Origin of the sequence: Paludibacterium denitrificans (genome assembly GCF_009707705.1) — a bacterium.
GTDB lineage: Bacteria > Pseudomonadota > Gammaproteobacteria > Burkholderiales > Chromobacteriaceae > Paludibacterium_A > Paludibacterium_A denitrificans.
Window position 1 is genome coordinate 2363496 of the sequence record NZ_WLYX01000001.1, and the last position, 113014, is coordinate 2476509.

A 113014-nucleotide genomic window follows, 5' to 3' on the forward strand; every position below is an offset into this window, starting at 1 on the left:
CTACAACGCCGACAAGCTCAAAGTGGCTCCGACCTCTTGGGCCGATTTCTGGGACGTGAAAAAATTCCCGGGCAAGCGCGGCCTGCGCAAGGGTGCCAAGTACACCACGGAATTTGCCCTGATGGCTGACGGTGTGAAACCGGCCGACGTCTACAAGGTACTGGGCACCAAGGCTGGTGTGGAACGCGCCTTCAAGAAGCTGACCCAACTGAAACCGTACATCCAGTGGTGGGAAGCCGGTGCACAGCCGCCGCAATTCCCGGCCTCTGGTGACGTGGTGATGAGCTCGGCCTATAACGGCCGTATCGACAGCGCCCAGAAGGAAGGCAAGCATCTGAAAGTGGTGTGGAACGGCAGCATCTACGACGTGGATTCCTGGGCCATTCCTAAGGGCGCCAAGGTGGCTGAGGCGATGCAGTTCATCAACTTTGCCAGCAAGCCGGAAAACCAGAAGGTCTATTCCACCAAGATCGCTTACGGTCCGACCAACCTGAAAGCCGTGAAGCTGCTGCTTAACCAAGGATGCTGCTAACCTGCCGACCGCTCCGGCCAACCTGAAGGGTGCGCTGGCCATGAACGTATCGTTCTGGGTTGACCACGGCGAAGAGCTGGAAGAGCGTTTCAACGCCTGGGCTGCTCGCTAACCCGGTGTTGCTTAAGCCGGGCCATGCCCCGTATGTGGGGATGGTGGCCCGGCCGGGGTGCCCGCTTCGGGGACTCTCCCCCGATTGTATTCATCACCATCCGGCCTGACCATGCGGCTGGACACAGTGTGACTTGCTGCCATGTCCGAGACTCTTACCACACCTGCCCTGCTGACGGCCGCCGATGGCGTGCCGCTCAAGATCAAACTGGCCAAGGAGCGGCGCCTGAAGCAGTTCAAGGCGATGTCGCTGGTGGCGCCGTTAGCCATTTTTCTGCTGCTGACGTTCATCATCCCTATTGCCATGCTGCTGTATCGCAGCGTGGACAACCCTGAAATTGTCACGGCGCTGCCCAATGTGTCGCGCCAGATCGCCTCTTGGGACAAGCGGGCCTTGCCGCCCGAGGCCGTGTTTGTTGCCATGGCCAAGGATCTGGCACAGGCCAAAGAAGACAAGACGGTCTTCAATGTGGCCAAGCGGCTGAACATGGATATCGGCGGTTTCCGCTCCCTGATCATGAAAACAGCGCGCAAGATGCCGCTGACGCTGGAGCCGGGGGAAACCTATCGCGACCGCTTCATTCAGATCGATGACCGCTGGGGTGATCCGGATCATTGGCATGTGGTTGCCCAGAACGCCAAACCCCGGACGCCGTACTACATCTATAACTCGCTCGATTTGCGCGAGACCAAGTCGGGCTTGCCACAACTGGCCCCGGAAGATGAACGTGCCTTTCTCAGCATCTTTGGCCGTACCTTGTGGATGAGCTTCTGGATTACCGCCTTTGCCATTTTGCTGGGCTATCCGATTGCCTACTGGCTGGCCAACCTGCTTAAGCGCGCAAGAGCAACTTGCTGATGATTCTGGTATTGCTGCCGTTCTGGACCTCGGTGCTGGTACGGGTGGCGGCCTGGATCGTACTGTTGCAGTCCGAAGGTCTGGTCAATAGCGGCCTGATGGCGCTGGGTATTACCGACCACCCCTTGCAGTTGGCCTTCAACCGTGTGGGCGTGTATATCGCCATGGTGCACATCCTGTTGCCTTTTGTGATCTTGCCCACCTATAGCGTGATGAAGAGCATTCCTCCTTCTTATGTGCGGGCAGCCATCTCGCTGGGCGATCATCCGTTTGCCGCGTTCTGGAAGATTTACTTCCCGCAAACGCGTGCCGGGGTGGCCGCCGGAGCCTTGCTGGTGTTCATCATGAGTATTGGCTACTACATCACGCCCTTGCTCGGCAGCCCGCAAGACCAGATGGTGAGTTACTACGTGGCGTTCTATACCAACGTCACCATCAACTGGGGCATGGCCGCTGCACTGGGGTCGTTGCTGCTGGTGGCTACGTTGGCACTGTATGCTGTGTATAACCGCCCTGGTCGGTTCCGATAGTCTGAGTCTGGGGTAAATCATGTTGCCTGCTTACGCTTCCCCGATTGAAAAAATCTGGTTCTGGACGTTTCGCGCGGCGTGCGTGCTGATCCTGATCTTCCGGTGTCGCCACTGTTGGTGATCATTCCGCTGTCGTTCTCGGCCGACACCTTCCTGCTGTATCCGATCAAGTCGTACTCGTTGCACTGGTATGCCGAATTCTTTGGCAACCCGGAATGGTACAACTCGGTGAAGAACAGCTTTATCGTGGCCCCGGCATCCACCTTGCTGGCTACCGCCTTGGGGACACTGGCAGCGGTGGGGTTGACCTCGTCCAACTTCCCCGGCAAATCGGTGCTGATGAGTGTGCTGATTTCACCGATGATCGTGCCGGTGGTGATTGTCGGGGTGGGGGCTTACCTGTTCTTCGCTCCGCTGGGATTGGCCAATACCTATATCGGGCTGATTCTGATGCACACGGCACTGGGCGTACCGTTTGTGGTGATCACCGTGTCAGCCACGCTGCGCGGTTTCAACCCCAGCCTGATCAAGGCCAGTGCCAGCCCTGGGTGCCTACCCGCTGTTGACTTACCGTCGTGTGGTGCTGCCGCTGATTGCACCGGGCGTGATTTCCGGTGCGTTGTTTGCCTTTGCCACCTCGTTTGACGAAGTCGTCGTCACCTTGTTCATGGCGGGCCCGAATCAGCGCACCCTGCCGCGCCAGATGTTTGCCGGTATCCGCGAAAACATCAGCCCGGCCATTGCGGCCGCTGCCACGGTGTTGATCCTGTTCTCCATCGTGTTGCTGTTGACGCTGGAATGGCTGCGCGGGCGCGCCGAACGTACGCGTACTGCCAAAGTCTGATGAGAGCTTGCTGCCATGAAAAAAGCCCGCTTAGGCGGGCTTTTTTGTGCGGGGAAACGAATCAGTGCTTGCCCGTGCTGCCGAAGCCGCCTTCGCCGCGGTCGGAGCTGGCAAAGTCCTCAACAATATTGAAGCCAACTTGTACCACCGGCACGATCACCATCTGGGCGATACGTTCCAGCGGCGCCGGGCGGAAGGTTTCATGACCACGGTTCCAGACCGAGACAAACAGTTGCCCCTGATAGTCCGAATCGATCAATCCCACCAGATTGCCCAGTACGATGCCGTGTTTATGGCCGAGGCCCGAGCGCGGCAGAATCATGGCGGCCAAGGACGGATCGGCAATGTGGATGGCAATGCCGGTGGGCACCAGTTGGGTTTCGCCCGGGGCGATCATGATGTCGGTGTCGATGGCGGCGCGCAGGTCCAATCCGGCCGAACCCGGCGTGGCATAATCCGGCAGCTTGTCCTTGAGTCGCAGGTCCAGAATCTTGACGTCGATAACGGGTTTCATGGCGGTCCTTCTGCGTAATGTAAAAGGTTGGCCGAAAGGTTTCGGCCAACCTGAAAGATAAATGACGGGCTCGCGATCAGGCGCGGCGAGCCAATAGCGTGGCCAGATGCTGCACAATGGCCTGCGCCACTTGCGCCTTGGGCATGTCCGGCAGCGGATGCTGGCTTAACATCATCCAGCAGCACCACTTCGTTGTGATCGGCGCCCATGGCGTGCTGGGCCAGGTTGGCGACCAGCATCGGCAGCTTTTTCTTCTTGCGCTTGCTTTCGGCAAAATCCAGCAAGTTGCGGCTTTCGGCAGCGAACCCCACGCAGAATGGCGCGGCAGGCAGGCTGGCAACCGTCGCCAGAATGTCCGGGTTTTCTTCCAGTTCGATTACAGGCAGCCCATCGGTCTTTTTCAGTTTATGCTCGGCGCGGTTTTTTACCCGGTAGTCCGCCACGGCGGCCACGGCAATGAAAATATCGCTCTGGCCCACCTCGCGCAGTACCGCCGCCTGCATGTCCGGGCGCTTTGCACATCGATGCAATGCAGCCCGGCGGGCACCGGCAGGGCGGTTGGCCCGGAGACCAGCGTCACCTCGGCACCGGCATCGCGACAGGCGCGGGCCAGCGCGTATCCCATCTTGCCCGAGCTGATATTGGTAATGCCGCGGACGGTATCGATCGGCTCGTAGGTGGGGGAGCTGGTGAGCAGCACTTTTTGCTTAAGCCAACAGTTTTTCGGCAAAAAAACCATCCAGTAATTCGCACAGTTCGTACGGCTCCAGCATGCGTCCTTCGCCAGTTTCGCCGCAGGCTTGCGCCCCCGAGGCCGGGCCAAACACCGTGACGCCATCCTGTTTGAGCTGGGCGATATTGCGCTGGTTGGGCGGGTTGTCCCACATCTGCCGGTTCATTGCTGGTGCCACAATCAGCGGACAGGTACGGGCGGCCGCCAGCGTGGAGATCAGGTCATCGCAAGCGCCATGCGCCAGTTTGGACAGCATGTGCGCGGTGGCCGGGGCAATCAGGAACGCTTCGGCCCGGCGCGACAATTCAATATGTGCCATGGCGTTATGCGGGCGCGGGTCCCACAGATCGGTATAGACCGCGTGACCGGACAGTGCCTGAAAGGTGGCTAAGCGTGACAAAGCGCGTCGCCGCTTCGGTCATCACCACTTCCACGCTGTGTCCGGCCTTGACCAGCTGGCGCGTCAGTTCTGCTGCCTTGTAGGCGGCGACGCCGCCGGTGACGCCCAGCAGTATCCGTCTGGCTGTCATGAAATTCTCTTGATGCAGATAAGGGAAGCGCAAAAGTTTACCGGATTTTTGCCGGACTATCCGCTCGTATTGGTGAACGCCGCGACTTATTACCAAGGCATGAGCGGTTTGTTATCCTGCGTCGGTACCTTCTCAATTCAGTGCTATAGACAAAACAGGACGTTAACGCCATGTCGATCAGTGATTGGCCGGAACACGAACGCCCGCGCGAAAGGTTGCTGGCCCATGGGCCGGAGCGGCTGTCCGACGCCGAACTGTTGGCCATTTTCTTGCGCACCGGCATGAAGGGCATCAGTGCCGTGGAGATGGCGCGTAGCCTGCTGGCCGATTTTGGCTCGCTCTCGCGTTTGCTGTCCTCAACGTTGGCCGAATTCGAGGCGCGTCCGGGACTGGGCGCGGCCAAATATGCCCAGTTGATGGCGACCAAGGAGCTGGCGCGGCGGGCGCTGTCGGAACAACTGAAACTGAACGATGCGCTATCCAGCCCGCAGGCGGTGCGTGATTACCTTAGGCTGGCCATCGGGCAGCGTGATATTGAAGTCTTTGTGGTGATTTTTCTCACCGCCCAAAACCATGTCACGGCGGTGGAAGAAGTGTTTCGCGGCACGTTGACCGAGGCTTGTGTTCACTAACTTACATTTAGCTTTTCGGAAGGATAGCAGCTAAACTACGTAAGAGTTCCCCTCCAACTAAACAGCTCACTCAATGCCTCGCGTAATTTCATACACTCGATTTTCTTCAGCAAAACAAGCCGCTGGTGACTCATATCGTCGTCAGACAGAAATGGCGCTTAGGTGGTGCAAACAGAACGATATGGTGCTGGACACAGAGCTAAACCTTGAAGACCTCGGTGTCTCTGGGTACAGCGGAGCTAACTCCAAGAGAGGCGCACTGGGGGTTCTTCAAGTCATGCTACTTAACGGTGACATAGAGCCCGGCACCATACTGCTCATTGAAGCGTTCGACCGGCTCACCCGCATGTCTCTTCCGGATGCCTACGAGCTATTGTTCTCTCTTGTAAATAATGGGCTCACTATCGTGACCCTCACGGACAACAAAACATGGACTAAGGAGGCCTTGAAGGACCCGGGTAGTTTCATGATGTCCATGGTGCTTTTATATAGAGGTCACGAGGAATCAAAGCAGAAGTCCAAGCGACTACGGGACACTTTTGAGGACGCCCGTAAGAAGTCAAAGAAGGGGGCCTTCGGTACCGCTCCGTGGTGGCTCTATCGCGAAGCGCAGGACCAGCCATGGCAAGTTGACGAAGTGAAGGCTGAGAGCGTCCGTAAGGTCTTCGAGCTGTCCGCCATAGGATATGGCTCAAAGATGATTGCTAAACGTGCTAACGAAGACAAGTGGCCAATACCCACCAGAGAGACGAAAGTAAGACCCGACCACTGGCATGGGCGTATGCCCGGCCAGCTGTTGCGTAACCGTGCTGTGTTGGGTGAGCACGAACATCGTCTGCGCAATCATGAAGCACAATCGTATCACTGGAAAGGTCTATCTACTGGAATTGTAGTACCGGACTACTACCCGAGAATCGTGTCAGATGAACTGTGGAATAAGGCACACGCTTCGATAGCCACACGTCGTGTCGCTAAGCGTCGTGACACCCAGTATTACAACATATGGTCTGGTCTCATGTACTGTGGATATTGCGGAGCCCCAATACAAAGACGCAGTGCCAAGGTCGGGTATTCGAAGGGGCAGAGTTTCTGCAGTGACAAACTTGCTGGAATAACTGAATGCCCCAGCTCGGCGGTCATTACCTCAGACCCATGTCTGCTCGATGAAATTTATAAATATGGTAGCAGTATCCGGGAAGCAAAGCAGGGGAAAAACTTTCTGCAAGGGCTGCTGAGCTTGAAGCAATCATTGAAACAAAGGCAGAAGAGAATGCTCGAATTGCCATAGCCGTTGCAAAAACAAGAGCAAGCATCACAGCTCTGACAAACAAAGCTATCGAGATTGAGCAGGAGATGCGTATCGCTCAGGAAGAGCTCGAAGAAGTTCGGCGTGGCATGATGATTGAAAATTCTAACACCACGTTCGACGAGACATTCCCGGAGGATGCAATGAGCTTTCTCTATGTCTCAGACGATGTGTCTGCAAGAGAGAAGCGTTCAGAGCTACACCTTAAAATAAATCGCATGGTTGACCACATATTCATCTGGGCCTACGAAGTCGCTATGGTGAAGTATCGCAACGAGGACTTTTATCACGTTGTCCCGCTGGCCCCTAAGCGTCTGCCTTCACGTGCCAACCCATCGTCTCGCTGGCATAACCCCCCTAAGCCAAAGGAGCCCAAACCCACGCCACACCTGGATGCCGCGATACGTGGAGAGCTAATCCCTCCCGAGCCAAAGATTCGCTCCCCCTTGGTTAAGAAGCGCAAGAGCTACAAAGACGAAGTGGTACTCGACGAGGGTGCCTCAGTGGACAGCATCGAAGATAGCACTTCCTGATTCTTTGAGGACAAACGGTATGGTGTACCCGGAAGTCGGCACATGATTCGAAAAAGCGCGCTTGTGAAATGCGATGCTACGGCGGTCTGGTGGTTGAGGGCGACGAAGCTCCGTTCGAATTGGCTCCATAACTTGCGGAAACGGTTGAATCAACGTGTGCCCAGCTGCGCCATTCCACTCGCGGATGATTCCTTTGGTATCGGCATAGATGATTGCTTCAGCGATCTGATTTACGATGCGGTGATGAAGATCGAGTAGTGTACTGATAGTCATTGTTCTCGGGTTGTTCAGGATATTGTTTCCACGACATTGAACAACGCTTAAGATGGCCGACTAATATACTCAGGTACTGGTGGCTGATGCGAGTCAACTTGACTAGGATTTCCTATTAAAGGTTGCTATCTGAGCGGTGGTGCCCGCCTATTGTGTGGGCTAACTGGTGGGCTCCCTCCCCCCACTCTCTTTGGGGGGGAGGCGAGGAAGATACCGGTAGCGTCGCTTTTGGTGTGCTTTTGTAGCTGGGGCTGCGTCAGACCGCGAATGATATAAACGCCTATAGAACCCGCTCGCAGGAGGCTTTGCCACAGCTATGCCTTTAGTCAGATCGGCGGGCAACTAATTCTTAGCGAAACTTCGGGGCGACTACTACGTACTTAAACCTGATATCGCGATACTGTAGTCAGAATCTGGCGTGCTTGCTGATATAGCTGCTTGGCGGCATCAGCCGAGCTGCTGGACGCTGCCGAGTTCTCTTCGGCCATCTGGGCAATCTGCTCGACGTTCTGCGCAATGGTCTGGCTGGCCGAGCTTTGCTCGACGATGCTGTCGGAAATATCCTGCACCAGTTCCATCGCACGCTGCGTATTGCGCTGGATACGGTCGATGGCATCGCTGGCGTCTCGAGCATTATTGGCTTCGTTTGTAACGCGCTCTACCACAAATTGCATGTTGTCAACGGCATCGTTAGTTCCATGTTTGATTTTGGAGATTATGGCTGAAATTTCCGTGGTGGAGCTGGCGGTACGTTCGGCCAGCTTGCGCACCTCATCGGCCACCACCGCAAAGCCACGACCAGTTTCCCCCGCACGCGCCGCTTCAATCGCCGCATTGAGCGCCAACAGGTTGGTCTGGTCGGCAATATCCTTGATCACTCCCAATACCGAGGCAATGGTTTCGCTGTCGTCGCGCAGCAGCGAGATACGATCAGCGGCTTCGCGGATCGAGCTGGCAATGGTGGTAATACCTTCCACCGTGGTCAGCACAACCTTGCTGCCTTCCTCGGCAATCTGGCCAGCATCGCGCGTTTGCTGACTGGCTTCCTGTGCCCGGTCAGCGACATGGTTGATGCTGACCGTCATTTGTTCCACCGCGGCCGCCATGCTGGAGGCGGCTTCGCTCTGATGCACCGAGCTCTTGGCAATTTCACTGGCGTTGCTCGACATTTCGCTCATCGAATGGTCGATATTGCCGACACTGCTGCGAATCTCGCCAAAGCTTTTTTGCAACGTCGACAACAACTCGTTGAAGGCCGTTGCCGTTAGGCCCACTTCATCCATGCGTTCCACCGGCGCGCGTTGTTTGAAGTTCAGGGTGTCTTTGACGCTCACTAGCGTGCTACTGATGCTATCCAGGCTGCTGCGCAGGCTGCTGAACATGCGCATGGCCATGACGCCGGTGATGATCAGTGCCAGCAGCATTGCCCCCGGGCAAGACTTGAACGCCAGCTCATAGGCAGCATGGTTGTCCGCCGTCATTTTCTTGGCTTCGTTGTAATTGAATTTGCTGTGCGCGTCGATGGCCTGACGCATTTCCTTAGCCAGCGTGCTGAGCGTGCCTTGCATCAGGTAATTAAGCGCTTCCGCTTGCTGGTTGGCGTTGGAAAGCTGTAGCAACTTCACTCGTCCGGCTTCATAGGCCTTGAGCGTAGTCAGATCTTTCGCCAGCAGGTCACGGTCTTCTTGGTGGGAGACCAGGTTCTTTTCGTAATTGTTCAGTTCATTAGCCAGCTTCTGGTCCGATTCACGGATCAGTTGTTCTTCTTTTTGTTTCAGTTCCGGAGTGTTGGCTAGTATATGGCGGTAAACCTGAACCCGCATTTCTGCAAACGTGTCTTTGACATGATCCAGTGCCAGCACGCTGGGCATGGTGTTTTCGGCAATGTAATCAAAACGGGTGTTGGCTTGTTTCAGTTGCCACAGCCCAAATGAACCGATTGCTAGCAAGGCAAGCAAGGCAGTGGAGAGGGTTAGCAGGAGTTGTTGGCTTATTTTCATCAGCATCCCTTTGTAGAGTATTAGACGGGTATAAAAAATATTTGAAATTATAATTAAAGTTGAAAACTGCACTATATATAAATATAAAATTTATTTTTATATATAATGTTATAGTTCTAATTAAATAACATGTTCTTGGAATTGATTTAAATCAAGAACTTGAGCTTGTTTTTCATGATTTCTAATAATTGAAGTAATTGAGTTATCACTGCTAACCCTGCTAGTTCAAGCGCGCTGTAGTTGGACTGATCCATCCCTTGTTGGCAATCCCGCCCTATGATTTCAGCATAGGAGGATGTCCCTAAGCACGCCGCGTTTCACCCCTGAATTTAAAGAAGAAGACCTTTCGCTGCAAACCTGCCGAGCGCCTCATTGCGGCAGCTACGGGTGCTGCTGTGTGAGTTGGCAGAACAACGCTTAGCGCTTCGACTCGCCACGTTTGCATGCATTAGCCAATGCCGACGGGACAAGACCCGCACTGTGCGAGGAATTTTGTATTGGATACGCTATGGAATGGTCGCCGCATCCGAGCGTTGACCGTGATGGACACCGGAACCGTAAATCGGTGTGGATCCAAGTGGATCACCCGTTACATGACCAACGTGTTGCGCGTGTTCTGGAGCAGTTACGCTGCGCGGGACGTTGCCCGTATCTGATCATCGTCGGGCTATAATTGCACCGCGATGGTGAAGGAGCGGGCATGTCAGAAGTCCAAGGAATAAAAAAGGGGCTGCCTATTCGTATGTACGCTTCAGCACTGCGAAACAGGAACTTTGTCTTCGTCTCTGGTGTGCGGTTTGCTGTTGAATCGACGATGAGGCGCTAGGTGGGGGCACTAACGTATAGCGGAGCCAGGACCAAAGAGTCAGCCGACGAAAGCAGCTTTCATCAAGCCTTCCCGAACCTATATGGATATGAACCCACCCATAAAAGGAGCCCCCATGCCTCTCTTTACCGCCCCCTCCACTTTCAAAGTGACCGATGCTGGGCTGAAGCAGCTGTTCAACAACCTGCCATCGCGCGCCGGTCGCTACGGCTCGAGCCGCCTGGCCCGCAAGCTGGCCGTGCTCGCCAGCTTGGTCGTGGCCGTCGGCTACGGTCTGCTACAATTTGCCGCATAACTGAAGTGGCGGAGGCCAAAATGCCCGTCGCTCTCTGCCAAGTATTCTCAGTCATGCTGCTGACCCAATCCACCAAGTCCTTCGGTGGGTTGGGGTTCTTCGTGGCGCTAACGCTCTGCCTCTTGAACCTGCTCTCGTTGCGCAAGGTATGGCTGAAATCCCTGCAAGTGTCGACGACGTTGGGAACTGCTGCGCTGCTGTTTCCAACGCTGGGCGGCGCGCCATTGCCCCCGGCGACTTGGGCTGTGAACTGGACATTTGTTGGCGGCGTTGCCATCGGAAGCGCTGCGGTGCTCGGCTTGGTGCTTACCGTTTTCCGCACTTCGCCTTCGACTGCGATGTGTGGTGCTACAAACACTGATTTGCAGCAACCGGGGACGACGGTGGCCGCTGTCGAACCGACGCGCAATGAAGAGTGAGCTGGCATCGTCATGCACCTGCTGCTGCGCTATACGGCAATGAGGCTCCTCCGCCAGTGGCCAGATTGATGTGATGCACGCATTCCATCCGCAGGCTGTAGGTCATCTCATGGTTCTATGTACCTCTCTCTCCAGACTACCTCTGGGTGATCTTTATTTATGGGCAAGAAAAAAAGGCACAGGGTGAGCTGTGCCTTTCACATGGAGCCGTGTCTTACGCTTAATACAGGGGGAGCCCGAGCAGGTCAGCAGCTCCCTTCTTGAGCTGGGGAATGTAACGAACAAGCTTTTTAGGCTCGACTACCGTTGCATATACATGTGATTGCATGCCAAATTCCTTGCCGCCAGAGCTGAGCACAATGCCCATGCGGTCAAATATTATTGATGCGAGCACAAAAAATGCTGGCGAGCCACTCGTGACGCTTTCCCCAGTTTCTATGTCCCGATTGGCGGCATCAATCCAGCCCTGCACCGACATCTCAGGTCCCGAGTCTGATTGCCGTACCACGCAATCTAGTATCAGCTTCCGAGCTGCATCCTTTTGTGCCGGGGAAAGCGTCACGGGGGTGGCGACTTTGACCGATTTTTTCTTAGTGGTCGGCATAGCTTCGACCACTTCTGTCTTGGTGCTCTCAGCGCCGTCGGCTCCCTTGAACGCAGTGCCGCCAACCAGTCGCAACATCAAACAACTCCTATCTTCAATAGCTACGGCACCTGTCCTGTAGCTTGGGGATTAGAATCTAAGCCAGATGAGTAAATTACCATGCTGAGTCACGAGAGGTACAGGGTTAACTGTGCCTTTCTCGCTTGCTCCCTTGCTGTCAGTCCCGGCCTACACTTTGCGAGCGCTCAACTGACCGGTTGTGGTTGCGCCCCTGAGTTTTGCTTGTTGCTTTGATTTCGTCGGGCGACTTGCCGCGCCCTGCGTCAGCGCCACGGGCCGCCTTGATTTCGTCCAGGGTGCGGCCCCCTGCGGTCTGTATTGCCTGCGCCAAGCGGCGCTCGTTGTCGCGCGCCTGTTCCATCTGCCGCCCCGCTGCCGGGGCCGCAGCCTGTTCCTTGGCCGGGCCCACATCTGGCTTGCGCTTGTAGGCGCTGACCGTGCGGATGGGCTCGCCGAACTGCTTTTCTATGTGCTTCAGTACGCCTTGCAGCAATGATGACCGCTTCGCCTGGGCGATACTGGCGAGTACTTCTTTCTGCTGCTTAAGCTTCATGCCCGGGAATGCGACCGCTCGGTCGTCGGGCTTCGCGGAGAGATAGTCCTTGAGTGCCGGCCTTTTTTACCGGGGTTGTCTTCTTGAATGTCCATGCGGGCTCCAGCTGTGAGCCGCCACGCGGCGGCATAGTCGTATAGCGGCCGACCGCCGGGAATCGACACCAGAAAAAATATTTGTGCCGGAGCGTCTATTGCCCGCCAATCGATGCTATACGGTTATGAAGGCGACCCGCACAGGGTGCCCCCACTTCCCCCAACAACTACGGACTGCTCCTGCGAAGCCGGAGTACATATTGAGAATTTGAGAGGTAATCAGCGTATCGGCTGAAGCGGGTGTTTGATGCACCTTGTCGGCTACCAATACCAACTACTCCATCCAGGACTAGGGCTTGGCCCAGAAAGCGATGGAAAAGAAGCTCGCGAACGTAGGCCAAGCTGCGACCGGTGCCCGGCGCGAGTCGTTCGCCCGCAAGCTGCTGCAGGAGAAACTGCGCGTGCCTGTCGTTATCTTCAATCATTGCTTTGCCGCCGGTGAAGCGGGTCTGGTTTTCGACCTGCCGACCCAACAGGGTTACGAGTTAAGCGCTGTCTTCAAGCTCGATGGCGCTGTGAGCGAGCGGTACAACGACCCGACTGGCATGCATACGCGCGTACAGCAGGCCGACCGTCTGTTTCACGAGCGGCTGCAGGTTTGCGCTGATGCGGGCCCAAGCATCAACGCGCGCTACGTCAAAGAGAGTGCAGTGCAGACTCTTGCCGCCAGCACAGGCTGTGTAATTGAGCGCTGAGCAGCAGGAGGCGTTGCGCCGCATGGGGGGGGCTTAGCGAAGATGGTTTGGTGAACGAGTACCGTCGTGTGGCTCGCAGTGCCCGCTGACCGTCCCCATCACCGAAATACGAAAGCCCCGCTGACCTGCGCCGCGGGGCTTAATCATTCCGCAGTCTTTACGGAAAGTCTGCGGCTACATTGCCGGGTTATGAGCGATATTGGGCGTAACGCGCAGTGATGCGCTCCCCGTTCGAAGTCAATTGGACGACACAATTGTTCGGCGAGTCGACCAAGACTCCATGCAGCATCTCCCCGAACTTGTCTTTCGAGTACGACATGTCGGGACCAATGTCGGCAAGTGTCCCCGCTAGGTAGTCCGGCAGCCGGATGAGCGCATCGAACCGGTGCGGGCCAGTTTTCTCAGGCAATTCGAAGAAGATCTTGGGTATGTCGAGTATCAAATTGCCCCGGTCATTGGGCTCCACTCCCGGCTTAAGCTCGATGACATAAGCACGAAGTAGATGTATGCCAGGTCGTACACGACCGTGTCGTTGTGCTCAATCAGCTTATCCCGGTCAGAAATCCACCGTAGGTAACCTGCGCTCGTCGCATTGGTCACCAGATAGAACATCGTTGCCGCATACCCTGAGGCCGGGTGAATCTGACGCGACAGCCGGGCATTCGACTGCTTTCGGGCCAGATCCTTCTCGAAAATGCGGAGACGCTGAAGCACTTCATCAAAGTACGCCGGGTTCAATGAAGCGCTCGGCGTCGAGTTCTTCCGGAAGGTTTCCACCAACTCGCAGGCATCCGGTATGAAGCTCATCATGTGCTCGACACGCAAGTAGTCGCGCAAGAGGGCCGATTCTTGGTCGATGACGAATGACACGCTGAACGTCACCGGTTGCGGACAAGTCAGGTACTGCATCAATCCCAGCGGCACTTGCCGGACCTTCTTGATGTCGCGCGGCGCGACTGCCGAGATGTACTCGCTGATGTTTTCCGTCTTGTCGTGATTTGCGATGACCACGAACGAGAAGACATCGTTCTTCTTGCCGTCGTCGCCTACGCAGTAGTCCGATACGATTGTCCACGGCATGCCCGGCGGGTAAGCAGCGAACCACTGCTTCATGAGCTGCTGTACCGTCTTTGTCGCTGTCAGTAAAACCGGTAGCAAATCCACCATCCCTACGTACCTCCACTTGTTCTTCGCGCGTTTGTTCGACGTGTAGCGACGCGGCGTTTATGCCAACAGCTTACCGCGCCTGACAAGCTTTCCATAATCTATCCGCACCGTATGCCGAATGGTGGCCGAATCACTGCCGAATTCCACCTGCCACGACGCGTTTTTATCGCGAAGTGGGGTGGGCTGCTATAGACCAGCAGGGTCCATAACCCCACCGCGCCATACCTCTCACAATTCCGTGTGGAGGGTGTGCGCGAGTCCGGGTCACCATGACCAGGATGAGAAACAACCGAAAGTGAAAGGCCAGCAGTGGCTCTGGATGGCTCGATTCGGGGACTCCGGCGCACGTCGCCATGCGGCGAAGTTCGCGAAGCGGGGGGGGGGAGCGACACCCGGCGTGGTGTGGCTTCACACACAGCACCACACCATCACAATTGTGCGGAGGGTGTGAAATTTCCGGGCGTCAGGCCGGGAAGCAGAGCAACTAAACGTAGAGACGCAGGGGAATGCTGTGACGGCTCAGGGATTTTTTGCGCTAAGCATAAACCATGCCATGGCCGAATCGGGCGAGTTGGCCTGAGCGTCATCGGCGTAACGCCTGGCTCTGCGAGGGTCGCAACTAGGGCTGCTGGTTGGGAGCGCGCAAGTGAGCCCCCCACTCGCTGCCTAACCTACCCGTTGGCATTGGCACCAGCGCCGCCTGTAGAACGGACCCCTTGGCTGCTCGCGGCGTCAGCCGCGAAGGGGCGCACCAGAGCATCGAACCCACAATACCCATGCTCACCTGAGCTTTGTGGTTGAGCATATACTGCACTACAGTGCGAGATGTAAGACGCTTCACATCTCAATGCTCACGTAAACATATTCTTTAGTTTTTGATGAGCATATGCGTAGGTAAATCCATGCTTATATATATTCAATTGCGCACACCCGCTTAGCAAAATCTGTGCCATTTATGCGTGACGGGTGATTGGTTATGGCATAGTTGTTATGCCTTTAATCTGCATAGTGTGTAGTGTAGTGCAATGCCGATTGCCGGGGGCGCTATGGGGGCTGCAAGCCATGCGAGCGGGGTTGAGTAGGGTCGGTAGTCTTCAGGCTTGAAAATGGCTCAAAACGCGTTGTGGCCCTTTTTGCGTTCCAGAGCACCTTCCGGTCCAGATGTCACACCAGCCCCAAGGTGAGAGCAGGGCATCCCTGATGCCCGCAGCGTACTGGATGGGCTATTACGGCAAAGATCAGATCCGCAATGAGTGTGTCGCATAACCGAGCGTCGCTCGATGCCTCCCTTCCTGTTCGCCCTCCCGGCTCTAGGTGAGCCGCGCCTCCCTTGCGGGCAGCCCTACGCCCGGCCCAGCGCCGCGCCAGCACCACCCAAGCGGACAGCCACACGGCTGGTTCCCCTATAGGCAGGCACCCGAGCTGGGATTGCTGAGTCTCCATTGCTTAGGCGTGACGCTGCACTTAAAGGGGCTCACCTGCGTAGATGCTGGTCGCACGGTGGGAGCATTGTCCAGGTGCGCGCTACGGCATCTCACGACGTGCTGCTGGAGCTCTTTCTCCCGGGCCCATCACACCTGCTAGACGAAACCAGTGTCAGCTGCCACTTAGGACGCTGCGCTAGGCTCTCATGTCGCTGCAAGGTGATGCACCCGGCCCGACTCCCGGCAGGCAGCAGCTCAACACCAGCTTAAGCAGAGGGAAGGCACGCCTTCGTCTTAGATTCTTTGCTTAAGCAACTCGCGAGTCTCTTTCCTCTACGCCTTTAGGGAGGGGGGCTGCCGTGCCTGCATAGCCAGTGAGTTCCCACCTGCGAAGCGCTGACCAGCTTCATCTCGGGGCGCATCACTAGCCGCTCCAGCTTGCACCGCTCCAACCATCCCCGTGTCCCCTTCGGGTTGCGGCTGACGCCGTTTGCAACCGGGGGACGAGCTGCTGCTCGTCGGCGGCGAACATGCTCGCCTTAGCTGTGCCGCGCCTGTCTCCCCATCGGTGCGCCAGCTGGCTCGGCTCCACACCCAGTACGGCACCGCCCAAGCCTCCCATCAAGAAGCGCCGCCGGTCACTACACCAGCACAGTTCCAGCGAGCCGGTCATGCCGGCCCGACGCCACGCCCGGACGACAAGCCTCTTCTGCGTGGCATTCGAAGCCACCTTTCCTGCATGGCCCCACATCCCCGCAGGGGAGACAATCCCGCACCTTCCCCGGTGCAGCACTGCGCCACCGTTGGTAGATCAGCATCAAGCCGCGCCAGCAGATGCAACTGCTCTCAGCAAGGAGCCGAAAATGGATGGCCATGACTCCGTCGGCGAGACGCTTCCACGGCCAAGTGCTCACCTATAGGGCACATACCAAGTCACCACACCTGCCGGACGCTAGGATGCACACCTGCGGGAATCTGCTCTGGCTGGCGTTGCTCAGCGCCAGCAAGGCGTTGCGTCGGTGTGTGCAAGCCTGCTCCGTGTTGCGTTTGGCGGCAGGCCGTCTTGGCGTCGTGCTGGAGGGGCTATGTGGTTCCATGGGTGGTGGCTAGCGTCGCGCTGGCGAGGCGCTGCATGTTTCGGGATGTGTGGGCCCTTTGCCGCAAAGCCCCAAGAGCGCGCTGCAGGGGGGGAGGGTGTCGCGATGTGTAGGATGTTCGAGCGCTCCGACGTTAGAGAAGAGTCATCCAGCCGAGGGGCTGTGCTCCGACGTCTCTGGAGGCCATCCCCGTGTCACTGTCGCATTGCCGCCTGTCGGCGCTATACGTTGTTACTCGCAACAAACGGATAGGTCCGTCTGCAGGAGTGGAGCTATGAGCCGGAAAATTAAGACCCGCCGTGTGGTACTGGACCCGCAGGTCAAAGAGGTTGAGTACGAAGCAACGGTGGAAGAAAACCAGTTCATCTACCAAGGCTCGCCTATTTCTCCGGCCAGCCTGGCAAACTCCATCACGGGCACCCGTCGAAACGCGTGGCGTGACCTCTGGATAAAGCGTCCAAATGTCACCGAGTGGCGGTTGGCAGATGATTGCCGAAGCGATGGCCGGGCGGGGTCATAAGACTTAGCGCGGCTGCAGGTCAAGCTTGTGCCTGCAGCTCATTGAAGTGCCGTGCTTTGTCCTTCGCCTGCTCGATGTCGAGCTGTCGGACGAACCACAGCCTACTCACGCTAAACGGCTCCACACCTGCCGCGTCACACATGATGCGCGCCGCTTCTACTGCTTCCGGGTACGGCATCAAACGGTGGGTCTGCAGCAGCAAATTGCCCGGCATCTGACCAATCAAGCGCACCCACCAGAAATCGGGCAAGTGAAGCCACTGTGGGTCGGGTTCCATGTTCGCGTGCTCGTCATAGACCAAACTTTCGTTGTTCGCCTTGAACAGTGCGATAGCACCGACGGCTTTCCCCGGCGCGACTGAAACTTTGTCTAGGGCGGGCTGCTGGCCGGTCGACGTGAAGGGGGAGCCCGGCTTGGCCCAGCCGATGAAATAGAGGCCCGGAACTGGTTCCATCACGTCGTTGCCCGTCACTGGAGACGTGATGCCGTCCTCTAGGTAGAGGTCGTATTTGATTGCCTCTTCAAAGCTGTGCTGCACTAGGCAAGGAATGCCGAAAACCGCACGTGGGAAGTGCATAAGCAAGTCCTTGAGTAGTACTAGCAGGTTGTTGCGCAGGTCTCCCGGGCAATGAGAAATCAGTGACTCCACATTCCCTGGTTGTGCTCCGTTGAGCCAGCGGCGGAAAAGCCTTACATGGCCGCGTACTGCTGCTTCTGTACGCCCATGCGCAGGTAAGTTAGTAGCTGTTGGGATTGGTCGGGGGGAAGTATGCTGTGGCCCTTCTACTGTTTTTTTCCTTTATTAAACAATACTATTAATTAGCATAGTTTATAATATTAATTCGCATAGTATTTATGATATTTTCGTGGTTATTTCGTAAGGTTTGTAGTATCCTATCGTCGATTTTTGTCGAATTATGTGCAGTGCCGCTATACGGATATGAGATGACTTTAGCAGCTTGCCCGAGACGACCAAGACGAGACACGTGGAGCCCACGAAATGACGACCCCTAACAGCCACCAAAATGCATCCCAGAGCGACCTGCGCGTGGAAGCGTACACGCAGTACCGTGATACGCTCATTCAGCACTTGTTCGTCTCGAAAGCCCTGCGCTTTCTCCACCGGGTCGAGAGTCTGGAAGGTCCCGTCGCCCCAACCCTGCGTGCTCACTCTGAAGCCCGGCGTCAACGCCTGACTGAGTACCGGCGAAGCTGCAGACCATCTTGGCCGCTTTCAGAAGCAGTCCGCTAAGTAACTACCGCAGGAAGAGTACCGGCCTCCTGCGCACTGGCGGGAACGGGGCGACGGCAGCCACCAGCGTCGCTGCCCTGGTTGCCCACAACCCCAACCGACGCAGCCGCATCTCCTCTTGTGAACGTGAACGGCCTACCGATGGTTGGTTCAGTAGATGTCCACGGTAACCCCTACGGCGTCACGACCGATGACTGGCTGTCTTCCGGCGATATGGCCTCGGCGTTCAATGTGAACGGTCTGCCGATGTCCGGCGGCGTGGACATCCACGGCAACACCTATGGAACCACTACCTTCGACGCTGGCCCCGGCTTCTGATATTCCCATTGATAATAAGAATGGGCCCCACCGAGAGGTTTGGCCCTTTGAGTTGAGTAGGTTGGGAGTCAATACTCCCCGGCAGCAATCAGGGCGGCGGCTGCTAGTTTGACTAGGACAGCCTGCACTATCAGTGCTTAAGCATGTCGTGATATGTGATGAACAACGCTTGCTCACCCGTTACCAGCTGCAGCAAGACGTCTGCGTCATGAGACAACTTCTTCAGACGCTTTCGATACCACCAGTTCGCCATGCGTGCGCGCCACCCGACCACGGGTAACGCCAGCTCTGCTGCATAACGACCTTCAAGAACGTCCAGCTTGCGCAAGGCGTCCTGAAGCACTTCGGGACCGCAGGGCCTGGCCCGGTACACATCCACCCGAGCCGTCCTCTTCCCCACCACCACCATGATGCTGACAGTCGGGCGGAGCTTATTGAGCGCATGGCTCACATCTCCCAGTTCCTTCTTGAGTTCCCACTCCTGAGCGCGTTCAGCGCTTTCGTTCGTCATCTCTCTTTCCTTTCAAGTTGCCGCCCGATAGGGGCGTGTCCTGTATCCGTATAGGAAAGAGACCGCTGCCTTTTGTCGCTTCCGTACAACTAGTTACGCAAAAAATTTATGCGTCTTGTTCCCGGGGAAATTTGGCGTTCTTCCCGTGAATTTTCGGTACTAGAATGCTTAAAGTTATAGTGATATTGCATAGTAAATATGTATTGTGTTATTTTGTTATTTTGCTTTTTATTGTGTTTTTATATTCATTATAAATTGCATAATAAAGGACAGCGCATCCCCCCCTAGCTCTTGTTGGAGATGCGAAATGCAAACAGCTATCGCTATCAACACCCGCCGCCTCGCGTTCCGTCCAGAGTTCGTGCCCGCGACCGAGCGTCAGGAAAAGCGCTCGCCGCTAGCCCGTCGTCTACTGGTTGCCACCACCTAGGCCGAAGAAGCTCAACTAGTGCACTCTAGTGTCGTTAAGATTGACCAAGTTGCCCGGACGAAGGCGACCATTGAGTTGATTGAAAGTGAGTTCAAAAATCGACGTAGGTTTTATCTACATTCGCTACGCCGCGCTGGCATTCCTCCGCACGAACTAGAGGATGCACTGTGCGAAGTGTTTTCCCTTGCTGTTCACTGGTCCGGTTCTTATGAATCAAGCAAGAGCAGCATTGCTAGCTGGCTGGGTAATCAAATCGTGCATACTGTGGCCAGCTCGACTTACGGTACCCGCCGCCCAAGGTTGGCGCCGCCAGCAAGAGCACGAGCTGCCCGCTGAAAAACTGGTGACTGGTGCCATCGACGGATCCGATGACGCCAATGACCCAGCTGAAGAACTTGCAGTTAATGCATTCATGCACCAGCTGTCCGACGAATTGACTGACTCCGAAGCCGCAGCACTGACCATCTGCGGTATGGACCTGCTGCATGAGCGCCTGTCCGTCCAACAGCTCGACCAAGTGCGCGTCCTGCTGGGTGTGAGCAGCCTGACCAGCGTGCGTAGCTTCACAAGCAAGCTGGGCAACAAGCTGCGAGAGTTGGCTCTTGAGCACTTCGGCGTTGAAGACCTAGTCGGCCGCCCGGTCTTCGACAAGCTGACCGCCTGACTTTTCGTCAAACGCCCCGCTATACCTATCTACCTATCTAAGCGAACAACGAAAGGACTGCCTATCAAGTAGTCCCCCTCCCGACAAAGTCTTCCAAGACATTCCTTGCAGACCCCCGCAGGCAATCGCCCGGGGGGGGCTGAAATCGTCTAGTGATGTTTACGCTATACGATTTCTATGCATTTTGTTGTGCGGTTGGTGTGTTCATGCTCGATTTGGACGCTATACGCAATAGAAGACGCGTTCTGCAATTCCTACGGAAATGTTGATGCAAGAGCGCAGAACTACGGAAGCAATCCAAATCAACCATTCCCGAAAGGATGACTATGAGCATCATCGCTGTACTCAACACGAAAGGTGGTGTCGGCAAGACGACTATCGCACTGAACCTAGCGGTTGGCCGGGCGCTTCAGGGGTGCAACGTGCTTGCCGTGGATGGCGACCGGCAAGGCAGTCTTCTGACCGCGCTGACGAACCGCAGCGACCGTGAGCCCATCGTTGCCGTTGCACATTACGTTGACGGCCAAGCCCTGCGCCAGCAAGTGCAGCGTGCTGTTGCTCTATACGACGACATCGTGATTGACGCTGGAGGTCGGGACAATACCGCCCTGCGTGCGGCGCTGCTACTGGCGGACAAAGTCATCATCCCCTTCCTGCCCCGGAGCTTCGACGTTTGGGCTCTGGATGATATGAATGCACTGCTCTCCGAAGCGCGCGCCATCAAAGAAGTGGAGGCCTGGGCTCTGCTGACCATGGCCGATGCGCGCGGCAACGACAACGCCGCCGCCAGCGAAGCAGTACCGGATGGTGTGCAGCGGATGCCTGTGACCGTCGGCCGCCGCAAAGCCTTCGCCGACGCCGCCGGAGCTGGTCTGAGCGTGCTTGAGCTGCCGGGCAATCGCGACGCAAAAGCTGCCGCCGAGCTGCAAGCCCTGCTCGCCGCCGTTTTCAACTGATACCTACAAGAAAGAAGGAGCCCAACATGGTTGTTACTCCCCGCAAAACAGCCCCGTCAGTGGATGCTTTCATCGGCGGTGCCCCGGATGCCGGAACCGGTGCTTCCGCACCGGTGGCGGCCAAGGACGATGGCAGCAAGACCATTCGCAAGGCTGGTAAGAAGAACATCATCACCGTGTCCATCGACCCGAACGTTCTTGAAGAGCTGGATGCTTACTCGAATGAGATGGGCATGAGCCGCGCTGCAGTCATCACTTACGCAGTCAAGAAGCTGCTTAAAGCTTACTGACTTACTACCCATAACCGTATAGCCTCTGTAGAATTAATGCATATTCACAGAGGCTTTTTACTATGCGACTTTCCTATATCTCTGTGCGTCGCTGGCTACAGGAGAACGCAACGTTGTGCAGCGAAGAAGATCTGCACAACCTTGGCCATATTATTGACGAGGCTATCCCGGTTGTTGAGCGAAAAAACCAGGAAATTGAAGAGAAGCTGACTCAGATTGTTCAACTGGCTCGCGAAGCTTGGACGAGAAAGCTGTCGCGCGCTTGGTCAGCAGCAAAGTCGAACTAGCCCCGGGTTCCCGGCTCCCGCGTACTGGCGTTCGGCGGCCTTATATGAATCCGTTTGACCAGGAGAGCGGCATCTACGCCTTTCCGCCAAACCATCCCGAGAAAATACCTGACTGGGCCAAAGAAGCCATTACGCAGGGGTGGAGCAAAGAAGAGATGCACTACAAGAAGCTTGCCGCCGCGTGGGCTAAGCGCAACATGCCGCAACTGTACGACCCTGTCGCCCGGCACAGCGAACTGCAAGCGGAAGAAGCGGCCCGGGGCGGCTATCAAAGGAAGAAGACGCAATGACGACACAACAGAAATGGCTCGACCAGGTGCAAGAAGTGCAGAGTGAAGAAATTCAAGCTCCGGAGGCTGCGTTGAAGTCGGCTGAGACGCCCGAGCAGCGCAAAGCTGCTGAGACTCAACTCCCGGCTGCCATGTTGTCTGCTACAGCAGACCAGCTGAAGTAATGGAATCTTGCAGCAGGGCTTGCGTTAAGCGGTAGCCAAGGCAGGCGATGTCGCTTATGACTGCGGGGGGGCTTCTTGCTCAATTGAGTCATGGTTCATGCCTTATGCTAAATCAATAAAGTGGAGTGCAGAGGAATAGCGGATTTAATGCTCCAGAATTTTCTGAGTGTGGCTCAGATTTTCTGAGATTTCCGTGCTATAGGGGTCAACATTGGTTGACGTTCCTGATAGCTATTTACCTACGCATTCCTTTGGAGATGAATCATGGCCCTGACACAATTTGACCCTTCTGACTCTTTCCAGCAAATTTCACTCGCTGACGTTGTCCAAGCCCTAGAGGCTGCCGACGCAGTACTAATCCCGGATGGTGATAATGACGGCGTCCCGCGAAATCACCAACACGGTCTGACTTCTTCGAATCAGGATATATTGGATAGAGCAGCCCAATTTGCCCGTATGTAGATGCTGGATGGCGAAGGTAATCCAGATGGGCGTAAGATAGTGGCACTGCGCAAGTATTTTCCAGTGCATCTGCAGGAAAGTCTGTACGACTTCATGTGTTTTCATGGTACCGTGTCGTTGCCGTCCGGAATACTCAACATCAGTGACTTTGTCGACCAAGAAGATTAGGTCTAGGTGGAGGGCGTCCTAACTAAAAAATGATAGGGCATCGGTAAAACCCGGGGGGGGTCGATCCCGGCCCTTTCCATCGGCGTCAATGCATGCCGTTCACTTCACGGATAACCGCTGCCGGTAGTCATCGGTCAGGCGCTCGTGGCAGTGCTTGATGCGCAAGCAGCCGGGCCCCGGGTTTTCCTAGACCAGCACGTGGTTTTCACCCGGACAATCGCGCAAGACACGCGTGTAGAGCGAGTGCGAGCCGGTGCTGTGCGAGTAGTGCAGGCCACAGTTATCAAGCTGAATGCTGTGCGCACCCGGTGGTGACGAGATATCCGTAGCCCCCCATCAGCTTGATGAGCTTTTCCGCCTTTTCAGTATCAGATTTCAGCATCAATCAATGCCTGTTGTGGCGGTACTCAGACGCTGAGCGCCGGGCTGGATTGCCCAACAGCTTTCTGATGTGGGAATCGGTGAGCAAGAATGACACCGAGCACAAACTGCGCTCGTGCGGCCGGGGAGATGAAGCCCATATCGTTAGAGGTATTTGCTGCCTGTTCTTCCCGCAGTTTCTGAAAGTTTTCCAACGTATCGCACAGTCGCACATTGCATTACCGCGTCACTGTTGACCTTGTGTCTGTTTGGCCTGGTCGAGTCTGGAGCCATCCCGACTGATTGGGTGGGTGCCGCACATGCAAAGACTGTCTAGTTGACTCTGCCAGCGGCTCATAACGTGAGCAACTTGCTCAGATAGGCAACCAGAGGCTTGCGAACAGGGCAAGCGCTCAACCTCTCTCCAAGCCCACTCCGGTGGGCTTTTCTTATACCGACCATCGAGCAAATAGTTCTTAAAAGGAGAGGCCGCAAGCCAGTCATGCCCCGAGGGCAAACTTATACGGATATGAACCCTCCAAAGGAGCTCCCAAATGATGACCGTCTCTCGCAACTATCTCCGCGGCACGTCGGTGTGCTTTTTCCTGCTACCGCATCATGGCCGCACGCTGACGCGCGTCACCTACTACGGCACCGAACCCACCGCTGAAACCATCAATTTGCCCCGTGGCTCCGCCACAGAGCTTCGCCGCCAGTCCGACCTGTTGACTGCAGCTACCACACTTTTTGAGTCACTGATGCACGAGAGGAAGGTCTACCCCGGGTAAGACTGTCCGCACCGAGAGCTGAGCCTGCCAAGCCCCTCTCCAGACCCGCGACGGGCGTTTTCCAATGGACTTACTCCATAGGGTGGGGGTACCGATTCCCTTCAATCCTGTTGGAGAAAATTCTACTTCAGACGACAACTAATTTCTGGGTGGATTACCGCAATAAATGAATTCCCCCTCTGGTAATAATATTTACTTGTCTGTAATAGGTTGGTTATTGCGCATAAATATAGGTATTCTTGTAATGTGCGCTTAATTTTTACTGTATAAATAAAACTGCATTCTACCTATCTTCAGTGATTTCTGGGTGAGAACGATAAATTTTTAAGATATCTTCAAGAGCATCATTAAACCAAGCGACTACTTGTGGATCGAAGTGATGATCGGCTTCTTCATTGATATAATTGATCGCGGAATCAAGTGTCCACGCTTTTTTGTAAGGGCGATGTGAAGTTAAAGCATCAAAGACATCGGCAATGGCCACAATTCTGCCTGACAAGGGAATATTTTCTCCTCGCAGTCCTGCTGGGTATCCTGAGCCATCCCATTTCTCATGATGGGTCAATGCAATTTCGTGAGCCAAAGTAAGGAGTGGTGAATCATCCCCCTCCAATAATTTCCCACCGATGGTCGTGTGTGTCTTCATGACCTCCCACTCTGTTGGCTCAAATTTTCCGGCTTTAGTAATATTGCATCTGGAATACCAATTTTACCGATGTCATGCATGGGGCTGGCGTTCAACATCAAATCACAGGCATCAATATCCCAACCGGCAGATTGGGCTATGCGTGCCGCAATTTTGCTCATGCGAATAATATGCATCCCTGTCTCGTTATCCCGATATTCTGCCGCTTGCCCAAGCTTGCGTACGATCTGAAGGCGCGTCGAATGCAGTGCTTCAGTACGAACTCGTACCATTTCCTCTAGAACTATCTTCTGTTCATGTAGTAAGCGATGAGCCGGTGTGCTTCAAGTAAATTACGTACGCGCATGATTAGCTCAACCCTGTCAAATGGTTTTGTAATAAAATATCGCGCACCAAGAGATAATGATTCTAAAGTGTAACTACGATCATTTTGAGCAGTTAAAACGATTATAGGTGGGGCAATCGGATCATTTAATTCATTTAGAGCCTGCATGACTTCGAAGCCTGTCATGTGAGGCATGTTTACATCCAAAAGTATCAGGGCTTAGAGTAGGTGCGATAAGCTTCAATAACTTCCACGGGGTCTTGCACTAGTATTAAATTTTTATAGCCCCGGGAAGATAATATTTTATGAATTAGGCGTAAGTTTGAAGGTTCATCATCAACGATAAGAATCTGAGCCAATGCAATAATGTCGTTCTTCATCATAAAATTAGTTACCTTTATCTGTTTCGTGCTGCTGAATCAGACGATCAACGGCCTGTAGAAAGCTGTGGATATTAATCGGCTTGGTTTGATAATCTGAGAATCCAGCAGCTAACCCCTTTTCTATATCGCTAGGTAGTGCATTCGCGGTTACCGCCATAATTGGGGTAGACTTCAGAGTAGGCTGTGTCTTAAGTATACGTAGTACCTCATGACCGTTCATCCCCGGCATGTTAATATCTAACAATATTAGATTCGGTTGATAAGCCAATGCAAGTTCGATTCCAAGGTCTGAGCTATGGGCTGTTACTAAATGATAATTAGGTCGACGGGAAAATATCTGCGTCAATAGTCTAAGATTGACAGGGTTATCATCGATAGAAAGTACCGTGTATTGATGACTAGCTGTGTGCAAGGTCTTCGTTTGCTCCTTATCATCGATTACGTCGGAGCTAATTTCACCGTTAAAACAAATGGGGAGTTCGACCCAAAAGCATGATCCGTGGCCGAGCTTACTGGTAACGCCGATTTGTCCATTCATCATATCTACCAGTTTTTTACAGATGGCTAGGCCTATCCCTGTGCCTTCCGTTTCTGAAAATTCGGCATTAAGACGATTGAATGGTTGAAATAAATATTGGAGATTTTCTTCTGAGATTCCCTGTCCGGAATCCTCAATTTCTATACGAATAGTCCCCGGGGTCTGGCTGCGGGTTCTAATCGAGATACTTCCCTTCTCACGATTATACTTCACAGCGTTCGAAATAAGGTTGATGATTACCTGCTTGAGCCGTGTGCGGTCAGCATGAACCATGATTTCAGTAAACTTGCCATGGGAGATACTAATGCCTTTGGTATTAGCCAATGGGGAGATAAGCTGTATGCTTTCACTAATAAGCCCGGGTAAACTGATTGCTTCAATTGAAAGATTGATTTTCCCTGCCTCGATCTTTGCTAGATCTAACACCTCGTTTATTAGTTCCAAGAGATGATGACCGGCTTTCAGAATTTCCGGATATTTTCCTGCTGATCTTCATTCAATGTATCGTCATATTCAAGTATCTGAGCAAAACCAAGAATTGCATTCATTGGAGTGCGCAGCTCATGACTCATGCTTGAAAGGAAATCTGATTTAGATCTGTTTGCTTTCTCTGCACTCTCAACCGCTGCGGTAAGCGCCTCACGCTTTGCTAATTCATCAGTAAAATCACTAAAGATCACGAATATAAACTGTAGATTGCCTTGTTCATCTTGCACCAATCCATAGTGGTTTAATGCATAGAATTCTTTGCCATTCTTGCTTCGCCGCCGTGTCATCCCAACCCAAGGACGCTTTTCAATCAATACGGATTGACGAACTAGCTCACCAGATTCTTTGTCGATTGCCGCAAATTGACAGAAATCAAGTCCATCCATATCAGTGACAGAATAGCCCATCTTTTCTTCATAGGACTTATTAACTAATATGACTCTACCATTTGGGTCCGTAACGGCTATGCACTGGTCACTAGCATTGAAAATCTGCCGAAATAGCAGCAGGTTGGATTCATTTTCCTTTTGATGAGAAATATCCGTATGGATACCGATCATGCGTAATGGTTTCCCATCCTCACTTCTTTCTGTGATGGTTGCACGACACATAATCCATTTGTAGTTTCCACTCTTACAACGTAGTCGAAGTTCGGCCTTGTAAGTGGGAAATTTTCCGTCCAAGTAATCTTGAAGTACCTGTGAAATGCGTGGCATATCTTCTGGGTGGACAGAATCTACCCAAGATGAAATATTCGGTGCCAATTCATCTTCACTATAACCTTGAATAGCTGCATAAAGCTTGGAGAAAACAAGTTCACCACTAGGAATATGCCACTCCCAAACCCCATCGCCAGCACCTTCAACAGCCAACGTTAGGCGTTGCTCATTACGACGCAAATCAGCTTCCATAGACTTACGCAGTGTTACATCTCTGGCGAGTATGATGAACCGTTCTGCTTCTAATGGTTCCCTGTCCTTTCGTGCAACCGAGAGTTCGAAACAGCAACGTCCCTTGGAGACATCAAGCCAGATTTCTCGGCCATAGGAATTTCCGCAGGACTCCGCTTCGACAATAGACGCCATAACTTGAGTAACAGCCTCTACAGGTAATATCTCACTTATCTGCTTTCCAGTGAACTGATCCCGTTGGATTATTAATAAGCTTTCGTCACCTTTTGGTGGGCAACAACAACGACCCTCTCTATCCAGTTCAAAGAGCAAGTCAGGAATTGCGTGCACAGTGGCATGTAGCTGGCTAAGGGAGTGCTGTAGTTGATTTTGGGTTTTTTGAATTTGGCTAACATCGGAAAATGAGATCGCAACTGAAATCATCTCGCCGGTGTCGTTATAGATGGGCTCTACCGCGATATTAAGCCAAACGTGCTGATGGTCCGGTCGCCGCAACTGGATTGTCACGTCACGAATAATGTTTCCCGTGGCAAGAGCCCTAGATAATGGCCCATCGGATGAAGATATTAGTCTGCCATCTGGCCATCGCAATCCCAAGAAATCAATGAATTCGCTATCAATTACTGCATCAGTCAATACATCCGGATGCACACCGAGAATACGGAGTACTGCACTATTGAACTCAATGATTCTTTTATCAGTGCCAATGAGTAATATTCCATCAGCCACGGCAGAAAAAATAGAATGGTATTTTTCTTCTTGTATTTTTATCTGAGACTCTAATTCTTTCAGATGAGTAATATCAGTTCTGATTGAAATGTACTGCAGTGGTAACCCATTATTATCCAGAATCGGAGCGATGGTTGCTTGCACCCAATAAAGGGATCCATTCTTACGGCGGTTACATACCTCACCATGCCAAACATTGCCAGAGCTAATTGTGTTCCACATGGCTATGTAGAATGATTCATTATGTTCGCTTGACCTGACAACCCGATGGGTATAACCAATAAGTTCCTGTTTACTATATCCACTAATTGAACAGAAAAGATCATTGACGTGGGTGATTTTCCCGTTGGCATCCGTCACACTAATAATGGCGTGTTGGTCTATCGCTTGTTGAAACTGTTCATATTGCTTGTGGCTTTTCTGCATAATTACCTTAAATTTAATCGTAACGTATTATTTGATTGAATCGCTTCAAGCTCTGAATAAATTAGGCTGATGAGCTTCTTTTAGATATGATACGAAAAAGCTATGGAAGCGCCATATTTTGTGTGGTGGACTTACTATCTTATTGACTGACTAACATGGCGCCATGAATGATCTAATTCTTTAGTTACTCGCTCGCAGCTTCAGTACATTTAGTCTAGACAGGCCCGGTTCCACGGCGAGAGGGCGTGGAGAGTAGGGGCCGGAACGGTAAGTTTCAGTGAGAATTATTAATCAATCTTAGTTGAAGATATGTAAACAAGTTGTTCTAAACTGGTTTGTGTGGCTAACTGAAATCAGAATTCCCATTCCAATGTTGTCATCGCTAGCGCCACTTAATTTTTCCCTCATGCTCCAAGTGGGCTTACCACCGATGTGCATCTAATGATGCTATAAAAAATATAATACTGAATGCGCTAGGGTAATGTATATCTGTTTGTAATATAGGTAAACGATATGTTTTTGCTTTGTTTTTTTGGGAACATTAAGTAATCATTGCTGTTTTGCTGCGTAGCAGCATATATTTATTGATAGTTTTTCCCACTAGGTTGAGTATGCTCGATCTTGGTTTTTAAATTCTGTTTACAGTGAGTCTATTATATTAAACAAAGTATTACGTCTGTTGTGTGTCGTATATACAACAAATGATTCGAGTGGCTTACCTGTCGATCAAGGCCCGGGTGACTACTGTCTGATTATGCTTTGTTGCACAAATCAGGGCTTGCATCCGTCTGGTAGAGTGACGGCATGAGCAACCCTCACTCTCCCAAGTACCAAACCATCAACTGGCAAACCTACAACCAGTCCCTCAAGCCGCGAGGGCAACTCCTCCTCTGGCTCGACAAAGGCATGACTCTGCATCTCCCGGTGGACAGTACCAGCATCAAGATGATGGGCGAAGGCGAATGGAGGGTAAAAAAGCATGGCGCTGACTACCGCCCCAATGGCCAAAGCTGCATCTGGGTATAGATGCTCAAACGCCGGAAATTCGTACCATGGAGGTAACCGACACTCGCACCGGCGATACCGCGATGTTGCCGGAGCGGCTGTCTTCAGGTTCCTGAGACAGGGGAACTGGCGACAGAGACTACCGATGGGGCGTATGACAGGCGTCTGTGTCACGCCGCGATAGCAGTGCGCGGGGCAGTCATCATTTCCCCGCGCCAAAACAGCCAATTCTGGAAAGGGAACTCACTGGGCAATCATGCTCGCAATGAGTCTCGATGCTCGGCTTGCTGCTCGGGCTGTTTGATGGGAACAAACCGCATGCTTGGCCGCTGTACTGCTCCGCAGATTGCCTCGGCATCAGCGTGGCCGGTCTTGCTGCCCCTGACGTAAGGCTTAACGAATTAATGGGCCATCAGGCGAACATCATGTCCAAACTTGGCCAGCTTGTTGGCCCAGAAATGAGTACTCAAACAAGTCTCCATGCCGACTAGGCAAGGTGGATGGTTGGCAAAAAAAGCAGCCAATTTTGCACGAGCAAGCTGTTTCTTCATTACAATCTGACCGCGCTCATCAACGGCATAAATCTGGAAAACTTGTTTGGCTAGATCCAGGCCAATGGTCTTGATTGTCATGGTGGATTCCCTTGTAAGTGACACACCTACTATCACACCGGGCGAGCCGGTCAGGGGGAGCGTCCATACCATTAACAAAGCCCAGTGGCTTTGTTCTGACATTCCGCCGAAGTGGACGATTGGCAGTGGCGAGTTAGTCTGTTCTTTTCTACGTTGTCCGCAGCCATGACGAATCTGGTACGCAAGGGCAGATTGAATGTCCGCAAGATAACGGTAGAAATATAGTTAGCGTAGTTGCATGGAAAACATGTATCTTCACGTAAGTGTATTGGCAATGCTCTATCTAAACTCTATTACCCATGAAACGCTATCCAACCAACCTCCAGCGGCAGTACGGCACGTCGCTGCTTGAAGGATTGATCTCTATTGTTCTGACGACAGTCATAGGGATGGGACTGGTTTTTGTTTGTGGTCGGATTGCTGTGGCTCAGCGAGACATGAATGCAAACGGACTAGCTGTTCAGCAGATCCGCTACAACTTAGAGACAGGGTGTAGCAATACGGCCAGCATGACAATCGCAAGTGGAAGTTGCACTGCCACGATTACCTCCAATATTTCCGCGAGTGCTACGACCAGCTCGGGGACTGTTTCAATTACCAACATCTCCATTGCGAAACCAACCGCCAGTGCAACCTCATCAAACATTGGTGGCTTGATCACATTTATTCCATGATACAAAAACAGGATGGCTTCACGCTGATTGAGTTGATGGTCGGCATGGTTGTAGGGTTACTGGTGGTTCTGACCATGCTGACTTTGTATAGAACAGCTGCCAAAAGCTCTTCAGAAGCGGGTTACGGAGCCATCATGGATGGCCAGATTGGTGGCGGGATCATCATGGTGGATCGCTTGCTGCAAAATGCAGGCTACGGTTATGCCTCTGGTACGGCTCTTTATGGATCTGCCATACAGGTATACCAAGCCTCTTCAACTGTATCGACAGGAGTGGCTGGTAACGCGATTGTCTGGAAAAGCTCATCCAGTACTTGCCAGGGCTCTGGTGGCCAGCGGCAACAATCTAACCTTCTATGGCCCTGCATCGTCCGGTTATAGCTGCTCAACCCCCACGCTTCCCGCATCCAGCGCAGCCAGTCAAAGCATCATTACCGCCCCCTCTGTCAGACTGCCTACAGCCCCTAATGTGGGGAGTGCAACCATTACCGTTTCAACTGCCAGCTGCTCTCCTTTTGGCACTGGAGCTGCTGCCAGTGGAGCTCTTATAGCCAGTGGAGGTTATATTGCTACCTTGGTGGTACAAGGCTACGCTGCCTCTGCGAGTGTTCAGAATCAGACCTGTCTGACCAATTTCCACTAAGTTTCTATGCCAATCAATTACCGCAGAAAAACACCCAGTATTACCAAGAAGCAGAGCGGCATGGCCACCATGCTGATAGTTTTACTCGTTGGCATGGCAATGACGGCGACTGCCATGACCGTCTATTTCAGAGTGCGTGGAGCCCAAGACATGCAGATGAGCGTGCATGCGACTACGCAAGCTCAGATCAAAGCATGGGAAGGTGTGCAGGCGCTCACTCAGGCACTAAACAACACGAGCGTAGTGGGGGCCGTCTATACGCAGGTTAGCGGTGGGTCTTGCCCTAGTGTTTCGGTTAACATGACCGGAGTGTCGGCCGCCATCACTTCGTGCAACAGCAGTACTAAACAACTGACTGCGGCGGTAACAGGCACCAGTGGTCCGGCGACATCTACCGTTCAGGTCATTTACCAACTTACGCAGTCGGGTACCACTGGAAGTAGCTCTACAACGATATCCCCCGCGGTTACCATTAATGGCGATCTATCCTACACGGGTGGGGGAATGTCATTTATGAATGGCGCTGTACTTGCCAATATTGCGGTAAATGGCAATATCAGCGTTTCCAACGGTTCATCGGCAAACTTGGCGGGGTGTTCAACAGGGAATATAAACCTCTCTGGAGGGGGTATAGCATCAGGTTCAACCCTGAGTGCACTTGGCGATATTACCATCTCCAATATGACGGCACTGTCGAACGTCACGCTTGCCGCAAAGGATATTTCAATCAGTGGAACTGGCAACGCCACCTATAATGCGATTACTGCTGGTGCCTATAATGTGAATGTCTATTCTGATGGTACCTTAATTGGAACCGCTAATGTCGGTGGCACTCTATCTGGCTCTACGGTTACATCAAATTCAAGTAGTATCAATGTGACACTCACATCTGGTGGCTCCACCACTTATTCCTATCCAACAAATAATGGCCATACCATTTCCCTTACTTACAACAGTGTGTATGGCGGCGTGATAAGCATGGGCGCTACTGGCACTGTCACAACCATGTGGGGAAATACAATCAGCATAGCTAATGTTGGGGCGGGAACGTATACCACTCTCAAGTCAAACAGTGATATTAGCATGTACACAAATACTATCACCAACTTTATTGGTGGTGGTAATTTGACAGTTAATGCATCCACGTTGCCGACGATTAGTAATGGCAAACTTGTCGGCAAATATACAAATACTGCAGGTAATTCTGCGAAGATTCCAAATTTGGTTACTGGCGTGGATGCCAGTAACGCACCGGTTTGCCTGGACTACCGATCTGCAACGTTAAAACCAATTCATTTAATGTCTCAGATTATAAATCGTCAGCTAATTATGTGTTCTTTCTGGATGCTTCGAATAATCACCCTATGGTGACGATACAGAATGTGAAGACCAAAACTGGCATCGACATTTCTGGTACATATGATTTGCTAAGCAATACAATGCAAACGTCAAACGGTTATGCGCTTTTCCAGTGTGGCTGGGGTAATAATGCCTGCTTCACAACAAGTACAGCCAATAAATCTGGTTGGACGCTTACCGGGATAAATAGTTGGCCTCCGGGAATTTATTACTTTGATGGGAATTTGAGCATAAATGGTACCACGGGGAATGCCAGCTCTGGACTGATCAGTGCTTTTTTTGTAAATGGTTCTCTAACCCTTGGTTCTAGTAGCTCCAAGATTTATGCCCCGAATTTTTCGGCAGTCTCCTCTGTTTGTGGCGGTAATCTGTGGCCAACAAACGTCTGTAGTTCTACCACTGCTTTAGGCTCAGTAAGTCTTGCAAATGATGCCGTTGTTGCACAAACCTCACTGGCGGCATCGGGCTGGACATTCTATGGCAATGTAATTACAGGTACTTCAATCAGTACCTCAGGTGCAACAAATACAATTTATGGTGGACTTTACGAAGGACAGAACGTAGCTAGCCCAATATCCATAACCAGCGGTGGTGTATATGTAAATACCTCTTCCGTTACATCCTCTCAGGCTGCAACGGGTATAGGAAGCACCTCGACTGTATCAGGTAGTACCACATATAGTGCCACAGCGATCTGGGCAAAATACTTGTAAACCAGTTCAATAGTCAGAGCAATAAGGTTTATTGAAGGAACCGTGACCTTCTCCCAGCTAACCGAGCGGTCTAATTTAGAGATTCAGGGGGTAGAGTGGGAAATTGACACCTCTGAAATGGGGCGCTGATTGGAGGGGGGGCTGCTGAGAAGGTGTGTTCTCCCTGCCTGAGTATCGGTACTGACTAAATCAACTCAAAGGTCTCTGGTAAGGGACAGAAGTGTGCGATAGCGCCGCCCCATTTCATTGATGCATTCCCGGTCATACCATGGTGTGACGCTATCAAGGTAAGCAGCCCGTTCTCTGGCACCTGCAAGAACCTCTTCTGACCAGTATCGGAGAGGTCTGAAATTGATTGATTGAGAACTTTCGACCTGCATCACCAAACTGTCGCTTGTGCTGGTCCAAAAGCCCCCTGCCACAATCCTTCCTTGGCAGATGACCAGTACGTCAGTCCAACTGTAGCGTTCTTCCTCTGGAGCATCCGACTGGTCCCCATTCGCATCGTTCAGCCAGACATCGTCAACAATCTGTGTGCCCATCAAAGGAAGCCACAGGTCATGAGTTTCGGGGGCATTGAGCTGGTCCGATTTCCAACAAAAGTAGACCTCTCGGAAGAGATAGTTAATTCCGCATGCCAGCGATAGGGTCGGCTTCTGCGTACTAATGGATGCCATTTGTTTGGCGTAACTCGGCGGGAGAGCAAGTACTAGCCCCAAGTTCCTACAGCCTTTGGTTTGTGTCCCTAATATATTGGTGTCCAATTCAATAGCACATGGTCTGGCCTCGCTATTGGTGAGGCGAGATATCACCTCTTTGAGTAGTAACGGATAGAGCCTCTCTGCCTCTAAAAGCGTCATTGGTGTATCCAATGCACTGATAGGGGGGATAGGCAGTGAAGTTGTCTGGAGGCTGACTTCAGTCTGTGGGCTTAGAAGGTTTGAAACTAGACCCTGCATTTCGTATTGTAGGGTGTCATTGAGCGATGCGGCGTCCATTGATGTTGTCTGTTTGTTGATGATAAATAGTATAGGCACGTGCATCTACCAGTACCTCACACGAGAAAATGATAATAGCATTCATGATGACTATCGAGGGATACCTTCAGGGAGAACTTGAAACAGCACTGAGGAAGCTGGTAGGTGAGGAGATTTGGCGTCATCGAATACTCCAAGCGTGTTCTATAACCATGAGCTGAAGCCTTTGCAGATGCCAAATGCTTCTGACTCTTGGCCTCTTCGCTTGTGGATGTATTTGGTATGCAGTGCCGTTTGACTGGTGGTCAGCCATGAACAAACATCTTCATAGTATGTATGTTAGTGAACCCTGACATCTACCATGACACACCGAATGTGGACTGCAATTGCAGGTGTCCTGCAGTATCTGGTTCCACTGGCATTCTTCGTCGGTGCAGGCGTTTCCGCAGTTCGTCGCCGTCGCCGCGAACATGCGGCAACCTTTTAAAGAGAAGATGCTCCCGTGTGCCCCAAATGCGGTAGCGCGATGGGTTCGCCGTACTGCGAAGCAGGGGGGCAATGCTGGCCATTCGTTTTGGGGCTGCTCGCAGTACCCGGCTTGCCGCGGGATTCGTAACGAATGAGCTGTCTATTTTGTACCTTGCCACCAGAGCGCATCGTTCAAGAAAACCAGCACGCCAACTAGCTTGGCTGAGGGAACTCCATCAGGTTCTGGGAGTTCCCTAGACGTTGCGCTTAAGAACACCCACAAGCTAGTGCTGCCGATGGTGACTAGGCGACGTCCTCGCCTGCGATATCGGACTCATCACTAAGTCACTTAACCTATGGCTGCAGTGATTGAATCGGCTTGGGTGTTGAGGTATCCGTTCACAAGAGCCGCTGTGGTAGGGCGTGATACCCAGCCCATTGTCAGCAATAAATAGGCGATGATTTTATCCCGAATGAAATGTTACAGGACTGGTGGGCGCAAGAATTGCGTCCCGGTGGTTCCCTTACGTAGAGGGCTGCTGCGCCGCCTCCTCGGCCCCTGCCGGACAAATAGCCCAATACGTCCAAGGTCAATGCAGAACTCATCATGCAGGCCATCTCGAGCTATACCGGGAGCAGTCATGTGACTGCGTTTCCGTAAGTCGAATACATGAACCGATTGTTGTGGCCTCGCGACCGAAGTGCCTTTTCTCATCCCATCCCGACACCCGTCTACAACCACCGCTCAATGGCAGGGAGCCAGACACAAACCGTCCGTAGTGACTGGCTGACACTTAGCAGTGCGTCAGCGGTAATGACGAAAACAGGGAGCAAAGCATGAGTCGGCTCCCTGCTTTCGAACCCATACGCTTCGCTGAACAACTAGAGAAGTCTGGCAACTACGCTTCTGACAATAGCCTGCTGTATGAATGGACCGGCACCCATTGGAAAGCGCTTGAGGATGCTATGGGGGAGCGTATGGCGCTCAAATGGATAGCATTGGACGGCCGTGGTTCGGTCAATGCAGCTAACGCACGTGCGGCGTACCAAACGGCCTTACGCTGGCTCCCCATGATTGGCGAGCCTGCCGATACCACCGTTATCCCGGTCCGCAATGGATATTTGCACTTGGACCACGGTTTAGTGCTCAAGCCGCATGACAAGGCTCTGGGGCTACGACACGTCCTCTCCTGTGATTTTGACCCCGGTGCGCCAGCCCCCACTGAGTTCAACGCCTTCATTGAGCGCATCCTTCCTGACTCAGCGGTACGGGGCAGGGTGCAGGAGTACATCGGCTACACGCTACTGCCGGATGCTCGCTTCCAACGAGCGCAAATCTGGTTGGGGTCCGGTGCGAATGGGAAAGGCTCCCCGCCAACCTGGTCCAGGCTTTGCACGAACGAACCGCAGCCATCCAGCTGGATGCCCTGGATGGTTTTCGCATGGCCAGCATGATTGGCGCCTCATTGATTTACTGCGATGAAGCTCCCCAGCGGAATATCAACGAGCAAGCTATGAAGTCACTGATTGCGGGCGAATTAGTCCAGATTGACCGCAAGTACCGTGACCCCATCACAGTGCGAGTGAATGGCAAATGGCTGATTTTGGCGAACCACATTCCGGCTGTGACGGACCAGTCCACTGGCTTTTGGCGACGCTTCGACGTTGTACCCTTTCCAGTCGAAGTCCCCGAAAGTGAGCGTGACCCGTTATTGGCAAAGCGCATCGTCACCCGCGAGCTTGCTTACGTGCTGAACTGGGCGCTAGAGGGGTTGCTTCGCTTGCTTGCTCGAGGTCGGTTTGACGAAGTCATACCCACGTCCATGCGTAGCGCAGCGCAATCAGCCCGTTCGGAAACAAACTCGGTTCAGGCATGGGGTCACGACCTTGGGATTGAACTCACAACGACTGTCGAAACCCCCAAGGCAGACGTCTACGCCAACTATGCGGGCTGGTGTCGTGAAAACGGGATGGTGCCGGTCGCATCGCCTAAGTTCTGGAAGCGCTTGCCAGACTCTATCGGAGCGGTCACAGAAGGACGCATGACGACCAAGGCTGGCCGCATCAGAACCTGCATGGACTGTCCCGGGTGCAGTAGACAAACGCCCGCCTCACGCCGAGGCCCGCTCAAAGGCCTCGGGACTGATGCCGCCCAGGTGACTGTGGCGGCGGGTTCGATTGTAAAAAGCTTCGATGTAATCGAATACATCTGACTTGGCCAAGTCGCGGGTTTTGTAAATCCGTTTGCGGATACGCTCCTTCTTCAAGCTGCTGAAGAAGGACTCTGCCACAGCGTTATCCCAGCAGTTGCCACGGCGACTCATGCTGGGTTCAAGGTTGTGGGAGAGGCAGAAACGGCGCCAATCATCACTGCCATATTGCGAGCCCTGATCTGAATGGACCAGCACACGACCAGTAGGTTTGCGCCGCCACAGTGCCATCAGCAGAGCATCCAACGCCAATTCGCGGCTCAATGTCGGTTTCATTGACCAGCCCACCACCTTGCGTGAGAACAAGTCGATCACCACCGCCAGATAAAGCCAGCCCTGCCGGTACGGATGTAAGTAATGTCCGTCACCCGGGTCTGGTCAGGCTGTGACGTCGTGAACTCGCGATTCAGATGGTTGGGGGCCAACAAGGAAGGGCGCCCCGCAATGGGACGTGGTGCCTTATAACCGCGCTGTGCCTTGATACTGTGCTGCCGCATGATTCGGGCGACACGATGCTTGCCACATACCTCACCGATCTCGCGCAGGTCACCCAGAACGCGACGTGACCCATATACCCCGCCACTGGCTCGCCGAGAGTCGCGAATCAGCGCCAGCAATCTGGCATCTTCCTTGGCGTGATCAGACTCGGGGCGGTGTAGCCATTGATAGAAGCCTGCACGGGCAACTTGCAGCAAACGGCACATGGTCGTTAGCGGCCGGTATGTCGATGCTCGTTCATGAAGCGGTACCTTACTCGGACTCCCCGGCAAAGTACCGCGCGACTTTTTTTAGAATATCTCGCTCTTCTTCTGTGCGACGCAGTTGCGCCTTCAGGCGAAGGATTTCGCTCTTGGCCTCGATCAGCTCGGCAGCCTGTTTCTCCGAGTTATCCGGGCTGACGGCTTTCACCCATTTGTACAGGCTGTGGCTGGAAACCCCAAGCCGGGCAGAAACTTCGGCAACAGAGTAGCCGCGCTCAGTGACCTGCTTGACGGCTTCTTCTTTGAATTCAGGGGTGAAACGCTGTGTGCTCATGGACATCCTCCTATGCTCAAATCATAGGGCAGGATTGCCTACAGGGGACGGGACAGTCCAGCAATGTCCGGTTGTGACCAACTAACCTGTGACCGCGGCCAGCCAAACCACCGCTAAAGGCGGTGGTTTTTGACGTGACCGCCCGGACCGGGCTTTATGGGAAAATTTAGATACATCGTCTTTCTCTTCCAGAAGGGACACAAGAAGAGAATCAGGTAAAAAGTTTGCTCGCGCTGCCGGTCACCCCGGTCATGCTCGAAACGTTGAGCAATCGTGGGGTTTATTCGTGACCAAGAAGTTTGACTATCCGGGCTGATGTGGGGACGCTGCGCTCCCCGCGCCCCTAGCGGCTGGCCGAGAACGAGCCAAGCTCCGGCACTGACTGGCTTGCCAACACACCGGGGCGTCCATCCTGATTAGACGCTTCGTGTGCGACATTGGGTCTCTCTGCCGAGCAGCCCCCGCTTACCAGTCTTGTCCGACCATAGGGTGATGTCGGAGGGCTGCATCAATTTTGCATTGCTCCGCTAGCGTGGCGGCAATGAGATGACATGCGCCTCCCCCAACGTCGACAGATAGTTCGAACTGCTGCCAAGCAGAGCGGCATGTACCGCCTGTTTATACATGGGGCGACTTATCTCAAATGAAATATGTTCATTGGACACGTATGTTTCATTGAATATTGGCCAGCTACCCCAAGGCAGGTCTTCGTCCTCACCATCTGTGTCCGTTACCTCAACAGAACCGAGAACTTTCCTTGCCTCTATCAACAGCTTACTAAGCAGTGCCGGGCTGGTTGTATTGGGTAAGTTAGCCAATTCACAGAAGTCGGCTATCGGCACATGGTGCAACGTGACGCAACGATTCTGCAGAGCAATCGATACTGCCGTCTTCAGCACTTGTAGCGCCTTTGACGACACCCCTTTGGTATCAAACTCTAAGGAAATAATTTCAGGCATGAGTGGTGGGAGGCAAGCCATCGGAATGGGTAGGCTAGTGCCCTTGAGCCCCCATGACAAGTCCTACCTGCCACGCTGGGGACTGCGCTCCATCAGGTTCTGGCCCACCGCATATAAGCATCTTTCCTGATAACTCCAATTATCACCTCTAATTTCAGCAATCCGAGTCCATTGCGGTGACTTCTCCCTAAAGATGCCTTATGCGAGGCGTCTTGGGCCTCTCGTTTGTAGCATTCCAGGCCGTCCAGAAAACGATGGATTTCTGGACGTGCGCCACTTCATCATCGCCACGCTGCGCTATACCCCTTTGGATGTTCAACATCCGCTCCAACAATCAACGTCCGGAAAAGGGGATGGAATGGCAGTTATTGGATACGCGCGGGTCAGCACTTTTGAACAGATACTCGACCTGCAACAGGATGCTCTGCAAGACGCTGGAGCCACTTGCATCTACACAGACAAAGCAAGTGGCAAGACGGCCGACCGGCCTGAGCTGGTCCATTGCCTCTTGGTATTGAGGAAGGACGACACACTGGTAGTGTGGCGACTTGACCGACTGGGACGGAACCTGCAAGACCTTATCAACATCGTCAATGACCCGGAGGCCCGAGGCGTCAAGTTCAAGTCGTTGAAGGAATCGGTTGATACTGGTGGTCCGGCAGGCAAGCTCGTGTTTCACCTGTTCGCGGCACTGGCAGAATTCGAACGAGAGCTCGTTAGAGAGCGGACCCTCGCAGGCCTCGAGGCAGCCAGGGCCCGTGGCGGCAAGGGTGGCCGTCCGCCGCGACTGGACAGCAAACAGCAGCGCGTTGCACTGACCATGATGAAAAACCGGGAAATGTCGGTAGCAGAGATTGCGCGCCACTTCGGTGTGTCGCGTTCCACCCTCTATAGCCTGCAAGCTGCGAGCAGGCGATAGTCGACCACCAAGTGTCCCATTTGGACACTTCCAACACGTGACCTGAACAGAGCCACGGGTCGTACGTGATTCATGGATTTGCGCATCTAATGGTAAGCCCACAGCACAACTCAGGTGCTGCTACTTGCTCACCTGACCATGAATGGCGGAAATCGACCCAAAGTCGTCATCTTGGATGTACTCACTGAACTGCTGTAGTTCGGCCAAAGCGGTCGGTCACCCATCCTACCCTGAGCGTCCGGTCTGGGCCACAGACCGGTTCGCTCACTTGCACAGATGCCTAAGGTCTGTATTCCACTCACTAGCCCGCGAACTATCGCCCCTAAGATGTTGCCCTAAGTCGTGGCCAGTTAGAATCAGCACTGGTCATAGACGCAGCCAATGCTCGATTTGTCGCACCCATATCCCATGTGGGGCCTCTTTGGCTGTAGAGCATGCACGTCTATGGCACTTGGCTGACAATAGTTATCATACGGATCTTCATATGACAAGTTACTTGCTCCCCAAGGGGAGGCGTGATAATTGTTGTCAATGATATCAATCGTTATACGAGCACCGATATTCGTATAAATGCTGTTAGACCTTTTGATGCACGACTCACAACTCGCTTACCCTATGGACAACAAACCGTACGCAAAGACACTCCAGGATGAACTTGATTGGAAGCTGCTCGATCAGTTGTACGGAGTTGTCGCTCAGATCAGCAGCTTCTGTTTTGAGACTAAAAAATTCTGCGTCACAACAGAATTTGTTGTGCTGACTTTGATGGTCAAATTCACAAATGGCACCCTAGACCATTCAATCTTCGTCGCCGCATTTGTCATACCCTTGTGTTTCTGGTTCCTTGACGCTACTGGCTACTTCTACCAAGTAAAACTCCGAGGGACAATGGAGTCCATTCGCCAGCACCTCGCGGCACGAGAAGGCAGCACCCTCGTTACTGCCCAAGGTGAAAAGGTTATTTCGCCCGAACGCGTCTCGCACTCGGCACTCAAACGTGTACTTGAAGCTACATTTAACCATTCGATGTGGCTGTATGCGGTGCTAGTTAGTGCTGCCTTGATCGTATGGGCGCTCTTTATTTGGAAACTAATTAAATGAGAATCTTCGTCAGCTACTCGCGACGCGACGGAGTTGTTACTGAACAGATGCTCGAACATCTGCGACGGTATCTTGACAGTATAAGTACCCCCTTCATTCATTGCCTTCAGCCAGAGCAGGGCCGTTGGGAGCAACTAAGAGTAATGCGTGAGCTTTTTCGGGCCCATGCGGTACTTCTCGTCGACTCACCAGCCGCAAGGAAGTCCCCTTGGGTCAAGCTGGAACTTACTATTGCTCGCTTGCTTTTCTGCCCAATACTCCGGCTTGATGCCTCAGATCTATTGAACGTCAATGAGGTCTAGCTATTCCATCAAGCGGACACTCATAAGTTGGCTTCGTCCAAGCAGAGTGTATTTTTCCACCTTTTGAAGGACTCCCAGTGATAAGGCATAAGCTCGAAGAAATTTTCAAGAATAGAGGCGCTGGTCCATTTCTATTTGTGGGGTCTGGATTTTCAAGGCGTTATCTTGGCCTAGAAGACTGGAGAGGACTCCTGAGCAGATTTTGCGTAGCCGGGAATCCATTTGAGTACTACCTTGCGTCAGCAAATGGCAATTATCCGTTTGCTGCCCGTCTATTAGCAGAGGATTTCAACAAGCACTGGTGGAGTTCGGAGACTTACAAAGCCAGCGTCGAGCGCCACAAGGGAAAAATATCGAACGTAACTTCGGCGCTGAGAATCGAAATTTGCAATTACCTCTCGACCCTTGACCAAGGAAAAGCGAAGAACTCCGACTATGGACAAGAAGTTGGACTATTGGCCGGACTGAACGTAGATGGCATCATCACAACCAACTGGGATACGTTTATCGAGCAACTTTTTCCTGACTATCGGAAGTACATAGGTCAAAACGAGTTGCTTTTCTCTAATCCGCAAGAGATTGGTGAGATATACAAGATTCATGGGTGTTCGACATTGCCCGCATCACTAGTTTTGACCAATGAAGATTATGATCAATTTAACGAGCGAAATGCGTATCTTGCTGCAAAGCTAATTACCATTTTTGTCGAGCACCCGGTCGTATTTCTTGGTTATTCATTGTCGGACCAAAACATATCTAGCTTGCTCAGAGCCATTTCACTTTGTATTGGGAAAGAAAATATCGAACAACTTCGGCAGAATTTAATATTTGTTCAACGGCAAGCTGATGGCGAAGAAGCCAATATATCGGATACATACATCACAATTGATGGCGTTCAAATACCGCTTGTTTTGGTAAAGTCAAATAATTGGATCCCAATCTTTGAAGCCCTTCAGGCCACAAAGAGAAAAATTCCAGCTCGAGTCCTGCGCTACTGCAAAGAGCAAATGTATGAACTAGTTCAGTCTTCTGAGCCAGAAAAGAAGCTTTGTGTAGTTGACATTGATGCGATTGACAGGAAAGAAGATGTCGAGTTCTTGGTCGGAGTAGGAGTCGCATCACATCAAGAGAACGCAATTTCTGGAGTTGGATATGCAGCAGTCGAGACGAAAGATTTAATTGTCGATGTCTTGCATGAGAAAGGGGGCTACGACGCAAGGCAGATTATTGACAGCGTTATTCCTCGAGTTGGCAGATACACGCAGAATGTACCTGTCTTTAAGTATCTACGGCAAGTTGGGATTGATTGTGCCGAAGCTTACGAAAAGAGTGGGTTGGCTCTGGATAAATGGGTCAAACGAGACCTCAAAGACTTTCGCGTCAAGATGTACTCTGCACCGTTCTTCAGAAAGTACCGCCATCAAACAATGTACGATGTTATCGATGGATGTACGCCGGAGAATGCCTCGGCTTACATCCCTTTCTTTTCACGCGAAAAGATCGACCTTGACCTTCTTCGTCAGTTCTTGACCGAAAATGAAGAAAAGCTCGATTACGCAACATCTAGCTATGCGAGTAACTTCAGAAAGCTAGCTACTCTATATGACAAACTTAAGTGGGGCTGGTAAGCCCCAGTTATTGGTTACTCGCATTAAGTTAACACATCTAAAGCTGTGATGTGTACAATTACTAATTTTGAATCTGATGATTCGTATATTTGAACAGCGATTGCTCGTTTTGGTGAAAAAATAAGCTCAGCGCTTTTGGTTTAGTTACTGCTTTGGCCGTCGGTCTATCAGTAGGCCCGGAAGTTTGGCGGTAATACATTCACACTACATAATGACCACACCACATTTCGACTACATCACCGGTTTAATCGCAGCGGCCAAGGCAGAAGCCGACAAACTATCCCACCATGCAGACCATAACGGCTTGGCAGGGGAGATACGTGAATTAGCAGCCCAGAAATGCGTAGAGCCGTTCCTAACCCAAAGCTTTCGATGTGGTACTGGGAAGGTCATAGACTCACTCGGAAACAAGTCGGATCAGACGGATATTGTTGTTTTTCATAAAAAGACTGTAGCGCCAGTTTTGCTCAGCAGCCAACTTGGCCTTTTTCCTGTTGAGTGCGTGAGATACGCGTTTGAGGTGAAATCGACGCTTTCAGCGACCGAGATCAAAGATGCGAATGCTAAATTCCGCGCACTTGCCAAGTTGAAGTCTTATCCGAAAACTGACGCGAATGAGTCAGTGATCGGCGGGCCCATGCCCGTCTCTGTACTCTTTGCATTTTCTTCTGATATTGTTGGTGATGAGCTGGAGCGGTATCTCAGGTATACCGAAGACAACTCCCCACCATGTACCGTTCTTTGCGTTTTGGGCAAAGGCTATTGGTGGTATGCGAGCGGGAAATGGCACGGGATGCGGTGCGTTCCAAAAATGCCACCATTCGCAGAATATGCCTTCGTCACTGGCTTAATGAACACTCTTAGCTCAGAGGAGTGTTCGATCAGGCCATTTAATCCGGGACCGTACATTGATGCGATCGGATCAGTTATGGATGCTCTGGGCCTTAAGCCCGGCAACACGCCTCCAGATTTTTTTATCGAGCTAGAGCAGTAGGAAATTATCCGTTTCATCCACTCGCATGCTCCGTAGCCGACCACCCAGTGTCCATTCTCAGCGATTTCGACTGGAGGTTAAGGCTCTGGAGTAAGAATTAGCCGGGGCTAATAGCAGATACCCAGTACAAACGGTAAAGCAATGACCACTATGTGGCCCCGAGCCACCACACTGGGTTGATGAAGTGATAGGCTGCTTCGGCCGAATTTCGGCTATTAGCAATAGCGCATTCTCCTTAACACATCATGAAGTTATTATGTCGAGGGACAGAAGGAATCGAACCAGCGTCAATTTATTTGAAATCAATGGGTTGGCGCTAAATGCTGGCAGAATGTTGGCAAAAGCCCGGATTATGTCCGGGCTTTTTTACTTGGGGACGTTGTGTGATACGTAATAGGGCGGGGAGGTTGGCCGCACAGGCAGGATGCCACCCCCTGCGCGGGGCTCCATATTTCAGGCAGCCTATACGTAATGCGCTATTTCACGTATTCCAGTGCGACCGAATGGATTATCCCCGCGGTAACTCGGAACTCAACGCGGCAACCGACGGTGTGGTTCGACAATAATGCCCGAAGAATTATTTGCAGAACCATTTTGCGGATACGTGCGCACACGTGATGTCGAAAGATGAATAAGACTGCTAACCCTGCGGTCCACCGGACGCTGCGCGATAAAGCCGCGCAGGTCCGGTGAATTCGAACGTTAGGCACGAAGATGGCATTCGACGACTTTTATTCGTTCTTCACGCAGAGACTATCTCGTGCGGATGCGTTGCTAATTGATCGTGTTGTAATTGATGGGCAAGAAGCATCCGCTAGAATTCTCAAGGCCTATACCAACCGACTTGAAGGCCCCGTCAAATACAGAACGGGAGAAATCTCCTTCATTGGTACCCCGGGTAGTTGGGGAAATCCAACCTTGTGAGCCAACGACAAAGCTGCGGTGTTTGTTGTATATCAAGGATTCCGAGCGCTACTACCAATACCCTTGGCATGATCATTTCACGATAATTGAGCAAGGAAGCCGTGAATTTTCATTGGTCACCTGGAACATCAACGGCTCAAATTGGTGGCCGGAGGAATTCCACGATCAATGCGTCACCCTAGACTCAACCAAACCTTGGAAGGCTGCGATACCGCTCTCTGTCTTGGAAGAGCATTTACTCAAAGTAGCTAATTCACGTTAGGTTTATTAGGAGCCACCATCATGGACGCAGCACGCTGTACGCTAGATGATGTGATTTACCAAGCGGCAAGGTTCGCGGCTCTGCCACCAAATGAGCTGGCGAGGAAGCGGAGATTTTTGGTGTGTCCGGAATGTCGCGGTCCCGCCTTCTTTCGAAAGGCTTCGCGCAGTGGTCAGGCAGCATGTTTTGGTGCCCGCCCTCATGAGGAGGGCTGCACGCTAGCTGCATCCGAGTACGAACAGAACAACATTGGCCCCGGTGACGATCAAGACGTCCTCGAAAATCCAGGCCAGCGCATCATTCTCGATTTCAACTTCGGCGCGCCTGACGAGAGACACAACGTCCCCGATGCTCCAGTGAACTCAGGGGGGCGCGGTGGCCGCTTCGTTGGCGGCGGCGTTCGCCCGGACGCCGCAATGCATCGCTATACTGAGTACGATCCTTCGCAGCCTTATGCTGTCGGGACAATTTCGGACATCTCGGCAAATAATCGAAATTGCTGGTGTTGGCGAGTTCACCGTTGCAGATTTCTTCGTCCCGTTCGGCGCGGTGGCCGCAGCGTATGACCACCAGTATCGCGGCTATTGGGGAATGGTTGTGTCTGCTCGCTTCGGTCAAACGGGGGCACTTTGGCTTAACTCCGGCGGCCGTGACGATATGAGCATTTGTGTACCAGAGCAGTTTGTTAATGAGCTTTACGAGCGCTTCCGCATAACAGACGAAGAAGAGTTGGCTGGCACTTATGCTCTAGTACTCGGAACGCTCCGCACCTCTCAAGGTGGAAAGAAGTATGTTCAAGTTGAAGACTTGGGCTTATTCACTCTTCGATGAATACGAAACCTAACCCTGCGTTCGAGGCGACCAGCGCGAAAAGCCGCGCAGGTGCCTCAACTCCACGTTAATGTCCGCAATGGGTCGATTGTGTTGAAAAACTCCGGCTCCTCTGATGCGGCGGTAAACTATGCCTAGTGCATTGAGACGCCGAGGTGTCGATATGATGGGGCAGCAGACAGGTGGTCAGGAGCGATTGTTCTATTCCTTCAACATTGAAGGCCACATCCCCCCAAAGCACCTCTTGCGCGGCATCGATCGCTGTCTCGACCTAAGCCAACTACGCCACCACCTGGTTGACCACTACAGTCACACCGGACGGCCGTCCATCGATCCGGAATTGATGATTCGCATGCTTATCATCGGCTATTGCTATGGCATTCGCTCTGAACGCCGGTTGTGCGAGGAAGTCCATCTCAATCTCGCCTACCGTTGGTTTTGCCGCTTAGGCCTGGAAGATGCGGTGCCCAACCATTCGACTTTCTCCAAGAATCGGCACGGGCGTTTTCGGGAAAGCGAGACGTTCCGTTGGCTGTTTGACCAGGTTGTTCTTCGTTGCATGGCTGCAGGGCTGATCAAAGGAGAAGGCTTTGCGGTCGATGCCAGCCTGATTGCTGCCGACGCAAGCCATGACCTGAGTATTGCTCCGGGTGAGCAAGTGAATTGGCGGGATCCTGCGCACAACAAACGAGCGGTCCGGGAGTATTTAGCCGCCCTCGATGCTGACGCCGAGGCGCAACCTGTCACGCGGAAGACCTCCTTGAGCGATCCCCAGTCCCGTTGGACTGCCGCTACTGGTGGGATCGCCTTCTTTGCCTACTCGACCAATTACCTAATCGACACCGCGCATGGTGTCATCCTAGATGTCGAAGCCACGCTTACCATCGTACGGCAGAGGTCGACTCTACCAAGACCATGGTCGATCGTGTTGAGGAGCGCTTCGAACTGCGTCCCAAACGGCTGATTGGCGATACGGCTTATGGCACCGCCCCCATGCTGGGCTGGATGGTCGAGGAGAAAGGAATTGAGCCGCACATGCCAGTCTGGGATAAGAGCGCGCGAAAGGATGACACTTTCTCAAACAGCGACTTCACATGGGTCGCTGAAGCAAACGAATATCGTTGTCCGGCAGGCAAACCACTGCGGAGCAACTGGCGCCCATTCAAAAATCCGCGCAGCCACGTCACACAGGCCGACACCATCATTTACCGAGCCAGCCAGTCGGACTGTAAGGATTGCGCGATGAAGCCGCAGTGCTGTCCGAATATGACTTTCCGGAAGATTGCCCGCAGCATCCATGAGAACGCTCGCGATGTTGCCCGACGCCTCCGTGAAACTGAGGGGTATCAGCAATCTCGGTGCGAACGTAAGAAAGTGGAAATGCTGTTCGCACACCTCAAGCGGATCCTGAAGCTCGACAGACTTCGCCTTCGGGGGCTGTCGGGTGCGCAAGACGAATTTACCACGGCCGCCATTGCCCAGAATTTGCGTCGATTGGCCAAGCTGGCCAGCCCGATTCACCCCCTTGGTGGGCAAGTTGCGCCTGCTGGAAACGAAATGAGATGAAATAGCTTAGAAAAGCGGTCTTTTTAGACCGTTTTTACGATTAGATCCATGAAAAATGGCCTCTACATCCACAGGAATCGGCTGTGCTACCAGGTTTTTCAACAGAATCGGTCGGAAGCAGACGTAGCCTCGATGCTTGCGACCGTCAGCTTAGGCCGAGTTGTACTCGTAGCCAGTCCGGCAAGTATCTGATCGGAGCCGTCGTTCAAATGGCAGGTCTGTAGAAATGGCGACCGGCAGCAGTTGGCCGAGAGCTGACTACTAGTCAGAGGCAGGAAACGACCCTGATCCGACATCCGCGACTAATATCCGAACGAGCGCTACTCGTTCGAGATTAACCTGTCAGATTTGGCGGGGTGACGGATTCTATGTGTCCCGGAACTGGGGACGCAAACACTGTGTGCCCCAATCCCGGACCAGTACGCCGACTAGGAAGCGACGGCTCGACTATTCGATGTTACCAACTAACGTCTGTATGTTCGGAACCTGCTTATCAAGTTGACTTTGGTTCACAACAATAGATTTCCCTGCCACGTTGGCACGCCCCGCCGGAAGAACAGAAATTGGAATGCCTTGAGCACCAGATACGACCGAGGCAGTATTGGCATCATTCACCTCGTACTGAAACATTGCTTTGAAGGTCCTTCTGTTCGTCGGAGCCCGGGCACCGTTCGGATGTATGCAGAATGCATTAGGTCTATTCTGCCAAACCCCCCAGATCTCATCGCCAATTTCGTCAACAACAGTCTTGAATGCAGATGCTGACGAATTATTCATCTGAGTTAACCTATTTCCAATATACATATATATCTCTGGAACGCGCATCCGAAACTGGTTGTTGTTAATCACAAACTCAGAGAGTGGATCTGTCGGCAAGCGGCGTACACCGTAAACAAGCGACAGGACTGCCTTTACTGCACGCTTTGATGAGCCGTCTGCTGAGAAGGGGATGAGTAATCGCTCTGCCGCGCTTAAAGCCAATTCTGTGTAAATCGAGAAACTCGGATTGCAGTCGATAAACACACACGAATCTTCATGATTCCAGTGCGTCAAGATGTCCTGAATCAAGTCTGCGACCCACAAATGCACAATACGCCACGCATCTTGCGGACCGAGGTCTCGTCGCATTCGCGACGCGTGACGCTTGAGTTTCGAGTTGTTCGTCCCCGACAACCAGAAATAGGTTGCTTGGCACTGAGTGATTGTGGTTGCTTACTTGGGTAAGGTATGTAGAGCCGGTCCCCGGAGACTGATATGGGCTTGCAATTCGATCTTCTAGGTAACCAGAAATCGTGACTCTACGTGGCTGAGAATGAATGGTGTTCAATTGATTTTCGCCATTCACCATGCCTCCAAGCAGCATAGACGATGAGTTCGCTTGGGGACACATGTCCACAACGAGAACCTTCTTACTTGGGTTTTGCCGCGCGTATTCGCAGGCAACTTGAAAAGTTAGGTAACTTTTACCCACGCCGCCTTTATTGTTCCAGATTGCGTAAATAGCCATGTTTAAAGAGCCCTCCATTCGTTTGTCCAGATACTACATGAACCTGGATGCTTACTGTTAAGCAGTTGACGCTCAGGATGTATCGGAGCCTAACTACGGCATGGGTTGGAGATAATCTTGGCGTTCCGCTAGCATCCTTCTGATGTTATCTAGGCTAACTCTCCTGTTCCTTCCTTGCCTTAGTTGTATCCCAACGAATAGTCGGCTTAAGCCAACTCGAAAAGGCAAATGGCAGCAACTGGCCTAAGCAGGCGACTCATTTGCGATACCCCAGTTTCAAATCGGGCAGCTCGAAAGCTGACATTCTGCTCAGGACTAGGTTGAGATTACGCTGACCTCTAAAATCCGCCTTTTGAGTATGCGACAGTTCTAAGACGCCGATGGCTTAATGGCATTACACGGTGCCAACGCTTCACGCAGCGTCGTCATTGCATCGCTGTGGGCGGCTTCTACCCACTCGGGCTTGAATTCCATTGCCAAGGCCATCCTCTTGATGTCCTCAGGAATGGCGTCGGAATTTATAACGGCCTCATAGTATTCAGTAACGGCAGCTTTTGCCGCCACGGAGGCTTCAAAGATTCCTGCTCCGTTCAAACAATCAAGCATCACAGAGCCAACGACCGATTCACACTTTTCGATGACATGCAGTAAGTATTTGTCAAAGGCAACGAATGTAATTTTTCCATTCCGATTTTTAACTTCCGGTTCCGCAAGAATCATTGGGAAGTTGCCATCAAAATGGGCAGCAGACGTGACGTCCAACCCGCGATGAACAACCGCATTGCGCAGCTCACGAATATAGGAGTAGTTCGCTTCTCCGTCTTGGAACCCATCAAAAACAAAGCGCGAATACAACTGCTCTTCAAAGTTATTTGGCTGCAGCGTAGTCGTTTCGCGGAACAGTTCGGTCGCTGCAAGAAGATTTAAAAAGTAGCCAGAGTAATGGACCCTCATGTCAGTCTGGTCAGTGACGGAGAGCGGTGTGCGGAAAGAGAGTGCGGAACGCAGCGCAGTCTTTCTTGCGGACATGTACCACGATAACGAATACAACATGTCTCGGTTGGCGATGCTCAAGGTTGCCATTGGCTCTCTCTGTAGACGCTAAATATCAAATAGGCCAAAGATTGTAGCTACGAACTAGACTGCCCGACTGCAGTCCATCGGTCTTACCACTTCGAAACCTCTTCGGACCTCATACAGGACCAGCTACGACGAGGATGTAAATGGCGCGGTAGATTCAACTGCTTCACTGTAAGAGCTAAGGCCCGGCTAGTCCGGGCCTTAGTCGTCCTCGAACGGGGTTCGTACCCCCACGCCGTTTATGGCCTCCCCGTCGCCCACGTCTTCGTCGTAGTCGTATCCTCGGGGGCCATCCTTCGTGGGTACCGGCTGCGCTGATGATTGTGTCGTAAACCCCGGAGTAGTTCATTATGTCGCCGGTGTTGTCGTGCTCGAAGCTCTCCGACCCCCGGTAGCCGTAGCCCGAGTGGTTGGACCGCACGCTAACCACGTCAGGGACAGGGCTCGGCGAAGATCGGGCCGGGTGGGGGCACGGAGTTAGCCACTTCCTGCTCTAGCTCCCTAGCCATGGCTATATACCCCGAGACAGATTCACCGAAGTACAGGTCCGAGTACACCATCAGCCGCTTGGCTTCGTCTTGCGGGACAGCCGGCCACCATGGCTTTAACTGACAGTTTTGGTATGGCGCGCTCCTAAGCCATCCAAACGAGCGCCACGACGCCCAGTAGGAGGATAAAGACGCTTTTTACAAACTCTGCGAGGCCGCTGGTCTCTACCCCGTTCAACTTAAACGCAAGTGTTTGCGATAGCGGCTATGCACACCCACTTGAACACCGGTATGCGCCGCGCTTGAAGGTTCCAACTCCGTTACGAGCGGCCAGTAGCGCAGTGTCTCGCGCAGCCCTAGCGGCATCGCCTCTGTGAAGCTCTCGCCGTAGCTTTTCCACCCGCAGCGCTTGCTCCTCTACGTCCAGTCGTCGCTTCATGCCCTCGTAGTCGGACTCCAAGTCGTCGCTCATGCCAATGTCCTTATACTGGCAGCATAGCACCGGCACGACGTGCTAACACGCCCCTTTGCGCTCATATCCACCGCATTACCTCGCTACCAGCATAATCATTACCACCACCCCGCCAAGCACGGGTAGCACCCAGGTGAGCGCTTCCATCGACGCGTGCGGGGTTGTCTTAATCCGCTTGCCGTCAGCCCCGAACGTGTGTATAGGCCCGTCTACCGGAGGGGCGTTCCTCCCGGCTACCCGGTCCAACACACCAGCTAATACTGCGCATGTCAGGCAAATCGGCTGAATCACCCCCAGCACCAAGCCAATCGCGTGGTTTGTGTCAGGGTCCATCATGCCGCGTACAAACAGGTATCCGAGGCCAAGCGCTACGCCGTACCAAGCGAAGCCTTTTAGGTAGGCGACTTTCCTGCTACTGCCTTTTTGCAGGAAGTCGGCTGCCCACACCACGGGGGCGGTAAGCACTATCCACAGCATTGTCCCCCCACCGAAGCCGTTTACTGCCCCCATTGCTACGCCTAGTAGAGCCGCTTTCAACGGCCCCCTGCTCTGGTACCACCCTACCGCTTGCACGGTGGCTGGCACGCTAAGCGCGGCGCACCACCAGAACCAGTATTTCAGGTTATATAGCCTCATGGCTAACTCCTCCCGTATGTCATAATAGCAACGCGCTATACGGGGGGCACGCGAGGGTGTCCGGAATTTAATGTGATGGTCAGCCTGACCTAAATATCCCTCTGGTGCAGCGTAGACTGTTCCCTCGGGGTTAGCGCCTCCAGCTCCTTTGAGCGTACTCTGGGCCTTTGTGTGGCACCCGTCATCGAATACTCCAAGCGTGAGTTCTATAACCATGAGCTGAAGCCTTTGCGGATGCCAAAAGCTTCTGAGCGCCTAGCACCTCCACTTGTGGATGTATTTGGTATGCAGTGCCGCTTGACTGGTGGTCAACCATGAACAAACAACATCTTCATTGTTGGTATGTTAGTGAACTCTGACCGAGGCCCGAGTTTATCCGCGCGAGATTGTGCGGCGCGCGCTATTGCACAATGCCGCCGGGGTGATCGTCGCGCATAACCATCCGTCCGGTGTGAGCGAACCCTCGGCGGCAGATCGTGCGCTGACAGAAACCCTCAAAGCCGCGCTGACGTTGGTGGATGTCCGCTTGCTCGATCATTTTGTCGTGACCGGTCGGCAGGCTGAATCGTTTGCGGAACGTGGCTGGCTATAGCGGGCGCCAGCCAGCCCTGTACGGCGCTGTTGGCGGCATTGTAAAAATCCCGCCATGCCAATGTGGTAGTTTTGTGGAAATTTACTTACAAATGGACGGGCCAGTTGCTAGTGATTTGACCTGTCTCAAATACGGCGGAGCTAAACTAACTGCTAGAGTGTCGGCTCTTATTCTGCAAGCATAAGCTGAAATTGAGGGTTGACATGGAAAAGTTCAAAATCGGCATGATCGGTGCGGGTGAAACCGGTACGCCACTACTACGGCAGCTGTTGAATGCGCCGTTTGTGGAGATGGTCGGGGTCGCAGATCTTAACCTGACGTTGCCCTGGCATCGCGGTTGCGCGCGAGCACGGCGTGCCGGTGACTGACAACTTCATCGAAATTGCCGAGCAGGGCGAGAATGTTGACATCATCATCGACGTTACCGGTTCGCGTAAGGTCCGCGAAGACCTGCGTCGTTTCATGCAGTTTTCCGGCAACACCCATACCGTCATCGTGCACGAACGCATTGCACTGCTGATGCTGTCGCTGGGGGCTGGCAAGATGGTGCAGACGCGTCACGACGAGTTGTCGTACTGATAGCGTCAGGACTGATCGTCCGGCAGGCAAAACGGGAGCTTTGGCTCCCGTTTTGTTTTGTGGCGTGGCGCGCGCCTTAGCCAAAGCCGCGCTGGCGCACGACCTGATACAACATGGCGGCAGTGATGGCGTCGTTGAGCGCGTCATGGCGCGCCAGTGGCGTGACAGCCGGTCTTCGCACAGGCAATTGAGCCGCAAGTCGATGTAGGCGCCCGGATTCTGCTTCAACTTGTAGTCGTAATAGCGGCCGGATAACTCGATCTGGCGGTTGGGCAGGGTGGTGCCGATCAGCGGCCGGATATATTTGTTGAGAATGGCCACGTCGTATTCCAGATAGTAGCCGAGTAACGGCCGTCCGCCGATAAACGCCAGCAAGCGGCGGACCGCCTCGTTGGCGTCTTCCCCTGCCGACACATCGCGCGGGCGCAAGCCGTGGATGGCCACATTGCGGTTGTCCGGCTTGTGGGTAGGGCGCACCAGCAGATAAAACGCTTCGCTGCACAGGATGCGGTTGCCACGCAGCTTGACCGCACCGATTGACAGCAGTTCGGCCTCGTCAATTTTCAGACTGGTGGTTTCGCAGTCGATACTGACGATTTCATCCTCGCGCTGGTCGAATAAATCGACATAGCGTTCGTCCTTCAGGCAGCGGCGTTGCCAGCGACGCTTCAGCCCGGCCAGCATCAGAAGCTCCCCAGACGGAAGTGATGGCGCAATTGGGTGCGGAATTTTTTCACCACGCCCAGCGAATCTTTCAGCAGATCACGCTCCAGCGCCGTCAGGGCATCCGGTTGAATCTGGTTACCGGGTAGCTGGTAAGCCTCCGGGCTGTGCAAGCCCTGCGTGAGCTTGAGGTTGAGCAAAAAGGACAGGGCCTCGGCCAGCTCTCGGGCAAACTCGCGCTCCAGATAGCCGTTTTCGGCCAACTTATCCAGCCGTTCAAACGAATTGCGTTCCAGCAGACCATGCTCCAGCGCCAGCGAGCGGATGCCGTGCACCAGCGGGAAGATGCCGCCTTTTTTCAGGTCGAGAAGGGCTTTGCCATTGCTTTCCTGCGTCAGTAGATGCGAGAACAGGCCAAGTGGAGTGTCGAACTGTTCCACCGCGCGGGCAAAGCGCGAGAAGAAGCTGGCGTCATCCTTCAGTTGTGTCAGCAGATACTCGCGGCAACGGCGCAGCAGGGTGGCATCACCCGCCACCGCTTCGGCATCGACGAAAATGGCCAGGTTCATCAGCGCATCGCCGGTGGGCGCATAAATCCACTGGTAGAGCCGGTCCTTGAGCGCGCTTTCGGTCAGCCGCCATTGCGCATTGTTGACCATGATCTGGCCGGGGCAGGGCGGATAACCAAAGCGATGCAAGGCTTGCGAAAACGCGTCGCACAATTCGGCCAACCCGCTGTCGTCAAAGCCGTCACGCACGATCAGCGCATTGTCCTGATCGGTTTTCAGTATCTGTTCTCCGCGTCCTTCCGAACCCATCACGATCAGGCAGCTGTTGTCCTGTACCGCTTGCGGCGCGATCAGTTGCCGGTGCGCTCGAACAGCCGGGCATTCAGTGCCTGCACCAGCCGCCCCAGCTGCGGGGCTTTGACACCGTGGTTGGACAGGATGTGTACCAGCCGCGTGATCTGCTGGGCGATGTCGGCCAGATCGTCCAGCGAGTCGGCCCGCTCCAGCCGCTGGGCAATCAGGTGCGAGTGGTTGGAGAAGTAAGACAGGATGTCGATCTGCGACAGGATGCTGACGGCCTCGCCGTTTTCCATCACCACCAGCCGGATGTTTTCCCGCGTCATGGTGAGCAGGGCGTTGAACAGGTAGTCGTCGATATCCACCGTGAACAGCCCGAAGCGGCAGCGTTGCGCCAGCGGGGTGCTGGTGGGCACGTCGTCGAGCACGATGTCGCGGAAATCGCTGGTGGTGAACATGCCCAGTTGCCCGCTGTGTTGTACCAGCAGCGATTTCACCTTTTTCTGTTTCATGATGCCTTGGCGGCGTCGCGCACGCTGGTGTCGCCGCTGACGAAGACCGGCTGGCGGCTGCTGACCGCACGCACGGTGGCGGTGAGCAGGGTTTGCAGTTCGCGGTTGCTTAAGCACGTTGGGCCAGCGAGCCGAGTTTTTCCGAGACACTGGCGTAGAAATAGGCACCAAAGCGCGGGTTCTGGTTGGTGAGGGCGAGCAGCACGTCGCGCGGCAAGCTGAACAGCAGCGCTTCTTCATGCACGACAAAGCGGTTGGGGCTGTTGTCAGGCGACCAGCGCGCGGGCGTCGAAGGTATCGTCCGGCGCGATAGAGCGCGATGACTTCATCTCCCGCCATTTCGCGCACCAGCCCCTTGATGACGACATAGAGCGCCTCGACCGGGTCGCCCGGTGACAGGATGATGTCGTCGTCGGCAAAGAAGATGATATCGGCCCGTTCCTCCAGTTCGCGTTGTTCTGCGCTGGTCAGGCTGTCAAACGGGGGCTGGTTGAAGTCGAATCGGCTCATCATGGTCTCCGGTGGCTGTCTTGGGCGCCTTTTCGGCCAACCTTGGCAGTTGGCCTTCAGGCAGCATAACGTCATCCGGTAGACGCTGGAAATACCTGCGTCAGGCGCAGGCCGAGGCGATGGGTCAGAGGCGGGAGAGCAGCGGGGCGCCGTCGCGGAACAGGATGAGCTGGCCGGGCTCCAGTTGCGTCCAGTGTTCGTTGTCGGTCAGCGGCTGGGTGGCGATGACGGCCACGCGGTCCTGCGGAGTGGTAACGGTGGAAAAATCCACCGTAACGTCGTCGTCCACCAGATGCGCTTCGTGGAAGGGCGCTTGCCGCACGATGTAATGCAGGTGCGTGGAGCAGTGCGAGAACAGCACCTCGCCATTACTCAACATGAAGTTGAACACGCCGTAGCCGCGGATTTCTTCGGCCAACCTCGCCACTTCGGCAAACAGCTCGTCCAGTTGCGGCGGCTGGCACCATTTGGCGCGCAGCTTTTCCATCAGGTAGCAGAACGCCCGTTCCGAATCGGTGCTGCCGACCGGGTTGTAGTAGCAGCCGGGGCCGGGTTCGAAGTTTTTCAGGTCGCCATTGTGAGCAAAAATCCAGTAACGGCCCCACATCTCGCGGCGGAACGGGTGGGTATTGGCCAGCAGGATCTCGCCCTGTGTCGCCTTGCGGATGTGGGCAATCACATGCTCAGACTTGATCGGGTAATTGCGGACCAGATGGGCCACCGGCGATTCGGCCGATGGTTTGGTGTCCAGAAACAGTTTAAGCAACCTTTGCCTTCGAAAAAGGCAATGCCCCAGCCGTCGGCATGGTGGTCGGTCAGCCCGCCACGACGGTGGAAACCTTCAAAGGAAAACAGAATGTCCGTGGGGGTGTTGCAGTTCATGCCCAAGAGCTGGCACATGGTGTTCTATCCGTTCAGAGGCTTGAGGCCGGGTTGATCGATCGGGGTACTGGCACGCCCTGGCAAAACCGTGCTTAACGGGATTGTTTCATGTTCGCTGCCATCGCGCCAGCATCCGGCTGGTTGCGGCGGTGATTGCGGCCGATCGGCGTCTGGCCAGCGTTGATGTAGTGGGCAGTTTTAAATCACATATATGAAATTATAATAAAAAACGCATTTTTTATTGCTTAATGTTTGCTGTGTGGGTTGGTAGATTGCAAACCATCTTCCATCCCTTGCAGGAATCCAGCATGTCCCGACTGCCGCTGACCCGTCTGTTTGTTTCCCTGTCCTTGTTGGCTGGTACGGCGTTTGCCGCCGATCCGGTCACCGTTGCCTATCAAACCGGTATTGATCCGACCAAAGTGGCGCAGGCCGATGGCGCTTATGAAAAAGCCACGGGCAGCAAAATCAACTGGCGCAAGTTTGAAAGTGGTTCCGAAGTGATTGCCGCCATTGCCTCCGGTGATGTCGCCATTGGCAATCTGGGCTCCAGCCCGCTCGCTGCCGCGGCCAGCCGTGGTTTGCCGATACAGACGTTTCTGATTGCCGACGAAATTGGCGACGCCGAAGCGCTGGTGGTGCGTAACGGCAGCCACATTGCCAAGCCGCAAGACCTGATCGGCAAGAAAGTGGCGGTGCCGTTTGTCTCCACCACACATTACAGCCTGCTGGCGGCGCTGAAACACTGGAAGGTGGACGCCAGCAAGGTGAAGATTCTTAACCTGCGCCCCAGCGAGATTGCCGCTGCCCGGCAGCGCGGCGATATCGATGCCGCCTATGTCTGGGACCCGGTGCTGGGCAAGGCCAAGGCCAGCGGCAAAGTGCTGGTGAGCTCCGCGCAGGTGGCCAAGTGGGGCGCGCCCACTTACGACGTGTGGATCGTGCGCAATGATTTTGCCGCGAAGAATCCGGACTTCCTGCGCAAGTTCAGCAAGGTTTCGCTGGATGCCATCGCTCGTTACCGTGCCAATCCTCAGGGCTTCATCGCCGATTCGGCCAACCTTGCCAAGATTTCCCGTCTGACCGGCGCCAAGGCCGAGGATGTGCAAGCCGGGCTGAAGGGCAATAACTTCCTGCTGCAGAAAGAGCAGATCGCACAACTGCAACAGCCGTTTGTGCAGGCCGTGGGCAAGACCGCCGAATTCCTCAAAGCGCAAGGCAAGGTGGAAGCATTGCAGCCGGATTACCGTCCGTATGTGACCAACCGTTTTGTCAAAACGGCCAACTGAGCGGAGCGGCACATGAGTGAGCTAGTGGCGCAGGATGTCACCGTGCATTACCCCGGCCAGCCGGAACCGTCACTGGCTGGCGTGTCGCTGAGTATTGGTCTGGATGATCTGACCGTGGCGCTGGGGCCGTCCGGTTGCGGCAAGACCACCTTGCTCAATGTGCTGGTTAAGCTTCCTTCCGCCGAGCAGTGGGCAGGTCAGCTTTGATGGCTTAGCCGATTGTCGGGCCATCGGCCGAGCGCGCCGTGGTGTTTCAGCATGATGCCTTGCTGCCGTGGCTGAACGTGCGCGACAACGTGGCGTTTGGTCTGCGCTTGCAAGGCGTGGCCAAAGCCCAGCGTCGGCAGGCTGCCGACAGGATGCTGCAACTGGTGGGGCTGGAACGCTCGGCACAGCGTTACAGCTGGGAGTTGTCCGGCGGCATGCGGCAACGGGTGGGGATTGCCCGTGCGCTGGCCAGCCAGTCGCGCGTGTTGTTGATGGACGAGCCGTTTGGCGCGCTGGATGCCTTTACCCGCGAGCAGATGCAGGAGTTGTTGCTCAAGGTGTGGGCGCAGGCCGGGCGGCGCATCTTCCTGATTACCCATGACATTGAAGAAGCCTTGTTCCTTGCCACCGAGCTGGTATTGATGTCGCCGGGGCCGGGGCGCATCGTCGAACGCATTCGGCCAACCTTCAGCCAGCGTTACCGCGAAGGTGAGTCCGCACGCACCCTCAAGTCTGACCCTCTTTTTATCGAACTGCGCGAGCATTTGCTCGCCACCTTGTATCGCCATCGACAACCGCAAGAGGAGGCCTTGGCATGAATACGCTGGAACCGATACTCGAGGCGCGCGTCCTCGCGGACGTAACCACATCGCCAGCCGCCACCCCGCGCCGCAGGTCGGCCGAGCGCCCGCTCTGGCTGGGTAGCATCAGTGTGGCGACGTTGTTGCTGGCCTGGTGGGGCATCACCGCCGCCGGGCTGGTAAGCCTTGTTCCTGCCGTCGCCGCTGGCGGTGCTGGCCAAGTTTCAGTTGGCCGCCACGCAGGGCTTCATGGATGCCACTTTGTGGCAACACCGGCCGCCAGCTTGCAACGCATTGTGCTGGCGTTGCTGGCGGCCGTATGCCTCGGGATTCCAGTGGGGGTGCTGATGGGCGTCAACCGCGTGGCTCGTGGCCTGCTCGACCCGCTGATTGAGTTTTATCGGCCGATTCCACCTTTGGCCTATTTGCCGCTGATCGTGATCTGGTGCGGGATTGGCGAGCTATCCAAAGTGCTGCTGATCTTTCTCGCCATCTTCGCCCCCATCGTCATCGCCACGGCTTACGGCGTGCGCCATGTCAGCCCCAGCCGCATTCAGGCCGCGCAGTCACTCGGCGCCAGCCGGAGTCAGCTGTTGCGTTGGGTGATTCTGCTAGCGGCGCTGCCGGACATTCTTACCGGCCTGCGCATTGGCCTCGGTACCGGCTGGTCAACGCTGGTCGCGGCCGAACTGGTGGCCGCTACGCGAGGGTTGGGTTTCATGGTGCAGTCCGCTGCCCAGTTTCTGGTGACCGACATGGTGCTGCTGGGCATCGCTGTCATCGCCATCATCGCTTTTGCGCTGGAGCTGGGGTTGCGCTGGCTGCAACGCCGCCTGTCGCCCGGCATGGCCAGCACGACTAAATTTGAGGATGCAATAATGAGTTTACGCATTACCCGTTTGACCCCGGCGCTGGGTGCGCTGGTGGAGGGCATCAATCTGGCGCGGCCGCTGAGCGACGAGCAGTACCAGCAGATCAGCGACGCCTTGCTGGCCCATCAGGTACTGTTCTTCCGCGATCAGCAGTTGTCGCCCACGCAACAGCGCGATTTCGCCGCCCGCTTTGGCCAGCTGCATACCCATCCGATTTATCCGAGCCATCCGGACGCGCCAGAAGTCATGGTGCTGGATACCGAAGCGTTCGATCTGCGTGATAACGCCATCTGGCATACCGATGTCACCTTCATCGAAACGCCACCGCTGGGCGCAGTACTGGCCGCCCGGTTGTTGCCGGAAACCGGCGGCGACACCTTGTGGGCCAGCGGTATTGCCGCCTTCGAGGCACTGTCAGCACCGTTGCGTCAGCTGCTGGATGGCCTGACCGCCACGCACGATTTTACCAAGTCCTTCCCACTGGAGCGCTATGGCACGCGCCCGGAAGACCTGCAGCGCTGGGACAAGACCCGTCTGGAAAACCCGCCGATCAGCCACCCGGTGATTCGTACCCATCCGGTATCCGGTCGCAAGGCCTTGTTTGTCAACGATGGCTTTACCACCCGCATCAACGAGCTGAGCGAAAAAGAAAGCGCCGCCTTGCTGGCTTTCCTGTTTGCCCATCAGGCACGACCGGAGTTCAGCCTGCGCTGGCGCTGGCAAGCCGGTGATGTGGCGTTCTGGGATAACCGGGTGACGCAACATTACGCCGTGGACGACTATCGACCAACGCGTCGCATCATGCACCGCGCCACCATTCTGGGAGACAAACCCTTCTAAACGAATAACCGGTTAACGTGTTGCCGGTTAGTGCATGGGCAGGTGGCTTTCGGCCAACCTGCCATCTTTTTGTCCGGTCATGGCAGCTTGCGTTTTGTGAGAAAATCCCCATTTGCAAGTTTTGCCGACAGGAACCAAGCATGACCACCATTGTGGCGGTAAGAAAAGATAACCAGATCGCCATCGCCGCCGATAGCCAGACGACTTTTGGCGACGACCAGAAGCTCCCGGCCAGTTACGACCGTTTTCATAACAAGATTTTCCGGCATGGCGACAGCTATCTGGCCATTTCCGGATCGGCCGCCCATGACCTGGTGCTGCAAAGTGCCCTGAAAAAGCTGAAGAACAAGGATTTCTCCAGCCGTCAGGGCATTTTTGAAACCTTCCGCAAGCTGCATCCCAAGCTCAAGGAAGCGTTTTTCCTGCGGCCGGAAGAAGAAGACGACGACCCGTACGAATCGAGCCAGATGATTGTGGTCATTGCCAATCCGCATGGAATTTTCGGCGTCTACCCGATGCGGGAAATCTACGAATTTTCCCGTTTTTGGTCGATCGGCTCCGGCCACGACTACGCCATGGGTGCCATGTATGCGGCCTACGAGCAAAACCTGACAGCCGCCGAAATCGCCGAGATCGGCGTGCGCGCCGGTTGTGAATTCGATGCCAGCAGTTCGCTGCCCATGTCCCTCTACACGATCGAGCTGGCCACAGAAGCTAAGGGATAAACACGCATGAGCCACCAAGACACCCTGCAACGATTCCTGTTTGACGGCGCCCCGGTACGCGGCGCGCTGGTGCGTCTGGACAGCGCCCGGCAACAGGTTCTGGCGCGGCGCAGCTATCCCGCCGTATTGAAAACCATCATGGGCGAACTGATGGCTGCCGCCGAGCTGTTGGCCGCCAACATCAAATTTGATGGCACCCTGATCTTGCAACTGCAAGGCAATGGCCCGCTGCATCTGGCCGTGGTGGAGTGTCATAACGACCGCACCGTTCGCGCCACGGCCAAATGGGATGACGAACTGCCGGAGGCGCCGTTGCAAACCCTGCTGGGCAGCGCTTACCGTTTTGTCATGACGCTGGAACCCAAGCTGGAAAACGCACAAACCTGGCAAGGCATTGTCGCGCTGGAAGGCGACAGCGTCGGCGCCATGCTGGAAAACTACATGGCGCGTTCCGAACAGCTCGCCACCCGGCTGATCCTCAGTGCCAGCGAGCACACCGCCGCCGGCATGCTGTTGCAGCGCCTGCCGGATGGTCATGGCGATCCGGAAGGCTGGGAGCGCATCCAGATGCTGGGCGGCACGCTCTCAGAGGCCGAACTGCAAGAGCTGTCGGCCGCCGACATTCTGCATCGCCTGTTCCATGACGAAAACCTGATGACGTTTGATCCGGAACCGGTGGCCTTTGCCTGCAACTGTAGCCGCGAGCGCGTTGGCGGCATGTTGAAGATGCTGGGTGGGCAGGAAGTGGGCGAGGTCTTGCTGGAGCAGGGCAGCGTGGAAATCGTCTGTGACTTCTGCAATCAGCACTACGTGTTTGATGAAGACGATGCCAATGACCTGTTCGAATACGATGTGGTCGAATCGGCGCGCGAAGCCCGCCACTAATCGGGTTGGCCGAAAAACGGCCATGCTCATGCCAATCTCTCAGGAGTGTTGATGATACCTGCAAGTCAGCTTGCCGCTTATCTGCGCGAGCAGTCTCTGGAGCTGGATCGGGTCGACGTGCAGATCGCGGTGATGACGCTGTCAGCCATACTGAGTGTCGACAAGCCCGCCGCCCGGCGTGAACTGTTCCGTTACCCGGTGCCGGAGCTTTCCACCGATGGCAGTTGTTCGCTGGTGGATCAGCTCGCAGCCGAACCTTACTCGCTAGACATCTGGTTTGGCGGGGAAACCGATGAAGCCCGGGTGGCGCTGACCGACCTGTATGCGCTGCTGGAAACGGTAAACGGCAAAGTCGGTGCCGACTGGCTCGGCGTGTATCGCAAAATGGGCGAGGGCCGCGACGCCCGCCTCGTCAAACTGGCCTATCTGGGTACACCCAGCCGGGCCGAGTTTCCACTGACCGAAAGCTTTGCCGAACACAGCAACAACAGCCGGGTAGGGCTGACCGGCTGGGGTGTGGTGATTGATGATGTCGCCCTCTGGCAAGCTGAAGGCGGCAGCTATTATCAGTGTGATCCCAAGGTAAAAAGCGAGGTGTGTCTGCCGGTGCTGGATGCCTCCGGCCGGGTGCTGGGGATTCTCGATGCCGAAGCCAGCGCCAGCGCATTCTTCACGCCGCAGCGGCAAGTCTGGCTGGCCGCGCTTGCCATCGTGCTGGCGGGCCCGTTGGGCCAACTGCCGCTTGTTGAAAATTCCTGAATACGTCGCTCAACATTTTTTACTATCCAGCGCCTGTCAGCCGCCGCTAGTATGGTAAGCATTTGGGTAGTTCCAGTCTGGAGAATTTCATGTCATCCCAGCCAGCTATGCCGGTTACTGAACCGACCATCGATTTCATCGCCAGTTGCCGTTTGCCGACCCCGTGGGGCGTGTTCACCATGCACGGGTTCGAAGAACAGGCGACTCGGCGCGAGCACGTTGCGCTAACGCTGGGCGATGTCGCCTCCGGCGAGCCGGTACTGGCGCGGCTGCATTCCGAATGTTTGACCGGTGATGCCCTGTTTTCCTTGCGCTGCGACTGCGGGTTCCAGCTTGAGGCCGCCATGCAGGCCATTGCCAAGGAAGAGCGTGGGGTGTTGTTGTATCTGCGGCAGGAAGGGCGCGGCATCGGCCTGATCAACAAGATTCGCGCCTACAAGTTGCAGGATGGTGGCGCCGATACCGTGGAGGCCAACGAACAGCTGGGTTTCCCGGCCGATATGCGCGACTTCCGCGTGGCGCGTCACATGCTGGATAAACTGGGCATCGCCCATGTGCGGGTGATGACCAACAACCCGCGCAAGATCGAAACGCTGAAAAATGCTCAGCATCGACGTGGTGGAGCGTGTGCCGCTGATGGTGGGGCGCAACCCGCACAATGACGCCTATCTCAATACCAAGGCCGCCAAGCTGGGCCACATGTTCTTTATCTGAGCGTTAGCGCCAACGGGCGGGGGCGTGTTGTGTTCCCGCCATGTGTCACGCTGTACCGGTGTGTTTGGCGGGCAGAAAAAACAAAAGCCGGAATCCGTAGATTCCGGCTTTTGCCGTTTTGGTGGAGATAAGCGGGATCGAACCGCTGACCTCTTGCATGCCATGCAAGCGCTCTCCCAGCTGAGCTATACCCCCGATGCTGGCGTTCCCACGGGGATTCGAACCCCGGTTACCGCCGTGAAAGGGCGATGTCCTAGGCCTCTAGACGATGGGAACCAAATTGTGTGGTGGAGATAAGCGGGATCGAACCGCTGACCTCTTGCATGCCATGCAAGCGCTCTCCCAGCTGAGCTATACCCCCACGGGTAAAAACTGTGGCGTCCCCACGGGGATTCGAACCCCGGTTACCGCCGTGAAAGGGCGATGTCCTAGGCCTCTAGACGATGGGGACCCAGAAAAATCTACTGTAGCGCAATGGTGGTGGAGATAAGCGGGATCGAACCGCTGACCTCTTGCATGCCATGCAAGCGCTCTCCCAGCTGAGCTATACCCCCAGCGCTGCGTCTACAGTGCGGCGCATTATAAGGAGGCCGCCCCGGGCTGTAAAGAGTCCGGGCGAAAAAACTTTGCGTGGAGCAGTCGGTTATAATGGCCGCTTACCACTGATACGGGTAGGCGCTTCATGTCTGTTGGCCATTACGAAAATTTCCCGGTTGGGTCCATCCCGGTACCGCGGCGTTTGCGGCGGGCGGTGCATGCCATCTATCACTTTGCCCGGTATGCCGACGATGTGGCCGATGAGGGCGAGCAGCGCCCGGAAGAAAGGTTGGCCGAACTGGCGCGGCTCGAGGCGGAGCTGGACTGCATCAAGCGTGGTGATACGCCCGCCATGCCGATGATGCAGACGCTGGCTCGTGAAATTGCCGCGCACCAGTTGCCGCTGCAACCGTTTTACGATTTGCTGTCGGCGTTTCGGCAGGATGTCACCAAAACGCGTTATGCCTCGTTTGCCGAAGTGATGGATTACTGCCGCCGTTCGGCCAACCCTGTCGGGCGGCTGATACTGGCGCTGTACGGTGTGCATGACACGCGCCATCTCGCCATGGCTGACGGCATTTGTAGCGCACTGCAATTGATCAACTTTCTGCAGGATGTGGCGATCGACTGGAAAAAAGACCGGGTCTATCTGCCGCAGGATGATCTGGAGCGTTTCCGTATCCGCGAAGCACAGATCGCCAATGGCGATAGCAGCGGCCTGTGGCGCCCGATGATGGCCAAACAGATCGAGCGCACGCGCAAGATGCTGCAGGCCGGTGCCCCGCTGGGCAAAGTGCTGAAAGGCCGGTTGGGGCTGGAGTTGCGGCTGATCATTCTGGGCGGTGATCGCATCCTGAAAAAACTGCACGACAGTGGTGGTGACGTGTTCCATCACCGCCCGGTGCTGACCTGGAAAGACTGGTTGTACATGCTGTGGCGTGCACTGCGGCCCAATGGCCGTCGCACGGAACGATCCTGTCACACTTGTTGATCGACACTGAATGAGGGAGAGGCGTGTGACGCCTGACGAGTATTGCCAAGACAAGGCCGCCCGTAGCGGCTCCAGTTTCTACTACAGCTTTCGCTTCTTGCCGGAGAAGCGGCGGCTGGCCATCACCGCGTTGTACGCCTTCTGCCGCGAAGTGGATGATGTGGTGGACGAAACACACGATGAAGGCGTGGCACGCACCAGCCTGGCCTGGTGGCGTGGTCAGGTCGAGCGCCTGTACGGCGGGGTGCCGGAGCATCCGGTGTTGCAGGCGTTGCAGCCGCATGTCGAACCGCTGGGGCTGCCCAAGGCTGACTTGCTGGCCATCATCGATGGCATGGAAATGGACCTGACCTATGCCCGCTACGACAGCTTTGACGACTTGCGCCAGTATTGTCATCGCGTCGCTTCGGCGTGGTGGGGCAACTGGCCGCGCGGATTTTCGGTTATCAGGATGCAGCCACGCTGGATTACGCCGAAGAACTGGGACTGGCGTTCCAGCTGACCAACATCATCCGTGACGTAGGCGAAGATGCCCGGCGCGGCCGTATCTATCTGCCGATGCAGGAGTTGCAGCGTTTCAATGTTCCGGCTGCCGATATCTTGCAGTATCGCGAAACTGAAGCGTTTAGCCAGTTGATGGTGTTCCAGATTGAACGGGCGCATCAACATTACCGCGCGGCGTGGGACAAACTCCCGGCAGTGGACCGCAAGACCCAACGACCGGGCCTGCTGATGGCAGCGATTTATCGCGCCACGCTGGATGAGATCAAGCTGGATGGCCCGGCCAAGGTGCTGAACCAGCATTTGTCACTGACGCCACTGCGCAAGCTGTGGCTGGCCCGAAGACCGGACCTTTGGCTATCGGCCATAACGCCGCAGCGGCGCGTCCGCGTGTTGCCATTGTCGGTGCCGGATGGGCCGGTCTGGCGGCAGCGGTGGAACTGGCGCCGCGCGCGGATGTCACCTTGTTTGAAGCTGGTCGCGTCGCCGGTGGCCGGGCGCGTGCGCTGGGTGATGGTTCCGGGCTGGATAATGGCCAGCACATCCTGATCGGCGCCTATGCGGAATGTCTGCGGCTGATGCGCACCGTCGGCCTTGAGCCTGACAGCGTGTTACGGCGTGAGCCAATGAACTGGATACGGCTGGGCGGCTTGCAACTGCGCTGTCCGTCGCTACCCGCACCGTGGCACGTGGCTCTTGGTCTGCTCATGGCCAAGGGATTGTCCATCGGCAGCAAGCTGCGTTTGGCTTGGGCCTTGCAGAAACTGCGCTGGCAGGGCTGGAGGTTGGCCGAAGACCTGCCGGTGCTTGGCTGGTTGCAGCAGCAACGGCAATCACCCGTACTGATTGAGGAGTTCTGGCGGCCGCTGGTGTTGTCGGCGCTCAATACCCCGCCGGAGCGTGCTTCGATGCAGGTCTTGGCCACGGTGTTGCGCGACAGTCTGGGCGCCAAACGCGCGGCCAGTGATTTGTTGTTGCCCAAGGTCGATCTGAGCACGCTGTTTCCGAACGCGGCGCTGGCCTGGTTGCAAGCACAGGGCGTGGCCGGCGGCCGGGCGGGCGGGTGAGGGCGCTTCAGGCGACGGAGCAGGGCGCCGTGGTGGAAGGCGAGGCGTTTGATGCCGTCATTGTGGCGGTGGCCCCCTATCATCTGCCCCACGTGCTGCCAGAAAGCCCGCTGGTAAGCAGGCTTCAGTCATTGCATTACTGGCCGATATACACCGTATACCTGCAGTTCGGCCAACCCGTGTCATTGCCGCAAGCAATGACCGGTTTGCGTGGCGGTACGGCCGACTGGCTGTTTGACCGCGCCGCGCTGACCGGCGAGAGCGGCTTGGTGGCTGCCGTGTTGAGCGCGCCATCAGGGCTGGAGGGTATCGACCAGCAGGGGCTGGTGCGGCGGGTGCTGGTTGACGTGCGGCGTCTGGTGCCGCAGGTGGCCGAACCGCTGTCATGGCGCGTGGTGGTGGAAAAACGCGCCACCTTTGCTGCTGAGGTGGGCCGCTGGTGTCCGCCACTGCGTGCTGCGGGACCGGGCTGCTATCTGGCCGGTGACTGGCTGATGCCGGATTACCCGGCGACGCTGGAGGGCGCGGTGAGAAGCGGTGTGGCCGCTGCCCGTGCTTTGTTGGCCGATTATCAGTCATGAATTTGCGCGCAAGACTTGCTCCGTGTCAGCCATCGTTCGATCAAGGCTCGAAAAGAGGCGGCACAACGTGTACATTCCGTGGTTTACCGGTCATGCCGTAGCGGCTGGCCGGGACGTTGCTCATTGCCTTAAGCAGAAGACATCAAGATGAAGACAAGCTTTGCCAAAGATTGCCGGCCGGTCGCGTGATTCTGGTCACCGGCGCCACGCAGGGGATAGGACGAGAAGTTGCGTTGAACTTTGCCCAACACGGCGCCACCGTCGTGCTGCTGGCGCGTAGCGTCAAGGGGCTGGAAAAGGTTTATGACGAAATTCTGGCGCTTGGCGGGCCGGAGTAAGCGGCGATTCCGCTGGATTTGCTCAGTGCGGCAGAAAACGAATTCAATAATCTGGCGTTCCAGATCAAGCGTGAAGTGGGACGACTGGATGGCATCGTGCATTGCGCGTCACATTTTTATGCGCTGTCTCCGCTGTCAAGCCAGACGGTGGAAGAATGGATGGACCAGTACCGTATCAATACGGTGGCGCCGTTTGCGCTCACCCGCGCCTGCTTGCCGTTGTTGGCCGAATCGCCGGATGCGTCGGTACTGTTTGTCGGTGAAACCCATGGCCTGCATCCCACGCCGTACTGGGGCGGTTTTGGCGCCTCCAAGGCTGGTTTGAGCTATCTGACGCAGGTGGCGGCCAATGAGTGGGATGTGTGCCCGAATCTGCGCGTCAACCTGCTGGTGCCGGGTCCGGTCAACTCGCCGCAACGCAATCGGACCCACCCGGGCGAAGACAAGAGCGAACGCGCCAATATTTCTGCGCTGATGCCGTATTTCCTGCATTGGCTCAGTGCCGATAGTCAGGGGCAAACTGGGCAGATTATCGAGCTGGATTTACGCCCCAAGCTGGGGTAACAACACGGGGATACAGGCATGAAGCTACTCTTCCTGCTGCCGCTGGTGCTGGTGCTGTCCGGGTGCAACTGGTTCAACACGGTAACCGGGTTGTCCAAGGAGTCCAACAAAGCCATCGGAGCGGCCTGTCGGCAAACCGGCCGTTCGCTGGAAGAGTGCTATTTGCTCAACCCGGATGCGGATAAGGCGTCTATCTACGCGGGCTGGCGCGAAATGCATGAGTACATGGCCAAGAACAAGCTGGATACCATGCCGCCACCTGCGCCGTTGACGCCGAGTTCGGCTCCCGCGGCCAAGTCGGCTCCGGCTTCGGCACCCGCCGTCAAGGACAAAACCAGCGAGGCCAAACCGTTATCCAGCGAAGAAGCCGACCGGCAAGCGAAGAACGATCCGGAGGTTGAAGCGGTGCTCTCTGCCATTCGCAAGCAGAATGCCCCGCCGCCAGCCAAAAAGAACTCCGGTGACGCCGACCAGAAACGGCTACTCAACATCATTCAGCAGCTCAATCAACAAGATGCCAAAAAAGGTTCGCCAGCCCCCTCCGGCTCGCAAAGCTGATCTGGCATCTTTCATCTTTTCTGATGGCCAAAACCAAAACTATTTATTCCTGTACCGAATGTGGCGGGCAACTGCCCAAATGGCAGGGGCAGTGCCCGCATTGCCGGGCGTGGAACACATTGGTGGAATCGGTGCAGACACCGGCTTCGGCCAACCCGCGCTTTCAGGCCTGGGCCTCCAACGCCGCGCCGGTACAGCTGTTATCCGAGGTGCAGACTGAAGAAACGCCACGCGACCCGTCCGGTATCGATGAACTGGACCGGGTGCTGGGCGGTGGCATCGTGCGCGGCGCGGTCATCCTGATTGGCGGCGACCCGGGCATTGGCAAATCCACCCTGTTGCTGCAGGCGCTGTCCAGCATCGGCCAGCAGCGCAAGGTGCTGTACGTGTCGGGCGAAGAGTCGCCCCAGCAGATTGCCCTGCGTGCTTCGCGTCTGACCGTCGACCCATCGCGAGTGCGCCTGTTGGCCGAAATCCGTCTGGAAGCCATTCTGGAAACCCTCAAGCACGAGGCACCGGACGTGGCGGTGATCGACTCGATCCAGACCTTGTATACCGATCAGGTGACGTCGGCGCCGGGCTCAGTCTCGCAAGTGCGCGAATGTGCGGCCCAACTGACGCGCATGGCCAAGCAGACGGGCACCACCATTTTGCTGGTGGGCCATGTCACCAAGGAAGGCTCACTGGCTGGCCCGCGCGTGCTGGAGCATATGGTCGATACCGTGCTGTATTTCGAAGGCGATTCCCATTCCAGCTTCCGCATGATTCGCGCCATCAAGAACCGTTTTGGCGCCGTCAACGAACTGGGCGTCTTTGCCATGACTGAGCGCGGGCTGAAGGGCGTTTCCAATCCTTCGGCCATCTTCCTGTCGTCCTATCGCGACGATGTTTCCGGCTCCTGTGTGCTGGTCACGCAGGAGGGCACACGGCCTTTACTGGTGGAAATTCAGGCGTTGGTAGATGACGCACACGGTTTCCAGCCCAAGCGTTTGGCCGTCGGGCTGGAGCAGAACCGGCTCGCCATGCTGCTGGCGGTACTGCACCGGCATGGCGGCGTGGCCTGTTTCGATCAGGATGTGTTTCTCAATGCTGTTGGTGGCGTCAAGATTAGCGTAGCGCGGCCGATCTGGCGGTGATTCTGGCCATGGTGTCGTCGCTGCGTAACCAGCCATTGCCCGACAAGCTGGTGGTGTTTGGCGAAGTGGGGCTGGCTGGCGAAGTCCGCCCGGTGGCGCGTGGGCAGGAACGGCTGCGTGAAGCAGCCAAGCTGGGCTTTACCCGTGCCATCGTGCCAGCCGCCAACCTGCCACGGCAGCCGATTGACGGATTGCAGGTGATCGCGGTGGAGCGTCTGGATCAGGCTGTCGATTACTGTCGTTAGTATCTGGGGAGGGCGCCCGATGAAGCAAGGCTTACCAATGTCTTAAGCCTTTTTGTTGTCAGCTCAGTGTGCTGCGCTGGTTTGGCTGCGGGCCGGACAGTGCTGGCAGTCGCCACAGGGAAGCCCGGCAATTTGCAGCGACTGGGTCAGCGCGCAAACCGAGCGGCGGCAGGCGATAAAACGGATGTTGTGCTCTGCAGCCAACGCCCGGCAATGGCGCATCACGTTGTGACCGAGAAAGTCGGTAAACAGGATCAGCAGTTCGGTACCGGCTTAAGAAGCTTGTCCAGCTTGCGCTGATGAGCGCTGTGACGGCCACTGAGATGACGGTGGATGGTGATGCCAAACGTATTGAGTACGTTGGGGATATTGCCCAACGTATCGGCGCCAACCAGCATGGCTTTCATGATGACTCCCGTGAATTATTTTTGTAAATGATATTCATTATCATTTTATCGGTCAATCATTACATAGCCGTCACGCCAGCCAGAGGTCGGATTAAACCCTACAGGCAGGCGAGTTGGCCGAAACGGCTAATCCCACTCAGAGTTGTTTGCTGGAGCGCCAGATCGACCAGATCAGCCACAAGCTATTGATAAACGCCACCATGAAGCCGAGAAAACCGAAAAACGGCAGGCCAAACAGCTTGGGGGGCATTGACCGTCATTACGATGGACGAGCCGATGATCAGGCAACCCGTGACGATACCCATGGTCAGCCGGTTGGCGCTGCGGTCCAGCTGACGGCCGAAGCTGTCCAGCCGTTGCATGTCGAGGTTGATGCGGAATTTGCCCTGACGGATATCCTTGGACAGCCGGATCAGATCGCGCGGCAGGCAATCATGCCAATGCCTTCCGCCAGCGTTTGCCGCCCACGTTTGAGCAGGGTAGCGGGGCGATAGCGTTCGGTGATCAACTGGCGCACAAACGGCCCGATATGCTCGACCAGCTGGAATTCCGGGTTGAGCTGGCGCCCCAGCCCCTCCAGCGTGATCAGCGCCTTGAACAGCATGGCGAGGTCGGAAGGCAATACGATGCCGTGGTCGCGGATCAGCGCCATGATGTCGATGATCAGCTGACTGATGTTGAGGTTCTTGAGAGGGATGTGCTCGTACTGGAACATGAACTCGCTGATATCGTAGGCAAAGCGCTGTTCGTCGACCGGCGTGCTGCCCGTCCAGCCGATCAGTACATCCATCATGGCGCCTTCGTCGCGATTGGACAGTGCGGCTAGCAAGTCGACAATTTCATCGCGCCGCGCATGGCTGATGCGGCCGACCATGCCGAAATCGATGAAGGCGATGCGTTGTTTCGGCAAGAAAAAACGTTGCCGGGGTGCGGGTCGGCATGGAAAAAGCCGTTGATCAGGATCATCTTGAGCACGGCGTCAGCGCCATGGTTGGCGAGCGCAACACTGTCCAGCCCACTTTCGGCCAACTTGTCGAGCTGGCTGGCGGGAATGCCGTCGATGTAGTCCTGCACGTTGATCGCCGGGTTGGTGTAGTCCCAGTAAACGCGCGGCACGACTACGGTTGGATCATCGGCAAAGTCGCGGGCAAAACGCTCCATGTTGTGCGCTTCTACCGCCAGATCAAGCTCGCGTTTGAGCGAGCGGGCAAACTGGCTGACGATCTCTGTTGGCTGGAAGCGGCGGGCATCGGGGAACTCCAGTTCGATCAACCCTGCCAGATAACTCAGAATGCGCAGATCGGCATCCACTTTTTCCACGATGCCGGGACGGCGCAGTTTGACGGCGACAGGGGTGCCATCCTGCAACACGGCGCGGTGGACTTGCGCGATGGAGGCAGAGCCCACCGGCGTGGCTTCAAAACTCTGGAAGATGGCGTCCGGTGCGGCGCCGAGGGCTTTCTGGATCAGGGGGGCACGGCCGCCGGTGGAATGGGCGGTACCGTGCTTTGCAGTTTTTCGAATTCGGTAATCCAGTCGGGCGGGAACATGTCCACCCGGGTGGAGAGAATCTGCCCCAGCTTGATGAAGGTCGGCCCCAGCTCTTCAAAAGCCAGACGCACGCGTACCGGTGTGGCGAGGCGTCGGGGTCGGGCAGCTGCAGGTTGAGCCAGCGCCCGGCTTTTTCCATGGCACGCGGCAGATTCAGCCGCTGGGCAAATTCGCCCAGCCCGTGGCGCACCAGGATGGTGGTGATTTCTTTCAGGCGCGGCAGGTCGCGCATGGCAACGAGGGTTTCTCTTAGCATGAGGTTTTGTCTGTCCCGGTTGGCTTTACACTACCGGTCCCGTCCGATAGAGTTCGGCCTATGAAATTGCAACTCCGCTTATTAGCCTTGGTGCTGTCTGCCTTTATGGTATTGGCGTATGCCGCACCAGAGAAAGCCCCGCAAGAAGGGCGTCCCGCAGCGGAAGCTTCGGAAGATCCGATCTCCAAGTATGCCTCTCCCGGTGAGGATGCAGTGGGCGATGTGCTTTTGCAAGCCATGAGCTTGCTGGGCGTCGCTTACCGTTTTGGTGGCAACTCGCCGGATAATGGCCTCGATTGCAGCGGTTTTGTCCGTTACGTGTTCCAGAAATCGTTGCGGGTCAACCTGCCGCGTACGGCGGCGGAGATGGCGCACGTCGGTAAGGCCGTGGCGCGCAGTGAACTGGCGCCGGGCGATATTGTCTTCTTCAATACCCGTGGTTTTGCCTATTCCCATGTCGGTTTGTATATGGGTAACGGCAAATTCATTCATTCGCCCCGTACCGGCAAGAATGTCGAAGTGGCGAACATGAACCAGAGCTATTGGGTGTCACGTTTCAATGGCGCGCGTCGGGTGAATCGCACGACGGCGGCGCTGGCGTCGGCGGCACCAGCAACGGCTCCGGTGGCAGGGTTGGCCGAAAAACGTCCGGCGGCGGCGCAGGTTAAGGCTGTTATTCCGGCTTAAGCAAACCGGCGGCGGATGCCGTGGTGGTGAAATGCCGCAAAGGGCGTAAATGCAAGCAGCCCGCCGTGGTCGAAGCGGTGGCCGCTGCGTCAAGCAGTGAAATGCCGTAAGGGCCGCAAGTGCAAGGCGGTGGCTGCCGAAACGGCCGCAGCGGCCGAGCCGACTGCTGCCAAGTGCCGCAAGGGACGTAAATGTAAAGCCGCTGCGGATAGCCCGGCGCCAGAGAGTACGACGGCGGATAAGCCGGGTAAAAAGACGCGGGCCAAGCACGGCCAGTAAGCGGCGCACAGCAGTAGCAAAAGAAAAAGGCAGCACACTGATTGCAGGTGTTGTCGTGATGCCTTGCCGATGCCCGCGCGAGCGGGCATTGCGTTTTGTAGGAACCGATGGAGTATGGCAGTGAATATAGAGATTCCGGTGTGGCGCGATCCGCAGGGTAATGTGGTGGCCTGCGTGGAAAAACTGAAAGTGATGCAGGAGAACCTGGAGGAGATCTCGCAGATGGCTCAGGACGCGCTGGAAGATGCGGTACTGATGGGCTGCGATGAACATCAGGTGCGTGATTTCCTGGTCCGGCTGATGCAAAGCCTGCAAAACCCTTACCAATCCTGAAAGGCGGCCGCTTCATGCAATGGCCTTTTGAAGTCCTGATCGGGCTGCGTTACCTGCGCGCCAAACGCCGCAATGGCTTCATTTCGTTTATTTCGCTGATTTCCATGCTGGGCATCGGGCTGGGTGTGGCCGCGCTGATCATCGTGCTGTCGGTGATGAACGGCTTTCAGAAGGAAATTCGCGGTCGCATCCTGAGCGTGGCCTCGCATCTGGAAATCAGCAGTTACGACAACAGGTTGGCCGAATGGCCGAAGGTGGCGCAGCTGGCGTCTCACCAACCGCATGTGCTGGCGACCGCGCCGTTCGTCAACGAGCAGGGGCTGTTCTCGGCCTATGGCAATGTGCGCGGCGGCTTGGTGCGCGGTATTGATCCGGCGCTGGAAGACAAAGTGGTGGATGTGGGCCGTCACATGGTGGTCGGGCGATTGGACAGCCTGAAACCGGGTGAATTTGGCATTCTGCTGGGCGTTGATCTGGCGCGTCAGCTGAGTGTGGCGCGCGGCGACAAGGTGACGCTGTTTACACCGCAGGGAACGGTGACGCCCGCCTACATGATTCCGCGCTACAAGCAGTTTACCGTGGTCGGTTTGTTCAAGGTTGGCATGTATGAATACGACGCCTCGTTGGCGATGATCCATCTGCGCGACGCTCAGGTGCTGACCCGGTTGGGTAACGACGTCAGCGGCGTGCGTCTGAAGCTGGATGATCCGCTGCTGGCCCCGCAAGTGAAAGAGGACTTACGTGGCAAGCTGTCGCAGGCCGCACAGGTGACCGACTGGACCGATACCAATGCCAACTACTTCCGCGCGGTACAGATCGAAAAACGCATGATGACCATCATCCTGACCCTGATTGTGGCGGTGGCGGCGTTCAATCTGGTTTCCACGCTGGTGATGGTAGTGACCGACAAGCAGGCGGATATCGCGATTCTGCGTACGCTCGGCGCCGCGCCGGGCAGCATCATGAAGATATTCATGATTCAGGGCGCGGTGGCTGGTGTGCTGGGGACGCTTGGCGGCGTGCTGGGTGGCGTGGCGGTGGCGTTCAATCTGGATGTGATCGTGCCGTTTATCGAGCGCCTGCTGGGGACCAAACTGTTATCCAGCGAGGTGTACATGATCGACTATCTGCCATCCGATGTGCAGTGGGGCGATGTGATCACCATTACCGTGATTTCGCTGCTGCTGGCGTTGGTGGCCACCTTGTATCCGAGCTGGCGCGCCTCGCGTACCCAGCGGAGGCGTTGCGTTATGAATAAAGTGCTGGCCTGCCGTGGCTTGGGCAAGACCTACGACGAAGGCAAACTGCATGTCACCGTGCTGTCGGATGTGTCGCTGACGGTGGATAAAGGCGAGCGCATTGCCATTGTTGGCGCTTCCGGCTCTGGCAAGAGTACGCTGCTGCATCTGCTGGGCGGGCTGGACGTACCGACGACCGGTGAGGTCGAAGTACTCGGACAGATGCTGAACCGCTTGTCGGAAACCGAACGTGGCCGCTTGCGTAACCAGTCGCTCGGTTTTGTTTACCAGTTCCATCATCTGCTGCCGGAGTTTACCGCGCTGGAAAACGTGATGATGCCGTTGCTGATTCGCCGCATGGAGCGCAAGTTGGCCGAAAACGCGGCGCGCGCCATGCTGGAGCGGGTTGGGCTGGGCAAGCGGCTGGAACACAAGCCGGGCGAGCTTTCCGGCGGCGAGCGGCAACGGGCGGCCATTGCGCGCGCGCTGGTGACGCAGCCTGTTTGCTGGCCGATGAGCCGACCGGTAATCTGGATCACCAGACGGCGCAGCAGGTATTTGATCTGATGCTGGAGCTCAACGAAAGTCTGGGAACCAGCCTGATCATCGTGACCCACGACATGGAACTGGCCAACCGCGCCCAGCGAGTATTGCGCCTGAGCGAAGGCCACTTGGTGACGGCGGCGCCGTAACCGTCATCCGCAGGAGATAAGCGTGCTGTTTCGCCGTGAAGAAATGACGTTCGATGCCTTGCTGTCTGCCTTGCAGACGGTGCCGGGCATTCTGGAAGCACTGATCACCCTGGTGTGCATCCTCATCGGCTGGTATGCCGCACGCCAGTGTATACGCGCTGGTTCAAGGACCATCCCGAGCGCTATGACCGGTTTTTCCCGTATATCGGTTTCCGGCTGGTGCTGCCGTTCAGTGCCCAATTGCTGGTCATCCTGTCATCCCTCGCCCGGGTGCTGCTCTGGCACCATCGCCCGCACGTGCTGGCCGTGGTGTCGGCCATGCTGTTCTGGTTGTCGATCATCCGCCTGCTGGGCGCGGTGGTGCGGCAAGCGTTGCCGCGCGGCAAGTTTGAACGCACTACCGAGCATTTCCTTGCCTCACTGTGTTGGCTGGCCTTTGTCAGTTGGGCAATCGGCTTTGACGCGGTGGCGATCGACTGGCTGGAATCGGTATCGTTCCACGTCGGGCGTAGCCGTCTTGATCTGCTGACCATCCTCAACGCCATTTTGTGGGTGTCGGTCATCGTGGTGGTGGCGCTGTGGTTCAGCCGCCTGATCGAGTCGCGGCTGATGAAGCTGCAGGATCTCGACCTGTCGCTGCGCATCGTGTTTTCCAAGGTGGCGCGCACCTTGTTGATCGTGCTGGCAGTGCTGATCGCCTTGCCGGTAGTGGGCATCGATCTGACCGTGTTGTCGGTGTTTGGCGGCGCGCTGGGGGTGGGGCTGGGTTTTGGCTTGCAGAAAATTGCCAGCAACTATGTTTCCGGCTTCATCATCTTGCTGGACCGCTCGATTCGTATTGGCGACCGCCTGATGGTGGACAGCCGCGTCGGCTACGTCACCAAGATCACCTCGCGCTATGTGGTGCTCAAGGGGCTGGATGGCACCGAGGCGCTGGTGCCGAACGAAACGCTGGTGTCCAATACCGTGATCAACCAGTCGTATTCCGACAAGAGCATCTGGATCAGCATTCCGGTACAGGTGGGCTATAACACCGACCTCGATCTGGCGCTGAGCCTGCTCAAGCAAGCGGCAGATCATCCGCGCGTGATGAAAACGCCGGAACCCAGCAGCTTCGTCGTGCAGTTTGCCGATAGCGGGATTAATCTGGAACTGGGATGCTGGCTGGCCGATCCGGAAAACGGTCTGTTGAGCCTCAAGTCGGATATCCATCTGGCGATCTGGCGGCTGTTCAAGCAACACGGTATCGAGATTCCGTTCCCGCAACAGGAAGTCCGCATCCTCAATAATGGTAACGGTTAACCTTGGCGTAAAGGAACTGTATGTCAGGCAAACAGCTCGCCATCATCGATGACGATGTTGCAGTACGGCAATCGCTGCTGTGGTTGCTGGATGGGCAAGGGTATCAGGCTACCGGCTTTGACAGCGCCGAGGCGTTTCTGGCTTGCCCGACGGCTGCGGCATTCAATGGCCTGATCGTCGACCTGCGCATGACGGGCATGAGTGGTATCGTGCTGCTGGAAAAACTGGCCGACTGGCCTTACTGTCCCCCGGTGATCATGCTCACCGCGCACGGTGATGTGCCACATGCGGTGGCCGCGCTCAAACTGGGTGCGCTGGATTTCATGGAGAAGCCGTTTGACGACCAGCGCCTGCTGGAACGCATGGAAGCCATGCTGCAGCGCGATGCCCGGGCACGCTTGGCGCATGAACAACGCAGCCGGGTGGCATCGTCACTCAACTTGCTGACCGAGCGCGAACGCGAAGTGATGCAGCTGATTTTGCAAGGCAAGCTCAACAAACAGATTGCCGAAGCCCTGTCGATCAGCATGAAAACGGTGGAAGTCCATCGCGCGCGCGTGTTTGAAAAAATGGGCGTGAAGTCCGCCGTCGAGCTGGCCGGTGTGCTGGCGGTATTGCCTTCCGCCGCGGGCAGAGGGCAGGGCTGATGGGGAACAAGCAGCCGATCTCGGTGCTGGTGGTGATTTACACGCTGGATGGCCGGGCGCTGCTGATTGAGCGCGCCGACAAGCCGGGTTACTGGCAATCGGTCACCGGCAGTCGCGAAGGCAGCGAGACCTTGCTTCAAACGGCACAACGCGAGGTGGCTGAGGAAACCGGGCTGGATGCCAGCCAGTACGTACTGGCGGACTGGCAGATCACCAATCGCTACGAAATCTACCCGCACTGGCGTCACCGTTACCCGCCCGGCGTCACGCATAACAGTGAACACGTCTTTGGCCTGCAGCTGCCGCAGCCCTTGCCGGTGACGCTGTCGCCCGGCGAGCATCTGGCCTATCAATGGCTGCCGTGGCAGCAAGCGGTCGACAAGGTGTTTTCGCCTTCCAACGCCGAAGCCTTGCGTTTGCTGGCGAGCCGTCTGGCAACGGTGCCTGCGCGCTAGCACCTGCTGTCTTTGGCTGGTGGTGCCCCTGTCATCATGGCGGCGGGCTATCATGGAAACGGTGGGCCGCTGGCCTGCCGTGCCGATGTCGACAAAACGGAAACCACGTGAAGCCTGTTCCCCTCAAAATCGCCACCTATAACATCCACAAGGGCATGTCTCCGCTCAATCGCCATGTGCGCGTGGACGACATTGCCCGGCGCTGGAAGCGCTGGCGCCCGATTTGCTGTTTTTGCAGGAAGTGCAAGGGCGCAACCGGCGCCGTGCCTTGCGTCATGAGGCGTGGCCAGCCGTGCCGCAACATACCTATCTGGCCCGCAAGCTGGAGCACAAGGTGGCGTACGGGCTGAATGCGGCCTACGACTACGGCCATCATGGCAATGCCTTGCTGTCGCGCTATCCGATTCAGGAATGGTGCAACCGGGATATTTCGGTCAACCGCTTCGAGAGCCGCGGGGTGCTGCATGGTGTGCTGATGCCACAAGGTTGGCCGAAACCGGTGGTGGCATTGTGTGCCCATCTCAACTTGCTGGCCCATGACCGGCGCAAGCAGTATGCCGCGCTGGTACGCTACATCCGCGACAATATCCCGCCCGATCTGCCGCTGATTCTGGCTGGGGATTTTAATGACTGGCGTGGTGAAGCTTCGCTACACCTGCTGCGCGAGGCCGGTTTGCACGAGGTATTTCATGGCCTGTTCGGCCAACATGCGCTGAGTTTTCCGGCCCGTCTGCCCATCCTGCCGCTGGACCGTATCTACGTGCGCGGGCTCAAGGTGGTGGATGCCAAGGTGTTGCGTGGCTTGCCCTGGTCGCGTTTGTCAGACCATCTGCCGTTGACGGCGGTGCTGCAGCCGAAATGAGCCGATGGCAGCGCTGGATATACGCTTATATTTATATGTTATATAAAGTTTAAATATTTGGTTAAATGCGACAGATTTCTAATTGTTTTCGCGATCAGGTTGACATCAAATGAAAATAGATGTTCAATTCCAATCAAATTTGACGCCGATTTGAACACAGCTTGCGGGCGATAAACAGCTAAAGCGTGGGCAGCCGACCTTCCGGTTGTAATAATCTTTTTGAAGATTGCCCAGCAAAAGCCCGCCCCATTTCGGCGGGCTTTTGCTTTTGGAGTAGTCAGGAATGATTCATTTACAAAATGTTCGCAAACGATTCCGCCGCCCAGAAGGTGGCTGGTTCGATGCCGTATCCGATACCTCGCTCTCAGTGGCTCCCGGTGAAATCTTTGGCCTGATCGGTTTTTCCGGCGCAGGCAAATCCACCTTGCTACGGCTGATCAATCTTTTGGAGCGGCCGGACGCCGGTGCAGTGATCGTGGCCGGTCAGGATCTCACCAGTTTGTCGGCGCGTGACTTGCGCCATGCGCGTCAGAATATCGGCATGGTGTTCCAGCAGTTTAACCTGCTGGCCAACCGTACCGTGGCCGACAATGTGGCGTTTCCGCTGGAAATTGCCGGTTGGCCGAAAGCACAAATCCAGCAACGGGTGGCCGAATGTCTGGAGATTGTGAACCTGTCTGATCGTGCCAGCCATTACCCGGCACAGCTCTCCGGTGGCCAGAAACAGCGCGTTGGCATTGCCCGCGCGTTGGCGCCCAACCCCAAGGTGATTCTGGCCGATGAGCCGACCTCGGCTCTCGATCCGAAAACCACGCAGTCGATTCTGGACTGTCTGAAAGATATCAATACGCGCTTTGGCGTGACGGTGGTGATCGTCACGCACGAGATGGGCGTGGTCCGAGCCATCTGCCAGCGCGCGGCGGTGCTTGATCACGGCAAGCTGGTGGAAGTGGTGGATGTGAAAAATGGCGTGGTTGAGGCGGAATCCGATCTTGCCCGTTCTCTGCTGGAGGCTGCGTAATGGACCTGAGCGTACTGAATGATGCCTTGCAGAACTTGAGTTCGATGGCGCCGGAAATCTGGCAGGCCTGCCAGGAAACGCTGGTCATGCTGGGTGTGGGGCTGGCCACGGCTATTTTCATCGGCGGGCCGCTGGGGATTTTGCTGTATCTGTCGCAACCGGGGCAGCTATTTGCCCACAAGGTTATCAATGGGGTGTTGAGCTGGCTGGTGAATCTGGTGCGTTCCTTCCCGTTCATCATCCTGATGGTGTCGCTGGTGCCGCTGACCCGTTTGATTGTGGGGAGCACCATTGGCCCGGTGGCGGCCTCGGTGCCGCTGTCGTTTGCGGCGATCCCGTATTTTGCCCGTCTGGTGGAACAGACCCTGCGCGAGATTCCGCGCGGGGTGGTGGAAGCCGCCGAGGCGATGGGTGCGAGCCCGATGCAGATTATCTGCAAGGTGCTGATCAACGAGGCTCGTGCTGGCCTGATTTCCAGCCTGACCATTCTGACCATCAGCTTCTTGAGCTACACCGCCGTGGCCGGGGTAGTGGGCGGCGGTGGCATTGGTGACCTCGCCATCCGCTACGGTTACTACCGGTTTGAAACCGACATCATGGTGGCCATGGTGCTGTTGCTGGTGGTGATTGTGCAGGTGATCCAGTTTATTGGTAACCGCCTCGCCGCCCGGCTGGATAAACGCTGATTCTGTTTTTACCGTTGTAAGACTCGGCCCTGACGGACTATCTGCCGTCGGCCGCGATGTGACAAAGACAATCCCAAAAGGAGATAAAAATGCGCAGATTTGCTCTGAAAGCCCTTACCGCTTCGGTTCTTGGCCCGGCTCTGGTAAGCTCCGTTCTGGCCGCCGATCCGGCCAAGAAGGAAATCGTTATCGGTACCACCGTGGGTGATTTCGGTGATCAGGTAAAACAATCGATCAAGCCGATCCCGGAAAAGAAAGGCTACAAGGTCAAGTTGGTGGAATTCACCGACTACGTGCGTCCTAACCTGGCATTGCAGGAAGGCGCGCTGGATGTAAACGTGTTCCAGCACAAACCGTATCTGGACAGCTTTGCCAAGGAACACAAGCTGACGCTGACCCCGGTGTTCCGGTACCGACCGCGCCGCTGGGCATCTATGCTTAAACAAGCTGAAGAAACTGGCGAATGTGAAAGTGGGCTCGACCGTTTCCGCCCCGAACGATCCGTCCAACTTTGCCCGTGCGCTGGTGATGCTGAATGATCTGGGCTGGATCAAGCTGAAGCCGGGTATCAACCCGCTGACGGCTTCCGAACATGACATCGCGCAAAACGTGAAGAAGATCAAGATTGTGCAGTTGGAAGCCGCCCAACTGCCGCGTTCGCGTGCCGATGTTGATTTTGCCGTGGTAAACGGTAACTACGCCATCAGCTCCGGCATCAAGCTGACCGAAGCCATCTATCAGGAAAAGAGCTACGCCTACGTGAACTGGGGCGTGGTGAAGTCGGCTGACGTGGCCAAGCCGTGGGCCAAGGATGTGGTAGCGGCTTACAACTCCAACGAATTCAAGGCTTGGGCCAAGAAGAAGTTTGTTGGCTATAAATTCCCGCAAGCCCGGAAATAAGTGTTTTTCTTGTAACTATCCCGGCTACAAGGCTTCCCGGAGGACTTTTGTCCTCCGTTTTTTTTGCCTGCGGCAGAGAGGTTGGCCGAAAGTCTGCCTCATCGTCGTTTTCGGCCAACCTTGTCATGCGCTGGAATCTATTCGCTGATGATGAAGGGGCTGGCCACCGGCTGGCTGGCGTGGGCGCGCACGCGGGGCAGGGTATCGGGGCCGTGATAGACCGCCTCGATGATGTTGCCGTCCGGGTCGCGCAGACGCACGGTGCGGCCGCAAGCGAGTGGCCCGGTCAGCCGCGATGCTGGATAGAGCTGACCCCCAGCCTGCAGCCCGGCCTGCTGGAAGCGTTCCACCGCCAATTCGTCCGTGGCCTGAAACGCCAGATGCGCAGTAACCGGGTGCTCGCCGCTGGAAACAAACAGCTCATCTGCCCAGAAGTAATCGGCGCCTTCGCCGGACAAGTCCAGCCCCAGTGCTTGCAGTACCGTGCGATAAAAGCGCTTGCTGCGTTCCAGATCATTTACTACGAGATAGACCTGCTCCAGCAGGCGGCCGTAATGACGTTGCATGGTTGTCTCCTCTTTTTGCTGTCTGTCGTGCTGTTTTTTAATCATATGTCGGCTTAAGCCATCACTTGCTAAACCCAGCCAGATGCGACAGTTGGCATGACCCTTGCTGTTAAAACGTTGTTGTAAGTCGTTGTCTGCCTGTTGCTTGGGCGCGACGAAGGCTTGCATGCGGTCGATGGTGTGTCGTGAGACAGGCGTTCTGGTAGACCGATCAAACTCCATGGCTGGTATTGGCTAAAGCACATGGCATAACGACGGCCACGATTCTCTACGCGTATTTCCCCGACAGATCATCCCCTTGCGCAACAACACGGTTGCACCGTTATGTGGCGAGAAACGGCTGCCTGCGCCCAATATTGGGGTTTTTTGCCCTGATTTGGGTCGGAATGGCCGTGTCCCACAACGGATTAGCTTGGTCTTGAAGTGAAACTAATAATAAAAGCCCCGGAGCTGTAAATGAGTCTGCTAAGTACCAACATGGCCTTAAGCCGCGCCGAGCGCAGCTGGCTACCTCTATGGGGAAGGACCGGCAAGCTGGTGATGAAGTGGTCGTGCGGCATTAACCGTGACCGCTATCCGGCGCTGGAAAACACCTTCGAAAGTTTTGCCTCCACCCGTGTCAAGCTGCTGACGCAATGGGCGACATTGCACTGGCAGCGGCTGGAGGTATTGGCCCAGCAGTGTGCCCTGCAATTGCCACAGCCCGGTGACGCGCGTCTGACGGATGCAGCCCGCATGCTGAAAGATGCCTCGGAACTGAGCTTTGTGCAGCCCGATGGCAAGGTGCTGGCGTCCAGCGTCCGCTCGCGCGAAGGCAGTAGCGGACTCAATGCGCAGGCGCTGGCGCAGGGCTTGAAGGCGCCGTTTCTGCATGGCCCCTATATTGACCCGGTGACGAAGACGCTGGGGCCGACAAGCTCGCGTTTTCACGATGCCGTGACGCTGATGTTCTATCAGCCGGTGATCAAGGACGGCGTGGTGCTTGGCTGCCTGTGTGCGCGGGTGCCAAATGATGTGATGAGCGACCTGATCCAGCGCGAGGCGGGGCACATTTTTCATGAGTCGGGCGATAACTATCTGTTCATGGTGCGCTCGGTGTTTGATCGCTCGATTGTGGCTAATCACCGCGCTGTCGCGTTCGCGCTTTGAAGATGGGAGCGTCAATCAGGGTGGAGCCAATCTTAAAGATGGCGTCAAGACGGCTTATGGCGTGGTGCGGGTGCGTGAGCACACCGAGTTCGAGCTGGTGTTCAACGACCCGGCTACCGGGCAATTGCATCCCGGCGTGCGCGAAACCATCCGTCAGGGCAGCAACCTGTTTGTTACCTATCCCGGTTATGCGGATTATCGCCACGTGCCGGTGATCGGCAAGGGCGTGACCTTTAGCCTGCCGGGTTCGCCGGATACTTGGGGCATGATGTGCGAAGCGGATCTGGAAGAAGTGTATCGCTATCGCTCGGTCAGCTACCGCATGATGCGCGGCTATCTGGCCATTGTTGGCGTCGTCTGGCTGGCTGATGCCATTCTGGGCGAGGTGGGGTTGCCGTTCTGGCTGGCCAAGTTGATGTCGTTGTCGCTGGGTTTGAGTGGTGCGCTGATGTACCGCCGCCTGATGGCGCAGCCGCTGGCCAAGCGCTTGCGCCAGATCAGCCAGATGGTACGCAATATTGCCGAGGGCGATGGCAACCTGCGCTTGCGCATTGAGCGACAAGGACTTGTACACGACGAAGCCGGGGTGATGGCGCAATGGATCAACAGCCTGATTGATACCACGGACGCCACGCTGGGGCGCGTGCTGCTGGCCTCGTCCGATCTGGAAACTGACAACCGCCAGATGCAGCAACATAACGACTCCACCAGTCTGGCCGCCCGGGCGGTAAGCGTGACCATGCGCCAGACGCTGTCGTCGCTGGAGGCGCAGTCACAGAAGCTGGAGGGCGCGACGGCCAGCGCCGAGCAGATGAAAGCCAGCCTGCTGGCGCAATCGCAGAATACCCGTCAGCAGTTTGCCGAGGTGTCGCAGCGCACCGGTGAAATCCGCGATACCGTGCTGACCACGGCGCAAACCTTGCGCACGCTGGCCGATAGCACCCGGGCAATCGGTTCCATCGTGACGGTGATTCAGGAAATTGCCGAGCAGACCAACCTGTTGGCGCTGAATGCGGCGATTGAAGCGGCGCGCGCTTAAGCGAGGCGGGCCGGGGCTTTGCCGTGGTGGCGGACGAGGTGCGCAAGTTGGCCGAACGCACCAGCGGTGCCACGGTGGAAATCGAAAGCATGATCAGCAAAGTGCGTGGTCAGGCCGAGCAGGCGGCGGTGACGGTGGAAGCGGGCATCGAAGGCGTGGAAGAGGGCTTACGACTGGCTGAGGAAGCGGCCAGTGATAACCGTTCCAGCCGCGATCTGGTGGAAAACCTGTTTGCCACCATTGGCGATCTGGCTTCCGGCGGGCGCGAGCAGTCCGATGCGGCGCTGCATGTGGTCAAGGTGGTGGATAGCATGCATGAGGCGGTGCATGCGTTGTCGCGTAGCGTGGGCGAAACGCGCCATACCATTGAGCGGCTGACGCATTTGTCTGCCCAGTTCAAGGTCAGTGACAGCAAAGCCTGAGCAGTAACGACGTTGGCCGACCTCCACGGGAAGTCGGCCAACTTTCCCTTAGTCGCGCAGGCTTACCACAGCACACGCACGCTGTCTTCGCCCAGCCAGTCGCGTAAAGACAGCAACAATCCGTCGTCCAGCCGCACGCCCCAGGCTGGCGGCAGCATCAGGTCACCACGTGCCCGGCCATTGTTGTAGCTGATACGTACCGGACAACCGGCTTCTTCACTCTGAAACGGTTGTAACAGGGTTTTGAGCTTGCCGACATCACTGTTGCCGTTCATTTGCAGCGACAGGCTGCGGGCATAGCGGCTGCGTGCTTCGCCCAGTTCGTAGACCTTGTCGGCAATGATGCGCAGGCCACCGGAGAAGTTATCCTCGCTGACCTTGCCTTCCACCACCAATACCGTGTCGTCTTTCAGCTTACTGCGGTTGGCTTCGTAGCTTTCGGCAAACAGGCTGACTTCCAGTTTGGTACTGCCATCGTCCAGTTGCACAAAGGCCATTTTGCCGCGGTTGCCCACCTTGACGCGGATGCCGGTGACAAAGCTTACCAGCAGCTGCGGCTCGCGTTTGGGCACCAGCCGTGCCAGCGGTGTTTTGATGAAGCCGCGCACTTCCTGCGCGTAGGCGCTGAACGGGTGGCCGGACAGGTAAAACCCGACGGCGAGTTTCTCTTCGGCCAACTTGACGGCATCGTTCCACGGCCGGGTTTCCACCATCGGGACCGGCGGTGCCACGTCGTCACCCAGCAGGTCGAACAGGCCGCCCTGATTGGCGTTGGCGTGTTGTTGTTCCGCCGCTTCCATGGCGAGGCCGACGTTGGCAAACAGCTTGGCGCGGTTGGGTTCCAGCGCGTCAAACGCCCCGGCGCGGATCAGCGATTCGATCACCCGTTTGTTGACGGTTTTCTTGTCGGTGCGCTGGCAGAAGTCGAACAGGTCGGTAAACGGCCCGCCTTCGTTGCGTACGGCGACGATGTGATCCACCGCCGCTTCACCTGTGCCCTTGATAGCGCCCAGCGCATAGCGGATGTGCTGACGGTCCACCGGGACGAAGCGGTAGAAGCTTTCGTTGACGTCCGGCGGCAGGAATTCCAGCTTGTTGACCAGACAGTCGTCGTAGAACACCTTGAGCTGATCGGTGTTGTCCAGTTCCGACGACATGGTAGCGGCCATGAAGGCGGCGCAGTGATGCGCCTTGAGCCAGGCGGTCTGGTACGACACCACGGCGTAGGCGGCGGTGTGTGACTTGTTGAAACCGTACTCGGCAAACTTGGCCATCAAGTCGAACAGCATTTCGGCCAACTTGGGGTCGTAGCCTTTCTTGGCGGCACCTTCCGCGATCAGGCTGCGGTGCTTGGCCATTTCTTCGGCTTTTTTCTTCCCCATTGCACGGCGTAGCATGTCAGCGCCGCCGAGCGTGTAGCCGCCGATGATCTGCGAGATCTGCATCACCTGTTCCTGATACACGATCACGCCATAGGTCGGGTCGAGACAGCCTTTCAGGTCGGGGTGGAAATAGTCCACTTCCTGTTTGCTTAAGCTTTACGCAGGATGAAGTCATCCACCATGCCTGAGCCGAGCGGGCCCGGCCGGTACAGCGCCAGCACGGCGATGATGTCTTCAAAGCGGTCAGGCTTCAGCTTTTCCAACAGCCGTTTCATGCCGTCCGATTCAAGCTGGAAGACGGCCGTGGTATTGGCTTCCTGCAAAATCTTGTAGGCGGCCGGGTCGGTAAACTCCAGTAACTCGAGGTCGGTGTCGAAGCTGGGGTCGAGCTGCTTGATGTAGCGCACTGCCGGTCGATGATGGTGAGGTTGCGTAAGCCCAGAAAGTCGAACTTCACCAGCCCGACCTGTTCCACGTCGTCCTTGTCCAGCATCGACACCGGCACGGCATCTTCGCCACTGGCTTTGTACATCGGGCAGAAGTCGGTGATCTTGCCCGGTGCAATCAGCACGCCCCCCGCGTGCATGCCGATGTTGCGGGTCAGGCCTTCCAGTTTTTTCGCCAGCGCCCACAGTTCGCGCAGTTCTTCTTCATTTTCCAGCCGCTCTTTCAGTACCGGTTCCATCTCGACCGCATCGTCCAGACTGAAATGCTTGCCCGGCGCGGCCGGAATCAGCTTGGATACGCCATCGCAGAAGCTGTACGGCAGGTCGAGCACGCGGCCAACGTCGCGCACCACCGCCTTGGCGGCCATGGTGCCGAAGGTGGCGATCTGGCTGACGGCCTCGGCGCCGTAGGCCTGACGTACGTATTCGATCACGCGGTAACGGTTGTCCTGACAGAAGTCCACGTCAAAGTCAGGCATGGACACCCGTTCCGGGTTGAGGAAGCGTTCAAACAGCAGGGCGTATTGCAGCGGGTCGATATCGGTAATCTTCAGGCTGAACGCCACCAGACTGCCTAACACCGGAACCACGGCCCGGCCCCACCGGGCAGCCGTTGTTCTTGGCCCAGTTGATGAAGTCGGCCACGATCAGGAAGTAACCCGGAAACCCCATCTGGATGATGGTGTTCAGCTCGGTCTGCAAACGCTCGTCGTAGCGCGCGCGGTTTTCGGCCAACTGCTGCGGGTCGGGATAAAGCTTGGGCAGCCGTTCTTCCAGCCCGTCGCGCGAGCGTTTGACCAGATAATCGTCCAGCGTCATGCCGTCGGGCGTCGGGAAATTGGGCAGGTAGTTGTGCCCCAGCTCGATGGTGACGTTGCAGCGTTTGGCGATTTCTACCGTGTTGGCCAGTGCTTCCGGGATGTCGGCAAAACGCTCCGCCATCTGCGCTTCGCTGAGGAAATATTGGCACTCGTCAAAGTTCTTTGGCTTAAGCGCTTGTCGGACAGGGTATAGCCTTCGGCAATGCAGACGCGCGCTTCGTGCGCCTTGAAGTCGTCCGGCTCCATGAACTGGATCGGGTGGGTGGCCACTACCGGCAAGCCGGTTTCGCTTACCAGCCACACGGTGGACTGCACGACGTTTTCCACCTGCGGATTGTTGATCCGCTGCAATTCCAGATAGAAGCCGCCGGGAAACAGCCGTGCCCAATAATCGGCCCGGCGCCGTGCTTCGTCGTGTTGGCCCATTGACAACGCCAGCCCGACGTCGCCATGGTGTGCCCCGGACAGGCACAACAGGTTGCTGTTGTCGCCGTTTTCCAGCCATTCGCGCTTGATTTCCGCCCGGCCGCGGTACTGATTGTGCGTATAGGCATCGGCCAGCAGCTGGCACAACCGTTTATAACCGGCGCGATTCTTGACGGTGAGCATCAGCCGGTATGGCTTGTCGCGGTCATCGTCGTTTTGCAGCCAGATATCGCAGGACACGATGGGCTTGATGCCCTTGCCCCGGCATGATTTGTAAAACTTGACCATGCCAAAGATGTTCATCAGGTCCGACATGCCAAGCGCAGGCATGCTGTCCTTCACCGCCCGTTTAACCGCGTCGTCGAGCTGGACGATGCCGTCGGTGATGGAGAATTCGGAGTGCAGGCGTAAATGGATAAAGCGGGGTGCAGTCATCCCGTCATTCTACCGCAGGCACGCGGTCGTGCAGCAGCGCCCGGACAAGATTTGGCATTTTACAAACAGGCTACTATTTTGTTGCGGTGCGGTATTAGAATGAAGTCATTCTTAAAAAAGCAAGGGACTCGACATGCAACAGGATATCCGGGAACTGGAGCCCAGCAGCGTTTACCGATTACTCGTCAGCAGCGTGCTGCCACGGCCGATTGCCTGGGTCAGTACGCAGAATCTGCACGGAGTGGCCAATCTGGCGCCGTTCTCGTTTTTCACCGTGGCCAGCGTGAATCCGCCGGTGTTGGCGTTCAGCGTCATCCGCCCGTCAAATGGCGGGGAGAAAGATACCCGGCGAATATCCGCTCCACGGGCGATTTTGTGGTGAACATCGTCAGCCAAGAGTTGGCCGAAGCCATGAATCTGTCCTGTGGCCAGTATCCGGCTGAGGTGGATGAATTCGATCTGGCCGGGCTGGAAAAGGCGCGCAGCCTGCAGGTGCGAGCCCCCGGGGTGGCCGGGGCTCCGGTACGTTTCGAATGTACCTTGCGCTCCAGTCAGTCGCTGGGCGCGGGGCCGGGCGCAGCGAGCTGATTCTGGGCGATGTCCGCCATGTGCATGTTGACGATGCCCTCTGGCAGGATGGCAAGCTCGATTCGAAGGCGCTGGATGCCATCGGCAAGCTGGCGGGCGACGACTACAGCACCACGCGCGATGTCTTTGCCATGCAGCGGCCGTAAGGTCTGCCGTGATCCAACGTAAAACGCCATCATGTGATCGAGCCGTTTCCTGAATCTGTTGAAATAATTTAGGGCTAGCGGCAATGGGCGGAGGGGGTGAAAACCTTCAAACCATCCAGGTCAGAGCAAGAAAATAAGAGGAGGGCCGAAGCTGGCCCCCCTCTTTTCGTTCCGGAGCTGGAAGCCGTCAGTCGCCGAGATTGACGGTTAAATCGGAGCCGAACCGTAGGCCGACGACATCACAGGCCATCTCGATGATTCGGCGGATGGTCGCCCGGCTGTGGTTGGTGCTGACCCACCAGCCGGATTTCAGCTTGGTGGAGTACTCCCGGCAAAGGTCAGGCCTGTCAGGGTAAAGTTCGTCGCGAGTCTTAGACAGATAACGGCGGGTCCTCCCATGCTTGGGTAGGGCCGCGAACCGCTCGGGAAAAGAGGCGTCCCTCGCCGCCAGAGTCTCGAAAGCTTGGATCATCACATCGCAGGCGTTGCGGCCCGCGTGGTGTTGTCCGTCGAGGACGAAGCCGATCGATGTGGGGAAGGCTGCTCCCTTTCGCGCAGGGGGTGCCGCAGGGCGTTGGATCGGGGCCGGAGCGATCGGGGCTTGGGAGGTCGGCTGGGAGATTCTGGATTGCGGAGCTTGGTACCGGTGAGCACCCATGACGACACCACCCTTGGTCCTCGACTTCAAGAATCGGGCGACGGTGTCGGGGGCGGGCTTGAAGCCGCACAGGCTCTCCACCTTGTCGGAGACGATCTCCAAGAGCATTTCGTCCTCGTCCTCCATCAGACGGTCCCATGCGGCTAGCCAGCGTGGATTCAATTTGCCGCTCGCGGGCGAGATTGCGGTAATCCTGCCGGGCTGCATCGATGGCGGCCCCGGAGGCGATCGCGTCGTGCCGCAGGTAGCGTTCGAGCCGCGAGACGCACTCCTTCATGTCCCGTTCCACGATGTCGAGCTTATAGACCCGCCGCTCGCCATAATCGCCCTGCTCGGCAGGGAGGAAGAAATTCCACTCCTGACCGTCGGTCAGGATCGCCATCGGGACGCCGGTGTGAAAGGCGTATTCGAAGAGCTGCCGCTCGGCCCCGTCGCTCTGTCCGATCTGCTTGACCTCGACGAAGGCGATCGGCTTGCTGGCGGGATGGCACAGGGCGTAATCCACGCGGCGGCCCGATAAGGAAAATTCGGGGCAGACGACCCGGGTGTCGTAGGTCGGCCACGAGAGGGCGTTCAGAATCCGCAGGACGATGCCTTGCGAGACCGAGGCCTCGTTCGCAAACCGGCCCGACTTGATTCCAGCCCGGATGTCCTCGATGTCTTGCGCCAAACCCATGCTGCGTCTCCCCATGAACGGAGCATTAGTTTAAGCGCGAACGGGATGGCCGTCGACGCTGACTCGGTCCGGAGTAGCTGCGGCTATTTCTTGGCGTCCATACCATTAACAAAGCCATGCAGTGCTGAGTTACCAGTTACTTGTCGGTTTTCGGGGTCAGGGCGGCGAGGGCGGCTTTTTGCATGTCCAGTGTCTTGATCTGCATCGCCACCATGCCAAGGTTCATGGTCAGCCAGCTTTCCACCACGCGCAGTTCGGCCTGTTTGCGCTCGATTTCTTCTTCGCTCATCGGCGGCAGAAACGGTTGTGCACCCGGTGGCGTACTGTTTTGCCAGAGTTGACGGAACAGGCTGAACGGGTCGGTGGGGTTGAAGTCGGCGCTCATGATGTTGTTCTCCTCCGGATGGAAATAAAAACGGACAACCCGTGGGCTGTCCGTTCAGTATAAGCCGCTTTGGCGTGCGTCGGTGCGGGGCTGGTTTAGCCCTGCGCATCCACGGCGGCCAGTGCCACCATGTTGACGATGCGACGTACCGACGAGATCGGCGTCAGGATGTGTACCGGCTTGGCCATACCCATCAGGATCGGGCCAATCGTCACGCCGTCCGAGGCGGAAACACGCAGCAGGTTATAGCTGATGTTGGCGGCTTCCACGTTCGGCATGATCAGCAGGTTGGCCGAACCCTTGAGCGTGGTATCCGGCATGGCTTGCTGGCGAATGGCTTCCACCAGTGCGGCGTCGCCTTGCATCTCGCCATCGATTTCCAGCGTCGGGTTGGTTTGCTGGATCAGCGCCAGCGCGTCGGACATCTTGCCAGCCGACGGCGACTGCACGGTGCCAAAGCTGGAGTTGGACAACAGCGCTGCCTTGGGCACGATACCGAAACGGCGGACCGACGTCGCGGCCATGTCGGTGATGGCAGCCAGCTGTTCGGCATTCGGGTTGGCATTGACGTAGGTGTCGGTGATGAAGATGTTGCCGGTCGGCAAGATCAACGCGTTCATCGCCGCGGCGCCCTTGTCCTGATCAGCGTAGCCAATCACCTTTTCCACGATGTCGAAGTGCTGACGGTAGGAACCATAGGTCCCGCAAATCAGCGCATCGGCTTCGCCACGACGCAGCATCAGGGTACCGATCAGCGTGGAGTTGCCGATCACGCGACGACGAGCCTGTTCCTGCGAGACACCCTGACGCTTGGTCAGGTTGTAATACTCGCGCCAGTATTCGTTGAAACGCGGATCGGATTCGTTGTTGACCAGCTCGAAGTCTTCACCCGCCTTGAGCTTGAGGCCGAGTTTCTCGATGCGTTTTTCGATCACCGACGGACGACCGATCAGGATCGGCTTGGCCAGACCATTGGAGACGATTTCCTGCGTGGCATGTAGCACGCGTTCATCTTCGCCTTCGGCCAACACCACGCGCTTCTGCTCTTTCTTCGCCCGGGTGAACACCGGCTTCATGAACAGGTTGGTCTTGTAGACGAACTGCGCCAGTTGTTCGACGTAGGCATCGAAGTCCGGGATCGGGCGCGTGGCCACGCCGGAATCCATGGCGGCTTTGGCTACGGCCGGAGCGATCTTGACGATCAGGCGCGGGTCAAACGGCTTCGGAATCAGGTATTCGGGACCAAACGACAGTTCCTGATCACCATAGGCAGAGGCCACAACATCGGACTGTTCGGCCATGGCCAGATCAGCGATGGCGCGAACACAGGCCAGCTTCATTTCTTCATTGATGGTGGTGGCGCCCACGTCCAGCGCACCACGGAAGATGAACGGGAAGCACAGGACGTTGTTGACCTGGTTCGGGAAATCGGAACGGCCGGTGCAGGTGATGGCGTCGGAACGGACTTCCTTGACCAGCGGCGGCAGGATTTCCGGTTCCGGGTTGGCTAGCGCCAGAATCATCGGGTCACGGGCCATGGAACGTACCATGTCCTGCGTTACCAGTTTCGGACCAGACAGACCGAGGAAGATGTCGGCGCCAACCATGGCATCGGCCAGCTTGCGTTGGCCGTTGTCCTGAATGGCAAAACGCTTCTTGGTTTCGTCCATCTTGTCGTCGCGGCCCTGATAGATCACCCCTTTGGAGTCGCAGACGGTGATGTTTTCGCGGGTCATGCCCAATGCCACCAGCAATTCCATGCAGGCAATGGCCGCCGCACCGGCACCGGAGGTTACCGGGCGGACTTCTTCGATTTTCTTGTTGATCAGGCGCAGGCCGTTGAGGATGGCGGCTGCGGAAACAATGGCCGTACCGTGCTGGTCATCGTGGAATACCGGAATATTCATGCGTTCGCGGCATTTCTTCTCGATGTAGAAGCATTCCGGCGCCTTGATGTCTTCCAGGTTGATACCGCCAAAGGTCGGTTCCAGCGAGCAGACGATATCCACCAGCTTGTCCGGGTCCAGCTCATTGACTTCGATATCGAACACGTCGATACCGGCAAATTTCTTGAACAGTACGCCTTTACCTTCCATGACCGGCTTGTTTACCAGAGCGCCGATATTGCCCAGACCCAGTACGGCGGTGCCGTTGGAGATCACGGCCACCAGGTTGCCACGGGCGGTGTATTTGTAGGCGTTGAGTGGGTCTTCAACAATGGCATCGCATGCGGCGGCGACACCCGGTGAGTAGGCAAGGGCTAAGTCGCGCTGGGTGGCCAAAGGTTTGGTCGGTGCAACTTGGATCTTGCCGTGGTTCGGATACTGGTGATACTCGAGTGCGCTTTGACGCAATTGCTCGTCCATTATCGAGAGCTCCTGATTAGATGAGGTTTCTTTTAAGTACGTTCAGCGATAACCGCTTATTATAAGGGCTAACCCTGCATGGGGCTATGCCGTGTCCGACAAAAAACGCGACACTAATTTTCATCCTTTGCCATAACGGTAAAATTCCAGTGGCATCGGGCGCTGTCTCAGTGTCCCGGTCGGAAACCTGTTTCCCGGTAAATGGCTTGTAACAGCCCCGGCCCGATACGGCTGGCCATGCGCGCATGCACAGGCCAGAGCGCGCGCTTGAATGCCGCCCGCTCCTGCGCCGTCGGGGTGTAAATGACGGTCTTGCCGGAGGCGCGGATACTGGCCAGCGCCTTGTCATTCTCCTGCTTGGCAATATCGTTGGCATAGCGGGTGGCGTCCTGCATGGCGCCCTCCAGCGTGCGACGGATATCGCTGGGCAGGCCATCCCAGAATTTCTTGTTGACGATTACTGCATAGCCCAGAAAACCATGGTTGGTGAGCGTCAGGTGTTTTTGTACCTGATAGGCGCGGCTGGTGTAGAAGTTGGAGCCTTCCATCTCCGCCCCGTCCACCACGCTTAACACGCAAGGCCTGATAGACATCGGAAAACGCCATGATTTGCGGCTGGCCGCCTACGGCACGGATTTCTTCTTCCAGAACCTTGGATGGCTGCACGCGGATCTTCAGGCCTTTCAGGTCGCCGGGACGGCGAATCGGGCGGTTGGCCGAAAAATTCTTGAAGCCGTTGTCCCAGTACGCCAGCCCCTTGATGCCCTTGCTTTCCAGTAAGCCGAGCAACTGGCTGCCAAGGCTGCCGTTGAGCACCCGGTTGACCGCGCGGTAATCGTCAAACAGGTAGGGCAGGTCGAAGACTTCAAATTCCTTGATGCCCAACGGGCCGAACTTGGCCAGACTGGGGGCCAGCATCTGCACGGCGCCCAGCTGCAGCGCCTCCAGCTCGTCTTTATCCTTGTATAGCTGGCTATTCGGGTAGATCAACACGCGCACTTTGCCGCCGGTGCGGCTTTCGGCCAACTTCTTGAAATATGCGGCCGCCTTGCCCTTTGGCGTATCCGGTGCCACCACGTGGCTGAACCGGATGATGATTTCCGCGCTGGCGCAAGCGGGCAAGCCCAGCCAGCCCAAGACCAGCACGGCCATGGCCAGTGCCTGTTTCAGCTTCATCCTCTGTATCCCGCTGTGTTGTTATAGCGATGTATTTTATCAGCCATCAGCTGGCTTTTATTCCGGTGTAAAGTAGAGGGCTGTTCATTTGCCATCCATTGGGGACTTCCGCATTGCGGCTTTCCCTCGCTGCCTATGTCCGTCATTGATTTCCTTGCCCGGCGTCGTGTGCCGCGCCTGCTGTGGTTCACAACTGCCGTTACGCTGCTGGCGTTGATGGTGGCATTGGGCGGCCTGTTTTATCTGGTTTACCGCGACTGGAAAGACGAGCAGCAGGATAACCTGATTCAGGAAGTGCTCTGGCTGGAGCAGTCGTTACGCCTGCACATGGAGGGCCATCAGGCCCGGGCTGACACGCTGGCCAGTGATGTGCTGGCATCGCGGGTCAATAGCCGCAAGTTTGCCAGCGTGGTGGAGTTTTTCATCCGCGAAAACCCGGAAGTGGCCAATGTGCAGTGGGTCGATACCCATGGCAAGGTGCTGTGGGATCAGCACGGCCAGCGCAATGATGGCAAACAGCTGACCCGGCAGGAATACGATGCCCTGTGGCGCGCCGCGCGCCTGCTGCGGCCATCGTACAGCCCGCCGTATCTGGGGGCGGATGGCAAATACCGTTTCGATCTGGCCGTGCCGATGATCGATGACGGCAAGCCGCGTGGCGGCCTGCGTGTGATTTACCAATTGGATTTGCTGCTCTATCACCAGGTGCCGTGGTGGATTGCTTCAAAAAATTACATCAGCATTCAGGATCTGGACGGCAAGACACTGGCCAGCAAGTTTGACTCCAGCGAGCATCCCAGCAACATTTCCCATCAAACCAGTTTTGATCCGCCGGGCTATGGCTTGTCCCTCAAGGCAGTGAGTTATCGCACCGGGCTTGGGCTGACGCTACCGGTGCTTACCGGGTTGATCCTGCTGCTGGCGGCGGCGCTGATTTATTCTGTCTGGCGGATTCGCCGTCATGTGCGGGAACGCTCCGAGGCGGAACATGCACTGGCGGTGGAGGTGTCATTGCGCCGGGCCATTGAAGACTGCATGAAAAGCGGGCTGGTGACCTTTGGCCTGCAAGGCGAAATCGTGCGCGTGAATCGCGCTTTTTGCGAGCTGTTGGGCTATGGCTCGGAAGAGTTGGTCGGCCAGAAACCGCCGCATTCGTTCTGGCCGAAGAACGACTACCCGCTGCTACAGGCCGCCATGGATGCGGTGCGCCATGGCCAGCAACCGGAGCTGGGCTTCGAATTGCGCTTCCAGCGCAAAAGTGGCGAATCTATCGAGGTGCGCTTGTACGCTACGCCGCTGATCGAACAGGATGGCCGTCACCATGGCTGGATCGCCACGTTGTTCGACATTACCGAACGCAAGCGCCAGCGCCTGGCGCTGAATGCCTCGCATCAACGTTTCCTCACGGTGCTCAATGGGCTGCAGGCCGGGGTGTGCGTGGTGGATGCCGAAAACGGCCAGCTGCTGTACGCCAACCCCACTTTTGCCTATCTGTGGCTACAGGAAGAACCGGATGCCCCGTGTTGCGTGTTGTTGCCGGGGTTGGCCGAAGCGGGAGGGCAGGACAATCTCGGTGCCGAATTTGCCGTGGATGAAGGACAACACTGGTTCCAGCTGCACCGTTGAGCGTATCGACTGGGTCAACGGCGAGGCCGCCCGGCTGGTGATTCTGGCCGACATCACCGAAGACAAGGAGCGCGAAGCGCGCGAGCAAAGCCAGCAGGAGCGCTTCCAGAATACTTCACGGCTGATCGCCATGGGCGAAATGGCGTCCAGCCCGGCGCATGAGCTTAACCAGCCGCTTACAGCCATCAATACGTATGCCGCCGGGCTGATGCGCCGTTTGCCGGAAGACATGACCTTGCCGCGAGGCGTGCGCGAAGCCGTGCAGGCCATCGCCGAGCAGGCACGTCGCGCCGGTCAGATCGTCAACAGCATCCGCGCCTTCGTCAAAAAGCACGAGCCGCAACTGGAACATGTCGATCCCTCTCGCGTGGTATTGCGGGCGGCAGGGTTGGCCGAAAGTCTGGCCAGCAAGGCCGGTGTGCAGCTGCAGGTACAACAGCAGGCGGCTGATTGCTTGCTGGATATGGACCCGGTGCTGATCGAGCAGGTGTTGCTCAATCTGATGAAAAACGCCATCGAAGCCATGCAGGATGGCCACACCCGTCGGCCCTGTGTGCGGGTCAGCACCGCCATTACGCCAGTAAACTGGCGCGTGGAAGTGGCCGACAACGGCCCCGGGCTGGCTGCTGCCATCAAAGACAACCTGTTCACCCCGTTTTATTCCACCAAGGTGGAAGGCATGGGCATTGGCCTCAATATTTGCCGCTCCATTGTCGAATTCCACCGTGGCCAGTTTGGCGTCGAGTCGGTGCCCGGCGACGGCTGCGTGTTCTGGTTCACCCTGCCGCTGGCGGCAGGAACAGCATTGCCGCCTCAACTCCCGTCAGCCAACGCATAAAAAAACGGTGCCCGAGAGCACCGTTTTTTTATCAACCCGAGTTGGCCGAAAAGCTAGTCGCCCAGCTGTTGCGGCCGTTCCGGCGTCAAGATGGTTTCCTTGGCTTCGGCCAACGTCTCCGGATAGTCACGGCTGTAATGTAGGCCACGGCTTTCCTTGCGATCCAGCGCTGAGCGCACGATCAACTCCGCCGTTTGCACGAGGTTACGCAACTCGATCAAATCATTGCTGACATGGAAATTGCTGTAATACTCGTGAATTTCCTCAGACAGCAAGCGGATACGGTTCAGTGCGCGTTCCAGACGCTTGTTGGTACGTACGATGCCGACGTAATCCCACATGGCGCGGCGCAATTCGTCCCAGTTGTGCGAAATGGCCACTTCTTCATCCGGGTCGGTGACGCGGCTGTCATCCCAGTCCGGAATCTTCGGCAGTGCCACATCTTCGCTGGCGAGAATGTCTTCGGCGGCCGCCTTGCCAATCACCATGCATTCCAGCAACGAGTTGCTGGCCAGCCGGTTGGCGCCATGCAGCCCGGTACAGGCCACTTCTCCCACTGCGTACAAGCCATCCAGATCGGTATGGCCTTTCAGGTCAGTCACCAGACCACCGCAGGTGTAGTGCGCCACACCACCGGAATCGGTTCCTGCGTGATGTCGATGCCCAGTTCCGGTGCAGTGGGCATAGATGTTAGGGAAGTGTTCCTTCACAAAGCTGGAAGGTTTGTACGAAATATCCAGATTCACATGGTCAAGGCCATGCTTCTTCATTTCAAAGTCGATGGCACGTGCCACAACATCGCGCGGCGCCAGTTCCGCGCGTGGATCGTGCTTCGGCATGAAGCGCGTACCATCCGGCAGGCGCAAAATGCCACCTTCACCGCGTACAGCTTCGGAAATCAGGAACGATTTGCTATGCGGATGGTACAGGCAGGTGGGGTGGAACTGGATAAACTCCATGTTGCCCACACGGCAGCCCGCGCGCCAGCCCATGGCAATGCCATCGCCGGTGGCCGTATCCGGATTGGTGGTATAGAGATATACCTTGCCGGTGCCGCCAGAAGCCAGAATGGTGTGCTTGGCGCCAATCGTCACTACCTCATCGGCCTGTTTGTCCAGCGCGTACACACCGTATACCCGATTGCCTTCCAGCCCCAGCGTGCGCGAAGTAATCAGATCCAGACCAATGAATTCTTCCAGCACAGTGATATTCGGGTGAGCCTTGATCTTCTGGCCCAGCGTGGACGTCACCGCCGCGCCGGTGGCATCGGCAGCGTGAATGATACGGCGATGGCTGTGGCCGCCTTCGCGCGTCAGGTGATAGCCGGTTTTATGGGTTTCATCTTTGGTAAACGGAACCCCCAGCGCAATCAGCCATTCAATGGCTTCTTTGGAATTCTCAACAATAAAGCGAGTAGTCTTTTCGTTGCACAGACCAGCTCCGGCAATCAGCGTGTCGCGGATATGCTCCTCAACCGAATCTTCCGTGTCCAGGACGGCAGCAATCCCGCCTTGAGCATAAGAGGAACTGGCTTCCAGCAAATCCCGTTTGGTAATCAGACCAACTTTGCGACGTTCAGCCAGATGAAGAGCCGGGTCATTCCGGCAAGACCGCTGCCAACAATCAGAACATCAAACTTAAGCATGGTTTTCTTCCGCCTCAGGCGATCTATCGATACTGAAGGTATATAAGAGTATCAGAAACCACTCGTCTTCGCAGGCCGGAGTCCGGCCTAAAGCCCGTGACAAACGGTATTCCCCGTCCATAATTGTTATGTGCGCCAATCAATGTCACCGCAAGATCGATAGTATTTTTCCCTCTGGTTCTCCCAAGTTGTGACAGCCAACTCGCCTAGTGCTAGCACTAGTGTTTTGCTTCACAAAAAACCCGGCTGTAATAAGGCGTTCAGGAACAGCGGCTTGCGGTGGGTTTGGATGGAGCTAGGGCGAAAAGTGTCAGGGAATGGCACAAAAGGTGTTGACGGGTGTGGCCGGGGTGGGTATAGTTCGCCTCCTCAGCTGACGACGCAACGGAAACGAAGCGGTTGGCACCGATCTTTAACAGAAAGAATAACCGATAGGTGTGAGTGCTTGGTAGAAGCCAACACTTGCACTGCAAGAGACAGAAATACTTGTTTTATTTCTTTGATCTTGCGTGCCAGAAATTTGCTAAGAGATTGAACTGAAGAGTTTGATCCTGGCTCAGATTGAACGCTGGCGGCATGCTTTACACATGCAAGTCGAACGGCAGCACGGGAGCTTGCTCCTGGTGGCGAGTGGCGAACGGGTGAGTAATGCGTCGGAACGTGCCGAGTAATGGGGGATAACGCTTCGAAAGGAGTGCTAATACCGCATACGCTCTGAGGAGGAAAGCGGGGGACCTTCGGGCCTCGCGTTATTCAAGCGGCCGACGTCGGATTAGCTAGTTGGTGGGGTAAAGGCTTACCAAGGCGACGATCCGTAGCGGGTCTGAGAGGATGATCCGCCACACTGGGACTGAGACACGGCCCAGACTCCTACGGGAGGCAGCAGTGGGGAATTTTGGACAATGGGGGCAACCCTGATCCAGCCATGCCGCGTGTCTGAAGAAGGCCTTCGGGTTGTAAAGGACTTTTGTCAGGGAGGAAATCCTGAGCGTTAATAGCGTTTGGGGATGACAGTACCTGAAGAATAAGCACCGGCTAACTACGTGCCAGCAGCCGCGGTAATACGTAGGGTGCGAGCGTTAATCGGAATTACTGGGCGTAAAGCGTGCGCAGGCGGTTGTGCAAGTCTGATGTGAAAGCCCCGGGCTTAACCCGGGAACGGCATTGGAGACTGCACGACTAGAGTACGTCAGAGGGGGGTAGAATTCCACGTGTAGCAGTGAAATGCGTAGAGATGTGGAGGAATACCGATGGCGAAGGCAGCCCCCCGGGATGATACTGACGCTCATGCACGAAAGCGTGGGGAGCAAACAGGATTAGATACCCCGGTAGTCCACGCCCTAAACGATGTCAATTAGCTGTTGGGGGTTTGAATCCTTGGTAGCGTAGCTAACGCGTGAAATTGACCGCCCCTGGGAGTACGGCCGCAAGGTTAAAACTCAAAGGAATTGACGGGGACCCGCACAAGCGGTGGATGATGTGGATTAATTCGATGCAACGCGAAAAACCTTACCTGCTCTTGACATGTACCGAACCTCTGAGAGATTAGAGGGTGCCCGAAAGGGAGCGGTAACACAGGTGCTGCATGGCTGTCGTCAGCTCGTGTCGTGAGATGTTGGGTTAAGTCCCGCAACGAGCGCAACCCTTGTCATTAGTTGCCATCATTAAGTTGGGCACTCTAATGAGACTGCCGGTGACAAACCGGAGGAAGGTGGGGATGACGTCAAGTCCTCATGGCCCTTATGAGCAGGGCTTCACACGTCATACAATGGTCGGTACAGAGGGTTGCCAAGCCGCGAGGTGGAGCTAATCTCAGAAAACCGATCGTAGTCCGGATCGCACTCTGCAACTCGAGTGCGTGAAGTCGGAATCGCTAGTAATCGCAGATCAGCATGCTGCGGTGAATACGTTCCCGGGTCTTGTACACACCGCCCGTCACACCATGGGAGTGGGGGATACCAGAAGTGGCTAGGATAACCTTCGGGGGTCCGGTTACCACGGTATGCTTCATGACTGGGGTGAAGTCGTAACAAGGTAGCCGTAGGGGAACCTGCGGCTGGATCACCTCCTTTCTAGAGAAAGGCGGAAGCCGAGTACTCACAACCTATCGGTTGTTCTGGAAGTTAAGGGCATGGAGTTTTGCTGCGAGGCGAGACGCCATCGTCAACTGGGTTTGTAGCTCAGCTGGTTAGAGCACCGTCTTGATAAGGCGGGGGTCGTTGGTTCGAGTCCAACCAGACCCACCATTTGACCTGTTGGGGGATTAGCTCAGTTGGGAGAGCACCTGCTTTGCAAGCAGGGGGTCGTCGGTTCGATCCCGTCATCCTCCACCACTCAGCCCAAACAAAAGCGCATCGTCGAGAGGCGGTGAATTTTTGTTTGCGTTGACAGACCGCAAGGTCGCACGCCCGATCTTTAACAAACTGAAGAAGCCGAATTAACAAGACGGCAAGAAGGAAAACGGAGTTAATTCTTCGTTGGAAAGCTTGTCGACTTTGGGTAATTTGATTGTATCGATGTCATGTCGCCATATCAAAAGGGGCGGTGTGGCATGTCGCACAAACACAGCCTGTTGTGGAAGTAACCAGGTTACTGAAATGATAGGGTCAAGCGACTAAGTGCATCTGGTGGATGCCTTGGCGATCACAGGCGATGAAGGACGTGTAAGCCTGCGAAAAGCGCGGGGGAGCTGGCAATAGAGCTTTGATCCCGCGATATCCGAATGGGGAAACCCACCTAGCAATAGGTATCCCTGACTGAATACATAGGTCAGTGGAAGCGAACCGAGTGAACTGAAACATCTAAGTAACTCGAGGAAAAGAAATCAACCGAGATTCCGTCAGTAGTGGCGAGCGAACGCGGAACAGCCTGTACTCTTTATGACTTGGCTTAGTCGAAGGCTCTGGAAAGTGCCACCGTAGTGGGTGATAGTCCCGTAGACGAAAAGCCATGGCAAGAACTAAGTGTACGAAAAGTAAGGCGGGACACGCGAAATCCTGTCCGAAGATGGGGGGACCATCCTCCAAGGCTAAATACTCGTGATCGACCGATAGTGAACCAGTACCGTGAGGGAAAGGCGAAAAGAACCCCGGGAGGGGAGTGAAATAGAACCTGAAACCGGATGCATACAAACAGTGGGAGCCTCGCAAGGGGTGACTGCGTACCTTTTGTATAATGGGTCAGCGACTTACATTCAGTGGCAAGCTTAACCGAATAGGGGAGGCGTAGGGAAACCGAGTCCGAATAGGGCGTCTTAGTCGCTGGGTGTAGACCCGAAACCGAGTGATCTATCCATGGCCAGGATGAAGGTGCGGTAACACGCACTGGAGGTCCGAACCCACTAATGTTGCAAAATTAGGGGATGAGCTGTGGATAGGGGTGAAAGGCTAAACAAACTCGGAGATAGCTGGTTCTCCCCGAAAACTATTTAGGTAGTGCCTCATGTATCACTTCCGGGGGTAAAGCACTGTTATGGCTAGGGGGTCATTGCGATTTACCAAACCATGGCAAACTCTGAATACCGGAAAGTGCAAGCATGGGAGACAGACGGTGGGTGCTAACGTCCATCGTCAAGAGGGAAACAACCCAGACCGCCAGCTAAGGTCCCAAATGATAAGCTAAGTGGTAAACGAGGTGGGAAGGCCTAGACAGCCGGGATGTTGGCTTAGAAGCAGCCATCATTTAAAGAAAGCGTAATAGCTCACTGGTCGAGTCGTCCTGCGCGGAAGATGTAACGGGGCTCAAGCTTATAACCGAAGCTGCGGATGCACAGTTTACTGTGCGTGGTAGGGGAGCGTTCTGTAGGTCTGTGAAGGTGTGTCGTAAGGCATGCTGGAGATATCAGAAGTGCGAATGCTGACATGAGTAGCGATAAAGCGGGTGAAAAGCCCGCTCGCCGAAAGCCCAAGGTTTCCTACGCAACGTTCATCGGCGTAGGGTGAGTCGGCCCCTAAGGCGAGGCTGAAAAGCGTAGTCGATGGGAAACGGGTTAAAATTCCCGTACTTTCGTATAGTGCGATGTGGGGACGGAGAAGGTTAGGTCAGCCGGTGTTGGATGCCCTGGTTCAAGCCGGTAGGCTGGAGAGGTAGGCAAATCCGCCTCTCCTTAAGGCCGAGACGTGATAACGAGGATCTACGGATCTGAAGTGACTGATACCACGCTTCCGGGAAAAGCCACTAAGCTTCAGCTATACGAGAACCGTACCGCAAACCGACACAGGTGGGCAGGATGAAAATTCTAAGGCGCTTGAGAGAACTCAGGAGAAGGAACTCGGCAAATTGATACCGTAACTTCGGGAGAAGGTATGCCTGTTGTGGTGTAAACCCTTGCGGTTGAAGCTACGACAGGTCGCAGAGAATCGGTGGCTGCGACTGTTTAACAAAAACACAGCACTCTGCCAACACGAAAGTGGACGTATAGGGTGTGACGCCTGCCCGGTGCCGGAAGGTTAAGTGATGGGGTGCAAGCTCTTGATCGAAGCCCCGGTAAACGGCGGCCGTAACTATAACGGTCCTAAGGTAGCGAAATTCCTTGTCGGGTAAGTTCCGACCCGCACGAATGGCGTAACGATGGCCACACTGTCTCCTCCTGAGACTCAGCGAAGTTGAAGTGTTTGTGAAGATGCAATCTACCCGCTGCTAGACGGAAAGACCCCGTGAACCTTTACTGTAGCTTTGCATTGGACTTTGAAGTGGTTTGTGTAGGATAGGTGGGAGGCTTAGAAGCCGGGACGCTAGTTCTGGTGGAGCCAACCTTGAAATACCACCCTGACCCCTTTGAGGTTCTAACTTTGGTCCGTTATCCGGATCGGGGACAGTGCATGGTAGGCAGTTTGACTGGGGCGGTCTCCTCCCAAAGTGTAACGGAGGAGTTCGAAGGTTACCTAGGTACGGTCGGAAATCGTGCTGATAGTGCAATGGCAAAAGGTAGCTTAACTGCGAGACCGACAAGTCGAGCAGGTGCGAAAGCAGGACATAGTGATCCGGTGGTTCTGAATGGAAGGGCCATCGCTCAACGGATAAAAGGTACTCCGGGGATAACAGGCTGATTCCGCCCAAGAGTTCACATCGACGGCGGAGTTTGGCACCTCGATGTCGGCTCATCACATCCTGGGGCTGTAGCCGGTCCCAAGGGTATGGCTGTTCGCCATTTAAAGTGGTACGTGAGCTGGGTTCAAAACGTCGTGAGACAGTTTGGTCCCTATCTGCAGTGGGCGTTGGAAGTTTGACGGGGGCTGCTCCTAGTACGAGAGGACCGGAGTGGACGAACCTCTGGTGTACCGGTTGTCACGCCAGTGGCATTGCCGGGTAGCTAAGTTCGGAAGAGATAACCGCTGAAAGCATCTAAGCGGGAAACTCGCCTGAAGATGAGACTTCCCTGAGGGCTTGACCCTCCTGAAGAGTCGTTCGAGACCAGGACGTTGATAGGTCGGGTGTGGAAGCGCTGTGAGGCGTGAAGCTAACCGATACTAATTGCTCGTGAGGCTTGATCCTATCATTTGAGTGGCTTGGGAAACCGAGCTGGCTGTAAATGTGCGACGTGCAATCAATTACCGAAATCATAAGTTAATTCAGGGTTGAGAGATCAACCCAAGGCTTCTTGCAGTTTGTTGACAGCTTATGTCTGGTGGCCATAGCGAGGTGGTCCCACGCCTTCCCATCCCGAACAGGACCGTGAAACGCCTTAGCGCCGATGATAGTGTGGCATTCGCCATGTGAAAGTAGGACACCGCCAGACTCCCCTTACGAAGCCCAGCTCAATCAGCTGGGCTTCTTGCTTTTACGCTCCGAAACCTGCGACTTTGCCCCACGCCCCTCCGGGGTGGGGCTCTCCTGATGGTCTGTTCACGCGAAGCGCCCTCTTTGCTGAATGGTTAATTACCTGTCTTCACGTTTGCTGCGTGAATCCTGCTATTCCCGTTTTTACCTGTGGTTTTATCTGTCCTGCGTCTTTATTTCCTGCGTGAGCTATAACGACAAGGAACACATGTCGCTGTGCTAGGTTTTGTCTGATTTTCGCGTTCTTCTTTGCTGTAAAAAATATTTTATATTGTCCAACAACAAAAAATGTTTTTGTATACAATAGGCAATAAGTCGGGGTGTCATCCAGACGTAAATAGAGATAGGGGAGTAAGTCATGCAATTTCAGGTGTTAGCCCATTCCCAGTCGGCTCTGCGAGATGCTGTTACGGCGGCGTACCGTCGTGATGAACGGGAATGTGTTCAGGCGTTGTTGCCGCAAGCTGCGATGAGTGATGAGCAGGTCAAGGTTGTGCAGGATATGGCTCGTCGTCTGGTGACGCAGGTTCGTCGCCAGCGGACACGCTCTAGTGGTGTTGATGCCCTGATGCATGAGTTCACTCTCTCCAGCCGGGAAGGTATTGCGTTGATGTGCTTGGCGGAGGCTTTGTTGCGGATTCCTGACCGGGAAACGGCAGACAAGCTGATTCGCGACAAGATTGCTCGTGGTGACTGGCGTGCGCACTTGGGCAATAGCGCTTCGTTGTTTGTCAACGCGGCGGCGTGGGGCTTGCTGGTGACGGGCAAGTTGGTATCGTCCCATAGCGAACAAGGTTTGTCGGCAGCTATGACCCGGCTGATTGCCAAAGGTGGCGAGCCACTGATCCGCAAGGGTGTGGATATGGCCATGCGGATGTTGGGCAAGCAGTTTGTGACCGGGGAAACGATCGAGGAGGCGCTGGTTAACGGCCGCGAGCGTGAGTCGCGCGGTTATCGTTTCTCCTATGACATGTTGGGCGAAGCGGCGATGACCGAGGAAGATGCCCAACGCTATATGCGCGATTATGTGATGGCGATTCATGCCATTGGTAAAGAATCGGCAGGCCGCGGTGTGTACGAAGGCCCCGGCATTTCGGTGAAGTTGTCGGCAATTCATCCGCGTTATAGCCGTAGTCAGCATGAACGGGCGATGACGGAATTGCTCGCGCGCCTGAAAGAATTGTTGCTGTTGGCCAAACAGTACGATATTGGTCTGAATATTGACGCGGAAGAAGCCGACCGTATGGAGCTGTCGCTGGACTTGCTGGAAGCGGTGGCTTTTGACCCGGATCTGGCTGGCTGGAACGGTATTGGCCTGGTGGTGCAGGCTTACCAGAAGCGTTGTCCCTATATTATTGATTATCTGATTGATCTGGCTCGTCGCAGCGGTCATCGCTTCATGGTGCGCTTGGTGAAAGGCGCCTATTGGGATGCGGAGATCAAGCGTGCTCAGGTCGATGGTTTGCCGGGCTATCCGGTCTATACCCGCAAGGTGTATACCGATGTGTCCTATATCGCGTGTGCCAAGAAGTTGCTGGCGGCGCAGGATGCCATTTTCCCGCAATTTGCTGGCCATAACGCTTATACCGTGTCGGCCATTTATGAGCTGGGCAAAGGCAAGGATTTTGAGTTCCAGTGCTTGCATGGCATGGGCGAGACGCTGTTTGATCAGGTTGTCGGCCCGCAAAATCTGGGCCGTGCTGCTCGGATTTATGCTCCGGTTGGTTCGCATGAAACCTTGTTGGCGTATCTGGTGCGGCGCCTATTGGAGAACGGTGCCAACTCTTCGTTTGTGAACCGTATTGTTGATGAATCGGTGTCGATTGATGAACTGGTGGCCAACCCGGTGCAGGAAGCAGCGCAGTATGCCGGTGAGCCTCATCGCAAAATTCCGTTGCCGATCAATCTGTACGGTTCGCAACGCCGCAATTCCAAAGGACTGGATCTTTCCAGTGAACATGTGCTGGGCGAGCTGCAACAGGGGTTGACCGAGTCTGAACAGACGAGCTGGCGTGCCTTCCCGATGCTGGGTGATGGCGATGTGACTGAAGGCATGGCACTGGATGTGCGCAATCCGGCAAATCACGCGGACGTGGTGGGGCAAGTGTTGGAAGCGACGCCTAGCTGATGTCGAGCGTGCGTTGACGTTGGCCGAAAGCGCTTATCCGCAATGGTCAAATACGCCGGTGGACACGCGTGCGGCATGCCCGGAACGCATGGCGGATTTGATGGACCAGCACATGCCGGTGCTGATGGGGCTGGCGGTGCGCGAAGCCGGTAAAACGTTGAGCAATGCCATTGCCGAAGTGCGTGAAGCGGCTGATTTCTGCCGTTATTACGCTGGTCAGATTCGTGAGAATTTCAGCCAGGCTAACCCACCGGCGCTAGGCCCGGTGGTTACCATCAGCCCATGGAACTTCCCGCTGGCCATCTTTATTGGTGAAATGAGCGCCTCGCTGGCGGCCGGGAATACCGTGCTGGCCAAGCGGAGCAGACCTGCCTGATCGCCGCTTATGCTGTCCGGCTGATGCACGAAGCGGGTGTGCCGCGTGGCGCCCTGCAATTGCTGCCGGGCCGTGGCGAGGTGGTGGGCGCGGCATTGACGCGCGATCCACGCGTCAAAGGCGTGATTTTTACCGGTTCCACCGAAGTGGCCCAGATCATCAACCGGACCTTGGCCGATCGCCGCGAGGATGTGCCTTTGATTGCCGAAACCGGTGGTCAGAATGCCATGATCGTTGATAGCTCCGCTCTGGCCGAGCAGGTGGTGGTGGACGTACTGGCGTCGGCCTTTGATTCCGCGGGACAGCGTTGTTCTGCGCTACGGGTGCTCTACCTGCAAAACGATGTTGCCGATCGCATGATCACCATGATCAAAGGCGCGATGGCTGAACTGAAGGTGGGTAATCCGGCCTTGCTGACGACGGATGTCGGCCCGGTGATTGATGCCGACGCTCAGGCCGGGCTGCTGGCACACATTGAGAAAATGAAATCCAAAGCCCGCGCCTGCTACCAGACGCCACTGTCGGCTGATTGCGAGCAGGGTACGTTTGTGCCGCCGACGTTGTTTGAAATTGACAACCTCAATGATCTGACGCGTGAAGTGTTTGGTCCGGTATTGCATGTGCTGCGCTTTGACGCCAATCAGCTGGATCGGGTTGTCGACGAGATCAACCGCACCGGCTATGGGCTGACCCATGGTATCCACAGCCGTATCGATGAAACCATTGACGCGATTGTGGACAAGATCAAAGCAGGCAACATCTACGTTAACCGCAACATCGTGGGCGCCGTGGTAGGGGTACAACCGTTTGGCGGGGAAGGCAAATCCGGTACCGGGCCGAAAGCCGGTGGTCCGTTCTATCTGTATCGCTTGACTCAGGCCGATGGCTGGATGCCCAAGCTGGCCACGGAACCGGTTTCGGCCAACCTTGCAGGGCTGGATGCGTTGGCGAACGCCGCCTCGGCGCTGGGCGCTGGTCCGCGCGTCAGTGCGCTGCTTGATCAGGCGCGCCGCGAGACTCCGTTGTTGCATCGCGCGCGCTTGCCGGGGCCAACAGGGGAAAACAACAGTCTGTTCTTTGCCCCGCGTGGCAAGGTTGGTTGCCTGGCAGCCTCAATGGATGGTCGGCTGGAGCAACTGGTTGCCGTGCTGGCTACCGGCAATCAGGCGGTATTGGCCGATGACGATATTGGCAGCAAAATTGCTTAGCCAACTGGTTGGCCATGTCCAGCTGGCTGCCGATGTGTTGCAAGCGGAATTGAGTGCCGTCTTGTTTGATGGCACGGATGCCGATGCGCAGGCAGCTCGTGCCACTCTGGCGGCCCGTGATGGTGCCTTGGTTCCGTTAGTGTTGAAAGGACAAAGCGGGTACAACCTGCATCGTCTGGTTGTAGAGCGCGCGGTAAGCGTGAATACGACGGCGGCAGGCGGTAACGCCAGTTTGATGAGCATTGGTGACTGAGATTGAACAGGTATCGGCCGGGTGTCGGGCAGGTTGGCAAGGCTTTAATCGCCAATCCTGCTGGTGACCTGCCGATACCGACTCGATCATCGGTATACTGATGGGGCTTGTCATGAGCTGGCAGCATTGGAATAATGCCGCCAGCGTTTACTGCACCACAAAAAAACGCAGCACAAGAACTGTTCTGCCACAAGCCGGATAGTACAAACCTGTCAAATAGAGGAAACGAGATGCAATTCAACAAGCTGACGACACTTTCGATCGCCGTAGCTGCTGCAGTGGCCTTGTCCGCCTGTGGCAAAAAAGAAGAGGCTGCTTCCGGTAGCCAGGCTTCTGGCGCGGCTCAAGCGAGCAGCGGCGATACCATCAAGATTGGTTTTGCTGCGCCGATGACCGGCCCGCAAGCGCACTACGGTGAAGAGTACAAGAACGGTGTGACGCTGGCGATTGAAGATGCCAACGCCTCCAAGCCGACCATTGATGGCAAGCCGGTCAAATTTGAACTGGTGGCCGAAGACGATCAGGCTGACCCGAAAACTGCCACGCAACTGGCACAAAAGCTGGTAGACCAGAAAGTTAACGGCGTAATCGGCCACTTTAACTCTGGTACTTCCATCCCGGCTTCCAAGATTTATTCCGACGCAGGCTTGCCGATGATCGCCATGGCAACCTCGCCGGTATTTACCGCTCAAGGCTTCAAGAACACCTTCCGCTCCATGACGTCCGATACCCAGCAAGGTTCGGTGATGGGCAAGTTCGTGGTGGAAAAACTGAAAGCCAAGAACATTGTAATTGTGGATGACCGTACCGCTTACGGTCAGGGCCCTGGCTGATGAATTCGAGAAGGCGGTGAAAGCCGCCGGTGGCAAGATTGCCAAGCGCGAGTTCACCAACGACAAGGCTACCGATTTTGCCGCGATTCTGACCTCGATCAAGGGTGTGAACCCGGACGTGATCTTCTACGGTGGCGCCGACGCCCAGTCTGCCCCGATGGCCAAGCAGATGAAGCGCCTTGGCATTAACGCTCCGCTGGTTTCGGGCGAAATGACCAAGACCCCGAACTTCCTGCAACTGGCTGGCAAGGAAGCCGATGGTTCCATCGCTTCGCTGGCTGGCTTGCCGCTGGACCAGATGCCTAAAGGCAAAGACTACGAGGCGCGTTACAAGGCCCGTTTCAAATCTGACGTAGCCACCTACTCGCCGTATGGTTATGATGCGACCGGCGCGATGATCCAGGCCATGAAAGATGCCAAGTCTGCCGATCCGAAGGTGTATCTGCCGGTGTTGGCCAAGATCAAGTACTCGGGCGTCACCTCGTCCAACTGGTCCTACGATGACAAGGGTGACCTGAAGGATGGCGGCATTACCGTGTACAAGGTGGTTGGCGGCAAATGGACTGTAATGGAAACCATTGGCGGCGGAGCCAAATCTGCCCAGTAATCTGCTGGCCAGAATGATGTAATGCAAACGGCGCAGGTTTTCTGCGCCGTTTCTGTTTTGTAGGGAGAAATCATGTCTGACTGTACGCTTGATGATTTGATCCGGCGTTTGCCCAAGGCCGAGTTGCATTTGCATATCGAGGGCACGCTGGAGCCGGAAATGATGCTGGCGTTGGCGCAGCGTAATGGCGTTACGTTGCCTTATCCTTCGGTGGAGGCGATTCGCGCGGCGTATGCGTTTACCAATTTGCAGTCGTTTCTCGACCTGTATTATGCCGGTGCGGGCATGTTGCAGACGCAACAGGATTTCTTCGATCTGACCGGGCCTATCTGGAAAAGGCGCATGCCGATAATGTGGTGCATGTTGAAATCTTCTTCGACCCGCAAACCCATACGGATCGTGGCGTGCCCTTCGAACATGTGCTTTTGGGCATCCGTGCGGCGCTGGAGCAGGCGGCGCAGCAGTGGGGCATAAGTTTCCGCCTGATCATGAGCTTTTTGCGCCATCTGTCGGAAGAGGCTTTGCCGTGCTGGAGATGGCCATGCCGCATTTGTCGCTGATTGACGGCGTTGGGCTGGATTCCAGCGAAGTGGGGCATCCGCCGTCCAAGTTCCAGCGTCTGTTTGCCCGCTGCAAGGACTTGGGGCTGGCCCGCGTGGCGCATGCTGGCGAGGAGGGGCCGCTTATGTCTGGGAGGCGCTGGACTTGCTGGAGGTATCGCGCATTGATCACGGTGTGCGCAGCCCTGGAAGATGCGCAACTGGTGCAAAGGTTGGCCGAAAACCAGATACCGCTGACAGTCTGCCCGCTTTCCAATGTGCGCCTGAAGGTGTTCGAGCGCATGGAACAGCATAATCTGCGATCCTTGCTGCAAGCTGGCCTGCTGGCCATGGTGAATTCCGATGATCCCGCCTACTTTGGTGGTTACCTGAATGCCAATTTGCTGGCGTGCCGCCGGGCGCTGCAGCTGACGTTGGCCGAAGTCGTGCAACTGGTCAAGAACAGCATCGTGGCCAGCTGGTTGTCGCCGTTGGATCAGGAGCACTGGTTGCAGGAAATCGACCGCGTGGTGGCGGCGTGGCAACCTGAACAGGTTTGACATATGGACTGATGAGTTCTGACAGGGTTGGCCGAAATGGTGGTTCGGCCAACCCTGTCGCCATTTTTAGCAGAGCAAGGTTTGGCTATGACCAATGAAGTTCCTTCTCCGTGTGTGCAGCGTTGTCAGCTGGATGAGGCGGGGGCGATGTGTACCGGCTGCCAGCGCACGCTGGCGGAGATCAGCGGCTGGTCGTCATTCGACGCCGTGCAAAAGCGAGCGGTGTGGGATCGCCTGCTGGCCTTGCCGCGTACGGTGCAAGACAAAATCTGTCAGCAGTGTGGTGCGGCGTTTGTCTGCGGTAGCGGTGGTCAGCAGGGCCAGTGCTGGTGTGCCGATTTGCCGCATGTTGTGCCGTTGGGCGAGGAGGGCAGGGATTGTTTGTGCCCCGCTTGTCTGCGCGACCATTTGTTGCGTTGCGATAAAGAGTGCAACTCGGGTTGCTGAGGGGCGCATAGCGCTGGCCGTGGTATGAGATTGTATTGATGTATTTCCCATCCTATAGTGAAAACGCATGCCGATTTGCTGGTGTGTTTGATTTCTGAATTTATTATTTTCATAAGATGATGTCGTCGCGGTTTTCTTGATTCGATTTCTGTTCGGGGCCCACCATGCAACCGTCCTTGGCACCAGTCTTATCCCTGCGGCCGTTGGTTTTCACCGTGACGCTGCTGGCACTGCCCGGTGCTAGCGTTTTAGCGGCGGAGACGCCGTTAAAGAAACTGCGCAAGGAAGTGGCAGTTTTGCAGCAGCAAAGTCATGAGCAGGCAGCGTTGATCCGTGAGCTGCAACAGAAACTCGCGGCCCTGACGGCAAGTCCGGCGACAGAGCCCGGCCGTTTCACCGGGCAGACTGGCTCCATCGCCTTGGCCACCATACCGGGCCATACCGCGTTACCGTCGTCCTCTCCGGTGCCATCCCCCAGTTTGCCGGTGGTGTCGGAAATTCCCAAAAGCGTCAGCGACATTTATCAGGAAGCGAGCGGCTTTGATTCCAGCAGCACGTTCTCGCTCGAGCCCGGCTTCACCTATAGCCATTACGATACGCGTGAGCTGCGACTGAACGGTTTTCTGGCGCTGGATTCCATTTTTCTGGGCAGCATCAATCTGGACCGGTTGCGCAGTGACAGTATGACCTTTGATCTGACTGGCCGTTACTCGCCATCGCCGCGCTGGCAATTTGATGTCAATCTGCCTTTTATCGCACGTGATGCTACGTATTTCTCCGGCGGGGCGGGGGGATCGTCCTCCACGGTGTCGCAATCCTCGGTCAACCAGGGGACCGAAGCTGGGGGATGTCAGCTTTGGCGTGGGATACAAGCTGGTACAGGAAGACATGGATTGGCCGGATATCGTTTGGAGCCTGCATGCCAAGGCGCCAACCGGTAGCAATCCTTATGGCATCAAATTGATCCCGTCGGCGGGCAACGATAACCTGTCCGTTCCCGAGCGTCTGCCCACCGGAAACGGTGTCTGGGCGTATTCCACCGGGCTGTCGTTTGTCAAAACCGTTGATCCGGCCGTGCTGTTTGCCAGCGTTGGCTACACCCACTATGCTTAAGCAAGCATTTCAACGACATCAGTGCACAGCAGGATGTGGTGCAAGTAAGCAGTGTCAAACTGGGCGACAGCTTGTCGTTTGGTGCCGGGTTTGCCTTTGCGCTCAACGACCGCTTGAGCCCGGGAATGTCCTATTCGCAACAGATGGCACGCAAGTCGCAAACCAAGAGTGATGGCGGCGCATGGAATGACGTACCCGGCAGCGATGCCAATGCGGCGACGCTGAATGTTGGGCTGACCTATGCGTTGAACAAACGGTTGTCCATCATTCCCAATCTGGCGGTAGGGTTGACGCCCGATACGGCCAACTATGCGTTCTCCATCAAGTTTCCTTACCGGTTCTGATGGAGGCAGGGCATGAGCATGACTAAGCAGCTTCTGGCCATCGGCAGCGGCATGTCGCCGTTATTGAGCGTGCTTGGCCGCCATGGCTGGCAGGTTCACCATGTCAGCGATGTGCGGCAACTGGCCATGCACAAGGGTGTGCGGGAAGCAACTGTTGGCTTGATCTGGGTGGACGATAAGGTCATGCGCCAGCTGGATACCTTGCGCAAGACGGCCGGATTGTTTGATCTGGAATGGGTGCTGCTGGTTGATCGTGCCCTGCTGGCTCAACCGCTGATCAAACATTTCATCAATGACGTGTGCTATGACTTTCACTGTTTGCCCATCCAGCCCACCCGGCTGGAAGTGACGCTGGGGCGGTTGCACGGCAAAACGCTGTTGCATCGCCAGACCCAGCATGGTGATGAAGACGAGGCCGGACTCGAGTTGGTGGGGGAACATCCTTCCATGCGACAGCTGCGGCAGGATATTCGTCGTCTGGCGCGGATCGATATGAATGTGCTGATTTCCGGCGAGAGTGGTACTGGTAAAGAGCTGGTGGCCCGCGCCATTCATCAGTGTTCCCGCCGTGCCAAGGCGCCTTTCTCGGCGGTTAATTGTGGTGGCTTGCCACTGGCGCTGGTGCAGTCAGAATTGTTCGGCTACGAACGTGGCGCATTTACCGGCGCCACCGAACGACGCATCGGCCGGATTGAAGCGGCCAAGGGCGGCACCCTGTTTCTGGATGAAATCGGCGACATGCCGATTGAAGCCCGAGTTAACCTGCTGCGCTTTTTGCAAGAAGGCACGATTGATCGGCTGGGCAGCAGCCGCTCGCTGGAGGTGGATGTGCGGGTGGTGTCGGCCACGCATGTGGATTTGTCGC

General features: G+C 55.9%; 104 protein-coding genes, 7 tRNA genes, 3 rRNA genes and 20 pseudogenes (2 of these 134 only partly in view). 88 read left to right on the forward strand and 46 right to left on the reverse strand.

The genetic code is table 11. The features are described from left to right. The 5 genes from GKE73_RS15370 to GKE73_RS15390 form a co-directional block, all read left to right on the forward strand. A protein-coding gene (locus tag GKE73_RS15370; RefSeq protein ID WP_230370634.1) for an ABC transporter substrate-binding protein crosses the window boundary here: on the forward strand, positions 1–532 show its 3' portion. The gene continues 158 nt to the left of window position 1, outside the view; the window shows 532 of its 690 coding nt (coding positions 159–690); its start codon lies beyond the left edge, outside the window; the stop codon is at positions 530–532. 253 nt (positions 533–785) lie between these two features. Continuing rightward, positions 786–1502, forward strand: a complete 717-nt coding sequence (locus tag GKE73_RS15375) for a hypothetical protein (protein ID WP_230370635.1) — start codon at positions 786–788, stop codon at positions 1500–1502. Beyond that, positions 1502–2032 carry an ABC transporter permease gene (locus tag GKE73_RS15380; protein WP_230370636.1) on the forward strand — a complete coding sequence of 177 codons (531 nt, stop codon included), beginning with the start codon at positions 1502–1504 and terminating at the stop codon, positions 2030–2032. Before GKE73_RS15375 ends, GKE73_RS15380 begins: the two co-directional genes overlap by 1 nt. Positions 2033–2134: 102 nt before the next feature. Further along, entirely contained in the window at positions 2135–2677 is a 543-nt protein-coding gene (locus tag GKE73_RS15385) for an ABC transporter permease (protein WP_230370637.1), read from the forward strand. Further along, positions 2613–2876 carry an ABC transporter permease gene (locus GKE73_RS15390; protein ID WP_230370638.1) on the forward strand — a complete coding sequence of 88 codons (264 nt, stop codon included), beginning with the start codon at positions 2613–2615 and terminating at the stop codon, positions 2874–2876. The genes GKE73_RS15385 and GKE73_RS15390 overlap by 65 nt, the downstream gene beginning before the upstream one ends. Positions 2877–2937: 61 nt before the next feature. On the opposite strand, the gene dut is transcribed toward GKE73_RS15390, so the two are convergent. From dut to GKE73_RS26040, 4 genes and pseudogenes are all read right to left on the reverse strand, one after another. Beyond that, entirely contained in the window at positions 2938–3390 is a 453-nt protein-coding gene (gene dut / locus GKE73_RS15395; protein ID WP_230370639.1) for a dUTP diphosphatase, read from the reverse strand. Further along, a pseudogene (locus GKE73_RS26030) lies at positions 3387–4129 on the reverse strand (phosphopantothenoylcysteine decarboxylase domain-containing protein). The gene dut and the pseudogene GKE73_RS26030 overlap by 4 nt, the downstream one beginning before the upstream one ends. Then, on the reverse strand, positions 4098–4523 hold the full coding sequence (locus tag GKE73_RS26035) for a flavoprotein (protein WP_512698904.1): 426 nt from the start codon (positions 4521–4523) through the stop codon (positions 4098–4100). Before GKE73_RS26035 ends, GKE73_RS26030 begins: the two are co-directional and overlap by 32 nt. After that, complete coding sequence (locus GKE73_RS26040; protein WP_376767367.1) at positions 4447–4653, reverse strand: flavoprotein; 207 nt, start codon at positions 4651–4653, stop codon at positions 4447–4449. Before GKE73_RS26040 ends, GKE73_RS26035 begins: the two co-directional genes overlap by 77 nt. A 170-nt stretch (positions 4654–4823) precedes the next feature. Here GKE73_RS26040 and GKE73_RS15405 point away from each other — a divergent pair, with 170 nt between their 5' ends. The 3 genes from GKE73_RS15405 to GKE73_RS15415 all read left to right on the forward strand — a co-directional run bounded on the left by GKE73_RS15405 (position 4824) and on the right by GKE73_RS15415 (position 7124). Beyond that, the gene (locus GKE73_RS15405) at positions 4824–5285 is read left to right on the forward strand and encodes a UPF0758 domain-containing protein (RefSeq protein ID WP_230370640.1); all 462 of its coding nucleotides are present in this window, start codon (positions 4824–4826) and stop codon (positions 5283–5285) included. A gap of 73 nt (positions 5286–5358) precedes the next feature. Then, the gene (locus GKE73_RS15410) at positions 5359–6573 is read left to right on the forward strand and encodes a recombinase family protein (protein WP_230370641.1); all 1215 of its coding nucleotides are present in this window, start codon (positions 5359–5361) and stop codon (positions 6571–6573) included. Positions 6574–6638: 65 nt separating this feature from the next. Beyond that, entirely contained in the window at positions 6639–7124 is a 486-nt protein-coding gene (locus GKE73_RS15415; protein WP_230370642.1) for a hypothetical protein, read from the forward strand. Here the strand turns inward: GKE73_RS15415 and GKE73_RS15420 are convergent. Next, positions 7092–7397 carry a hypothetical protein gene (locus GKE73_RS15420; protein WP_230370643.1) on the reverse strand — a complete coding sequence of 102 codons (306 nt, stop codon included), beginning with the start codon at positions 7395–7397 and terminating at the stop codon, positions 7092–7094. The genes GKE73_RS15415 and GKE73_RS15420 overlap by 33 nt on opposite strands. A 380-nt stretch (positions 7398–7777) precedes the next feature. Further along, entirely contained in the window at positions 7778–9397 is a 1620-nt protein-coding gene (locus GKE73_RS15425) for a methyl-accepting chemotaxis protein (protein ID WP_230370644.1), read from the reverse strand. Positions 9398–9894: 497 nt separating this feature from the next. Between GKE73_RS15425 and GKE73_RS15430 the strand changes: the two genes are divergently transcribed. The 3 genes from GKE73_RS15430 (at position 9895) to GKE73_RS15440 (ending at position 10937) form a co-directional block, all read left to right on the forward strand. Further along, complete coding sequence (locus tag GKE73_RS15430; protein WP_230370645.1) at positions 9895–10053, forward strand: hypothetical protein; 159 nt, start codon at positions 9895–9897, stop codon at positions 10051–10053. Positions 10054–10338: 285 nt separating this feature from the next. Then, positions 10339–10518: a hypothetical protein gene (locus GKE73_RS15435; protein WP_230370646.1), complete on the forward strand. Its 180-nt coding sequence runs from the start codon at positions 10339–10341 to the stop codon at positions 10516–10518. 53 nt (positions 10519–10571) lie between these two features. Continuing rightward, positions 10572–10937: a hypothetical protein gene (locus tag GKE73_RS15440; protein WP_230370647.1), complete on the forward strand. Its 366-nt coding sequence runs from the start codon at positions 10572–10574 to the stop codon at positions 10935–10937. Positions 10938–11157: 220 nt separating this feature from the next. Here the strand turns inward: GKE73_RS15440 and GKE73_RS15445 are convergent, their stop codons facing one another. Together GKE73_RS15445 and GKE73_RS15450 are read right to left on the reverse strand one after the other, a co-directional pair. After that, on the reverse strand, positions 11158–11619 hold the full coding sequence (locus tag GKE73_RS15445) for a hypothetical protein (RefSeq protein ID WP_230370648.1): 462 nt from the start codon (positions 11617–11619) through the stop codon (positions 11158–11160). A 139-nt stretch (positions 11620–11758) separates the two neighbouring features. Next, the gene (locus tag GKE73_RS15450) at positions 11759–12154 is read right to left on the reverse strand and encodes a hypothetical protein (protein ID WP_230370649.1); all 396 of its coding nucleotides are present in this window, start codon (positions 12152–12154) and stop codon (positions 11759–11761) included. A 391-nt stretch (positions 12155–12545) separates the two neighbouring features. Between GKE73_RS15450 and GKE73_RS15455 the strand changes: the two genes are divergently transcribed. Continuing rightward, complete coding sequence (locus GKE73_RS15455) at positions 12546–12944, forward strand: hypothetical protein (protein ID WP_230370650.1); 399 nt, start codon at positions 12546–12548, stop codon at positions 12942–12944. Positions 12945–13382: 438 nt separating this feature from the next. Here GKE73_RS15455 and GKE73_RS15460 read toward each other — a convergent pair whose 3' ends face one another. After that, on the reverse strand, positions 13383–14111 hold the full coding sequence (locus GKE73_RS15460; RefSeq protein WP_230370651.1) for a hypothetical protein: 729 nt from the start codon (positions 14109–14111) through the stop codon (positions 13383–13385). Between the two features lie 2381 nt (positions 14112–16492). Between GKE73_RS15460 and GKE73_RS15465 the strand changes: the two genes are divergently transcribed. Together GKE73_RS15465 and GKE73_RS15470 are read left to right on the forward strand one after the other, a co-directional pair. Beyond that, positions 16493–16645: a hypothetical protein gene (locus tag GKE73_RS15465; protein WP_230370652.1), complete on the forward strand. Its 153-nt coding sequence runs from the start codon at positions 16493–16495 to the stop codon at positions 16643–16645. 261 nt (positions 16646–16906) lie between these two features. Beyond that, positions 16907–17152 carry a hypothetical protein gene (locus GKE73_RS15470; protein WP_230370653.1) on the forward strand — a complete coding sequence of 82 codons (246 nt, stop codon included), beginning with the start codon at positions 16907–16909 and terminating at the stop codon, positions 17150–17152. A gap of 19 nt (positions 17153–17171) precedes the next feature. Here the strand turns inward: GKE73_RS15470 and GKE73_RS15475 are convergent, their stop codons facing one another. Next, positions 17172–17729 (reverse strand): hypothetical protein, encoded by a 558-nt coding sequence (locus GKE73_RS15475; protein WP_230370654.1) that lies wholly within the window; start codon positions 17727–17729, stop codon positions 17172–17174. An 816-nt stretch (positions 17730–18545) separates the two neighbouring features. Between GKE73_RS15475 and GKE73_RS15480 the strand changes: the two genes are divergently transcribed. After that, positions 18546–18722 (forward strand): hypothetical protein, encoded by a 177-nt coding sequence (locus GKE73_RS15480; protein WP_230370655.1) that lies wholly within the window; start codon positions 18546–18548, stop codon positions 18720–18722. 130 nt (positions 18723–18852) lie between these two features. On the opposite strand, the gene GKE73_RS15485 is transcribed toward GKE73_RS15480, so the two are convergent. Continuing rightward, positions 18853–19233: a hypothetical protein gene (locus tag GKE73_RS15485; RefSeq protein WP_230370656.1), complete on the reverse strand. Its 381-nt coding sequence runs from the start codon at positions 19231–19233 to the stop codon at positions 18853–18855. A gap of 307 nt (positions 19234–19540) precedes the next feature. Here GKE73_RS15485 and GKE73_RS23945 point away from each other — a divergent pair, with 307 nt between their 5' ends. The 9 genes from GKE73_RS23945 (at position 19541) to GKE73_RS15520 (ending at position 24092) form a co-directional block, all read left to right on the forward strand. Continuing rightward, a complete protein-coding gene (locus GKE73_RS23945; protein WP_280954975.1) occupies positions 19541–19663 on the forward strand; it encodes a hypothetical protein in 123 nt (40 codons plus the stop codon). Positions 19664–19847: 184 nt separating this feature from the next. Continuing rightward, positions 19848–20327, forward strand: coding sequence for a hypothetical protein (locus GKE73_RS15490; RefSeq protein ID WP_230370657.1), 480 nt, complete (start codon positions 19848–19850; stop codon positions 20325–20327). Between the two features lie 326 nt (positions 20328–20653). Then, the gene (locus GKE73_RS15495) at positions 20654–21283 is read left to right on the forward strand and encodes an AAA family ATPase (RefSeq protein ID WP_230370658.1); all 630 of its coding nucleotides are present in this window, start codon (positions 20654–20656) and stop codon (positions 21281–21283) included. A 26-nt stretch (positions 21284–21309) separates the two neighbouring features. Then, positions 21310–21573 (forward strand): ribbon-helix-helix domain-containing protein, encoded by a 264-nt coding sequence (locus GKE73_RS15500; protein ID WP_230370659.1) that lies wholly within the window; start codon positions 21310–21312, stop codon positions 21571–21573. 62 nt (positions 21574–21635) lie between these two features. Further along, entirely contained in the window at positions 21636–21860 is a 225-nt protein-coding gene (locus GKE73_RS15505) for a hypothetical protein (protein ID WP_230370660.1), read from the forward strand. A gap of 44 nt (positions 21861–21904) precedes the next feature. Next, the gene (locus GKE73_RS15510) at positions 21905–22150 is read left to right on the forward strand and encodes a hypothetical protein (RefSeq protein ID WP_230370661.1); all 246 of its coding nucleotides are present in this window, start codon (positions 21905–21907) and stop codon (positions 22148–22150) included. Continuing rightward, complete coding sequence (locus tag GKE73_RS15515) at positions 22147–22314, forward strand: hypothetical protein (protein WP_230370662.1); 168 nt, start codon at positions 22147–22149, stop codon at positions 22312–22314. The genes GKE73_RS15510 and GKE73_RS15515 overlap by 4 nt, the downstream gene beginning before the upstream one ends. A 501-nt stretch (positions 22315–22815) precedes the next feature. Next, complete coding sequence (locus tag GKE73_RS23950) at positions 22816–22944, forward strand: hypothetical protein (RefSeq protein ID WP_280954977.1); 129 nt, start codon at positions 22816–22818, stop codon at positions 22942–22944. A 914-nt stretch (positions 22945–23858) separates the two neighbouring features. Further along, the gene (locus GKE73_RS15520; RefSeq protein ID WP_230370663.1) at positions 23859–24092 is read left to right on the forward strand and encodes a hypothetical protein; all 234 of its coding nucleotides are present in this window, start codon (positions 23859–23861) and stop codon (positions 24090–24092) included. A gap of 283 nt (positions 24093–24375) precedes the next feature. Here GKE73_RS15520 and GKE73_RS15525 read toward each other — a convergent pair whose 3' ends face one another. From GKE73_RS15525 to GKE73_RS15540, 5 genes are all read right to left on the reverse strand, one after another. Further along, positions 24376–24738, reverse strand: a complete 363-nt coding sequence (locus GKE73_RS15525; RefSeq protein ID WP_230370664.1) for an HD-GYP domain-containing protein — start codon at positions 24736–24738, stop codon at positions 24376–24378. Further along, complete coding sequence (locus GKE73_RS15530) at positions 24735–25010, reverse strand: HD-GYP domain-containing protein (protein WP_230370665.1); 276 nt, start codon at positions 25008–25010, stop codon at positions 24735–24737. Before GKE73_RS15530 ends, GKE73_RS15525 begins: the two co-directional genes overlap by 4 nt. Positions 25011–25021: 11 nt before the next feature. Further along, entirely contained in the window at positions 25022–25270 is a 249-nt protein-coding gene (locus GKE73_RS26045) for a response regulator (RefSeq protein WP_376767368.1), read from the reverse strand. 180 nt (positions 25271–25450) lie between these two features. Then, positions 25451–26410 carry an ATP-binding response regulator gene (locus tag GKE73_RS15535; RefSeq protein WP_230370666.1) on the reverse strand — a complete coding sequence of 320 codons (960 nt, stop codon included), beginning with the start codon at positions 26408–26410 and terminating at the stop codon, positions 25451–25453. A gap of 35 nt (positions 26411–26445) precedes the next feature. After that, positions 26446–28539: a PAS domain S-box protein gene (locus GKE73_RS15540; RefSeq protein WP_230370667.1), complete on the reverse strand. Its 2094-nt coding sequence runs from the start codon at positions 28537–28539 to the stop codon at positions 26446–26448. 804 nt (positions 28540–29343) lie between these two features. On the opposite strand from GKE73_RS15540, the pseudogene GKE73_RS15545 reads away from it, so the two are divergent. After that, positions 29344–29817, forward strand: a pseudogene (locus GKE73_RS15545) (transposase); the annotation flags it as partial. A gap of 8 nt (positions 29818–29825) precedes the next feature. Here GKE73_RS15545 and GKE73_RS15550 read toward each other — a convergent pair. After that, positions 29826–30176, reverse strand: a pseudogene (locus GKE73_RS15550) (IS110 family transposase); the annotation flags it as partial. Between the two features lie 299 nt (positions 30177–30475). On the opposite strand from GKE73_RS15550, the gene GKE73_RS15555 reads away from it, so the two are divergent. The 4 genes from GKE73_RS15555 to GKE73_RS15570 all read left to right on the forward strand — a co-directional run bounded on the left by GKE73_RS15555 (position 30476) and on the right by GKE73_RS15570 (position 33564). Continuing rightward, entirely contained in the window at positions 30476–30850 is a 375-nt protein-coding gene (locus GKE73_RS15555; protein WP_230370668.1) for a hypothetical protein, read from the forward strand. Further along, the gene (locus GKE73_RS15560; RefSeq protein ID WP_230370669.1) at positions 30847–31230 is read left to right on the forward strand and encodes a prepilin-type N-terminal cleavage/methylation domain-containing protein; all 384 of its coding nucleotides are present in this window, start codon (positions 30847–30849) and stop codon (positions 31228–31230) included. Before GKE73_RS15555 ends, GKE73_RS15560 begins: the two co-directional genes overlap by 4 nt. Before the next feature lie 322 nt (positions 31231–31552). After that, positions 31553–32863, forward strand: coding sequence for a hypothetical protein (locus GKE73_RS15565; RefSeq protein ID WP_230370670.1), 1311 nt, complete (start codon positions 31553–31555; stop codon positions 32861–32863). Beyond that, positions 32824–33564, forward strand: a complete 741-nt coding sequence (locus tag GKE73_RS15570) for a hypothetical protein (protein WP_230370671.1) — start codon at positions 32824–32826, stop codon at positions 33562–33564. The genes GKE73_RS15565 and GKE73_RS15570 overlap by 40 nt, the downstream gene beginning before the upstream one ends. Before the next feature lie 194 nt (positions 33565–33758). On the opposite strand, the gene GKE73_RS15575 is transcribed toward GKE73_RS15570, so the two are convergent. Then, on the reverse strand, positions 33759–34241 hold the full coding sequence (locus tag GKE73_RS15575) for a hypothetical protein (RefSeq protein WP_230370672.1): 483 nt from the start codon (positions 34239–34241) through the stop codon (positions 33759–33761). 1605 nt (positions 34242–35846) lie between these two features. Here GKE73_RS15575 and GKE73_RS15580 point away from each other — a divergent pair. Continuing rightward, entirely contained in the window at positions 35847–36464 is a 618-nt protein-coding gene (locus GKE73_RS15580; RefSeq protein WP_230370673.1) for a hypothetical protein, read from the forward strand. After that, on the forward strand, positions 36401–37222 hold the full coding sequence (locus GKE73_RS15585; protein WP_376767369.1) for a DNA primase family protein: 822 nt from the start codon (positions 36401–36403) through the stop codon (positions 37220–37222). The genes GKE73_RS15580 and GKE73_RS15585 overlap by 64 nt, the downstream gene beginning before the upstream one ends. Here the strand turns inward: GKE73_RS15585 and GKE73_RS15590 are convergent. Together GKE73_RS15590 and GKE73_RS15595 are read right to left on the reverse strand one after the other, a co-directional pair. Further along, positions 37121–38254, reverse strand: a pseudogene (locus GKE73_RS15590) (IS3 family transposase). The gene GKE73_RS15585 and the pseudogene GKE73_RS15590 sit on opposite strands and share 102 nt — an antisense overlap. A gap of 527 nt (positions 38255–38781) precedes the next feature. Then, positions 38782–39213: a hypothetical protein gene (locus tag GKE73_RS15595; protein ID WP_230370675.1), complete on the reverse strand. Its 432-nt coding sequence runs from the start codon at positions 39211–39213 to the stop codon at positions 38782–38784. Between the two features lie 268 nt (positions 39214–39481). Between GKE73_RS15595 and GKE73_RS15600 the strand changes: the two genes are divergently transcribed. The 6 genes and pseudogenes from GKE73_RS15600 to GKE73_RS15625 all read left to right on the forward strand — a co-directional run bounded on the left by GKE73_RS15600 (position 39482) and on the right by GKE73_RS15625 (position 47740). After that, positions 39482–40132: a recombinase family protein gene (locus GKE73_RS15600; protein ID WP_446686337.1), complete on the forward strand. Its 651-nt coding sequence runs from the start codon at positions 39482–39484 to the stop codon at positions 40130–40132. 570 nt (positions 40133–40702) lie between these two features. Then, a complete protein-coding gene (locus GKE73_RS15605; RefSeq protein WP_230370676.1) occupies positions 40703–41233 on the forward strand; it encodes a hypothetical protein in 531 nt (176 codons plus the stop codon). 379 nt (positions 41234–41612) lie between these two features. After that, positions 41613–43163 (forward strand): SIR2 family protein, encoded by a 1551-nt coding sequence (locus tag GKE73_RS15610; protein WP_230370677.1) that lies wholly within the window; start codon positions 41613–41615, stop codon positions 43161–43163. Positions 43164–43374: 211 nt separating this feature from the next. Next, complete coding sequence (locus GKE73_RS15615) at positions 43375–44157, forward strand: DUF6602 domain-containing protein (RefSeq protein ID WP_230370678.1); 783 nt, start codon at positions 43375–43377, stop codon at positions 44155–44157. A 1561-nt stretch (positions 44158–45718) separates the two neighbouring features. Continuing rightward, positions 45719–46174: a hypothetical protein gene (locus tag GKE73_RS15620; protein ID WP_230370679.1), complete on the forward strand. Its 456-nt coding sequence runs from the start codon at positions 45719–45721 to the stop codon at positions 46172–46174. 163 nt (positions 46175–46337) lie between these two features. After that, positions 46338–47740 (forward strand): annotated as a pseudogene (locus GKE73_RS15625) (transposase). 447 nt (positions 47741–48187) lie between these two features. Here GKE73_RS15625 and GKE73_RS15630 read toward each other — a convergent pair. The 4 genes from GKE73_RS15630 to GKE73_RS15640 form a co-directional block, all read right to left on the reverse strand. Further along, complete coding sequence (locus GKE73_RS15630) at positions 48188–48808, reverse strand: P-loop NTPase family protein (protein ID WP_230370680.1); 621 nt, start codon at positions 48806–48808, stop codon at positions 48188–48190. After that, on the reverse strand, positions 48774–49265 hold the full coding sequence (locus tag GKE73_RS26050; protein WP_376767370.1) for a ParA family protein: 492 nt from the start codon (positions 49263–49265) through the stop codon (positions 48774–48776). The genes GKE73_RS15630 and GKE73_RS26050 overlap by 35 nt, the downstream gene beginning before the upstream one ends. A 351-nt stretch (positions 49266–49616) precedes the next feature. Then, positions 49617–50330: a hypothetical protein gene (locus GKE73_RS15635; RefSeq protein ID WP_230370681.1), complete on the reverse strand. Its 714-nt coding sequence runs from the start codon at positions 50328–50330 to the stop codon at positions 49617–49619. 1032 nt (positions 50331–51362) lie between these two features. Beyond that, positions 51363–51923: a hypothetical protein gene (locus GKE73_RS15640; RefSeq protein ID WP_230370682.1), complete on the reverse strand. Its 561-nt coding sequence runs from the start codon at positions 51921–51923 to the stop codon at positions 51363–51365. Between the two features lie 352 nt (positions 51924–52275). On the opposite strand from GKE73_RS15640, the pseudogene GKE73_RS15645 reads away from it, so the two are divergent. Next, positions 52276–52515, forward strand: a pseudogene (locus GKE73_RS15645) (JAB domain-containing protein); the annotation flags it as partial. 309 nt (positions 52516–52824) lie between these two features. Here the strand turns inward: GKE73_RS15645 and GKE73_RS15650 are convergent. The 4 genes and pseudogenes from GKE73_RS15650 to GKE73_RS15665 form a co-directional block, all read right to left on the reverse strand. After that, complete coding sequence (locus tag GKE73_RS15650; RefSeq protein WP_230370683.1) at positions 52825–53778, reverse strand: 3'-5' exonuclease; 954 nt, start codon at positions 53776–53778, stop codon at positions 52825–52827. Continuing rightward, positions 53778–54575: a putative nucleotidyltransferase substrate binding domain-containing protein gene (locus tag GKE73_RS15655; protein WP_230371504.1), complete on the reverse strand. Its 798-nt coding sequence runs from the start codon at positions 54573–54575 to the stop codon at positions 53778–53780. The genes GKE73_RS15650 and GKE73_RS15655 overlap by 1 nt, the downstream gene beginning before the upstream one ends. A gap of 41 nt (positions 54576–54616) precedes the next feature. Further along, positions 54617–55585, reverse strand: coding sequence for a CBS domain-containing protein (locus tag GKE73_RS15660; RefSeq protein ID WP_230370684.1), 969 nt, complete (start codon positions 55583–55585; stop codon positions 54617–54619). 124 nt (positions 55586–55709) lie between these two features. Continuing rightward, positions 55710–56485 (reverse strand): annotated as a pseudogene (locus GKE73_RS15665) (class II glutamine amidotransferase). Between the two features lie 290 nt (positions 56486–56775). Between GKE73_RS15665 and tauA the strand changes: the two are divergent. The 8 genes and pseudogenes from tauA (at position 56776) to ribA (ending at position 63339) form a co-directional block, all read left to right on the forward strand. Further along, entirely contained in the window at positions 56776–57756 is a 981-nt protein-coding gene (gene tauA / locus GKE73_RS15670) for a taurine ABC transporter substrate-binding protein (protein WP_230370685.1), read from the forward strand. A gap of 12 nt (positions 57757–57768) precedes the next feature. Beyond that, a complete protein-coding gene (locus tag GKE73_RS26055; RefSeq protein WP_376767371.1) occupies positions 57769–57963 on the forward strand; it encodes an ATP-binding cassette domain-containing protein in 195 nt (64 codons plus the stop codon). A 38-nt stretch (positions 57964–58001) separates the two neighbouring features. Further along, on the forward strand, positions 58002–58562 hold the full coding sequence (locus GKE73_RS15675; protein ID WP_376767372.1) for an ATP-binding cassette domain-containing protein: 561 nt from the start codon (positions 58002–58004) through the stop codon (positions 58560–58562). After that, positions 58559–60256 carry a taurine dioxygenase gene (gene tauD, locus GKE73_RS24985; protein ID WP_312854482.1) on the forward strand — a complete coding sequence of 566 codons (1698 nt, stop codon included), beginning with the start codon at positions 58559–58561 and terminating at the stop codon, positions 60254–60256. Before GKE73_RS15675 ends, tauD begins: the two co-directional genes overlap by 4 nt. A 140-nt stretch (positions 60257–60396) precedes the next feature. Beyond that, positions 60397–60981 (forward strand): Ntn hydrolase family protein, encoded by a 585-nt coding sequence (locus tag GKE73_RS15690; protein ID WP_230370686.1) that lies wholly within the window; start codon positions 60397–60399, stop codon positions 60979–60981. 6 nt (positions 60982–60987) lie between these two features. Continuing rightward, positions 60988–61866, forward strand: coding sequence for an Hsp33 family molecular chaperone HslO (gene hslO, locus GKE73_RS15695; RefSeq protein ID WP_230370687.1), 879 nt, complete (start codon positions 60988–60990; stop codon positions 61864–61866). Positions 61867–61917: 51 nt separating this feature from the next. Continuing rightward, on the forward strand, positions 61918–62625 hold the full coding sequence (locus GKE73_RS15700) for a GAF domain-containing protein (RefSeq protein ID WP_230370688.1): 708 nt from the start codon (positions 61918–61920) through the stop codon (positions 62623–62625). Between the two features lie 107 nt (positions 62626–62732). Beyond that, positions 62733–63339, forward strand: a pseudogene (ribA, locus tag GKE73_RS15705) (GTP cyclohydrolase II). A gap of 119 nt (positions 63340–63458) precedes the next feature. Here the strand turns inward: ribA and GKE73_RS15710 are convergent. The 5 genes from GKE73_RS15710 to GKE73_RS15730 form a co-directional block, all read right to left on the reverse strand. Beyond that, positions 63459–63534: transfer RNA gene (locus GKE73_RS15710), tRNA-Ala, on the reverse strand. Between the two features lie 5 nt (positions 63535–63539). Continuing rightward, positions 63540–63615 (reverse strand) — tRNA-Glu (locus tag GKE73_RS15715). A 9-nt stretch (positions 63616–63624) separates the two neighbouring features. Beyond that, positions 63625–63700: transfer RNA gene (locus GKE73_RS15720), tRNA-Ala, on the reverse strand. A 14-nt stretch (positions 63701–63714) separates the two neighbouring features. Continuing rightward, positions 63715–63790 (reverse strand) — tRNA-Glu (locus tag GKE73_RS15725). Between the two features lie 27 nt (positions 63791–63817). After that, a tRNA-Ala gene (locus tag GKE73_RS15730) sits at positions 63818–63893 on the reverse strand. Positions 63894–64021: 128 nt separating this feature from the next. Here GKE73_RS15730 and hpnC point away from each other — a divergent pair. The 7 genes and pseudogenes from hpnC to radA all read left to right on the forward strand — a co-directional run bounded on the left by hpnC (position 64022) and on the right by radA (position 69857). Next, complete coding sequence (gene hpnC / locus GKE73_RS15735) at positions 64022–64867, forward strand: squalene synthase HpnC (RefSeq protein ID WP_230370689.1); 846 nt, start codon at positions 64022–64024, stop codon at positions 64865–64867. Positions 64868–64877: 10 nt separating this feature from the next. After that, a pseudogene (gene hpnD / locus GKE73_RS15740) lies at positions 64878–65746 on the forward strand (presqualene diphosphate synthase HpnD); the annotation flags it as partial. A gap of 56 nt (positions 65747–65802) precedes the next feature. Further along, positions 65803–66435, forward strand: a complete 633-nt coding sequence (locus GKE73_RS15745; protein ID WP_376767373.1) for an FAD-dependent oxidoreductase — start codon at positions 65803–65805, stop codon at positions 66433–66435. Then, positions 66432–67016 (forward strand): FAD-dependent oxidoreductase, encoded by a 585-nt coding sequence (locus GKE73_RS15750; RefSeq protein ID WP_230370691.1) that lies wholly within the window; start codon positions 66432–66434, stop codon positions 67014–67016. The genes GKE73_RS15745 and GKE73_RS15750 overlap by 4 nt, the downstream gene beginning before the upstream one ends. 170 nt (positions 67017–67186) lie before the next feature. Continuing rightward, positions 67187–67918: pseudogene (locus GKE73_RS15755) on the forward strand (SDR family oxidoreductase). A gap of 18 nt (positions 67919–67936) precedes the next feature. Further along, positions 67937–68476, forward strand: a complete 540-nt coding sequence (locus tag GKE73_RS15760) for a hypothetical protein (RefSeq protein ID WP_230370692.1) — start codon at positions 67937–67939, stop codon at positions 68474–68476. Between the two features lie 23 nt (positions 68477–68499). Further along, positions 68500–69857: pseudogene (gene radA / locus GKE73_RS15765) on the forward strand (DNA repair protein RadA). A 254-nt stretch (positions 69858–70111) separates the two neighbouring features. Here radA and GKE73_RS15775 read toward each other — a convergent pair. From GKE73_RS15775 to GKE73_RS15790, 5 genes and pseudogenes are all read right to left on the reverse strand, one after another. After that, positions 70112–70264 (reverse strand): hypothetical protein, encoded by a 153-nt coding sequence (locus tag GKE73_RS15775; protein WP_230370693.1) that lies wholly within the window; start codon positions 70262–70264, stop codon positions 70112–70114. A gap of 136 nt (positions 70265–70400) precedes the next feature. Continuing rightward, positions 70401–70626, reverse strand: a pseudogene (locus tag GKE73_RS27025) (hypothetical protein). Between the two features lie 50 nt (positions 70627–70676). After that, positions 70677–71138, reverse strand: a complete 462-nt coding sequence (locus tag GKE73_RS27030; RefSeq protein WP_230370694.1) for an AarF/ABC1/UbiB kinase family protein — start codon at positions 71136–71138, stop codon at positions 70677–70679. Next, complete coding sequence (locus tag GKE73_RS27035) at positions 71087–71800, reverse strand: AarF/UbiB family protein (protein WP_312854582.1); 714 nt, start codon at positions 71798–71800, stop codon at positions 71087–71089. The genes GKE73_RS27030 and GKE73_RS27035 overlap by 52 nt, the downstream gene beginning before the upstream one ends. Next, positions 71731–71886, reverse strand: coding sequence for a hypothetical protein (locus tag GKE73_RS15790; protein WP_230370695.1), 156 nt, complete (start codon positions 71884–71886; stop codon positions 71731–71733). The genes GKE73_RS27035 and GKE73_RS15790 overlap by 70 nt, the downstream gene beginning before the upstream one ends. An 8-nt stretch (positions 71887–71894) precedes the next feature. Here GKE73_RS15790 and GKE73_RS15795 point away from each other — a divergent pair, with 8 nt between their 5' ends. The 12 genes and pseudogenes from GKE73_RS15795 (at position 71895) to GKE73_RS15850 (ending at position 81173) form a co-directional block, all read left to right on the forward strand. Continuing rightward, positions 71895–72068, forward strand: coding sequence for a hypothetical protein (locus GKE73_RS15795; RefSeq protein WP_230370696.1), 174 nt, complete (start codon positions 71895–71897; stop codon positions 72066–72068). A 93-nt stretch (positions 72069–72161) separates the two neighbouring features. Beyond that, a complete protein-coding gene (locus tag GKE73_RS15800; protein WP_230371508.1) occupies positions 72162–72758 on the forward strand; it encodes a C40 family peptidase in 597 nt (198 codons plus the stop codon). Positions 72759–73151: 393 nt separating this feature from the next. Continuing rightward, positions 73152–73370, forward strand: coding sequence for a hypothetical protein (locus GKE73_RS15805; protein WP_230370697.1), 219 nt, complete (start codon positions 73152–73154; stop codon positions 73368–73370). A gap of 14 nt (positions 73371–73384) precedes the next feature. Then, positions 73385–74628, forward strand: a pseudogene (locus tag GKE73_RS15810) (lipoprotein-releasing ABC transporter permease subunit). Beyond that, a pseudogene (gene lolD, locus GKE73_RS15815) lies at positions 74621–75300 on the forward strand (lipoprotein-releasing ABC transporter ATP-binding protein LolD). The pseudogenes GKE73_RS15810 and lolD overlap by 8 nt, the downstream one beginning before the upstream one ends. Positions 75301–75414: 114 nt before the next feature. Next, a complete protein-coding gene (locus tag GKE73_RS24990; protein ID WP_230370698.1) occupies positions 75415–76602 on the forward strand; it encodes a mechanosensitive ion channel family protein in 1188 nt (395 codons plus the stop codon). Positions 76603–76622: 20 nt separating this feature from the next. Next, the gene (locus GKE73_RS15825) at positions 76623–77249 is read left to right on the forward strand and encodes a response regulator transcription factor (protein WP_230370699.1); all 627 of its coding nucleotides are present in this window, start codon (positions 76623–76625) and stop codon (positions 77247–77249) included. After that, positions 77249–77704: a dihydroneopterin triphosphate diphosphatase gene (gene nudB / locus GKE73_RS15830; RefSeq protein WP_230370700.1), complete on the forward strand. Its 456-nt coding sequence runs from the start codon at positions 77249–77251 to the stop codon at positions 77702–77704. Before GKE73_RS15825 ends, nudB begins: the two co-directional genes overlap by 1 nt. A gap of 223 nt (positions 77705–77927) precedes the next feature. Beyond that, the gene (locus tag GKE73_RS15835) at positions 77928–78566 is read left to right on the forward strand and encodes an endonuclease/exonuclease/phosphatase family protein (protein WP_312854483.1); all 639 of its coding nucleotides are present in this window, start codon (positions 77928–77930) and stop codon (positions 78564–78566) included. A gap of 283 nt (positions 78567–78849) precedes the next feature. Next, positions 78850–79587, forward strand: coding sequence for a methionine ABC transporter ATP-binding protein (locus tag GKE73_RS15840; protein WP_230370701.1), 738 nt, complete (start codon positions 78850–78852; stop codon positions 79585–79587). Further along, complete coding sequence (locus GKE73_RS15845; protein ID WP_230370702.1) at positions 79587–80273, forward strand: methionine ABC transporter permease; 687 nt, start codon at positions 79587–79589, stop codon at positions 80271–80273. Before GKE73_RS15840 ends, GKE73_RS15845 begins: the two co-directional genes overlap by 1 nt. Positions 80274–80362: 89 nt before the next feature. Then, a pseudogene (locus GKE73_RS15850) lies at positions 80363–81173 on the forward strand (MetQ/NlpA family ABC transporter substrate-binding protein). 137 nt (positions 81174–81310) lie between these two features. Here the strand turns inward: GKE73_RS15850 and GKE73_RS15855 are convergent. Continuing rightward, positions 81311–81739 carry a VOC family protein gene (locus tag GKE73_RS15855; protein ID WP_230370703.1) on the reverse strand — a complete coding sequence of 143 codons (429 nt, stop codon included), beginning with the start codon at positions 81737–81739 and terminating at the stop codon, positions 81311–81313. A 456-nt stretch (positions 81740–82195) separates the two neighbouring features. Here GKE73_RS15855 and GKE73_RS15860 point away from each other — a divergent pair, with 456 nt between their 5' ends. From GKE73_RS15860 to GKE73_RS23965, 3 genes are read left to right on the forward strand one after another with little or no spacing between them, the layout of a single operon-like run. Beyond that, the gene (locus GKE73_RS15860) at positions 82196–82888 is read left to right on the forward strand and encodes a hypothetical protein (RefSeq protein ID WP_230370704.1); all 693 of its coding nucleotides are present in this window, start codon (positions 82196–82198) and stop codon (positions 82886–82888) included. Next, the gene (locus GKE73_RS23960) at positions 82851–83927 is read left to right on the forward strand and encodes a methyl-accepting chemotaxis protein (protein WP_280954979.1); all 1077 of its coding nucleotides are present in this window, start codon (positions 82851–82853) and stop codon (positions 83925–83927) included. Before GKE73_RS15860 ends, GKE73_RS23960 begins: the two co-directional genes overlap by 38 nt. Positions 83928–83950: 23 nt before the next feature. Next, positions 83951–84349, forward strand: a complete 399-nt coding sequence (locus GKE73_RS23965; protein WP_312854484.1) for a methyl-accepting chemotaxis protein — start codon at positions 83951–83953, stop codon at positions 84347–84349. 62 nt (positions 84350–84411) lie between these two features. On the opposite strand, the pseudogene dnaE reads toward GKE73_RS23965, so the two are convergent. Beyond that, a pseudogene (gene dnaE, locus GKE73_RS15870) lies at positions 84412–87859 on the reverse strand (DNA polymerase III subunit alpha). A gap of 133 nt (positions 87860–87992) precedes the next feature. Here dnaE and GKE73_RS23970 point away from each other — a divergent pair. From GKE73_RS23970 to GKE73_RS23980, 3 genes are read left to right on the forward strand one after another with little or no spacing between them, the layout of a single operon-like run. Further along, a complete protein-coding gene (locus GKE73_RS23970; RefSeq protein WP_280954980.1) occupies positions 87993–88241 on the forward strand; it encodes a flavin reductase family protein in 249 nt (82 codons plus the stop codon). Next, on the forward strand, positions 88238–88447 hold the full coding sequence (locus GKE73_RS23975) for a flavin reductase family protein (protein WP_312854485.1): 210 nt from the start codon (positions 88238–88240) through the stop codon (positions 88445–88447). The genes GKE73_RS23970 and GKE73_RS23975 overlap by 4 nt, the downstream gene beginning before the upstream one ends. Before the next feature lie 20 nt (positions 88448–88467). Then, positions 88468–88593, forward strand: a complete 126-nt coding sequence (locus GKE73_RS23980; RefSeq protein WP_280954981.1) for a hypothetical protein — start codon at positions 88468–88470, stop codon at positions 88591–88593. 187 nt (positions 88594–88780) lie between these two features. Here the strand turns inward: GKE73_RS23980 and GKE73_RS15880 are convergent, their stop codons facing one another. Continuing rightward, positions 88781–89377: a hypothetical protein gene (locus tag GKE73_RS15880; RefSeq protein ID WP_230370705.1), complete on the reverse strand. Its 597-nt coding sequence runs from the start codon at positions 89375–89377 to the stop codon at positions 88781–88783. A gap of 37 nt (positions 89378–89414) precedes the next feature. On the opposite strand from GKE73_RS15880, the gene GKE73_RS15885 reads away from it, so the two are divergent. Further along, positions 89415–89771 (forward strand): hypothetical protein, encoded by a 357-nt coding sequence (locus tag GKE73_RS15885; protein WP_230370706.1) that lies wholly within the window; start codon positions 89415–89417, stop codon positions 89769–89771. 292 nt (positions 89772–90063) lie between these two features. On the opposite strand, the gene GKE73_RS15890 is transcribed toward GKE73_RS15885, so the two are convergent. From GKE73_RS15890 to dctP (GKE73_RS25000), 4 genes and pseudogenes are all read right to left on the reverse strand, one after another. Then, a complete protein-coding gene (locus tag GKE73_RS15890; protein ID WP_230370707.1) occupies positions 90064–90312 on the reverse strand; it encodes a PhaM family polyhydroxyalkanoate granule multifunctional regulatory protein in 249 nt (82 codons plus the stop codon). Between the two features lie 95 nt (positions 90313–90407). Next, positions 90408–92678: an NADP-dependent malic enzyme gene (locus tag GKE73_RS15895; RefSeq protein WP_230370708.1), complete on the reverse strand. Its 2271-nt coding sequence runs from the start codon at positions 92676–92678 to the stop codon at positions 90408–90410. 167 nt (positions 92679–92845) lie between these two features. Further along, entirely contained in the window at positions 92846–93271 is a 426-nt protein-coding gene (dctP, locus tag GKE73_RS24995; protein ID WP_312854486.1) for a TRAP transporter substrate-binding protein DctP, read from the reverse strand. A 40-nt stretch (positions 93272–93311) separates the two neighbouring features. Next, a pseudogene (gene dctP / locus GKE73_RS25000) lies at positions 93312–93854 on the reverse strand (TRAP transporter substrate-binding protein DctP); the annotation flags it as partial. A 135-nt stretch (positions 93855–93989) separates the two neighbouring features. On the opposite strand from dctP (GKE73_RS25000), the gene GKE73_RS15905 reads away from it, so the two are divergent. Beyond that, positions 93990–95480 (forward strand): PAS domain S-box protein, encoded by a 1491-nt coding sequence (locus GKE73_RS15905; protein ID WP_230370709.1) that lies wholly within the window; start codon positions 93990–93992, stop codon positions 95478–95480. Further along, positions 95446–96318, forward strand: coding sequence for a sensor histidine kinase (locus GKE73_RS15910; protein WP_230370710.1), 873 nt, complete (start codon positions 95446–95448; stop codon positions 96316–96318). The genes GKE73_RS15905 and GKE73_RS15910 overlap by 35 nt, the downstream gene beginning before the upstream one ends. 53 nt (positions 96319–96371) lie before the next feature. Here the strand turns inward: GKE73_RS15910 and nadB are convergent, their stop codons facing one another. Further along, positions 96372–97859 (reverse strand): L-aspartate oxidase, encoded by a 1488-nt coding sequence (gene nadB / locus GKE73_RS15915; RefSeq protein ID WP_230370711.1) that lies wholly within the window; start codon positions 97857–97859, stop codon positions 96372–96374. Between the two features lie 637 nt (positions 97860–98496). Between nadB and GKE73_RS15920 the strand changes: the two genes are divergently transcribed. The 14 genes and pseudogenes from GKE73_RS15920 to GKE73_RS15985 form a co-directional block, all read left to right on the forward strand. Next, positions 98497–100035: ribosomal RNA gene (locus GKE73_RS15920) — 16S ribosomal RNA — on the forward strand. Positions 100036–100132: 97 nt separating this feature from the next. Continuing rightward, positions 100133–100209, forward strand: a tRNA-Ile gene (locus GKE73_RS15925). Between the two features lie 11 nt (positions 100210–100220). After that, positions 100221–100296 (forward strand) — tRNA-Ala (locus tag GKE73_RS15930). A gap of 271 nt (positions 100297–100567) precedes the next feature. Continuing rightward, positions 100568–103456 (forward strand): 23S ribosomal RNA (locus tag GKE73_RS15935). A gap of 129 nt (positions 103457–103585) precedes the next feature. After that, positions 103586–103700 (forward strand): 5S ribosomal RNA (gene rrf / locus GKE73_RS15940). The 16S, 23S and 5S rRNA genes sit together here with 2 tRNA genes alongside, the layout of an rRNA operon. 399 nt (positions 103701–104099) lie before the next feature. Then, positions 104100–107706 (forward strand): annotated as a pseudogene (gene putA, locus GKE73_RS15945) (trifunctional transcriptional regulator/proline dehydrogenase/L-glutamate gamma-semialdehyde dehydrogenase). A 230-nt stretch (positions 107707–107936) separates the two neighbouring features. After that, positions 107937–109146: pseudogene (locus tag GKE73_RS15955) on the forward strand (branched-chain amino acid ABC transporter substrate-binding protein). Between the two features lie 162 nt (positions 109147–109308). Beyond that, a pseudogene (locus GKE73_RS23985) lies at positions 109309–109706 on the forward strand (adenosine deaminase family protein). Further along, positions 109682–110245, forward strand: a complete 564-nt coding sequence (locus GKE73_RS23990; RefSeq protein WP_280955229.1) for an adenosine deaminase family protein — start codon at positions 109682–109684, stop codon at positions 110243–110245. Before GKE73_RS23985 ends, GKE73_RS23990 begins: the two are co-directional and overlap by 25 nt. An 87-nt stretch (positions 110246–110332) precedes the next feature. Next, on the forward strand, positions 110333–110692 hold the full coding sequence (locus GKE73_RS15965; protein WP_230370713.1) for a cysteine-rich CWC family protein: 360 nt from the start codon (positions 110333–110335) through the stop codon (positions 110690–110692). A gap of 215 nt (positions 110693–110907) precedes the next feature. Beyond that, positions 110908–111633, forward strand: a complete 726-nt coding sequence (locus GKE73_RS15970; protein WP_230370714.1) for a hypothetical protein — start codon at positions 110908–110910, stop codon at positions 111631–111633. Beyond that, entirely contained in the window at positions 111581–111805 is a 225-nt protein-coding gene (locus tag GKE73_RS15975) for a hypothetical protein (protein ID WP_230370715.1), read from the forward strand. Before GKE73_RS15970 ends, GKE73_RS15975 begins: the two co-directional genes overlap by 53 nt. 38 nt (positions 111806–111843) lie before the next feature. Continuing rightward, positions 111844–112149 (forward strand): hypothetical protein, encoded by a 306-nt coding sequence (locus GKE73_RS15980; RefSeq protein ID WP_230370716.1) that lies wholly within the window; start codon positions 111844–111846, stop codon positions 112147–112149. A gap of 12 nt (positions 112150–112161) precedes the next feature. Beyond that, positions 112162–113014: the 5' portion of a sigma-54 dependent transcriptional regulator gene (locus tag GKE73_RS15985; RefSeq protein ID WP_230370717.1), read on the forward strand. 545 nt of this gene lie beyond the right edge of the window; 853 of the gene's 1398 nt are visible here — the first part of the coding sequence; its start codon is at positions 112162–112164; its stop codon lies beyond the right edge, outside the window.

What these genes read in the sequence shown, in the direction of transcription:
- GKE73_RS15375 (WP_230370635.1), top strand. Translation starts at nt 786, where the DNA reads ATGTCCGAGACTCTTACCACACCTGCCCTGCTGACGGCCGCCGATGGC.
- GKE73_RS15380 (WP_230370636.1), top strand. Translation starts at nt 1,502, where the DNA reads ATGATTCTGGTATTGCTGCCGTTCTGGACCTCGGTGCTGGTACGGGTG.
- dut (WP_230370639.1), bottom strand. Translation starts at nt 3,390, where the DNA reads ATGAAACCCGTTATCGACGTCAAGATTCTGGACCTGCGACTCAAGGAC.
- GKE73_RS26040 (WP_376767367.1), bottom strand. Translation starts at nt 4,653, where the DNA reads ATGACAGCCAGACGGATACTGCTGGGCGTCACCGGCGGCGTCGCCGCC.
- GKE73_RS15405 (WP_230370640.1), top strand. Translation starts at nt 4,824, where the DNA reads ATGTCGATCAGTGATTGGCCGGAACACGAACGCCCGCGCGAAAGGTTG.
- GKE73_RS15410 (WP_230370641.1), top strand. Translation starts at nt 5,359, where the DNA reads ATGCCTCGCGTAATTTCATACACTCGATTTTCTTCAGCAAAACAAGCC.
- GKE73_RS15415 (WP_230370642.1), top strand. Translation starts at nt 6,639, where the DNA reads ATGCGTATCGCTCAGGAAGAGCTCGAAGAAGTTCGGCGTGGCATGATG.
- GKE73_RS15420 (WP_230370643.1), bottom strand. Translation starts at nt 7,397, where the DNA reads ATGACTATCAGTACACTACTCGATCTTCATCACCGCATCGTAAATCAG.
- GKE73_RS15425 (WP_230370644.1), bottom strand. Translation starts at nt 9,397, where the DNA reads ATGAAAATAAGCCAACAACTCCTGCTAACCCTCTCCACTGCCTTGCTT.
- GKE73_RS15435 (WP_230370646.1), top strand. Translation starts at nt 10,339, where the DNA reads ATGCCTCTCTTTACCGCCCCCTCCACTTTCAAAGTGACCGATGCTGGG.
- GKE73_RS15440 (WP_230370647.1), top strand. Translation starts at nt 10,572, where the DNA reads ATGCTGCTGACCCAATCCACCAAGTCCTTCGGTGGGTTGGGGTTCTTC.
- GKE73_RS15445 (WP_230370648.1), bottom strand. Translation starts at nt 11,619, where the DNA reads ATGTTGCGACTGGTTGGCGGCACTGCGTTCAAGGGAGCCGACGGCGCT.
- GKE73_RS15450 (WP_230370649.1), bottom strand. Translation starts at nt 12,154, where the DNA reads ATGAAGCTTAAGCAGCAGAAAGAAGTACTCGCCAGTATCGCCCAGGCG.
- GKE73_RS15460 (WP_230370651.1), bottom strand. Translation starts at nt 14,111, where the DNA reads ATGGTGGATTTGCTACCGGTTTTACTGACAGCGACAAAGACGGTACAG.
- GKE73_RS15465 (WP_230370652.1), top strand. Translation starts at nt 16,493, where the DNA reads ATGCACACCTGCGGGAATCTGCTCTGGCTGGCGTTGCTCAGCGCCAGC.
- GKE73_RS15470 (WP_230370653.1), top strand. Translation starts at nt 16,907, where the DNA reads ATGAGCCGGAAAATTAAGACCCGCCGTGTGGTACTGGACCCGCAGGTC.
- GKE73_RS15475 (WP_230370654.1), bottom strand. Translation starts at nt 17,729, where the DNA reads ATGCACTTCCCACGTGCGGTTTTCGGCATTCCTTGCCTAGTGCAGCAC.
- GKE73_RS15480 (WP_230370655.1), top strand. Translation starts at nt 18,546, where the DNA reads ATGGTTGGTTCAGTAGATGTCCACGGTAACCCCTACGGCGTCACGACC.
- GKE73_RS15485 (WP_230370656.1), bottom strand. Translation starts at nt 19,233, where the DNA reads ATGACGAACGAAAGCGCTGAACGCGCTCAGGAGTGGGAACTCAAGAAG.
- GKE73_RS23945 (WP_280954975.1), top strand. Translation starts at nt 19,541, where the DNA reads ATGCAAACAGCTATCGCTATCAACACCCGCCGCCTCGCGTTCCGTCCA.
- GKE73_RS15495 (WP_230370658.1), top strand. Translation starts at nt 20,654, where the DNA reads ATGAGCATCATCGCTGTACTCAACACGAAAGGTGGTGTCGGCAAGACG.
- GKE73_RS15500 (WP_230370659.1), top strand. Translation starts at nt 21,310, where the DNA reads ATGGTTGTTACTCCCCGCAAAACAGCCCCGTCAGTGGATGCTTTCATC.
- GKE73_RS15505 (WP_230370660.1), top strand. Translation starts at nt 21,636, where the DNA reads ATGCGACTTTCCTATATCTCTGTGCGTCGCTGGCTACAGGAGAACGCA.
- GKE73_RS15510 (WP_230370661.1), top strand. Translation starts at nt 21,905, where the DNA reads ATGAATCCGTTTGACCAGGAGAGCGGCATCTACGCCTTTCCGCCAAAC.
- GKE73_RS15515 (WP_230370662.1), top strand. Translation starts at nt 22,147, where the DNA reads ATGACGACACAACAGAAATGGCTCGACCAGGTGCAAGAAGTGCAGAGT.
- GKE73_RS15520 (WP_230370663.1), top strand. Translation starts at nt 23,859, where the DNA reads ATGATGACCGTCTCTCGCAACTATCTCCGCGGCACGTCGGTGTGCTTT.
- GKE73_RS15525 (WP_230370664.1), bottom strand. Translation starts at nt 24,738, where the DNA reads ATGAAGACACACACGACCATCGGTGGGAAATTATTGGAGGGGGATGAT.
- GKE73_RS15530 (WP_230370665.1), bottom strand. Translation starts at nt 25,010, where the DNA reads ATGGTACGAGTTCGTACTGAAGCACTGCATTCGACGCGCCTTCAGATC.
- GKE73_RS15540 (WP_230370667.1), bottom strand. Translation starts at nt 28,539, where the DNA reads ATGCAGAAAAGCCACAAGCAATATGAACAGTTTCAACAAGCGATAGAC.
- GKE73_RS15555 (WP_230370668.1), top strand. Translation starts at nt 30,476, where the DNA reads ATGAAACGCTATCCAACCAACCTCCAGCGGCAGTACGGCACGTCGCTG.
- GKE73_RS15560 (WP_230370669.1), top strand. Translation starts at nt 30,847, where the DNA reads ATGATACAAAAACAGGATGGCTTCACGCTGATTGAGTTGATGGTCGGC.
- GKE73_RS15565 (WP_230370670.1), top strand. Translation starts at nt 31,553, where the DNA reads ATGGCCACCATGCTGATAGTTTTACTCGTTGGCATGGCAATGACGGCG.
- GKE73_RS15575 (WP_230370672.1), bottom strand. Translation starts at nt 34,241, where the DNA reads ATGGCATCCATTAGTACGCAGAAGCCGACCCTATCGCTGGCATGCGGA.
- GKE73_RS15580 (WP_230370673.1), top strand. Translation starts at nt 35,847, where the DNA reads ATGAGTCGGCTCCCTGCTTTCGAACCCATACGCTTCGCTGAACAACTA.
- GKE73_RS15595 (WP_230370675.1), bottom strand. Translation starts at nt 39,213, where the DNA reads ATGCCTGAAATTATTTCCTTAGAGTTTGATACCAAAGGGGTGTCGTCA.
- GKE73_RS15605 (WP_230370676.1), top strand. Translation starts at nt 40,703, where the DNA reads ATGCTGTTAGACCTTTTGATGCACGACTCACAACTCGCTTACCCTATG.
- GKE73_RS15615 (WP_230370678.1), top strand. Translation starts at nt 43,375, where the DNA reads ATGACCACACCACATTTCGACTACATCACCGGTTTAATCGCAGCGGCC.
- GKE73_RS26050 (WP_376767370.1), bottom strand. Translation starts at nt 49,265, where the DNA reads ATGGAGGGCTCTTTAAACATGGCTATTTACGCAATCTGGAACAATAAA.
- GKE73_RS15635 (WP_230370681.1), bottom strand. Translation starts at nt 50,330, where the DNA reads ATGGCAACCTTGAGCATCGCCAACCGAGACATGTTGTATTCGTTATCG.
- GKE73_RS15640 (WP_230370682.1), bottom strand. Translation starts at nt 51,923, where the DNA reads ATGAGGCTATATAACCTGAAATACTGGTTCTGGTGGTGCGCCGCGCTT.
- GKE73_RS15650 (WP_230370683.1), bottom strand. Translation starts at nt 53,778, where the DNA reads ATGCTGGCCGGGCTGAAGCGTCGCTGGCAACGCCGCTGCCTGAAGGAC.
- GKE73_RS15655 (WP_230371504.1), bottom strand. Translation starts at nt 54,575, where the DNA reads ATGGGTTCGGAAGGACGCGGAGAACAGATACTGAAAACCGATCAGGAC.
- GKE73_RS15660 (WP_230370684.1), bottom strand. Translation starts at nt 55,585, where the DNA reads ATGAGCCGATTCGACTTCAACCAGCCCCCGTTTGACAGCCTGACCAGC.
- tauA (WP_230370685.1), top strand. Translation starts at nt 56,776, where the DNA reads ATGTCCCGACTGCCGCTGACCCGTCTGTTTGTTTCCCTGTCCTTGTTG.
- GKE73_RS26055 (WP_376767371.1), top strand. Translation starts at nt 57,769, where the DNA reads ATGAGTGAGCTAGTGGCGCAGGATGTCACCGTGCATTACCCCGGCCAG.
- tauD (WP_312854482.1), top strand. Translation starts at nt 58,559, where the DNA reads ATGAATACGCTGGAACCGATACTCGAGGCGCGCGTCCTCGCGGACGTA.
- GKE73_RS15690 (WP_230370686.1), top strand. Translation starts at nt 60,397, where the DNA reads ATGACCACCATTGTGGCGGTAAGAAAAGATAACCAGATCGCCATCGCC.
- hslO (WP_230370687.1), top strand. Translation starts at nt 60,988, where the DNA reads ATGAGCCACCAAGACACCCTGCAACGATTCCTGTTTGACGGCGCCCCG.
- GKE73_RS15700 (WP_230370688.1), top strand. Translation starts at nt 61,918, where the DNA reads ATGATACCTGCAAGTCAGCTTGCCGCTTATCTGCGCGAGCAGTCTCTG.
- hpnC (WP_230370689.1), top strand. Translation starts at nt 64,022, where the DNA reads ATGTCTGTTGGCCATTACGAAAATTTCCCGGTTGGGTCCATCCCGGTA.
- GKE73_RS15760 (WP_230370692.1), top strand. Translation starts at nt 67,937, where the DNA reads ATGAAGCTACTCTTCCTGCTGCCGCTGGTGCTGGTGCTGTCCGGGTGC.
- GKE73_RS15775 (WP_230370693.1), bottom strand. Translation starts at nt 70,264, where the DNA reads ATGAAAGCCATGCTGGTTGGCGCCGATACGTTGGGCAATATCCCCAAC.
- GKE73_RS27030 (WP_230370694.1), bottom strand. Translation starts at nt 71,138, where the DNA reads ATGGTCGGCCGCATCAGCCATGCGCGGCGCGATGAAATTGTCGACTTG.
- GKE73_RS15805 (WP_230370697.1), top strand. Translation starts at nt 73,152, where the DNA reads ATGGCAGTGAATATAGAGATTCCGGTGTGGCGCGATCCGCAGGGTAAT.
- GKE73_RS15825 (WP_230370699.1), top strand. Translation starts at nt 76,623, where the DNA reads ATGTCAGGCAAACAGCTCGCCATCATCGATGACGATGTTGCAGTACGG.
- nudB (WP_230370700.1), top strand. Translation starts at nt 77,249, where the DNA reads ATGGGGAACAAGCAGCCGATCTCGGTGCTGGTGGTGATTTACACGCTG.
- GKE73_RS15840 (WP_230370701.1), top strand. Translation starts at nt 78,850, where the DNA reads ATGATTCATTTACAAAATGTTCGCAAACGATTCCGCCGCCCAGAAGGT.
- GKE73_RS15845 (WP_230370702.1), top strand. Translation starts at nt 79,587, where the DNA reads ATGGACCTGAGCGTACTGAATGATGCCTTGCAGAACTTGAGTTCGATG.
- GKE73_RS15855 (WP_230370703.1), bottom strand. Translation starts at nt 81,739, where the DNA reads ATGCAACGTCATTACGGCCGCCTGCTGGAGCAGGTCTATCTCGTAGTA.
- GKE73_RS15860 (WP_230370704.1), top strand. Translation starts at nt 82,196, where the DNA reads ATGAGTCTGCTAAGTACCAACATGGCCTTAAGCCGCGCCGAGCGCAGC.
- GKE73_RS23970 (WP_280954980.1), top strand. Translation starts at nt 87,993, where the DNA reads ATGCAACAGGATATCCGGGAACTGGAGCCCAGCAGCGTTTACCGATTA.
- GKE73_RS15880 (WP_230370705.1), bottom strand. Translation starts at nt 89,377, where the DNA reads ATGGAGGACGAGGACGAAATGCTCTTGGAGATCGTCTCCGACAAGGTG.
- GKE73_RS15890 (WP_230370707.1), bottom strand. Translation starts at nt 90,312, where the DNA reads ATGAGCGCCGACTTCAACCCCACCGACCCGTTCAGCCTGTTCCGTCAA.
- GKE73_RS15895 (WP_230370708.1), bottom strand. Translation starts at nt 92,678, where the DNA reads ATGGACGAGCAATTGCGTCAAAGCGCACTCGAGTATCACCAGTATCCG.
- dctP (WP_312854486.1), bottom strand. Translation starts at nt 93,271, where the DNA reads ATGTCTATCAGGCCTTGCGTGTTAAGCGTGGTGGACGGGGCGGAGATG.
- GKE73_RS15905 (WP_230370709.1), top strand. Translation starts at nt 93,990, where the DNA reads ATGTCCGTCATTGATTTCCTTGCCCGGCGTCGTGTGCCGCGCCTGCTG.
- GKE73_RS15910 (WP_230370710.1), top strand. Translation starts at nt 95,446, where the DNA reads ATGAAGGACAACACTGGTTCCAGCTGCACCGTTGAGCGTATCGACTGG.
- GKE73_RS23990 (WP_280955229.1), top strand. Translation starts at nt 109,682, where the DNA reads ATGGCCATGCCGCATTTGTCGCTGATTGACGGCGTTGGGCTGGATTCC.
- GKE73_RS15965 (WP_230370713.1), top strand. Translation starts at nt 110,333, where the DNA reads ATGACCAATGAAGTTCCTTCTCCGTGTGTGCAGCGTTGTCAGCTGGAT.
- GKE73_RS15975 (WP_230370715.1), top strand. Translation starts at nt 111,581, where the DNA reads ATGGATTGGCCGGATATCGTTTGGAGCCTGCATGCCAAGGCGCCAACC.